At 63.4% G+C, this 115343-nt stretch carries 101 protein-coding genes and 5 pseudogenes (2 of these 106 cut by a window edge); 62 read left to right on the plus strand and 44 right to left on the minus strand.

What is annotated here, in order from left to right:
* The 12 genes from ASE85_RS20665 to ASE85_RS20715 form a co-directional block, all read left to right on the plus strand.
* On the plus strand, window positions 1-738 hold the 3' portion of the coding sequence (locus ASE85_RS20665) for an SPFH domain-containing protein (RefSeq protein ID WP_056693278.1). The gene continues 252 nt to the left of window position 1, outside the view; 738 of the gene's 990 nt are visible here — the last part of the coding sequence; the start codon falls outside the window, past its left edge; it ends in the stop codon at window positions 736-738.
* A gap of 7 nt (window positions 739-745) precedes the next feature.
* Window positions 746-1417: a DUF4178 domain-containing protein gene (locus tag ASE85_RS20670; RefSeq protein WP_056693280.1), complete on the plus strand. Its 672-nt coding sequence runs from the start codon at window positions 746-748 to the stop codon at window positions 1415-1417.
* A complete protein-coding gene (locus tag ASE85_RS20675; protein WP_056693283.1) occupies window positions 1407-2750 on the plus strand; it encodes a DUF4178 domain-containing protein in 1344 nt (447 codons plus the stop codon). Before ASE85_RS20670 ends, ASE85_RS20675 begins: the two co-directional genes overlap by 11 nt.
* A complete protein-coding gene (locus tag ASE85_RS23610; RefSeq protein ID WP_200928424.1) occupies window positions 2747-2893 on the plus strand; it encodes a hypothetical protein in 147 nt (48 codons plus the stop codon). The genes ASE85_RS20675 and ASE85_RS23610 overlap by 4 nt, the downstream gene beginning before the upstream one ends.
* A gap of 9 nt (window positions 2894-2902) precedes the next feature.
* Window positions 2903-3115: a DUF350 domain-containing protein gene (locus ASE85_RS20680; RefSeq protein WP_056693291.1), complete on the plus strand. Its 213-nt coding sequence runs from the start codon at window positions 2903-2905 to the stop codon at window positions 3113-3115.
* Entirely contained in the window at window positions 3108-4646 is a 1539-nt protein-coding gene (locus tag ASE85_RS20685) for a polyamine aminopropyltransferase (protein ID WP_056693294.1), read from the plus strand. Before ASE85_RS20680 ends, ASE85_RS20685 begins: the two co-directional genes overlap by 8 nt.
* Window positions 4636-6246, plus strand: a complete 1611-nt coding sequence (locus ASE85_RS20690; RefSeq protein WP_056693298.1) for an NAD(P)-binding protein — start codon at window positions 4636-4638, stop codon at window positions 6244-6246. Before ASE85_RS20685 ends, ASE85_RS20690 begins: the two co-directional genes overlap by 11 nt.
* Window positions 6243-6620 carry an adenosylmethionine decarboxylase gene (gene speD / locus ASE85_RS20695; RefSeq protein WP_235523640.1) on the plus strand — a complete coding sequence of 126 codons (378 nt, stop codon included), beginning with the start codon at window positions 6243-6245 and terminating at the stop codon, window positions 6618-6620. Before ASE85_RS20690 ends, speD begins: the two co-directional genes overlap by 4 nt.
* 80 nt (window positions 6621-6700) lie before the next feature.
* Window positions 6701-7424, plus strand: a protein-coding gene (locus tag ASE85_RS22715; RefSeq protein ID WP_156358460.1) for an IS5 family transposase whose coding sequence is annotated in 2 segments (ribosomal slippage) — window positions 6701-6999 and window positions 6998-7424 — 726 coding nt in all. Because the reading frame shifts where the segments join, the coding sequence is not laid out codon by codon here.
* Between the two features lie 271 nt (window positions 7425-7695).
* Window positions 7696-10164: a TonB-dependent siderophore receptor gene (locus tag ASE85_RS20705; RefSeq protein WP_056693309.1), complete on the plus strand. Its 2469-nt coding sequence runs from the start codon at window positions 7696-7698 to the stop codon at window positions 10162-10164.
* A 71-nt stretch (window positions 10165-10235) separates the two neighbouring features.
* Window positions 10236-11834 (plus strand): glycoside hydrolase family 27 protein, encoded by a 1599-nt coding sequence (locus ASE85_RS20710; protein ID WP_082462961.1) that lies wholly within the window; start codon window positions 10236-10238, stop codon window positions 11832-11834.
* 223 nt (window positions 11835-12057) lie between these two features.
* Window positions 12058-13068, plus strand: coding sequence for a LacI family DNA-binding transcriptional regulator (locus ASE85_RS20715; protein WP_443018556.1), 1011 nt, complete (start codon window positions 12058-12060; stop codon window positions 13066-13068).
* Window positions 13069-13071: 3 nt separating this feature from the next.
* Here the strand turns inward: ASE85_RS20715 and ASE85_RS20720 are convergent, their stop codons facing one another.
* On the minus strand, window positions 13072-14349 hold the full coding sequence (locus tag ASE85_RS20720; RefSeq protein WP_056693314.1) for an MFS transporter: 1278 nt from the start codon (window positions 14347-14349) through the stop codon (window positions 13072-13074).
* A gap of 168 nt (window positions 14350-14517) precedes the next feature.
* Between ASE85_RS20720 and ASE85_RS20725 the strand changes: the two genes are divergently transcribed.
* The 4 genes and pseudogenes from ASE85_RS20725 (at window position 14518) to ASE85_RS24140 (ending at window position 17985) form a co-directional block, all read left to right on the plus strand.
* Window positions 14518-15867, plus strand: coding sequence for a glycoside hydrolase family 68 protein (locus ASE85_RS20725; RefSeq protein WP_235523641.1), 1350 nt, complete (start codon window positions 14518-14520; stop codon window positions 15865-15867).
* Window positions 15864-16787 (plus strand): ROK family protein, encoded by a 924-nt coding sequence (locus ASE85_RS20730; protein ID WP_056693317.1) that lies wholly within the window; start codon window positions 15864-15866, stop codon window positions 16785-16787. Before ASE85_RS20725 ends, ASE85_RS20730 begins: the two co-directional genes overlap by 4 nt.
* A gap of 377 nt (window positions 16788-17164) precedes the next feature.
* Window positions 17165-17266, plus strand: a pseudogene (locus tag ASE85_RS24490) (hypothetical protein); the annotation flags it as partial.
* A pseudogene (locus ASE85_RS24140) lies at window positions 17243-17985 on the plus strand (IS5 family transposase). The pseudogenes ASE85_RS24490 and ASE85_RS24140, both read left to right, overlap by 24 nt.
* 23 nt (window positions 17986-18008) lie before the next feature.
* Here the strand turns inward: ASE85_RS24140 and ASE85_RS20735 are convergent.
* The 3 genes from ASE85_RS20735 to ASE85_RS20745 are packed head-to-tail and all read right to left on the minus strand — an operon-like array spanning window position 18009 to window position 21785.
* On the minus strand, window positions 18009-20048 hold the full coding sequence (locus tag ASE85_RS20735; RefSeq protein WP_443018557.1) for a M3 family metallopeptidase: 2040 nt from the start codon (window positions 20046-20048) through the stop codon (window positions 18009-18011).
* Window positions 20026-20841: a transglutaminase-like domain-containing protein gene (locus tag ASE85_RS20740; protein ID WP_056693326.1), complete on the minus strand. Its 816-nt coding sequence runs from the start codon at window positions 20839-20841 to the stop codon at window positions 20026-20028. Before ASE85_RS20740 ends, ASE85_RS20735 begins: the two co-directional genes overlap by 23 nt.
* On the minus strand, window positions 20835-21785 hold the full coding sequence (locus ASE85_RS20745; RefSeq protein ID WP_056693328.1) for a transglutaminase family protein: 951 nt from the start codon (window positions 21783-21785) through the stop codon (window positions 20835-20837). The genes ASE85_RS20740 and ASE85_RS20745 overlap by 7 nt, the downstream gene beginning before the upstream one ends.
* 15 nt (window positions 21786-21800) lie before the next feature.
* On the opposite strand from ASE85_RS20745, the gene ASE85_RS20750 reads away from it, so the two are divergent.
* On the plus strand, window positions 21801-22571 hold the full coding sequence (locus ASE85_RS20750) for an N-formylglutamate amidohydrolase (RefSeq protein WP_056693332.1): 771 nt from the start codon (window positions 21801-21803) through the stop codon (window positions 22569-22571).
* Here the strand turns inward: ASE85_RS20750 and ASE85_RS24495 are convergent.
* The 4 genes and pseudogenes from ASE85_RS24495 to ASE85_RS20760 form a co-directional block, all read right to left on the minus strand.
* Window positions 22498-22821, minus strand: coding sequence for a Na+/H+ antiporter NhaA (locus tag ASE85_RS24495; protein ID WP_082462962.1), 324 nt, complete (start codon window positions 22819-22821; stop codon window positions 22498-22500). The genes ASE85_RS20750 and ASE85_RS24495 overlap by 74 nt on opposite strands.
* A pseudogene (locus tag ASE85_RS24145) lies at window positions 22787-23006 on the minus strand (transposase); the annotation flags it as partial. The gene ASE85_RS24495 and the pseudogene ASE85_RS24145, both read right to left, overlap by 35 nt.
* Window positions 23007-23289: 283 nt before the next feature.
* Complete coding sequence (locus tag ASE85_RS20755) at window positions 23290-23694, minus strand: VOC family protein (protein ID WP_056693335.1); 405 nt, start codon at window positions 23692-23694, stop codon at window positions 23290-23292.
* On the minus strand, window positions 23694-24845 hold the full coding sequence (locus tag ASE85_RS20760; RefSeq protein WP_056693337.1) for an alpha/beta hydrolase family protein: 1152 nt from the start codon (window positions 24843-24845) through the stop codon (window positions 23694-23696). The genes ASE85_RS20755 and ASE85_RS20760 overlap by 1 nt, the downstream gene beginning before the upstream one ends.
* 175 nt (window positions 24846-25020) lie before the next feature.
* On the opposite strand from ASE85_RS20760, the gene ASE85_RS20765 reads away from it, so the two are divergent.
* The 4 genes from ASE85_RS20765 (at window position 25021) to ASE85_RS23620 (ending at window position 27627) form a co-directional block, all read left to right on the plus strand.
* A complete protein-coding gene (locus ASE85_RS20765) occupies window positions 25021-25974 on the plus strand; it encodes a fumarylacetoacetate hydrolase family protein (RefSeq protein ID WP_056693340.1) in 954 nt (317 codons plus the stop codon).
* 2 nt (window positions 25975-25976) lie between these two features.
* Entirely contained in the window at window positions 25977-26492 is a 516-nt protein-coding gene (locus ASE85_RS20770; RefSeq protein WP_056693343.1) for a cupin domain-containing protein, read from the plus strand.
* A gap of 403 nt (window positions 26493-26895) precedes the next feature.
* Window positions 26896-27195 carry a MerR family transcriptional regulator gene (locus ASE85_RS23615; protein ID WP_056693346.1) on the plus strand — a complete coding sequence of 100 codons (300 nt, stop codon included), beginning with the start codon at window positions 26896-26898 and terminating at the stop codon, window positions 27193-27195.
* A gap of 135 nt (window positions 27196-27330) precedes the next feature.
* On the plus strand, window positions 27331-27627 hold the full coding sequence (locus tag ASE85_RS23620) for a hypothetical protein (RefSeq protein WP_056693348.1): 297 nt from the start codon (window positions 27331-27333) through the stop codon (window positions 27625-27627).
* Window positions 27628-27861: 234 nt separating this feature from the next.
* On the opposite strand, the gene ASE85_RS24150 is transcribed toward ASE85_RS23620, so the two are convergent.
* Together ASE85_RS24150 and ASE85_RS24155 are read right to left on the minus strand one after the other, a co-directional pair.
* Complete coding sequence (locus ASE85_RS24150; protein ID WP_268795147.1) at window positions 27862-28281, minus strand: zinc-binding dehydrogenase; 420 nt, start codon at window positions 28279-28281, stop codon at window positions 27862-27864.
* Between the two features lie 36 nt (window positions 28282-28317).
* Window positions 28318-28740: an alcohol dehydrogenase catalytic domain-containing protein gene (locus tag ASE85_RS24155; RefSeq protein ID WP_235523643.1), complete on the minus strand. Its 423-nt coding sequence runs from the start codon at window positions 28738-28740 to the stop codon at window positions 28318-28320.
* Between ASE85_RS24155 and ASE85_RS20790 the strand changes: the two are divergent.
* Window positions 28673-29429 (plus strand): annotated as a pseudogene (locus tag ASE85_RS20790) (aldehyde dehydrogenase family protein). The gene ASE85_RS24155 and the pseudogene ASE85_RS20790 overlap by 68 nt on opposite strands.
* Before the next feature lie 269 nt (window positions 29430-29698).
* Window positions 29699-31186 carry an MFS transporter gene (locus tag ASE85_RS20795; RefSeq protein WP_056693350.1) on the plus strand — a complete coding sequence of 496 codons (1488 nt, stop codon included), beginning with the start codon at window positions 29699-29701 and terminating at the stop codon, window positions 31184-31186.
* Window positions 31187-31504: 318 nt separating this feature from the next.
* Here the strand turns inward: ASE85_RS20795 and ASE85_RS20800 are convergent, their stop codons facing one another.
* The gene (locus tag ASE85_RS20800) at window positions 31505-31789 is read right to left on the minus strand and encodes a hypothetical protein (RefSeq protein ID WP_156358457.1); all 285 of its coding nucleotides are present in this window, start codon (window positions 31787-31789) and stop codon (window positions 31505-31507) included.
* A gap of 125 nt (window positions 31790-31914) precedes the next feature.
* Between ASE85_RS20800 and ASE85_RS20805 the strand changes: the two genes are divergently transcribed.
* Entirely contained in the window at window positions 31915-32595 is a 681-nt protein-coding gene (locus ASE85_RS20805) for a CDP-alcohol phosphatidyltransferase family protein (RefSeq protein WP_056693356.1), read from the plus strand.
* 242 nt (window positions 32596-32837) lie between these two features.
* Here the strand turns inward: ASE85_RS20805 and ASE85_RS20810 are convergent, their stop codons facing one another.
* The 3 genes from ASE85_RS20810 to ASE85_RS20820 are packed head-to-tail and all read right to left on the minus strand — an operon-like array spanning window position 32838 to window position 38495.
* Entirely contained in the window at window positions 32838-34205 is a 1368-nt protein-coding gene (locus ASE85_RS20810; RefSeq protein ID WP_056693358.1) for an efflux transporter outer membrane subunit, read from the minus strand.
* On the minus strand, window positions 34202-37354 hold the full coding sequence (locus ASE85_RS20815) for an efflux RND transporter permease subunit (RefSeq protein ID WP_056693361.1): 3153 nt from the start codon (window positions 37352-37354) through the stop codon (window positions 34202-34204). The genes ASE85_RS20810 and ASE85_RS20815 overlap by 4 nt, the downstream gene beginning before the upstream one ends.
* 10 nt (window positions 37355-37364) lie before the next feature.
* On the minus strand, window positions 37365-38495 hold the full coding sequence (locus ASE85_RS20820; protein WP_200928425.1) for an efflux RND transporter periplasmic adaptor subunit: 1131 nt from the start codon (window positions 38493-38495) through the stop codon (window positions 37365-37367).
* 357 nt (window positions 38496-38852) lie between these two features.
* Between ASE85_RS20820 and ASE85_RS20825 the strand changes: the two genes are divergently transcribed.
* Entirely contained in the window at window positions 38853-39584 is a 732-nt protein-coding gene (locus ASE85_RS20825; RefSeq protein WP_056693363.1) for a response regulator, read from the plus strand.
* On the plus strand, window positions 39581-40948 hold the full coding sequence (locus tag ASE85_RS20830) for an ATP-binding protein (RefSeq protein ID WP_056693365.1): 1368 nt from the start codon (window positions 39581-39583) through the stop codon (window positions 40946-40948). The genes ASE85_RS20825 and ASE85_RS20830 overlap by 4 nt, the downstream gene beginning before the upstream one ends.
* On the opposite strand, the gene ASE85_RS20835 is transcribed toward ASE85_RS20830, so the two are convergent.
* The 3 genes from ASE85_RS20835 to ASE85_RS20845 are packed head-to-tail and all read right to left on the minus strand — an operon-like array spanning window position 40945 to window position 43147.
* Window positions 40945-41265 carry a DUF3325 family protein gene (locus ASE85_RS20835; protein WP_056693369.1) on the minus strand — a complete coding sequence of 107 codons (321 nt, stop codon included), beginning with the start codon at window positions 41263-41265 and terminating at the stop codon, window positions 40945-40947. The genes ASE85_RS20830 and ASE85_RS20835 overlap by 4 nt on opposite strands.
* Complete coding sequence (locus ASE85_RS20840; protein ID WP_056693371.1) at window positions 41262-42770, minus strand: PepSY-associated TM helix domain-containing protein; 1509 nt, start codon at window positions 42768-42770, stop codon at window positions 41262-41264. The genes ASE85_RS20835 and ASE85_RS20840 overlap by 4 nt, the downstream gene beginning before the upstream one ends.
* Complete coding sequence (locus ASE85_RS20845; RefSeq protein WP_235523644.1) at window positions 42767-43147, minus strand: ketohydroxyglutarate aldolase; 381 nt, start codon at window positions 43145-43147, stop codon at window positions 42767-42769. The genes ASE85_RS20840 and ASE85_RS20845 overlap by 4 nt, the downstream gene beginning before the upstream one ends.
* Before the next feature lie 149 nt (window positions 43148-43296).
* Here ASE85_RS20845 and ASE85_RS20850 point away from each other — a divergent pair, with 149 nt between their 5' ends.
* The 9 genes from ASE85_RS20850 to ASE85_RS20890 all read left to right on the plus strand — a co-directional run bounded on the left by ASE85_RS20850 (window position 43297) and on the right by ASE85_RS20890 (window position 53043).
* Window positions 43297-44775, plus strand: coding sequence for a carboxylesterase/lipase family protein (locus tag ASE85_RS20850; RefSeq protein WP_056693376.1), 1479 nt, complete (start codon window positions 43297-43299; stop codon window positions 44773-44775).
* Between the two features lie 12 nt (window positions 44776-44787).
* Complete coding sequence (locus tag ASE85_RS20855; protein WP_056693380.1) at window positions 44788-45036, plus strand: SDR family NAD(P)-dependent oxidoreductase; 249 nt, start codon at window positions 44788-44790, stop codon at window positions 45034-45036.
* Between the two features lie 249 nt (window positions 45037-45285).
* Window positions 45286-47367, plus strand: coding sequence for a TonB-dependent receptor (locus ASE85_RS20860; RefSeq protein ID WP_056693383.1), 2082 nt, complete (start codon window positions 45286-45288; stop codon window positions 47365-47367).
* Between the two features lie 4 nt (window positions 47368-47371).
* Window positions 47372-48775: an FAD-linked oxidase C-terminal domain-containing protein gene (locus tag ASE85_RS20865; protein WP_056693389.1), complete on the plus strand. Its 1404-nt coding sequence runs from the start codon at window positions 47372-47374 to the stop codon at window positions 48773-48775.
* Window positions 48776-48860: 85 nt separating this feature from the next.
* Window positions 48861-49799: an alpha/beta hydrolase gene (locus ASE85_RS20870; RefSeq protein WP_056693391.1), complete on the plus strand. Its 939-nt coding sequence runs from the start codon at window positions 48861-48863 to the stop codon at window positions 49797-49799.
* The gene (locus ASE85_RS20875; RefSeq protein ID WP_056693398.1) at window positions 49799-51103 is read left to right on the plus strand and encodes an MFS transporter; all 1305 of its coding nucleotides are present in this window, start codon (window positions 49799-49801) and stop codon (window positions 51101-51103) included. Before ASE85_RS20870 ends, ASE85_RS20875 begins: the two co-directional genes overlap by 1 nt.
* A gap of 56 nt (window positions 51104-51159) precedes the next feature.
* Complete coding sequence (locus ASE85_RS20880) at window positions 51160-51927, plus strand: helix-turn-helix domain-containing protein (RefSeq protein ID WP_056693401.1); 768 nt, start codon at window positions 51160-51162, stop codon at window positions 51925-51927.
* A complete protein-coding gene (locus tag ASE85_RS20885) occupies window positions 51924-52613 on the plus strand; it encodes a FadR/GntR family transcriptional regulator (RefSeq protein ID WP_056693405.1) in 690 nt (229 codons plus the stop codon). The genes ASE85_RS20880 and ASE85_RS20885 overlap by 4 nt, the downstream gene beginning before the upstream one ends.
* Window positions 52614-52767: 154 nt before the next feature.
* Window positions 52768-53043 (plus strand): HU family DNA-binding protein, encoded by a 276-nt coding sequence (locus tag ASE85_RS20890; protein ID WP_056693415.1) that lies wholly within the window; start codon window positions 52768-52770, stop codon window positions 53041-53043.
* Window positions 53044-53084: 41 nt separating this feature from the next.
* Here the strand turns inward: ASE85_RS20890 and ASE85_RS20895 are convergent, their stop codons facing one another.
* From ASE85_RS20895 to ASE85_RS20930, 8 genes are all read right to left on the minus strand, one after another.
* Window positions 53085-54029: an ROK family protein gene (locus tag ASE85_RS20895; protein WP_056693418.1), complete on the minus strand. Its 945-nt coding sequence runs from the start codon at window positions 54027-54029 to the stop codon at window positions 53085-53087.
* 177 nt (window positions 54030-54206) lie between these two features.
* Window positions 54207-54557 (minus strand): dihydroneopterin aldolase, encoded by a 351-nt coding sequence (locus tag ASE85_RS20900; RefSeq protein ID WP_056693420.1) that lies wholly within the window; start codon window positions 54555-54557, stop codon window positions 54207-54209.
* Between the two features lies 1 nt (window position 54558).
* Window positions 54559-55416: a bifunctional 5,10-methylenetetrahydrofolate dehydrogenase/5,10-methenyltetrahydrofolate cyclohydrolase gene (locus ASE85_RS20905; RefSeq protein ID WP_056693423.1), complete on the minus strand. Its 858-nt coding sequence runs from the start codon at window positions 55414-55416 to the stop codon at window positions 54559-54561.
* A 3-nt stretch (window positions 55417-55419) separates the two neighbouring features.
* Window positions 55420-56277: a formyltetrahydrofolate deformylase gene (gene purU, locus ASE85_RS20910; protein WP_082462968.1), complete on the minus strand. Its 858-nt coding sequence runs from the start codon at window positions 56275-56277 to the stop codon at window positions 55420-55422.
* 29 nt (window positions 56278-56306) lie between these two features.
* Window positions 56307-57170, minus strand: a complete 864-nt coding sequence (locus tag ASE85_RS20915) for a methylenetetrahydrofolate reductase (protein ID WP_056693429.1) — start codon at window positions 57168-57170, stop codon at window positions 56307-56309.
* A gap of 225 nt (window positions 57171-57395) precedes the next feature.
* Window positions 57396-60122, minus strand: a complete 2727-nt coding sequence (locus ASE85_RS20920; RefSeq protein ID WP_056693431.1) for a TonB-dependent receptor — start codon at window positions 60120-60122, stop codon at window positions 57396-57398.
* 81 nt (window positions 60123-60203) lie between these two features.
* Complete coding sequence (locus ASE85_RS20925; protein WP_056693433.1) at window positions 60204-61466, minus strand: MFS transporter; 1263 nt, start codon at window positions 61464-61466, stop codon at window positions 60204-60206.
* A gap of 8 nt (window positions 61467-61474) precedes the next feature.
* Window positions 61475-62626 carry a mandelate racemase/muconate lactonizing enzyme family protein gene (locus tag ASE85_RS20930; protein WP_056693436.1) on the minus strand — a complete coding sequence of 384 codons (1152 nt, stop codon included), beginning with the start codon at window positions 62624-62626 and terminating at the stop codon, window positions 61475-61477.
* Window positions 62627-62790: 164 nt separating this feature from the next.
* Here ASE85_RS20930 and ASE85_RS20935 point away from each other — a divergent pair, with 164 nt between their 5' ends.
* Window positions 62791-63543 (plus strand): FadR/GntR family transcriptional regulator, encoded by a 753-nt coding sequence (locus ASE85_RS20935; protein WP_235523645.1) that lies wholly within the window; start codon window positions 62791-62793, stop codon window positions 63541-63543.
* Between the two features lie 3 nt (window positions 63544-63546).
* Here ASE85_RS20935 and ASE85_RS20940 read toward each other — a convergent pair whose 3' ends face one another.
* Window positions 63547-64413 (minus strand): oxygenase MpaB family protein, encoded by an 867-nt coding sequence (locus tag ASE85_RS20940; protein WP_056693444.1) that lies wholly within the window; start codon window positions 64411-64413, stop codon window positions 63547-63549.
* A 7-nt stretch (window positions 64414-64420) separates the two neighbouring features.
* Window positions 64421-65371: an acyl-CoA desaturase gene (locus ASE85_RS20945; RefSeq protein ID WP_056693449.1), complete on the minus strand. Its 951-nt coding sequence runs from the start codon at window positions 65369-65371 to the stop codon at window positions 64421-64423.
* Window positions 65372-65456: 85 nt separating this feature from the next.
* On the opposite strand from ASE85_RS20945, the gene ASE85_RS20950 reads away from it, so the two are divergent.
* Entirely contained in the window at window positions 65457-65780 is a 324-nt protein-coding gene (locus ASE85_RS20950) for a metalloregulator ArsR/SmtB family transcription factor (RefSeq protein ID WP_056693451.1), read from the plus strand.
* Window positions 65781-65796: 16 nt separating this feature from the next.
* On the opposite strand, the gene ASE85_RS20955 is transcribed toward ASE85_RS20950, so the two are convergent.
* Together ASE85_RS20955 and ASE85_RS20960 are read right to left on the minus strand one after the other, a co-directional pair.
* Window positions 65797-66516 carry a DUF3142 domain-containing protein gene (locus ASE85_RS20955; RefSeq protein WP_056693453.1) on the minus strand — a complete coding sequence of 240 codons (720 nt, stop codon included), beginning with the start codon at window positions 66514-66516 and terminating at the stop codon, window positions 65797-65799.
* A 14-nt stretch (window positions 66517-66530) separates the two neighbouring features.
* Window positions 66531-68666 (minus strand): hypothetical protein, encoded by a 2136-nt coding sequence (locus ASE85_RS20960; protein WP_056693455.1) that lies wholly within the window; start codon window positions 68664-68666, stop codon window positions 66531-66533.
* A 109-nt stretch (window positions 68667-68775) separates the two neighbouring features.
* Between ASE85_RS20960 and ASE85_RS20965 the strand changes: the two genes are divergently transcribed.
* Window positions 68776-68988, plus strand: coding sequence for a hypothetical protein (locus tag ASE85_RS20965; protein WP_235523646.1), 213 nt, complete (start codon window positions 68776-68778; stop codon window positions 68986-68988).
* Window positions 68989-69322: 334 nt separating this feature from the next.
* Here ASE85_RS20965 and ASE85_RS22740 read toward each other — a convergent pair.
* Window positions 69323-69493: pseudogene (locus tag ASE85_RS22740) on the minus strand (electron transfer flavoprotein subunit beta/FixA family protein); the annotation flags it as partial.
* Window positions 69494-69540: 47 nt separating this feature from the next.
* Between ASE85_RS22740 and ASE85_RS20975 the strand changes: the two are divergent.
* The gene (locus tag ASE85_RS20975) at window positions 69541-70308 is read left to right on the plus strand and encodes a FadR/GntR family transcriptional regulator (RefSeq protein WP_056693461.1); all 768 of its coding nucleotides are present in this window, start codon (window positions 69541-69543) and stop codon (window positions 70306-70308) included.
* A 68-nt stretch (window positions 70309-70376) separates the two neighbouring features.
* Complete coding sequence (locus tag ASE85_RS20980) at window positions 70377-71567, plus strand: CaiB/BaiF CoA transferase family protein (protein WP_056693463.1); 1191 nt, start codon at window positions 70377-70379, stop codon at window positions 71565-71567.
* Between the two features lie 36 nt (window positions 71568-71603).
* Here the strand turns inward: ASE85_RS20980 and ASE85_RS20985 are convergent, their stop codons facing one another.
* Window positions 71604-72743 carry an acyl-CoA dehydrogenase family protein gene (locus tag ASE85_RS20985; protein ID WP_056693466.1) on the minus strand — a complete coding sequence of 380 codons (1140 nt, stop codon included), beginning with the start codon at window positions 72741-72743 and terminating at the stop codon, window positions 71604-71606.
* A gap of 152 nt (window positions 72744-72895) precedes the next feature.
* On the opposite strand from ASE85_RS20985, the gene ASE85_RS20990 reads away from it, so the two are divergent.
* The 4 genes from ASE85_RS20990 to ASE85_RS21000 all read left to right on the plus strand — a co-directional run bounded on the left by ASE85_RS20990 (window position 72896) and on the right by ASE85_RS21000 (window position 75821).
* Entirely contained in the window at window positions 72896-74128 is a 1233-nt protein-coding gene (locus ASE85_RS20990) for a LysR family transcriptional regulator (RefSeq protein ID WP_056693469.1), read from the plus strand.
* Between the two features lie 350 nt (window positions 74129-74478).
* A complete protein-coding gene (locus ASE85_RS20995; protein WP_056693474.1) occupies window positions 74479-75396 on the plus strand; it encodes a beta-1,6-N-acetylglucosaminyltransferase in 918 nt (305 codons plus the stop codon).
* 49 nt (window positions 75397-75445) lie between these two features.
* Entirely contained in the window at window positions 75446-75574 is a 129-nt protein-coding gene (locus ASE85_RS24255; protein WP_268795148.1) for a hypothetical protein, read from the plus strand.
* Window positions 75575-75584: 10 nt separating this feature from the next.
* Window positions 75585-75821 carry a hypothetical protein gene (locus tag ASE85_RS21000; protein WP_235523647.1) on the plus strand — a complete coding sequence of 79 codons (237 nt, stop codon included), beginning with the start codon at window positions 75585-75587 and terminating at the stop codon, window positions 75819-75821.
* 93 nt (window positions 75822-75914) lie between these two features.
* Here ASE85_RS21000 and ASE85_RS21005 read toward each other — a convergent pair whose 3' ends face one another.
* From ASE85_RS21005 to ASE85_RS21025, 5 genes are all read right to left on the minus strand, one after another.
* Window positions 75915-77402 carry an aldehyde dehydrogenase family protein gene (locus tag ASE85_RS21005; protein ID WP_056693477.1) on the minus strand — a complete coding sequence of 496 codons (1488 nt, stop codon included), beginning with the start codon at window positions 77400-77402 and terminating at the stop codon, window positions 75915-75917.
* A gap of 17 nt (window positions 77403-77419) precedes the next feature.
* Window positions 77420-79045, minus strand: coding sequence for a GMC family oxidoreductase (locus ASE85_RS21010; protein WP_056693480.1), 1626 nt, complete (start codon window positions 79043-79045; stop codon window positions 77420-77422).
* Window positions 79042-80391 carry an MFS transporter gene (locus ASE85_RS21015; RefSeq protein ID WP_235523648.1) on the minus strand — a complete coding sequence of 450 codons (1350 nt, stop codon included), beginning with the start codon at window positions 80389-80391 and terminating at the stop codon, window positions 79042-79044. The genes ASE85_RS21010 and ASE85_RS21015 overlap by 4 nt, the downstream gene beginning before the upstream one ends.
* A 74-nt stretch (window positions 80392-80465) precedes the next feature.
* Window positions 80466-81398, minus strand: a complete 933-nt coding sequence (locus ASE85_RS21020; RefSeq protein ID WP_056693483.1) for a PDR/VanB family oxidoreductase — start codon at window positions 81396-81398, stop codon at window positions 80466-80468.
* Window positions 81399-81546: 148 nt separating this feature from the next.
* Window positions 81547-82860, minus strand: coding sequence for a Rieske 2Fe-2S domain-containing protein (locus ASE85_RS21025; RefSeq protein ID WP_056693487.1), 1314 nt, complete (start codon window positions 82858-82860; stop codon window positions 81547-81549).
* Between the two features lie 249 nt (window positions 82861-83109).
* Here ASE85_RS21025 and ASE85_RS21030 point away from each other — a divergent pair, with 249 nt between their 5' ends.
* The 3 genes from ASE85_RS21030 (at window position 83110) to ASE85_RS21040 (ending at window position 87421) form a co-directional block, all read left to right on the plus strand.
* Window positions 83110-85368, plus strand: coding sequence for a TonB-dependent receptor (locus ASE85_RS21030; protein WP_056693491.1), 2259 nt, complete (start codon window positions 83110-83112; stop codon window positions 85366-85368).
* 67 nt (window positions 85369-85435) lie between these two features.
* Window positions 85436-86215, plus strand: a complete 780-nt coding sequence (locus ASE85_RS21035) for an SDR family NAD(P)-dependent oxidoreductase (RefSeq protein WP_056693495.1) — start codon at window positions 85436-85438, stop codon at window positions 86213-86215.
* Between the two features lie 159 nt (window positions 86216-86374).
* On the plus strand, window positions 86375-87421 hold the full coding sequence (locus ASE85_RS21040) for an aromatic ring-hydroxylating dioxygenase subunit alpha (RefSeq protein WP_056693667.1): 1047 nt from the start codon (window positions 86375-86377) through the stop codon (window positions 87419-87421).
* Window positions 87422-87774: 353 nt separating this feature from the next.
* Here ASE85_RS21040 and ASE85_RS21045 read toward each other — a convergent pair whose 3' ends face one another.
* A complete protein-coding gene (locus ASE85_RS21045; RefSeq protein WP_056693499.1) occupies window positions 87775-88530 on the minus strand; it encodes an SDR family NAD(P)-dependent oxidoreductase in 756 nt (251 codons plus the stop codon).
* A gap of 331 nt (window positions 88531-88861) precedes the next feature.
* Between ASE85_RS21045 and ASE85_RS21050 the strand changes: the two genes are divergently transcribed.
* From ASE85_RS21050 to ASE85_RS21070, 5 genes are read left to right on the plus strand one after another with little or no spacing between them, the layout of a single operon-like run.
* Window positions 88862-90037, plus strand: coding sequence for an MFS transporter (locus ASE85_RS21050; protein ID WP_235523649.1), 1176 nt, complete (start codon window positions 88862-88864; stop codon window positions 90035-90037).
* Window positions 90030-90743, plus strand: a complete 714-nt coding sequence (locus ASE85_RS21055; RefSeq protein WP_056693505.1) for an SDR family NAD(P)-dependent oxidoreductase — start codon at window positions 90030-90032, stop codon at window positions 90741-90743. The genes ASE85_RS21050 and ASE85_RS21055 overlap by 8 nt, the downstream gene beginning before the upstream one ends.
* A 16-nt stretch (window positions 90744-90759) precedes the next feature.
* Window positions 90760-91059 carry a putative quinol monooxygenase gene (locus ASE85_RS21060; RefSeq protein ID WP_056693670.1) on the plus strand — a complete coding sequence of 100 codons (300 nt, stop codon included), beginning with the start codon at window positions 90760-90762 and terminating at the stop codon, window positions 91057-91059.
* Window positions 91060-91082: 23 nt separating this feature from the next.
* Window positions 91083-92414, plus strand: coding sequence for a histidinol dehydrogenase (gene hisD, locus ASE85_RS21065; protein WP_056693508.1), 1332 nt, complete (start codon window positions 91083-91085; stop codon window positions 92412-92414).
* On the plus strand, window positions 92414-93181 hold the full coding sequence (locus ASE85_RS21070; protein WP_056693673.1) for an SDR family NAD(P)-dependent oxidoreductase: 768 nt from the start codon (window positions 92414-92416) through the stop codon (window positions 93179-93181). Before hisD ends, ASE85_RS21070 begins: the two co-directional genes overlap by 1 nt.
* A gap of 36 nt (window positions 93182-93217) precedes the next feature.
* On the opposite strand, the gene ASE85_RS21075 is transcribed toward ASE85_RS21070, so the two are convergent.
* Window positions 93218-94417: an FAD-dependent monooxygenase gene (locus ASE85_RS21075; RefSeq protein WP_056693511.1), complete on the minus strand. Its 1200-nt coding sequence runs from the start codon at window positions 94415-94417 to the stop codon at window positions 93218-93220.
* 118 nt (window positions 94418-94535) lie between these two features.
* Here ASE85_RS21075 and ASE85_RS21080 point away from each other — a divergent pair, with 118 nt between their 5' ends.
* The 4 genes from ASE85_RS21080 (at window position 94536) to ASE85_RS21095 (ending at window position 100396) form a co-directional block, all read left to right on the plus strand.
* Entirely contained in the window at window positions 94536-96980 is a 2445-nt protein-coding gene (locus ASE85_RS21080; protein WP_082462964.1) for a TonB-dependent receptor, read from the plus strand.
* Between the two features lie 67 nt (window positions 96981-97047).
* The gene (locus tag ASE85_RS21085; RefSeq protein WP_235523651.1) at window positions 97048-98436 is read left to right on the plus strand and encodes a sulfatase family protein; all 1389 of its coding nucleotides are present in this window, start codon (window positions 97048-97050) and stop codon (window positions 98434-98436) included.
* A 3-nt stretch (window positions 98437-98439) separates the two neighbouring features.
* Window positions 98440-99369: an NAD-dependent epimerase/dehydratase family protein gene (locus ASE85_RS21090; protein WP_056693518.1), complete on the plus strand. Its 930-nt coding sequence runs from the start codon at window positions 98440-98442 to the stop codon at window positions 99367-99369.
* 19 nt (window positions 99370-99388) lie between these two features.
* Window positions 99389-100396, plus strand: a complete 1008-nt coding sequence (locus ASE85_RS21095; RefSeq protein ID WP_056693521.1) for a LysR family transcriptional regulator — start codon at window positions 99389-99391, stop codon at window positions 100394-100396.
* A 143-nt stretch (window positions 100397-100539) separates the two neighbouring features.
* On the opposite strand, the gene ASE85_RS21100 is transcribed toward ASE85_RS21095, so the two are convergent.
* Window positions 100540-100977 (minus strand): winged helix-turn-helix transcriptional regulator, encoded by a 438-nt coding sequence (locus tag ASE85_RS21100; RefSeq protein WP_056693525.1) that lies wholly within the window; start codon window positions 100975-100977, stop codon window positions 100540-100542.
* A gap of 96 nt (window positions 100978-101073) precedes the next feature.
* On the opposite strand from ASE85_RS21100, the gene ASE85_RS21105 reads away from it, so the two are divergent.
* From ASE85_RS21105 to ASE85_RS21120, 4 genes are all read left to right on the plus strand, one after another.
* On the plus strand, window positions 101074-101883 hold the full coding sequence (locus ASE85_RS21105; RefSeq protein ID WP_056693527.1) for an SDR family NAD(P)-dependent oxidoreductase: 810 nt from the start codon (window positions 101074-101076) through the stop codon (window positions 101881-101883).
* Window positions 101880-103466, plus strand: coding sequence for a phytoene desaturase family protein (locus tag ASE85_RS21110; RefSeq protein ID WP_056693531.1), 1587 nt, complete (start codon window positions 101880-101882; stop codon window positions 103464-103466). The genes ASE85_RS21105 and ASE85_RS21110 overlap by 4 nt, the downstream gene beginning before the upstream one ends.
* A complete protein-coding gene (locus ASE85_RS21115; RefSeq protein WP_056693533.1) occupies window positions 103463-103690 on the plus strand; it encodes a hypothetical protein in 228 nt (75 codons plus the stop codon). The genes ASE85_RS21110 and ASE85_RS21115 overlap by 4 nt, the downstream gene beginning before the upstream one ends.
* Before the next feature lie 73 nt (window positions 103691-103763).
* The gene (locus ASE85_RS21120; RefSeq protein WP_056693536.1) at window positions 103764-104834 is read left to right on the plus strand and encodes a VOC family protein; all 1071 of its coding nucleotides are present in this window, start codon (window positions 103764-103766) and stop codon (window positions 104832-104834) included.
* Window positions 104835-104889: 55 nt separating this feature from the next.
* Here ASE85_RS21120 and ASE85_RS21125 read toward each other — a convergent pair whose 3' ends face one another.
* Both ASE85_RS21125 and ASE85_RS21130 read right to left on the minus strand, forming a co-directional pair.
* Window positions 104890-105399: a hypothetical protein gene (locus ASE85_RS21125; protein ID WP_056693539.1), complete on the minus strand. Its 510-nt coding sequence runs from the start codon at window positions 105397-105399 to the stop codon at window positions 104890-104892.
* A gap of 33 nt (window positions 105400-105432) precedes the next feature.
* A complete protein-coding gene (locus ASE85_RS21130; protein ID WP_056693542.1) occupies window positions 105433-106221 on the minus strand; it encodes a DUF4198 domain-containing protein in 789 nt (262 codons plus the stop codon).
* Window positions 106222-106351: 130 nt separating this feature from the next.
* On the opposite strand from ASE85_RS21130, the gene ASE85_RS21135 reads away from it, so the two are divergent.
* Together ASE85_RS21135 and ASE85_RS21140 are read left to right on the plus strand one after the other, a co-directional pair.
* A complete protein-coding gene (locus ASE85_RS21135; protein WP_056693545.1) occupies window positions 106352-108433 on the plus strand; it encodes a TonB-dependent receptor domain-containing protein in 2082 nt (693 codons plus the stop codon).
* Between the two features lie 4 nt (window positions 108434-108437).
* The gene (locus ASE85_RS21140; protein WP_056693548.1) at window positions 108438-109190 is read left to right on the plus strand and encodes an energy transducer TonB; all 753 of its coding nucleotides are present in this window, start codon (window positions 108438-108440) and stop codon (window positions 109188-109190) included.
* A gap of 5 nt (window positions 109191-109195) precedes the next feature.
* On the opposite strand, the gene ASE85_RS21145 is transcribed toward ASE85_RS21140, so the two are convergent.
* The 3 genes from ASE85_RS21145 to ASE85_RS21155 form a co-directional block, all read right to left on the minus strand.
* Complete coding sequence (locus ASE85_RS21145) at window positions 109196-111703, minus strand: TonB-dependent receptor domain-containing protein (protein ID WP_056693551.1); 2508 nt, start codon at window positions 111701-111703, stop codon at window positions 109196-109198.
* 215 nt (window positions 111704-111918) lie between these two features.
* Window positions 111919-113136 (minus strand): serine hydrolase domain-containing protein, encoded by a 1218-nt coding sequence (locus ASE85_RS21150; RefSeq protein ID WP_056693554.1) that lies wholly within the window; start codon window positions 113134-113136, stop codon window positions 111919-111921.
* 56 nt (window positions 113137-113192) lie between these two features.
* On the minus strand, window positions 113193-115343 hold the 3' portion of the coding sequence (locus tag ASE85_RS21155; protein ID WP_235523652.1) for a TonB-dependent receptor. 378 nt of this gene lie beyond the right edge of the window; 2151 of the gene's 2529 nt are visible here — the last part of the coding sequence; its start codon lies beyond the right edge, outside the window; its stop codon occupies window positions 113193-113195.

Raw genomic sequence — 115343 nt, forward strand, 5'->3', positions numbered from 1 at the left:
GGGTTCAAGTCGCCCTTCAAGTCCGATGTCTATTTCTTCTCCGAAAAGGAACAGATCGGCCTCAAATGGGGCACGGCGCAGCCGGTGACGCTGCGCGATCCCGAATTGGGACCGCTTCGCGTCCGCGCCTTTGGCAGCTATAGTGTCCGGATCAAGGACGTCGCGCCCTTCGCCTCGCGGATCATGGGGACGCTGGGCGAGGTGAATGTGGCGGATATCGAGCCACAACTGCGCGCCGCGATCCAGACGGCGCTGGCGACCGGTGTCGCGGGCGGTGGCACCGCCTTCCTCGATCTTGCCGCCAGCCAGAGCGCCTTGTCCGATGCGCTCAAGGGCGCCGTCGCGCCAGCCTTCGCCCTATGGGGCCTGTCGGTCGAAAGCTTCTTCGTCGAAAGCCTGTCCCTGCCCGAAGAAGTGCAGAAGCATCTCGACAAGGCCAGTTCCATGCGCGTGCTGGGCGACCTCGACCGCTATGCCAAGTTCCAGGCGGCCGAAGCGATCGAGACAGCGGCGGCGCAGTCGGGCGGCGTCGCCGGCATCGGCGCGGGCGCTGCGGCGGGTCTTGCCATCGGCCAGACCATGGCGGGAGCATTGGGCGGCGCGACCAGCGCGCCGGCTGCGCCGGCGGAGGATGCCTTCGCCCTCATCGAGAAATTGCACAGGCTGCTCGAAATGGGAGCGCTGACCCAGGCCGAGTTCGACGCCAAGAAGGCCGAACTGCTGGGTCGCATCCGCTAAATCCCCGATGCAGTCCGTCGCCTGTCCCACTTGCGGTGCGGAAGTCTCCTTCCGTTCGCCGGCGTTGCCCGTCCGGGTGTGCGACTATTGCCGTACCCTGGTCGTTCGCACCAGCCAGAGTGCACAGGCGATGGGCGAAACGGCCGTGCTGCCCTTCGACATCAGCCCGATTCAGATTGGTACGGAAGGGCGCTGTTTCGATCAGGGCTTCCAGATTGTCGGTCGTGTCCGGTGGGCCTGGGATGATGGTGCGTGGAACGAATGGCTGATGCTGCTGGCCGATGGCAGCCATGCCTGGCTGGGCGAGGCGATGGGTCAGTTCATGGCGCTGCGCGAGGTGGAATTGACGGGATCGCTGGCGCAGGTCATCCGCCGCCTGATGAACGACACCCCGGTCAAGCCGGGCGAGAGCGGTAATATCGCCGGACATGCCTATGAGGTTGCCGATATCCGCACCGTCCGTTGCATCGGCTGCGAAGGCGAACTGCCCTTCACCGCTCCGGCGGGCTGGGAAGCACTGAGCGTGGATTTCCGCAACCGGGATGGACGCTGCGCCTCCTTCCAGAAGGACGCCCATGGCCCGTCCCTCTATGTCGGTCAGTATGTAACGCTGGCGTCCCTCCAACCGCGCAATCTGCGCGCGTTGCCCGGCTGGAGCCTGCACCCCCATGTCGCCTGACGACAGCAGCGTCCGCACTTTGTCCTGCCCGGCCTGCGGCGGGATGATCGCCATGCGCGCAGCCGGCTATACGGTCACGCTCGCCTGCGAATATTGCGGCACGCTGATCGACGCGACCAATCCCGATGCGCGGATCATTACCCGCTATCATGAAGTGCAGGCGTCGCTCGCCATCCCGCTCGGCACGCGAGGGACTTTGCGCGGCGTGGAATGGGAAGCGATCGGCTGGCTGCAACGGTCGGACGGCTGGGTAAGCTGGGAAGAATATCTGCTGTTCAACCCCTATGCCGGCTATTGCTGGCTGATCGCGCAAAATGGCCAATGGAGCCTCGGCACGATGCTGACCGCCGCGCCGCAGCGCGATGGGTCGGACCAGATCGCCGCCAGCCGACGCTTCAGCCCTTTCTACAGCGGCAACACCGCGCGGGTGACGCGGGTGGCGGGCGAATTCTACTGGCGGGTGAAGGTGGGCGAGGAGGTGCGCGCCACCGACTATGTCCGCCCCGGATTCATGCTCAGCCTGGAACAGGACGACCAGGAAAAGAACTGGACGATCAGCGAATGGCTGTCCGGGCGGGAGATCAGGGCAGCGTTCGACGTCGATCCGCCACCGACCTGGCTGCCGGGCATGACGCCGCTGGCGCACCAGCCCTCGCCCTATGCGCGGCGGATCAAGGGCTGGTGGCCGATTGCCGCCCTGTCCTTCGTGGCGCTGCTGCTTCTGCTGATCCTGCTCGGCGGCACCATGCAGCCGCAGAGCTTCAGCCTCTCGGCAACCCCCGACGGTCCCGCGGTGTCGCAGACCTTCGGACCGATCCGGTTGCCGCTGGGGCGACAGGCGATGACGGTGGAAGCGGTGACGCCCAACGTCGAGCAGGGCTGGGTCGACATCGACGTCTCGTTCGTCGATCGCAAGACGCAGGACAGCTATGACGCCTATGCCATCAATGAACGCTATTCGGGCCGGGATTCGGACGGCTACTGGTCCGAAGGTGATCGGTCGCAGACGCTGAAGGTCGCGAGCCTGCCTGCTGGCACCTATGATCTGGTGGTGGACGTAAAGGCACATCATTGGAGCAGTTCGGGTAGCTTTTCCTACGATTCTGCAGGCGGCGCCTACAAAGCGGACGGTCTGCCTCCGGTCGAGATCGTCCTGACCGTGGCGCGGGGCGCACGCTTTGCCTCCAACTTCTGGCTGGCGGTGCTGATGATCCTCGTTCCGCCGCTGCTGATGCTGGTGCTGCATATAGTCTTCGAAAATGCCCGGCTGGCGCAAAAGGACGGTTCGCCGGCCGATGCGGACGACTGGTTACAGGGGATACGGTCGCCATGAACCGCGGCAGCTTCCTCTATGCCCTCTGGTGCCTTGGCGTGCTTGGCCTCTACCTTGCCGCCGCATCGCAGGGCTATTCCCCCTTCGCCGATGGCGGACGCACGGCCGGCGCCTATCGCGCCTATGGTCCCACGCATAAATAGGAGACGTCGATGCTCATCTCGCTGCCGACACTGTTCAATTCGCTCGTCTATGCCGGGGTCGGCATTGCTGTGTTCGTCGTCGGCTTCGTCATTCTCGACCTGCTTACGCCGGGCAAGCTGTGGGAAGAGATACGCGACAAGCAGAATATCGCCGTCGCCCAGTTCGCCGGCGCCATCGCCATCGCGCTGGGCATCATCGTCGCTGCCGCCATTCATGGCTGACACGCCCTCTGTTCCGACGGAGCGCAGGCGTACCGCGCTGGTCGGGCTGCTGCTCGCCAGCGTGTTTGCCGTTGCGACCTGCGGCCTCATCTACGAACTGCTGGCCGGCACGATCGCCAGCTATCTGCTGGGCGACAGCGTCACCCAATTCTCGACCATCATCGGCACCTATCTCTTCGCCATGGGGGTGGGCAGTTGGTGCTCGCGCTATGTGAAGCGCGACGAACTGCGCCTGTTCATCCGGGTGGAGATACTGGTCGCCCTGCTCGGCGGCTGGTCTGCGGCCGGCCTGTTCCTGCTCTTCCCGCTGGTGGAGCAATTCCGGCCGATCCTCTATGGCCTCGTCTTCATCATCGGTTTCCTCGTCGGCCTCGAAATCCCACTGCTAATGCGCATTCTGCGCGATCGCTTCGATTTCAACGAGACGGTGTCGAATGTCCTGACCTTCGACTATGTCGGTGCGCTGGCCGCGTCCCTGCTTTTTCCGTTGCTGCTGGTCCCGCATCTGGGGCTGATCCGCACCGGCCTGATGTTCGGCCTGCTCAATGTCGGCGTCGCGCTGCTCCTGCTGCTGTTGGTCCCGGCACGCGCCAGCCTGATGCGTGAGCGCATATTGGCGCTGGCGGTGATGGCCAGCCTGATCGCGGGCTTCCTGCTGGCCGATCGCATCCAGCGCTGGTCGGAAATCGCCGCCTATGGCGAGCGCGTGATCTATGCCACGTCCAGTCCCTACCAACGGCTGGTGCTGACCCGGCATGACGAAGACATCCGCCTCTATCTCAACGGTAATCTGCAATTCTCCTCGCGCGACGAATATCGTTATCATGAGGCGCTGGTGCATCCGGCGGTGGGGCGGGTGGCACGACCCGAACATGTGCTGATCCTGGGCGGCGGCGATGGCCTCGCTGCGCGCGAGGTGTTCCGCCATCCGCAGGTGCGCAGCGTCACGCTGGTCGATCTCGACCCGGCCATGACCAGTCTGTTCAGCCAGACCGGCCTTCTCCGCTCGCTCAACGGCGATGCGCTCACCGACAGGCGGATGCACGTCGTCAATGCCGATGCCTTCCGCTGGGTCCGCGAGACAAAGGCGCGGTTCGATGTCATCATCGTCGATTTTCCCGATCCGGTCGATTTCTCGGTGGGCAAGCTCTACACCGAAAGCTTCTACCGCATGCTGCGCCCGCATCTGGCGCCGGGCGGCATGGCGGTGATCCAGAGCACCTCGCCACTGGTCGCGCCCGCCGCCTTCTGGACCGTGGCCCGGACGCTGGAGGCGTCGGGGTTCCAGACGCGGCCTTATCATGTCTATGTGCCGAGCTTTGGCGAATGGGGCTTCATCCTGGCCGGGCTGGTCGATCCGGGCACGACGACCCGATTGCTGCCACATAATCGTTTCCTCTCGGATGCGACCGCACGACAGGCCTTGGTCTTCCCGCCGGACATGGCGCGCCGCCCGGTGCCCGTGAACCGGCTCGACAATCAGGCGCTCGTGCGCAGCTTCGCCGAGGAATGGGCGCGTTATGAAGGCTGATCCAGAAACCCCGAACAGGCGCTCTGTGCTGAAGGGCGGCATGGCGGCGGCCACCGCCTTTGCCTTGCCCGGATGCGAAACGCCCACGGCCGGCAACAGCGGCGGCGCGGACATGGCGCTGGGCCACCGGCTGCGCGACGGCGCTTTTCCAGAACCGGTCCGGGAAGAGTGCGTGCCCATCCTGATCGCGGGGGGCGGCGTTGCCGGCCTGACCGCCGGCTGGCGGCTGCGCGAGGCGGGCTATGACGATTTTCGCCTGATCGAGATGGAGCGGCAGCCCGGCGGCAATGCGCGCGGCGGCCGCAACGCCGTGTCGGCCTATCCGCTGGGTGCACATTATCTCCCCATCCCCAATCAGGAAGCGCGCGGCCTGCGCCATATGCTGCGGCAACTCGGCATGATCGTCGGCGATTCCGACGGAAAGCCGGTCTATGATCCGCTCCAACTCTGCGCCGATTTACAGGAACGCGTGCTCTGGCAGGGCAAATGGCAGGAGGGACTGGTGCCGAAAACCGGCCTTTCGCCCAAGGACAAGGTCGACCTTGCTGCCTTCGACCGCGCCATGGTCGATTTCTCCCGTCGCCGCGACGCAAAGGGACGGCCCGCCTTCGCCATTCCCATCGCCTATAGCGCGCAGGACGCTGACCTGCTGGCGCTCGACCGGATCAGCTTCGCGCAGTGGCTCGACAAACAGGGCTGGACTTCGCCGGTGCTGCGCGCGCATGTCCGCTACGCCTGCCGCGATGACTATGGCACCGAACCGGCGGAGGTGTCCGCCTGGGCCGGCATCCATTATTTCGCCGGCCGGCGCGGCTTCGCGGCTGACGGCGCGGGCGACAATGAACTGACCTGGCCCGAAGGCAATGGCCGCCTCACCCGCCTGCTGGCCGAGCGACTGGGCGACCGCGTCGTCACGGGACAGGTCGCTTACCGCGCCAGGGCCGACGCAGATGGCGCAAGCGTCGATGTCTTCGACGCCGCGCGCGGGACCAGCATCCGCTACCGCGCCGATGCCGTCATCCTCGCCACGCCGCATTTCATCGCGAGTCGCCTACTCGGCGAGAAGGCTGACGCCGATCACAGCTATGCCCCCTGGCTGATCGCCAATGTCACCGTCGATCGCGCGCCGGCCGGAAAGGGGAGCGCGCTCGCCTGGGACAATGTCTCGGCCAGCAGCGCCTCGCTCGGCTATGTCGTCGCCACCCACCAGAGCGCCTCGCGAGAAGGGCCGACGGTGCTGACCTGGTACATGGCCCTGTCCGACATGCCGCCCGCCCATGCCCGCCGCCTGCTGGTCGAGCGGTCCGATGCCGATTGGCGGCGGCTGGTACGGGACGACCTGCTTGGCATGAACCCCGATCTGGACGGTGCGATCCGGTCGATCGACCTGTGGAAATGGGGCCATGCCATGATCCGGCCGACGCCCGGCTTCCTCTGGCAGGTCGCTCCGGCGCAGCGCGCCGCCATCCGGCCACCCTTCTTTCGCGCCCATTCCGACCTCACCGGCCTGTCGCTGTTCGAGGAAGCCCATTATCAGGGCATGGCCGCGGCGGAGGCGGCCCTGTCCTTGATCGGCCATGCCCATGAGACTTTGCTGTGAAACCGCCCATGACCTATGACGGCCGGCATCTGCTGGCGGACCTTTACGGTTGTCCCGTGCTGGACGATGTGGCCCTTATCGAATCCGCCCTGCGCGCCGCCGCGGAGAGCGCCGGGGCGAGCGTGATCGGCCTGCATCTCCACCATTTCGGCGAAGGGCAGGGCGTCACTGGCGTTGTATTGCTGGCCGAATCCCATATGTCGATTCATAGCTGGCCGGAACATGGCTATGCGGCGGTCGACATCTTCCTATGCGGCGCGCGGCATGACCCTGCCAAGGCGTTGCAAACGCTGATGGCCTATCTGCTCCCTGCCCACGTGAAGGAGAACGTCGTGCGGCGGGGCGATCAATCGGAATTGCGACTAAACAATTAGGCGGGATGGACATTCAGGATTCCCAAGAGTGAAGATTGCTGATTCATAGGGTTCCGCGATTTGCGGAGGCTATGATGGGTGTGAAGCGGTACGAACTGAGCGCGGCGCAATGGGCGCGGATCGCGCCGTTACTGCCGGGCGAGGTGAGCGATCCAGGCCGGACCTGGTCCGATAGCCACCTGTTTGTGAACGGATTTTTGTGGGTGTTTCGGTCGGGGGCGCACTGGCGCTTCAGCCGCTTCAGCCGCTTCAGCCGCTGGTGCCGTGATGGAGTGTGGGAACGGGTATTCGACACACTCACAGCCGACCGGGACAAGACCTGTCTCATGCTCGACAGTACCATCGTTCGCGTCCACCAGCAGGCAGCGACCGGAAAAGGGCGGCAAGGATCAGGCGCTGGGGCGTTCCAGAGGTGGACTGACGACCAAGGTTCACATGCTGGCAGATACTTTGGGAAGGCCGCTGCGCTTCCAGATCACAGCGGGCCAGTTCCACGATAGCAAGGCTGCCGCAGACTTTCTGAAAGGACAAAGGGCCAAGGCCGCTCTCGCTGACAAAGCCCATGATAGCAATGATCTACGCGCGCTGATCGCCGATATGAAAGGCGAGGCGGTGATCCCCTCCAAGCGGAACCGCAAAGTCTTCATCCCCCACGATGAAGCGGCCTGCAAGCATCGCAATCAGATCGAGAGATGCTTTGGCCGCCTCAAGCATTTCAGGCGTTTCGCCACCCGATACGACCGCCGCACTATCCATTTCACCGGCTTCGTCCATCTCGCCGCCGCCATGATATGGCTACGCTGAATGTCGATCCCGCCTAGTTTCCAACGGACGCCGCCTTTTCCCGCTACGCTCTGTTTACTGAGCAATTTCTGTGAATTGTCAAACAGGGCCGTACGAGTCGGGTGAAGGCACTACGGATATTCTTGGTAATCAAAGCACATTTTTCAAGAAAATATAAAGGGAGATCGGTCGAAGAGACTTTGCAATCGATTGTTGCAATCCTTTGCAGAAACGTCCACTCCGTTCCTGTGAATAGGTCGCCGCAAACGGCGAATCGTTCAGGAGAGGTTGTATGAAAAGATCGTCATATCTGTTTGCTACCGTTGCGCTGGTGGCAATTTCGTCGATTTCCGCATCGGCTCAGGACCTCGTCGCGAGCGTTCCTGCCGCTGACGAGCAAAACGGTAACAGCGATATCATCGTCACCGGAACATCGCGTCCCGAGCGTCGCCTTACGACCAGCATCTCGGTCAGCGCGCTCGACGCCACCCAGATTTCGCGCGCCGCGCCGCTCGGCAGCGCCGATCTGGTCCGCAACGTGCCGGGTTTGCGCTCCGAAGCATCGGGCGGCGAGGGTAACGCCAACATCGCCGTGCGCGGTCTGCCGGTCGCCAGCGGCGGCGCCAAGTTCGTCCAGTTCCAGGAAGACGGGCTTCCCGTCCTGAACTTCGGCGACATCGCCTTCGCCACCGCCGACGCGTTCGTCCGCCCCGACAACAATATCCAGCGCGTCGAGGTCGTCCGGGGCGGTTCCGCTTCGACCTTCACCAGCAATGCGCCGGGCGCGATCATCAACTTCATCAGCAAGGACGGCAAGACCGAAGGCGGAAGCATCTCGCTGACCAAGGGCATCGATTTCGATCGTACCCGCATCGACGCCGATTATGGCGCGCCGCTGGGCGACAATTGGAGCTTCCATGTCGGCGGCTTCTACCGCATCGGCGACGGGGTGAAAAAGATTGGCTACAACGCCGAAAATGGTGGCCAGATCAAGGGCAACATCACGCGTACCTTCTCCAACGGCTTTCTGCGCCTGAACTTCAAATATCTGGATGACAAGGCGCCGGCCTATATCCCGGTTCCGATCCGCAACACCGGCACCAACAGCAACCCCAAGTTAAGCGCCTTTCCCAATTTCAATCCGAAGAAGGACCCGCTCCAGTCGCCCTATTTCCGGTCCGACCTGGCGATCGGCGCGGATGGCAATCGTATCCGTACCGATGTGTCCGATGGCTATCGCACCAAGGTCCGCGGTATCGGCGGCGAGGCGTCGTTTGATCTCGGTAGCGGCTGGAAGGTCGACGACAAGTTCAACGTCGCCAAGAATTATGGTGGTTTCACCACGCCCTATGCGGCCAATGTCGCTCCGGCCGGTTCCTTCGTCACTTCGCTGGGCGGCGTCGGCGGGACGTTGCGCTACGCCAACGGCCCGAACGCGGGTCAGGTGATCGCCGATCCGTCCACGCTAAACGGTAACGGGTTGGCGACCAACGCCCTGCTGTTCAACGTGACGCTGAACGACTTCACCAACGCCACCAATATCCTGACACTGTCGCGCGATATAGAAGGCGGCAATATCGGCACCGGTTCGATAACCTTCGGCTATTTCAAATCCTTCCAGTCGGTCGAGATGGACTGGCACTGGAACAGTTATCTTCAGGAAGTGAGCGGCAATCGCCCCGCCTTGCTGGACGTATACAACGCTGCCGGACAGCCGGTCACCCAGAACGGTCTGATCGCCTATGGCGAACCCGTGTTCGGCAACTGTTGCCAGCGCTATTATGACGTCGATTACACGATCGACGCTCCCTATATCGCGGCGACGTGGAAGACCGGCCGGCTTAATCTGGACGGCAGCGTTCGGTTCAACAGTTCTAAGGCGGACGGAACCTACGCCACCAACACGGGCCTTAGCGTTATTGACGTCAATCAGGATGGCATCATCCAAAACCCGGAACGCGCTGTTCCCGTGGTCAATCTGGCGGCGGCCAAGTCGGTCAATTATCGCAAGAACTATTTCACATGGTCTGTTGGTGCCAACTATGAAATCCAGGATGATCTGGCCCTGTTCGGCCGCGTCAGCCGTGGTGCGCGCTTCAACGCCGATCGCGTACTGTTCGGCGGCGGCGTGCGCGATGACGGCAGCATTGCCGACGAGATTGCGGTCAATTTCGTCAATCAGCAGGAAGCCGGAGTGAAGTTCCGTTCCGGCGGCATCTTCGCCAACGTCACTGCATTCCGCGCGACGACGGCCGAGGCGAACGAGATCATCATTCCGCAGCAGCGGGTGATCAACAACAAATACCGCTCCTATGGCCTCGAATTGGAAGCCGGGTTCGATTATGGCATATTCCACCTGACCGGCGGCGCCACCTACACCCATGCCCGGATCACCAAGAGTGAAGTGTCGCCAGCCCTGAACGGCAATACGCCCTACCGTCAGGCCGCGCTAATCTTCCAGGCGACGCCGTCCATCGTGTTGGATCGTTTCTCGATCGGCGCCAATGTCATCGGCACCACCTCGTCCTATGCGTCCGACGCCAACCAGCTGAAGATTCCGGGCTATGTGCTGACCGGCGCCTTTGCGTCCTATTCGATCACGCCGGATCTGCGGGTATCGGTGAATGCGCAGAATATCTTCAATGTGCTGGCAATCACGGAACTGGGGCAGTCGACCGATACGCTGCCGGCCAACGGCATCAACACGGCCCGCGCCTTCCCCGGCCGGAACATCAGTGCAACGGTCAGCTTCCAGTTCTGACCATAGCATCGGCTGGGCGTCCAGGTTGCCATGACCCGGATGCCCCCGCATAGTTGAAAAGAGTAAGAGCCATGAGTTTGCGCACCACGTTCGCAATGATCGGCCTCGGCGTAGCCTGCCTGGCCCTCCCATCGGCGCTCTCGCCGCTGGTGGCGCAGCCGAAGGCAGACCATGCCGCCAGCCCGATGGTCGGGCTAGCAGGTCAGTGGCTGGTGGTGCCGCGCCGTACGCCGGAATCGATCGCAATCGGGGGCATCCCCCGGTCCTTCATCCTTTCGGACGACGGCGCCAGCGTGACGGGCGCATTCCGGTTCAATGGCTGGGTCTATCCGATCGCCAACATGGTTTCGCGCCCCGACGGGTTTGCCTTCGATCTGGAGGGGAAGCCGCCCTTTACGAAAATGCGGGCGGCGCTATCGAAGGACGGCAGATATCTGGACGTCTGGATCGGTGACGCGGTGGTCGGCGTCGCGCCGTTCCTGGCGCGGCGGGTGACGGTCAGGGAACTGGCAGCGGTCGAACGCGCCGCGCCCCGGCCCGACAATATGACCAAGCTGCCACTGCCGCCGCTGCGCGATCTGGGCGTCCAGAATCTGGCGCCGACCCCGCCGATGGGCTGGAACAGCTGGAACGTGTTTCGCGAAGCGGTAGACGAAAAGGCCGTGCGCGCCATGGCGGACGAACTTGTGTCCAGCGGCCTGCGCGACGCTGGCTATCGCTATGTCACGATCGATGATGGCTGGCAGGGAACACGCGATGTCAGGGGCGTGCTGCACCCCAACGCCAAATTCCCCGACATGAAGGGGCTGGTCGATTATATCCACGCCCGCGGCCTTAAGGTCGGTATCTACAGTTCGCCCGGCCCCGTCACCTGCACCGGCTATGTCGGCAGCCACGGCCATGAGCGGCAGGATGCGAAGAGCTTTGCCGACTGGGGCATCGACCTGTTGAAATATGACTGGTGCAGCGCGTCCAGTATCTACGACACCAAGATTGAGATGCAGGCGCAATATCAGAAAATGGGCGCAGCCTTGCAGGCGACGGGTCGCGCCATCGTCTATAGCCTGTGCCAATATGGATTGTTCGATGTGGGTAGCTGGGGCAATGCCGTGGGCGGCCATCTGTGGCGGACCGGCGGCGACAGTATCGAGGGCGACTTGTGGCACGCGGTCGATTATCGTTTCGATCATAATGGTGATGCCGCGCACGCCGGTCCCAGCGCCTGGAACGACGCCGACATGATGCTCGTCGGCATCGAAGGGCTGACGCTAGAGGAATACAAGACCCACTACACGCTGTGGACGATGGCCGCGTCGCCGATCATCCTGGGCAACGACCTGCGCGTGATGACGCCCGACGTTAAGGCGATCATCGCCAATCGGGAGGTGATCGCGGTCAATCAGGATCCCCTGGGCGTGCAGGGCAAAAAGATATCGCAGACCGGCAGGACGGAAGTGTGGAGCAAGAAGCTGGCCGATGGATCCACGGCCATCGCCTTGTTCAATCGCGGTACGACGCCGCAAGCGATGACGCTGCGGTGGGGCGAGGCGGGTGCCATAGCGCAGCCCAAGCGATTGCGTGACCTGTGGCGCGGCGTCGATCTGCCGACCGCGGCGCCCTACGTGGCGACCTTACCAGCTCATGGAGCCGTGCTGCTGCGCGCCTTCTGACCCGATGCGGCCGTCCGAACGCATCGGATGATCGGAACGGTCGCTGTGGCGGCGTTGCGAAAGCGGCCATACGGTACGCTCTGACGGTTGCACTCGACGAAGCAAGCGTTGATACAAACGATATGACTAGAGATCCGACCCTGAGAGCCGCGTTGTCCCCTAATGATGGAACCGTCCGTCTTCCATCGCCTCCCCCCAGCGTCGTTTCGGTTTGAAAAGGCAGGTGCCCCTGGAACAGCCGGCCGCGTCTAGCCTGGCCGAACTGGCGAGAATTGCTGGCGTGTCAATTTCGACGGTGTCACGCTCACTGTCGGGCAATCCCAATATCGCCCGCGCCACCCGAGAGCGGATCGAGGCGCTGGCGCGGACGCACGGGTTTCAGATCAATCGCGCCGCGCGCAACCTGCGCCTGAAACGGACGGGCGCGATCGGCGTCGTGCTGCCGCTCGGGCATGAGACGCAACAGCATCTGTCTGATCCCTTCTTCATGAGTCTGATCGGTCCGCTTGCCGACACGTTGACAGAACGTGGCTATGATCTGCTTTTGTCGCGGGTAATCCCGACCGAACCCGGTTGGTTGGACCACATGGTCGATGGCGGCCGAGTCGATGGCCTATTGCTGATTGGCCAGTCGGACCAGATTGACACGATCGAGCGGGTTGCTGCTCGTTACATGCCACTTGTGATCTGGGGCGCTGTCGTTGACGGCTATAGCCAGTTGACCGTGGGATCGGACAATGTCGCAGGAGGGCGGATTGCAACTGAGCATCTGCTCGCGCAGGGCCGCCGCAATCTGGCGTTTTTTGGCAATCCTGACGTACCCGAATTTGCTGCCCGACTGTCCGGTTTCCGCCAGGCCATGGCGCGGGACGGACTGGGTGAAGGCCTTCTTCTTCCCGCGCATTTGACCACGGAAGCAGCTTATGAGGCAATCCGCACTTTTCTGGCGCAGAACCCGCCAATCGACGGCATTGTTGCCGCGTCGGACGTTATCGCCATGAGCGCGCTGCGCGCCTTGTCCGACGCTGGCTTGCATGTGCCCGATGATGTCGCAGTGGTCGGCTATGACGATGTCATGATCGCTGCACAGACGACCCCGCCGCTGACGACCATCCGGCAGGATGTGGCGCGAGGCGCCAGCCTGATGGTCGACCTTTTGTTCGAACGGATGTCGGGCGGCGCGGCCGCATCGGTCTGCATGACGCCCCAGCTTGTCCAACGCGCATCCGCCTGATCATCAGGCGGATGCCCTCCGGATAGCGCGTTGTTCACGAATGGCGAGGGTCGCCAGCGCTGCCAGGATCATCATGACGCCGCCCAGCATCAGCACATTGCGCGGATCACCGTCCAGCAGCGGCCGATAGATCAGCGGCATGGTCAGGCTTTCGATCATCATCGGAATGACGATGAACATGTTGAAAATGCCCATGTAGATGCCCGTCCGTTCTGGCGGTATGCTGTCGGCCAGAATGACATAGGGATTGCCCATCATACTGGCCCAGCCAAGGCCGATGCCGATCATCGGCATGAACAGCATCGTTTCGCTCCTGCACCAGGGAAGCGCCAGCATCGCAACGCCGGACGCCGCCACGCTGAAGGCATGGACCGGTCGCGCGCCGATCCGTCGCGCAATCGGCACCATGGCGAATGCCGCAACGAAGGCGATGAAATTATACAGGCCGCCGATCTGGCCGTTGACCAGCACCGCCTGACGGAAGCCCGCGCTCGCCGGATCGGACGTGTCGAATAATGACCGTGCGATAGCGAAGGCGACGAACTGCCAATAGCAGAACATGGCATACCACTGGAATAGCATGGCGACGGCCAGTTGACGCATCGGCGCAGGCATATCGACGACCGCCTGTCGCAAATCGCGCCACGTCGTGCGCGCCGACAGCGCCTCTGTTTGCATTGCTGCAATCTCCTGCGGCGTCAGCGGCAATTCGGGCACGCGCAGAACCGACCACAGGATGGTCGACAGCGACAGGACCGCCCCTACGATGAAAGCGATACGGGTGATGACAGGTATGCCAGAGGGGTCGAGCGCATCGGGGCTGAGGCCCCACCAGACCAGCAGAGAAGGCGCAAGATAGGAGAGCGTCTGCGCCAGTCCGGTAAAAGCGCTTTGCGTGAGAAAGCCGAGCGGTCGCTGGCTGGTGTCGAGCCGGTCGCTGACATAGGCGCGATACGGCTCCATCGTCACATTGTTGGCCGCATCCAATACCCAAAGCAGGCTGGCCGCAACCCACAAGGCGCGGCTGTAGGGCATGGCGAACAGGCATAGGCTGCACAATATCGCACCGATCAGGAAATAGGGCGTTCTACGGCCGATACGGGTAACGGTGCGGTCGCTTAGCGCGCCGATGATCGGCTGGATCAGCAGGCCGGTCATAGGCCCTGCCAGCCACAACAGCGGCAGCGACGCTTCGTCAGCGCCAAGATAGCTGTAGATCGGCCCCATATTGCTCTGTTGCAAACCGAAGCTGAATTGCAGGCCCAGGAAGCCCAGGTTCATCTGGATTATCCGGCCGAGTGAAAGGCGTGGCTTGCTGGTCGCTGCGTAGTTCACGGCATTCCTCTCCGGTGCTGGAGGACTGTTCCCATCCTGCCAGCCCTGTCATAGAAGATTATGCAATCGTTTGTAAACAGGTCTTGCAATCGTTTGTAAAACCTATCATCAAAGGTGCGAATAAAAGAAAAGCGAGAGGCACAGGCAAGTGAACACATCCGCTCCTTATCCATTATGCCTTTTCGGCTGCCGACCTCTCGCTGCATGCGCACGGATACATACGCTTGTTTGCATCAGCCCGCCCTGATTTCTCCTTTTCCAAGGCGTCGTCCTTGGAAAATCATGACCTCCGTCAATGTCTGCACGTATTGGCGGAGGTCATGGCTCAGCCTTGTTTTCAACGGATATATGAAGATGACCAGCCATTGGACAGCCGCCCATGTGGCCGCGATCGACCCGTCCACCATCCCCTTTTCGCCCGCGTTCGCAAAGCCGCATCCGCTGATCGCCGGTGTGGACCTTTGGGATTACTGGCCCATCCAGGAAATGGATGGTACGCAAGCGGAAATCGCTGGCGGAACCCTTTTCATCCTGCTGTCCGCGCCAGCCCAGATCGATCCCGATGCCCGTCACGGCAAGGCGCGCCTTCGCCTGATGCACAGGGTGGCCGGGCAATGGCATGACCTTGGGCTGCTGTTCGACGCGGATTTTTCGCCGGGCAGCCGGGAATGGTCCGGTTCCGCCATAGTGTCGCCCGATCACGGCGCGATTACGCTCTATTACACCGTCGCGGGCGCAAGGGGCGAGGCGAACATCAGCTTCAGCCAGCGTCTTTTCGAGACTCATGCTGATTTTACAGTCGAAAAGGGGCGACCCATAGTGTCGCCCTGGTCTGCGCCCGTCGAAATGTTCCAGCCGGACGGTATAGATTATGTGAAAGATATGGAGGGCGGCGGGGCCATCGGAACGATCAAGGCCTTTCGCGACCCGGCCTTTTTCCGTGATCCGGTTGATGGCGAGGCCTATGTTTTCTTTGCTGCGTCGCTGGCGGCTTCGACCTCTCTCTGGAACGGGGCAGTCGGAATGGCGCGGCGCAATGCGCAGGGACTATGGGATGCGATGCCACCGCTGATCTCGGCCGACGGCCTCAATAACGAACTCGAACGACCACATGCGATACTCTATGATGGCCGCTATTATCTGTTCTGGTCGACCCAGGAAAAGGTGTTTGCCAGTGATGGACCGACAGGGCCGAATGGCCTTTATGGCATGGTAGCCGATCAGTTGGCGGGACCGTGGCGGCCCATAAATGGCACCGGACTTGTTTTCGCCAATCCACCTGAGGCGCCGTTTCAGGCCTATAGCTGGTTCGTGCTGCCAGACCTCACCGTCCAAAGTTTTGCCGACATGACACAACTGGCCCATTCACCACGCAGTCCGGAAGAAGCGCGCGCGCATTTCGGTGGCACGCCCGCACCCGAGTTGCGCCTGATCCTTCAAAATGATCGGGCGCGCCTGGCATGACAGTTAGCGAACCGCTTATCGCCGGGGTAGAACTGGGCGGCACAAAGTGCATCGCGACGCTGGCACGAGGGCGAAAGATCGTCCGGCAGGCACGGTGGCCGACGCAGAGCGCCGCAACGCTGGACCATGTGTCCAATGCCCTGACCCAATGGTATGGCGATACGCCTTTTGCGGGGATCGGCATTGCCAGCTTCGGCCCGATCCATGTCGATCTGCACCACGCCGCATTTGGGCGCATGGGCAATACGCCCAAGCCCGGATGGGCTGGCGTCAATGTACGCGCGCATTTCGCCGACCGCTTCGACATACCCATCGGCATCGACACAGACGTGGCGGGCGCGGCGCTGGCGGAAGGCGCATGGGGGGCTTCGCAGGGATGCACGGTCCATGGCTATGTCACGATCGGCACGGGTGTTGGCTTTGGGCTGGTGGTGGAAGGCAAGGCCGTTCATGGACATCTCCATCCCGAAGCCGGACATTTGCGCATCCGCAGGCAGGTGGGTGATAGCTTCGCCGGAGCCTGTCCGACCCATGGCGATTGTCTGGAAGGTCTGGTCGGGGGGCCGGCGCTGGCAGCGCGCGCGCTGGTCGCCGTGGCGGATTTGGGCGAAGACGATCCGCTTTGGGAGCAGGTGGCGGGGGACATATCCGAATGGACCACGATGATGATCCTTGCGCTGTCGCCACAGCGGCTGGTGATGGGCGGTGGCGTGATGCAGGCACGGCCTCATCTTCTGCCAATGATCTGCAAGCGAACTGCAGCGCTGCTCAATGGATATATCGAAGACCTCGACGAGGCGGCGCTTGAAAAGATCATCGTGCATCCTGGCTTAGGAGTCGATACGGGCCCTCTGGGCGCGGTCCTCCTGGGCCAACGTGCGGTAACGATTCAAGCCCGCGACCGTATGGATAATATATAATCGTGAAGGTTCGGCCCGCCTGTTCTGAGGCACGGATACGGCGAGCAATGAGGTCGTGGCTTTTGATCGCCATGGCGATTGGCGTTGGGATATTCGGGATTGGTTCCTCGTCGTCTTGTGCGCTGGCGTAGACGCGCACGGAATTGTCATCCCACCGCGACACGGCGTTGGGGATTGCTACGCTACGCTTGTGAGAGGGGCGCGCACCAGAGGCGACCAGCGACGATCCTGAAGAGGTGCCGACGCTGACGCTCTTCCGTGCCCAGCCCGGTAGTGAAAATGGCGCGGCGGTCATTGTCGCACCAAGAGGGGCCTACCGGGAATTGGCAGGTATATTGGAAGGGCGCGAGGTTGCTGACTGGTTCACCTCGCGGGGGGTGACGGCTTTCGTCCCGAACTATCGTGTCGGTGCCAAGGCGCGCCTGCCGATTCCTCTTCTTGATGGGGAAAGGGCTATCCGTCTCGTCAGAGCAAATTCAGCGCAGTTCAAAATTCAGCCTGATCGGATAGGGATGATCGGATTTTCTGCTGACGGCGAACACTCCTCAAGTGTGCGATTTGTGGATGCGATCCTGTGGATGGCTGGCAATACGGCGCATTGGCGTGATCTGCCGGAGGTTCCCGGCAAATGGACAGCGGTTCATGCGCGCTTTTGCCGCTGGTGTCGCAACGGCATATGAGAGAGGCTCTTCCATGCCATGGCCGATACGCCCGACTTCGAATATGTCATGATCGACAGCAGGATATCAAAGGTCCATGCCGATGGGTAGTGCGAAAAAGGGCGGGGGCTCAAAGTGCCGCCATCGGTCGTTCGCGTAGTGGACTGACGACCAGACTGCACGTTCTGGTCGAGGCGATCGGCGTGCCGCTGCGGATTCATTCGACGCCGGGACAATAGAGCGATTGCCTACAGGCCCGGCCTATCAAGTCTGGCTCGAAGGGCGTCGGTCATGTCATCGTCGATGCGTCCTATGATGCCGATCCGCTACGCGCCTTCATTGCCGATGACCTCGGCGCAACCGCCCAGATAACGGTCAACCCCAACCCCAACCCCGCCCATCGACAGGAGGCTCTACAAGGAACGCCATCAGGTCGAATGCTTATTCAACAAACTCAAACCTTCCCGCACAAACGCCAGAAAACTCCTCCGGCATTCATCGGCTTCGTGCATCTCGGATGCGCAATGATGTGGCTATGACGAATGCAGACAGCGTCTAGCGCTCAGGCCCCCACCAAATGCCGCGCTCGCATCAACGCCTCTGCGTCGGGCGCGCGTCCCAAGAAGGCGCGGAACGACTCCATTGGATCGCGACTATCACCGGCAGCCAATATTTCGTCACGAAAGCGCGCGGCGAGTTGGGGGTCGAAAATGTCGCCCGCCTCGACAAATGCCTCGAACGCATCGGCGTCCAGCGCCTCGGACCAGGCATAGCTGTAATAGGCGGCAGAATAGCCGCCGTCGAAAATATGGGTGAAATAGGGGAAGCGGTGCCGCAGGCCGACTTCAGGCGGCATCCCCAACCGGTCGAGTTCCGCCGCAACAAAGGCGCGCGGGTCCGCCTCCGCGGCCGGTTGCTGGTGGACGGCCAGGTCGACCAGCGAGCAGCCGATCAGTTCGACCGTGGCGAAACCCTGGCCATAGGCCTCTGCCTTGCGGATCGCGCCGATCAGGTCGTCGGGCACGCCGAAGCCAGCGAGCACTTCCCGGCTGACGATCCAATTTTCCATGAACTTGCTGGGAAACTCTACAAAGTCGCGCGGAACTGCCGTGCCCGACTGGCTGGGATAGGTGACGCAGGAGAGGAGGCCGTGCAACGCATGGCCGAATTCATGAAACAGAGTGCGCGCCTCATTGATCGACAGGCGGGTCGCGCCGCGATCGGGCGGCGGCGCAGCGGCGAAATTGGCGACGAGATAGACGACCGGGCGAACGTCGCCGTCCATCGCCTCCTGCACCCGCAGACTGCCCATCCAGGCGCCGCCATGTTTCTCCGGCCGCGCCAGATAGTCGGTGAACAGGAGACCCACAGCGCCACCGTCCTTATCCGCGACTTCCCAAGCCCAGACATCGGGATGATAGCCGGCGATGTCGGCACGACGGATGAAGCTGAGGCCATAAAGGCGCGCGGCGGTATCGAACGCCGCTTGCCGCACTGCATCGAGCCGCAGATGCTCCGCCACCGCCGCGCCGTCCAGCGCATAACGGGCGCGCCGCACCTGTTCCGAGTAGAAGCGCCAGTCCCAGGGCGCGAGAGCGAAGCTGCCGCCCTCCGCATTGATCAGCGCTTGAAGCTCCGCCGCTTCCTCAGCCGCACGGCGCATACCCGGCTCCCAGAGTTGGCGCATCAGGTCGGTCGCCGCTGCGGGATCATGCGCCATACTGTCTTCCAGCGCATAATGGGCATGATCAGCATAGCCGAGCAGCGCCGCCCGCTCCCGCCGTAGCGCCAGAGTTTCAGCGATGATCGACCAATTGTCGTGCGTCCCGCCGTCACAGCGATCAGTGAAGGCGCGCCACAACTTTTCGCGCAGGTCGCGCCGCTTGGAGAAGGTCAGGAAGCCCTCATAATCGGTGCGATCAAGCGTCACATGATAGCGGCCCGCCTGCCCCTTTGCCGCCGCGCGCCCGGCCGCGGCCTCGCATATGGCGGCCGGCAGTCCCTCCAGATCCTCCGACCCCAAATCCAGCATCCAGGCCGCCGTCGCCCCCAGCACATTCTGCCCGAACTGCACCGACAGGGCCGACAGCCGGGCATCGATAGTGGCGAAACGCTCTTTGTCGGCGGAGGCAAGCGCCGCGCCGCCGCGCAGGAAGCCCGCATAGCTGCTTTCGACCAACCGGATCTGCTCCGAGGTCAAGCCGTTCTGATGCCGGGCGGCATGGACCGCGAAGATGCGCGCCGCCAGCGCCGCATTATGGCTGATCGCGACCGAATGAGCACTGAGCCGCGCCGATATCTCTGCCTCAATCGCGCGAATGCCGGGCGTGCCCTGCGCCGAGGACAAGGTCCAGAACAGCCGCCTCACCCGCGCCAGCGCCTCGCCCGACCGCTCCAGCGCGGCGATCGTATTGTCGAAGTTCGCAGGCATATCCTGAGCTGCGATCGCCGCAATCTCGGCCCTATGCCAGCTGATCGCGGTGATCAGCGCCGGTAGGAAATCCTCGTCCCGCACCTGCGCGAAGGGCGGCGCGCCGAGCGGGCCGTTCCAGGGTTGCAGTAAGGGGTTGGCGATCGGATCAGTCAAACGAGGACACCTCATCGGTATGGACCTGGAAGCGTACCAGATTTGCAGCGCCAAAGGCGGTCGTCAAGGCGACGTCGGTGGCGTCTCGGCCGCGCGCCATCAGGATGCGTCCTATCCGTGGCCGGTTGTGACGGGCGTCATGGGTATACCAGTCGCCGTCGATATAGACGTCGAACCAGGCGCTGAAATCCATCGGCGCATCAACCGGCGGCACGCCGATGTCACCCAGATAGCCCGTGCAATAGCGCGCCGGAATGTTCATGCATCGACACAGGGTAATGGCGAGATGGGCAAAGTCGCGGCACACGCCACGCCGTTCCTGATAGCCGTTCCAGGCGGTCTTGTCAGCGCGGGCATGATGATAGCCGAACTCGATGTGATTGTGGACGAAGTTGACGATCGCTTCCACCCGGTCGCGCGCGGTAGCATATTGGCCGAAATTGGCCCAGGCGACGTCCATCAGCCGATCAGTCTCGCAATAGCGGCTGCCGAGCAGGAAGGGCATGACCGCGTCGGGCAATTCTTCGACCGGCAGTTGAGGGCCGTCGGGCGCGCGACGGTCTGGCTCACCGTTATCCTCGATCACGAAGTCGCAGGACAGGGTGACCTGACCTGGCGGGAGCGTCAGCCGGGTTGCGACATTCCCGAACCCGTCCTCGAAATGATAGAGTGGGATGTCTGGGCTGGCCATCAGCCGCTGTGGCGTGCGCAAATCCTGATGGCGCGATGGGTACAGGCTCAGCATCGCCATCATCGCCACCTGTTTGTCAGTCGAGAACTCGATGTCATAGCCGCAGCGGATCAGCATGAAGTGGTCTTTCCTGGAGCGCCGGCGATGCGGCTGTTGATGGCGCCGTAGCCGGTGGTAGGGAACAGGGCTGGATCGGCACGGTGGACATCGACGCTGATGTCCATGCCAAGGAAACTGGCGGGTAGGCCGAACCAGGTGCCCGACAGCGGCAGCGCTTGATAGGGATCGCGCGCGATCGCCACGCGGATGAGGCCTCGATTGCCGATGATTCCGTTTGTCGGATCGAACTCGACCCAGCCCGATCCGGGGAGAAAGATGCGCACCCAGGCATGGGTGTTGCCACCCCCGACCACGCCCTCCCGCCGGGACGGATTATAGACATAGCCTGAGACGAAACGCGCGGCGAAGCCCAATGCCCGCACCGCCTCGATCATCAGCACCGCGAAGTCGCGGCAGGTGCCCTGCCGCTTGCGTAGTGTCTCGGTCGGCGACTGGGTGCCTTTCTCATGCCGGGGGACATAGGTGAAGTCCCGCTGGATCCCGGTCGCGATCCGGGTCAGCAGATCGACCGTGCCAGTATTGCCGTCATTGCTGACGAAGCCACGCGCCCAATTGTCGACGACCCGTTCCGGGTCGAGATGCTGTCGCTCGATCGACCGCAGCAGGTCGGGCATATCCTCTGACGAATAGGTGAAGGGGAAGAGCCGGGCATAGGGTTCGACATCGACCTGTTGCTGGGCCAGTGGTGCATGTTCCAGCGTTGCTTCACTGGTGACGACCAGATGCGATGCACGGTTTTTGAACAAGGCGATGGCTACGGAGTTTCCAAAGACATCGTGCAGCCAGCGCAGTTCACTGGGCCGCGGATCGATGGTGAGCCGGGCGGACAGCAATCGCTGGTCGAAGGCTTCGCGCGGCCGCATCATGATGCGATGCTCGCCGAGCGACACTGGCTGCTGATAGCGATAGGTCGTGACGTGATGGATCGTCAGCAACGGCATGAAAGGAATATCCCGATGGCCAAAGAGGCGGCCACATTATTGGGTCCGGACGATCCGGCACCATTCGCTATCGATAACGCGGAAGGTCGCTCGCCGTTCCTGTTGGTCGGCGATCACGCGGGATCAGCTATCCCTTTGACGCTGGGCCATCTAGGCTTGGCCGCGATAGACCGAACACGGCATATCGCTATCGACATTGGCGTACGGGGGCTTGGCAGAGAATTGGCGCGCCTGCTCGACGCGCCTTTCATTCATCAAACCTATTCGCGCCTTGTGATCGACTGCAATCGCGATCCCCGGCATGATGACGCTATAGCCATCCAGTCCGACGGCACATCCATTACTGGTAATGGCGCACTGGACGACGCAGCTAGGCAGGCCAGGATAGCGGCGATCCACACGCCCTATCATGCGGCCATATCGGCGATGCTCGATGCCAGGCAGGCGGCGGGTATTGAGACTATCCTGCTTTCGCTACACAGCTTCACTCCAAAGCTGAACGGTCTTGTCCGGCCTTGGCATATAGGCGTTCTTCACTGGCTTGGACGCACGGATTTCGCCATGGCGATGGTTGCACAATTACAGGGCGACCAGGCGATATGTGTGGGCGACAACGCGCCCTATCGCATGGATGCCACCGACTATACGATACCCTTGCACGCCTTTTCGCGCGATCTGCCCTATGCAGAACTTGAGATCAGACAGGATCTTATCAGCGATCATAGCGGACAAGCTCATTGGGCCGTCCAAATCCAGAAGGTGGCGAGGTGGGCATGGCGATCATAGCCATAAAGTGAGACAAGCCATTCATGCGCAAGGCGGTCACGGAGATCAGGCCGATACGCGCGCCGCAACCCCGAAGGGCTGCATGACCCGTCACGCCCGCCATGACCGAAGCTGCGATGATCGCGAGCGATGCTATCTCCTGAAATCTGCCGTCGCTGAACGCCAGTCCAGATGTGAAGAGCGAGATCGTGACGCCGATACCCGCTGTCGAACCTAACGCCGCGATCGGAGCAGCGGACGAATCGATCATAGAGGGTTTTCTTTCGGCCCATAGACATCGGCGCAATCGACCCGACGGCCACCGCAGCGAAGGGTATGGACGATCCCACTCGACACACGGCGATCATCCATGCTCGGCCTTCCGCGCACATCGGTTGGAAGCAACAGCTCGATGCGTGCCCAATGGATGTCAGAAAACCAAAAGAAATCAGCTATCTCACCACCTCCTTGATTAAGCAATGAATCACAAGCGGGTCGCTAAAGGAATCCCGTTACCGGTCCTGAGCCTAGTCCCGGCCTTTGATGGAGTATCATCCATGCAGCGATGGAATGATGCACTATGGGACAGATTCTACACGGGAGCGCCCGCACGACCGAGGCATCCGTCGAGCGATACGACATAGTTAAGAGAGCCCGTGGGTTCTGGCTAAGCACTACGGTATCCAAGTAGGTGGCAGAATATGGTTCAAAAACGGGAAACGCCTGTCGTCGCCCTCTTTCACTGTCTGCCCTCGACAAATTCGATGAGATTGCCGGCGCAGTCGCGGATGAAGCAACCCTTGCCGAATGCCTCCCGCACGATAAAGGCAATATCGGCCTGCTTAGCTTCCATCTCCTCCAGAAAGCCTTCCAGATCCGAGATCTGGAAGGCGACATGCTTATTGCCATGGGTTTTGAGGTCGAGCGGTGGAGAGCGCCGGCCCTCGGGTAGTGGAGCGGCGCCGTCGACTTGAAAAATTTCGAAGCGCAGTGGTCCCTTTTTCACCATGGCGGTGTGGGACCGTGCGGTCTCTATATAGAAACGCCTTTCCAGTTCAAAGCCCAGAACGCGGCCATACCATTGGATCGCCTCCTCCAGGTTCGGAACGGATATACCGCCGTGGTGAAAGATGAAATCGCTCATCAGCCCATCTTCGTGAAGGTTTCGCCGCACCAGTCGGCGATATAGTCGCGCATGCCCGTGCCGTTGTCGGCACCGCAATGTTCGACCTCGAAATCCTTTGCAGTGAAGATGCGCATGTGGCGCGCGGGGCTGTTGATCGCCTGATCATAGCTGCGCTGGGCGTTGAAGGCCGGGATCTGCCGATCATTTTCGCCATGCGTGATCAGGAAGGGAACCCGGATGTTTTCCACTTGCCCGTCGAGCGTGATCTGATCCGCATAAACCAGAAATGCGTCGCGATCATGGATACCGAATACCCACATCACATGGTCCCAATAGTGGGGCACGGGGTTTTCGCCTTCATTGGCGATGCGTTCGCGCTGGCGCTGGCCCCAGACATGATTGGCCCCCATCACCGCGCACAAAGCGTAGCGCGGTTCGTTCGCGGCGATGCGCGGCGCGTGGTAGCCTCCAAAGGACAGGCCGAAAATGCCGATCCGGTCCTTGATCACATCGTCACGGGTCAGCAGATATTCCAGCGCGGGCGTGCCCCAGCGTTCGCCGTCGTAAATGGCGGGCAGGTTGCGTTTGCGGATGGCTTCGCCGGTACCCGGTTGGTCGATGAAAAGCGTGTTGATGCCGCGTTCCAGATTGGATTGACCATGGCCCGCCATGCACACCTGTTCCTTCATGGAATCGAGGCCGTTGACTGACACCAGAGCAGGACGGGGCGTTCCCGATCCATCATGATAGAAGATGCCGGTATAGCTGCCGCCTTCATAGGGGATTTCCACCTTGTCGACATGCAGGCCGCGCAGTCTCGCACCCCTGTGGAACAGGGCCATGCCCTTTTCATAGGCCGCCCAGCGTGGGGCATAGTCACGGCTCTGCATCCGTTCGGCGGCCAGATAATAGCCCGATGCGCGCAGATATTTGGTGCCGGCCGATAAGGCATAGCCCCGCGCCTCATCCACCTGCGCATTGGCTGCGACCTGATCGGCGACCTTTACCCAGCTATCGAACATCTGCGCGCTGCCTGCGTCGGCGCCAGCCTTCGCCGCGTCCATGATCGGCCGGTTGGCGTCGTCGATTTCACCATGATTGCCGCCGCAGACAAGGGCGAGATTCGTCGCGAGGTTCCAGACATAATTTCCGGGGAAGGGTTCGAACATCGGGCATCCTTATTGGGCCGGCCCTTAGGCCGGGCACACATTATGACAGCTATTAAGCGCGTTGGCCCGAGCGCCAATCAAATTGAATTTGTGGAGCTACGGTATCGATGAATTGGCTTTGACCGTCGCACCGGCATCCTGCATCGCCGCTTCAAAAGATCGAAAAGGAGACGATATGCGGTTGGCAACGCTCTGTGACGGGACAGCCGATGGACGGTTGATCATGCTATCGCCCGAAGGCAGTCATTATGCTGCAGCGCCCGTGGCATCGCTTCAGCGGGCGCTGGAAAGCTGGGATACGGTTGGCTCAGCGCTGGCCGCCGTGCAGGAGTTTCCGCACAAGCTGGATACGGCATTGCTGCGCGCGCCATTGCCCCGGTCGTGGCAATGGCTCGACGGGTCGGCCTTTGAAAGCCATGGCGCGCTGATGGACAAGGTACTGGGCGTGCAGCCGGAAAAGACCGGGCTGCCGCTGATGTATCAGGGATTGTCCGACCGCTTCTATGGTCCCGGTGAAGATGTGGAAATGCCTGATGAGGCGCTGGGCATTGATTTCGAAGGAGAATTCGGCGTCGTCGTCGATGCGGTACCGATGGGTACTAGCGCACAGGACGCGATCGCGCATATCCAGTTGATCGTGCAGATCAACGACTGGTCCCTGCGCTTTCTGGCCGGGCCGGAAATGAGGACTGGTTTCGGCTGGGTTCAGGCCAAGCCGGCCTGTTCGATGGCGCCCTTCGCCGTGACCCCGGATGAACTGGGCGATCAGTGGCGTAATGGCCGCGTCTGCCTGGACCTGTTGGTCGCTTGGAACGGGGAACGCTTTGGCGCGGCCAATGGCGAACCCATGGGCTTTGGCTTTCATGAACTGGTCGCCCATGCGGCGCGGACCCGCCATCTGCCTGCCGGGACCGTGATAGGGTCGGGAACCGTGTCGAACAGCAATTTTCGGGAGGTCGGTTCGTCCTGCATCGCGGAGCGGCGCGGCATAGAAATCGTCGATGAAGGCGCGCCCCGGACGCCGTTCATGCGCTTTGGTGACCGCGTCCGCATGGATGCGCGACTGGCGGACGGCCGTTCGCCCTTCGGTGTGATCGACCAGCAAATCGTCGCGTATCAAGGAGCATGAGCATGGCGGAAATCAGCGATTCCGGCTTGCCGCCGGTCCAGCGCGTCGTCACTGGGCACAATGCCGACGGGCGCGCGATCTTCAAGTCCGAGGATATGGCGCCTACCCGGATGGTTCCTTCCGGCGACGCAGCCTTTCTGCTGCTCTGGACGACCAAGACGGTGCCAGCCGACAATAATGACGAAATCGACGGTCGGGAACGCGATGCCGGGCTCACGCTCAACCAGGGCTCGGTGATCCGTATTGTCGATATGCTGCCTGGCAAGCAGTCACCCAAGCATCGCACCAACAGCATCGATTACGGCATCGTGATGTTGGGCGAGATCGAACTGGAACTGGATGACGGCCGCAAGACGACGGTGCGGGAAGGCGGCATCATCGTACAGCGCGGAACCAATCATTTGTGGCGTAATGTCACGGACAAGCCGTGCCGGATCGCATTCATCCTGATCGAGGCACCGGCCTATCTGCATCATGGCGAACCGCTGCGCGAAATGAAACCGGAAGACGTGGATTGAAGTGGAGGCTCGTTGTCCAGATGCTTGATCGGATGACGGCTTTCACATTCAGGCCGGACATGATGATCATATGTACGCCAGCATCCGCACCACTCCGCGGTTCCAGAGGATCATGATGGTCAGACAGCCAATGTGGCACTGATCCAGGTGTTGTCTTTCTTGCAGTTAGACTATGGGCGCGACCTATACGGCTTGATCCCGCAGAGGGCTTTTTAAGGATGGGATGGAAGGGAACTGGCGATGGAGCGAGCGAAGCTGCTTTCGGTGCCCTGATCCGGTTCTTTGCAATGGACTCCTTGCTGGGGAACGAAGTGGCGACGTCGTTAAAACGCCGTTACACTGGTTGCGTATATATGGAACATAGCGGCTTGCTCCATCCGTTTCACCATGCTGTGGCGGTGGAATGAAAATGCGCGAACTGGAGGAGCGGATTGGGATCCATCGCGAAACGATCCGCGTCTATTTGCGCGAAGGATTGATTCCCGAACCCGAACGGCCGCGCAAGACCGTCGCCGATTATGGCGAAGAGCATGTCCGGGCGATTCTGGCTGTAGGGCGGTTGCAGCGGGAGAACCGGCTGAAGCTGGTGCAGATCAAGGCGATCGTCGGCGGTGAAGGAACAAACGGCCGGGTGGACGCCAGCGCTTTCGGCCAACTGGAGCAGCTGGTCGCTCATGGGCCGGGGCGGACGGCCCGTCGGTGACGATCGCGTCGCTGCTGGAACGCTATCCGAACGCAGCGGAGGATGCGCATACGCTGGCGAAGATCGGTATCCTCGACATCATCGACACGGATCAGGGTAAGGCGCTGAGCATTACCTGCGCGCATCTGGGGCGACATGCGCGAGGCCGGTTTCGACCAGCGGCTGGACTATATACCGGAGATATTGGGTTTCTATACCGAAGTGGCGGATTTCGTCGGGCGGTGGGAAGCGACCACCTTCATGGAGAGGGTCGAGGGCCATATCGACGTGGCGGAGGCAGCGACAATGGCAGACCATGCGCTGCCGCTGATGCTCGATTTTTTCGGCCTGATGCGACAGCGCGCCTTTTTCCGTCATATCGAGGCGATCAGGGCCGGCAAGGAAACAGATCGCCCCGCAGATGGTGTCAATCCATCGTCAGCACGGCCTTGACGCAACGGCCGTCATGCTGGTCGGCGATATCCTGGTTGATATCCTCCAGCCGATAACAGGTCATCAGTTTCTAGGGCCGATCGACATTCAGTTCTGACGGCCTGCAAATGGCGCTTTTCCGTGCTTCCGGTGCTCACCTACTTTGAGTAGGCTGCGCTCCAGGTCACGTAAAAGCGCCATTTTACCTGCGGTGGCCTGCGGCTCGGCTCGCCATCTCCTGAATCTCGATCGGCCCTAGAACGGAAACAGCCCTCTGGCATTGAGGGCGATCAGTTCGGGCAGGAAGGTCTGGGGATCGGCATTGCCCTCCGTCACGCCGCAGATGCTGATGTCCAGCGAGAGCATGTGCAGGATGTTGAGGCTGAAGGCTGCATCCAGCGCCTTGGGTACGCCGACCATGGCCAGTCGCTCTAGCGGACCAAGTGCGCGCATCCCGGCATCGATCGCAGGCACGACACCAGATGTATCCAGCACGCAATCGACCCCCAGCGGCCGGATGGCACGTACCTGCTCTGCCGTGTCGTCGGCAGTCACATCGATCACGTGCGTGGTGCCCAGTCCCAGCGCCATCGCGCGGCGGCTTTCCAGCGGATCGGTGACGAAGATCGCGTCTGCGCCGGAGGCTTTGGCTGCCATGACGGCGCTCAGACCCACCGGGCCTCCTCCGATGACCAAGATGGCCCCACCCTGCTAGAGTTTCAGCGCCTTCATCACCGCACCCGCACCGGTCATGATGCCGCAGCCCAGTGGTCCCAGCAGGTCCAGAGGCACATCTGCGGACACTTTCATCAGGTTGCGGGCGGCGACGACGGCATGGCGCGCGAAGGAAGACAGGCCGAAGAAATGGCTGCTTACCTGGGCCATCCCATCATGGAGACAAGTCGATCCATCCGCGCAGCAGCCGCCGAAGTTTCGCGCGGCGAAATCGTGGCAATATGCGGGCCGGTCAGCGTCGCATTGCGGACAGGCGCGGCAGGCGGCGAAGCCCATCACTACGGCATCGCCCGGTGCGATGGATGTCACGTCGGCTCCCACCGCTTCGACTATGCCCGCGCTGGTCGAGCATCCCGGCATCGACAAGATCGCCTTCACCGGGTCGACCCGCGTGGGCAAACAGATCGTCCAGACCTGTGCAAAAGATCTGAAGCGCGTGACGCTGGAACTGGGCGGCAAATCGCCGTCGCTGATCTTCGCTGATGCCGATCTGGATCAGGCGGCGACCGGCGCGGCGCTCGCCATCTTCTTCAACTCCGGCCAGGTCTGCCTTGCGGCATCGCGCAGGTCGCCAAGACGTTCAAGCTGGGCCATGGTCGCGACCCCGATACGATGCTGGGACCGCTCGTGTCGAGAGTGCAGCAGGAGCGGGTGCTCGACTATATCGCGCAGGGCGAGACAAGCGGGGCCGACCTTGTCACGGGAGGCGGGACTGGCGATCGGGACGGCTATTTCGTGGAGCCGACCATCTTTGCCAATCCCTATGCCGAAGCTGCCATAGTAAGGGAGAAAATTTCGGGCCGGTGCTGGTCGCCACACCTTTCGACGATGTGGATGAGGTGGTGAAAAGCGCCAATGACACTCGCTATGGCCTGGCCGCCAATATCTGGACCCGTGAACTGTCCCGCGCGCATTTGACCGCGCGGCGGCTTCAGGCCGGGATGGTGTGGATCAACGCGCACGGGATGAAAGATACTTCGGCGCCTTTTTGTGGGATGAAGGAGTCCGGCTGGGGCCGTGAAGTCGGCGAGGACGGTGTCCTCCACTATATGGAAACAAAAACCGTCATGGCGCTCCTGGGAGATTGAAGTGGAAGGCCTTGCCCTGGTCCTGGGCTGTTCGGGTGGTGCTGGCTAGGGCCGATCGACATTCAGTTCTGACGGCCTGCAAATGGCGCTTTTCCGCGCTTCCGGTGCTCACCTACTTTGAGTAGGCTGCGCTCCGGGTCACGTAAAAACACAATACACCACGCGGAACCGGGATGAATTCGTATGCGCAACTTGCCCGGCAAGGCGCGCTGTGCCAGCCCGTGCGTGGAGATGCAGGCGATCGGGCAGACGCCGCACGGGGAGGCAGGATGACGCAGGCGACAGAGAAGCCGAAGCAGGGCTTGGCCGGGTTATGGAATATCAGCTTCGGCTTTTTCGGCATCCAGATCGGCTTTGCACTGCAGAATGCCAATATGAGCCGCGTCTTCCAGTCGCTCGGCTCGAACATCGAAAGCCTGTCCGTCCTCTGGATCGCCGCGCCGCTGACCGGCCTGCTGGTGCAGCCGATCGTCGGCCATCTTTCGGACCGGACATGGCTTGGCCGGCTCGGCCGCCGCCGCCCCTATTTTTTGCTGGGGGCCATCCTCTCCGCGCTTGCGCTGATGGACATACCGCAAAGCGACGGGCTGCTGATGGCGGGGCTGCTGCTCTGGCTGCTCGATGCCAGCCTCAATATCTCGATGGAGCCGTTCCGCGCCTTTGTCGGCGACATGCTGCGCAAGGACCAGCTTACGGTCGGCTACGCGGTGCAGACTGCCTTCATCGGGGCCGGCGCAGTGGTGGGATCGCTCTTCCCCTGGCTGCTCGATCATCTGGGTGTCGGCAATGTCGCGCCGGCGGGGCAAGTGCCCGACACGGTGCGGTTCAGCTTCTGGGCAGGTGGCGCGGTGCTGTTGGCGGCGGTGCTGTGGACGGTGGTGACGACGCGCGAATATGCGCCGGAGGAGATGCGGGCCTTCGCCAACGCGGAAGAGGCGACACCGACCGTGCCCGACCTGTCTACCCGCGCCATCGCGCCCTGCTTCGCCTGGATCGGCGGCGGCCTGATCGTCGCGCTTCTGGTCGAACAGTGGGGCATGGAGAAGGAGGTCTATCTGCTGGGCATGTTGCTGGCAGGCTATGGACTGGCCAGCCTGGCCGCGATCCTGCTGGCGCGGGCTGGGCGGGGGACCAATATGCTGGCGCATATCATCGGGGATATCGGCGGGATGCCGCCGATCATGCGCCAACTGGCCCTGATCCAGTTCTTCAGCTGGTCGGCGCTGTTCATCATGTGGATTCACACCACGCCGGTCGTGGCCCAATATATGTTCGGATCGGCCGATCCGGCCAGCGCCGCCTATCAGGCCGGCGGCAATTGGGTGGGAGTCCTGTTCTCCGTCTACAACGGGGTGGCTGCGGTCGCGGCGTTGACGCTTTTGCCGTGGGTCGCCGCGCGGATCGGCAAGGCCCGGACCCATGCCCTTTGCCTAGTCGCCGGGGCCGCAGGGTTTGGCAGTTTTCTGGTGCTGCGCGATCCTGAGCTGCTGCTGCTGAGCGAAGTGGGGATCGGCATTGCCTGGGCCTCTATCCTTGCGATGCCCTATGCCATGCTGGCGTCCAGCCTGCCGCAGGCCAAGCTCGGTGTCTATATGGGGGTTTTCAACATCTTCGTCGTGGTGCCGCAATTGCTGGTCGCTACCGCCATGGGGACCATCATGAAGGCCTTCTTCCCCGGTGATCCGATCTGGACCATGGCCTTTGCGGCTGTGACGTTGTTGCTTGCGGCGCTCGCCACCCTGCGGATCAGGGCGTGAAGCGGGATGGCTTCGCCTTAACTTCGCACATTTCCCGTCGATCCTGACATTTCATGTCCCACATAGGAAATGATGTTACACGATGGCTGGGCTCCGTCCGCTCCTTCATAACCGATGGGCGCAGTGTAGGACAGGTCGAGTCGCTGGCGAAAACCCGCGTCATGGCATCGGAAACGCAGAATGGGTCTTCATCCCTAACGCTACGGAAAGCGTTGCATTCAGCTACGGGTGCAATTTTTGCAACTGCGAACATGTCGTTCGCACTTGCGGAAAAATGACCTCTGCGTCACAAAGACCCTGCCTTTCAGGCATCCTCTCCTAAAAACTTTCAGGGCTGGTCTTCGGATCGGCCCTTTTTTTGTCCCCGTCTTTTGTGTCCGCGTCAGATGGGCTGTCGTCCAGTCCCTGCGGCATGCGCCATTGGACGCCCTCATCCAGATAGGCTTCCAATTCGCGCCAGTGCCGGTCCCAGCCAGGGCCACGACGCGCCGGGGGCACTTCCTGTTCCACCATCAGTCGCGCGCGCCGGACCGGATTGGACGGCCGTTGTTCCATGCGCGCCACTATGTCGCGTAGATACTGGGGCAGGTCCGTACTCATCATATCCTCCGCGAGACTGGTGGTCCCATCCGCCGCCTTTGGCCCCGAAGCGGGCAGAGAGGCAATGGCTTTCCTGGGTGCGATGCAACGAATATTGTCTTGGCGTCATGCTTCCGTCATAAAGCCCCATGTCATTGCCATCCGGCCCCACGGCCCCACCCATCGCCCGTATCCAGCAAAATGTGCTGGCTGTAGGGGAACGTCGCCTGCTCAACTGGCTGTGCGCCCGCATGCCACGCTGGGTAACGCCCGATTTGCTGACCGCAATCGGCATGGTCGGCGCCTTTGCCATCTTCGCCGGCTATGCCGCGAGCAACTGGGGAGTCGAATGGCTGTGGCTCGCCATTGCCGGCTATGCGGTGCAATGGTTCGGCGATTCCATGGACGGCAGCTTGGCGCGCTATCGCAAGATCGAGCGGCCATCCTATGGCTATTTTATCGACCATAGTTGCGACGGTCTGGCGACCTTGCTGATTCTGGCTGGCATGGGGGCCAGCCCCTATATCCGCATGGATGTCGCGTTGGTGGCGCTGGCCGGCTATCTGCTGCTGTCGATCCATGCCTATCTGTCGGCGCGGGTGCTGGGCGAGTTCAAGCTATCCTATCTGGCGGCCGGTCCCACGGAATTGCGGCTGATGCTGATCGGGCTTACCATCGCGATGATGCTGCTCGGCTATGCGCCCGGCTGGTTCGGCGCGGTGTCGGGATTCGACCTGTTCGTCGGCATTATCGGCACGATCCTGGTCCTGCTGTTCATCAAGCAGACGCTGACGACAGCCAAAAGACTGGCTCTGGCCGAACGTCGCTGATCGCAGTGGGGCCGGTCCGCACGGGATCGGCCCGTCTGCGTCAGGGGTGGTGATGGTCCCGCGCGCCGCAGCGCGAGATCAACTGATTGAGGCGCACTTCATCCTGCGCACCCGACGCAAATAATTGGCAAAGCCAATCCAGACACCGTGCCAGTAGCAGCATGGTTCCTCTCCCTCATTATCCGTGCAGCATAACAGATTCGCGGCGCCGGAGAAGAGGGGAGAGAAATTAATATACCTGCTTACTGATCGGCGCCGACCACCCGGTAGAGCAGGATGCGATTGCTGACCAGCGCGAGGTCGGTAGCAATGGCCGACTGCCGCGCGCTGTAGAGCGATCGCTGGCTGCTCAACGCGGTGAGGAAGGTGTCGATACCGGAGCGATAGCGCTGGTCCGCCAGATCATAGGCGCGCTGGCTGGCCGTCACCAGCCGCCGCTGCGCCGCCTGCTGGGCGTCGATCGTACCCGCGCGGGCCAGGCCGTCGGCAACCTCCTGGAAGGCGGTCTGCACTGCCTTTTCATATCGGGCGACATAAAGGTCGCGCTGGGCCTTGCTATACTCCAGATTGCCGCGATTCGCGCCGCCGAAGATGGGCAGGCTGGCGGACGGGCTGGCCGACCAGGCAAAGCCGCCGCCGGTGAAGAGCGAGGATAGGGCCGAACTGGCCACGCCGATGGCGGAGGTGAGGCTGATGGTCGGGAACATCGCCGCGCGTGCGGCGCCGATATCGGCATTGGCGGCCTTCAACTGATGTTCGGCCTGTAGCACGTCGGGGCGTTGCAGCAGCACGTCGGAGGTGAGGCCCGCCGGGACTCTCGCTACGCCTGCGATCAGGCTGTCGAGCGATTGAGGCAGCAATGCGTCCTCGACCGGGGCGCCGACCAGCAGGTCGAGCGCGTTGCGATCCTGCGCGACCTGGGTGATGTTGGCGGCGACGTCCGACGCGGCCTGCTCCACCGTGGTTTCGGCCTGATGCACGTCCAGCTTGCCGGCGAGGCCGGCGACATTGAGCGATCGGGTGAGGTCCAGCGTGCGTTGCGCACTGGCCTGCGTTTCCCGCGACAGGGCCAGCAATGCCTGATCCGCCGCCAGCGTCGCATAGGCGGTCGCGGTTTCGGCGATCAGGGTGATGCGGGTCGACCGCGCGCCTTCCTCAGTCGCCAGATAGGTTTCCAGCGCCGATTGCGTCAGGTTGCGGACGCGGCCGAACAGGTCGATCTCGAACGCGCTGAAGCCAAGGTCGGCGCTGTAGCTGTTTTGGCGATTGTCATTCTGGCGCGTAAAGCTGGCTCCCGCGTTTGCGGTGACCGTCGGCAACTGGGCGGCGCGCTGCACCTTATATTGCGCGCGCGCCGACTGGATGTTGGCGATGGCCACACGCAGGTCGCGATTATTCGCCAGTGCCCGTTCGATGACCGTGTGCAGGCGCGTGTCGCTGACCAGTTGGGTCCATGGCAGGCCGGCCTTATCACCAGCCTGTGGGGGGGCATAGGCTTCCCCGCTGGGCAGGGCTGCCGGCACCGGCAGCGTCGGACGGACATAGGTCGGCGCCATGTTGCAGCCAGCCAGTGCCAGCAGCGATGCGGCGGAAAGAAAAGCGCGCATCATGCCGGCACTCCTGCGTCGGGCGCCGGGGCGGGCGGCGTGGACCTGGGCTTGTCGCTGCCGAACAGGCGGGCGATGGTGAGGAAGAAGAGCGGGACGTAGAAGATCGCCAATATCGTGGCGGTCGTCATGCCGCCGACCACGGCGGTGCCGATCGCGACGCGGCTCTGCGCGCCCGCACCGCTGGCGATCGCCAGCGGGATCACGCCAGCAATGAAGGCGAGCGACGTCATCAGGATCGGGCGGAAGCGCAGGCGTGCCGCCTCCAGTGCGGAGGTCCACGCATCCTTGCCCTGTTTGTGCGCCAGTTCGGCAAATTCGACGATCAGGATCGCGTTCTTCGCCGCCAGACCCATGGTGGTGAGCAGGCCGACCTGGAAGAAGATGTTGTTCTCCAGCCCGCGCGCCCATACCGCCAGCACCGCACCGATCAGGCCCAGGGGGATGACCAGCAGCACAGCCAGCGGGATCGACCAGCTTTCATAAAGGGCGGCAAGGCACAGGAACACGACCAGTACCGAGAGGCCGTAGAGAAGCGGCGCCTGACCGCCGGACAGTTGTTCCTGATAGGAGAGGCCGCTCCAGGCGTAGCTGGTGCCGGCGGGCAATTGCTTTTGCAGTTCGACCATCCGGTCCATCGCATCGCCCGAGCTGGCGCCGCTGCCGGCCTGGCCCTGGATTTCGAAGGAGGACAGGCCGTTGAAGCGGGACACGGTGCTTGGTCCCATGGTCCAGTGGGTCGTAGCAAAGGCCGAGAAAGGCACCATTTCGCCAGTGCTGGTCGATCGCACCATCCAGTTGTCGATATCGGTCGGCAGCGCGCGATAGGGCGCGTCGGCCTGCATATAGACGCGCTTCACGCGGCCGCGATCGACGAAATCATTGACATAGGTGCTGCCCCAGGCGGAACTCAGCACTGCATCAACATTGGCCTGGGTCAGACCCAGCACGGCGAGCTTCTCATTGTCGATATCGACCTTGAGCTGCGGCGTATCCTCCAGCGAGGCGGCACGGACGCCGGCCAGCACCGGGTCTTTCGACGCGGCTTCGATCAACTGGTTGCGCAGTTCCAGAAAGCGCGCGCGGCTGAGGCTGCCATTATTGAGCAGTTCGAAGGTGAAGCCGTTCGACTGGCCAAGGCCGCGAATGGCCGGCGGGGTCATGCCCAGCACCCTGGCATCGCGGATCGCCGCCAGTTGCTTGGTCGCGCGGCCCGAAATCGCGGTCGCGGTGTTCGCCGCGCCCTTGCGATCGTCCCACGGCGACAGGTTGATGAAGCCCTGGCCGACATTTTCGCCCTGCCCCTGAAAGCTGAATCCGGTCATGATGAAGGCGAAGGCGACATTGTCCTTTTCATCGTTCAGGAAGTAATTCTGCACCTGGTCGATGACGGCGGCGGTCCGGCTGGACTTTGCGCCGGCGGGCAGGGTGACCTGCACCATCACCTGCCCCTGATCCTCGACCGGCAGGAAGCTGGACGGCAGGCGTACGAAGACCAGCACCAGCAGGCCCAGTATGAGGACATAGACGCCCCAGAACAGCTTGCGCCGGCCCATCACCTGCTCAGTGCGGCGGACATAGCCGTTCGTCATCCGCTCGAACCAGCGGTTGAACTTGCCGGCCCAGCCCCGGTCGCGATGCTCTTCGCTCGCGGACTTGAGGATGGTGGCGCAAAGCGCGGGCGACAGGATCAGCGCGACGACTACCGACAGCAGCATGGAGGACACGATTGTGATGGAAAACTGGCGGTAGATGACGCCGGTCGATCCACCGAAGAAGGCCATGGGCAGGAGCACTGCGGAGAGGACGAGGGCGATGCCGACCAGCGCGCTGCCGATCTCTTCCATCGACTTGATCGTCGCCTCGCGCGGAGACAGTCCTTCCTCGTCCATGATGCGCTCGACATTTTCGACGACGACGATCGCGTCATCGACCAGCAGGCCGATGGACAGCACCATGCCGAACAGGGTCAGCGTGTTGATCGAGTATCCGAACAGGGCGAGGATGCCGAAGGTGCCGAGCAGCACCACCGGCACGGCGATCGCCGGCACCAGGGTAGCGCGCCAGCTTTGCAGGAAGACGAACATCACCACCACGACCAGCGCGACCGCTTCGAGCAGGGTCTTGATGACCTCCTCGACCGACAGCTTGATGAAGGGGGTGGTGTCGCGCGGATAGACGACCTTGTAGCCGTGGGGCAGGCTGCCGGACAGTTCGGCGACCTTGGCCTTGACCAGTTCGGCCGTCTTGAGCGCGTCTGCGCCCGGCGCAAGCTGTAGCGCGATGCCCGACGCCGGATGTCCGTTCAGCCGGGCGGCGGTGCTGTAGCTTTCATTGCCGAGTTCGACCCGCGCGACGTCGGACAGATGGACGATCGAGCCGTCGGACTGTGTCTTGACGATGATGTTGCGGAATTGTTCGGGTGTCTGGAGGCGCGCGCGCGCCGTCACCGTGGCGTTGATCTGCTGGTTGGCGGGCGCGGGGTCGGCGCCGATCTGGCCGGCCGACACTTCGACATTCTGCGCCGCAATCGCGCTCTGCACGTCGGACGGCATCAGCTTGACGGCGGCCAGCTTATAGGGGTCGAGCCAGACACGCATGGCATATTGCGACCCGAAAATCTGGGTCGCGCCGATGCCGTCGATACGGGCGATCGGGTCCTGGAAATTATTGACCAGATAATCGGCGATGTCCGCCTGCGTCGCGGTATCGGTCTCGTCATAGAGGCCGACCAGCATCAGGAAGTCGGTCTGCTGCTTGGTGACGGACAGGCCCTGCTGCTGCACCGCGTTGGGCAGGCGGCTCAGCGCCTGCTGCACCCGGTTCTGCACCTGCACCTGCGCGGTGTCGGGATCGGTGCCCTTCTGGAAGGTGACGGTGATCCGCGCCTGCCCCGTCGCGGTGGATGAGGAAGAGAAATACATCAGGCCGTCGATGCCGGTGAGTTGCTGCTCCAGCACCTGGGTCACGCTGGTTTCGACGGTTTCGGCCGAGGCGCCGGGATAGGTGGCGCTGATGCCGACGCCGGGCGGGGCGATGTCGGGATATTGCGCGATGGGCAGGGAGAGCATCGCGCCCAGGCCCGCCAGCATGATGCCGATGGCGATGACCCAGGCGAAGATCGGGCGTTCGATGAAATAGCGGCTCAGCAACGGACGGCTCCTACTTCGTCGACTTGACGGCGACGGGCTTGACGACGGCGTCGGGCTGCACCTTGTCCGTGCCCTCCACGATCAGCCGGTCGCCGGCCTTGAGGCCCGCCGTGATGAGCCATTTGTCGCCGATCGCCTGCGCGGCGGTGACGGTGCGGCGCTCGACCTTGTTCGCCTTGTTCACGACCAGCGCCGTGGCATTGCCCTTGGGATCGCGGCTGATACCCTGCTGCGGAGCGAGGATGGCGCCGGGCACCACGGACTGCGGAGCGACGACGCGCACGAACATGCCCGGCATCAGCAGACCATCGGGGTTCGGAAAGCGGGCGCGTAACGTGACGGTGCCGCTGTTCACGTCCACGATCGGCTCGGCAAACTCGATCCGGCCTTCCTGGGGATAGTCGCTGCCATCGTCCAGTTTCAGCCGGATGGTCGCGCTGGCCGGCAGTGTCTTGCCCGCCGCCAGTGAGCGGCGCAGCGCCAGTATCTGCGCGCTGGACTGGGTGACGTCGACATAGATGGGGTCGAGTTGCTGGATCGTAGTCAGCGGATCGGTCTGGCTGGTCGTCACCAATGCGCCGGGCGTGAAGAGGGTGCGGCCGATACGTCCGCTGATGGGCGCGCGCACCAGCGTGAAGTCGAGGTTCACGCTGCTGGTCTGGAGGCTGGCGCGCGCCTGCTGCACCGCGGCCTGCGCCTGTCGCGCGGTGGCGACCACATCGTCGCGATCCTGCGCGCTGACTGCTTCGGTATCGCCCAGGCTGCGATAGCGCTGCGCCTTGGCCTGCGCGGCGACCGCCGTCGCCTGCGCGCTCGCCAGGCTGGCCTGCGCCTCGTCCCGCGATGCGCGATAGAGGCGGGCGTCGATCTGGTAGAGCGGCTGGCCGGCCGTGACCATCGCGCCTTCGGTGAAGAGACGCTTCTGGATCAGGCCCGCCACCTGCGGGCGTACTTCCGACATCATGGTCGACACGGTGCGGCCGGGCAGTTCGCTCGACACGGTGGTGTTCTGCGCCGTCAGCGTCACCACGCCGACCTCCACCGGCCCCTTTTCCGGCGGTTTCTGCTGCCCGCATGCGGCAAGGCCGAGGGCCAGGGCGATCGGCGCGACCCGAAGGCTATGCAGGGTGGCAATGGGCATGATGTGACGCTTATCCTAAAACCGACGGGCCAAATCGGCCCCTGCGATGCCCACCGGGACAGCAGCGGAACCGACCCGGACGCACAAGGGGGAGGGAGGGGATGTGCGCGATCGGGTGGCCCGCTGTACCGGTTCCCGGCCATGACGGCAGGGACAGGCATCGCAAGGACTCTCTTGTGTCGGCGGGGGGAGCCGACAGCGTCCTCATCGCGGCTTTGTCCGTCACATGGTAGAGCGAGTTATTTTCCGATTGCCACGATAGGTTGCTGATCCGCGCATATGCGTAACGCTTTGTATCGGCCTGTATCAGCGTTGAAGAGGCGCAGACTTTTAACGCATCGCGCGCTAGGACAGGCCATGGCCGACGCATCCTCCTTCCGTCCCGCCACCGTGCTGGTGGTCGATGACGATGCCGATATTCGCGACCTGATCGTGGGCCAGTTGCGGCAGGAAAATTACCGCCTGCTGGCCGCCGCCAATCTGGCGGAGCTGCGCCAGACGCTGCGCGACGAGGATGTCGACCTGATCGTGCTGGACCTCAACCTGCCCGATGGCGACGGATTGTCGCTGTGCCGCGAGTTGCGGGCGGACGGGTCGGACGTGCAGATCATCATGGTCACGGCGCGGGGCAGCGCGATCGACCGGGTACTGGGGCTGGAACTGGGCGCCGACGATTATCTGACCAAGCCGTTCGAGCCGCGCGAGTTGCTGGTCCGTATCCGCAACCTGCTGCGCCGGGCGCGGACCGGGCCGGCGCCGCGCCCGGCCACAGCCATGCGTTATGCCCATATCGGCCCCTGGCGGGTGGACCTGGTCCAGCGCCGGCTGGTGGCGCCGGACGACCGGCTGGTCATGCTGTCTTCGGCGGAATTTCGCCTGCTCAGCCGCTTCATCGATGAACCCAATGTCGTGCTGGACCGGGAGACATTATTGCCAGAGCGGCGCGCCACGGCAGCGTTCGACCGGTCGATCGACCTTCAGATCAGCCGGCTGCGGCACAAGCTGGCCGGCCTGCCAGGTGGGGAAGACCTGATCCTGACGGTGCGCGGCGAAGGCTATGTGCTTGCCTGCACGGTGGACCATTCATGATCGCGAAGGCGATCGGGCGCGCCCGCAGCTTCTTCCGGTCGATGGCGGGGCAGATTTTCCTGATCCTGACGCTTGGCATGTCGGTGGCCGCGATCGTGGCGCTGCTGGTGGCGGAAAAGACGCGGCATCATGATTTCGAGCGGATACGCCGCCAGCGCGTTATGGCCAGCGCTGTCGATGTTGCCGATCGATTCCGTCGCGATCCCAAGCGGATCGAAGCGATGATGGCGACACACAGCATCATCGGCGCTGCGCCTGCGCCAGAAGGCATCAGCCTGAGCGAACCGGATCTCGATCTGGAATCGCTGCTGAGTGCGCGTCTTGGCGCGCAATCCCAGCCCGAAGCGGGACAGGTGCCCGCCGGCCTCTGCTTTCCCGATCGCTACAAGACAAAAGAGTTCGTCGCCGGCCTGATCGATGCGCCGCGGCCCGACTGCTGGGTGGTGCGCTATACCGACGGGATCGGCCAGCGCCGGGCTATCGCCCTTAGTTTTCCGCGCATGGCCAAACCGCCGAGCACCGTTTTCAACCCGCTCTACCTGATCGTCATCATCGCCGCATCGGCCGGGCTGGCCATATTGGTCGCCCGCTTCGTGTCGAAACCGCTGCGGCGGCTGGAGCAGGCGGCGGAAGCCTTTTCCGTGTCGCTGGATCCCGAAGAAATTCCCGAAAAAGGACCGGACGAGGTGCGCGCGGCGCTCTCCACCTTCAACCTCATGCAACGCCGCGCCCGTGCGGGGTTCGCCGAGCGGACGCAATTGCTGGCAGCGATCAGCCACGATCTTCAGACTCCGCTCACCCGGTTGCGGCTGCGGCTGGAACTGGTGGAAAATGAGGATTTGCGCGCGCGCCTGCTGGCCGATCATCAGGCGATGCAGACACTGGTGCGCGAAGGGCTCGACCTGGCCAGCAGCATCGAAGCGCGGGAGGAATGGTCGTCGCTCGACATCGATTCCCTGCTGACCAGCATGGCCGAGGACGCCGAGGAACTGGGCGCGCCGGTGCGTTTCACCAGCGGGTGCGGGGGGACCGTGCGGGTCAAGCCCAATGCGCTGACGCGCTGCATCGCCAATCTGGTCGACAATGCGGTCAAATATGGCGGCAGCGCAGAGATCAGTTGCGTGCGGACTGGCGGGCGGCTGCTGATCCATGTGCGCGATCATGGCCCCGGCATTCCAACCGACCAGCTCGACCAGATGTTCGAGCCTTTTACGCGCGGGGCGAGCAGCCAGCCGGGTGGGCGTCATGGCACCGGAATCGGCCTGACCATCAGCCGATCGCTGGCGATGAGTTTCGAGGCGTCGGTGCGGCTGCGCAATGCCGAGGATGGCGGCCTGATCGCCACTATCGACATGAAGGGTTAGATCAGCAATCCCGCGACCAACAGTAGCGCGGCAATCGGAACGCCCGCGCGAGGAATATCCGGGCGGTAGGTCATACCCAGCAGTAGAACCCCGCCAAGCAACGGTAGCAGGCCGATCCAGGCGACCAGCGCCATGCCGACATCCTGCCACAGCCACAGACTGAATAGCGACAGGCCAAACAAGGTCCAGCCAGCCAGTTCCAGATGAGCGACGAAGGGGCGTTTCTGCCAGTCGCCCAACAGCACGGGACGATGGCGCTGCATCCGCGCCGCCAGCGCGAACAGGGACAGATAGAGCAGACCGATGGTCAGCATCATGCCGGCATTGTCCGTCGGCGGACGGGTGCTGGTGCATGGCGGCGGCGGAGCAGTTTGCAGACCAGCAAGCCCAGCGCGATCGCCGTCGCCAGCAACATCATATTGCCCGTGACCGGAACGGTGTCGCTGGCCCAGATCGGACCCAGCAAGGCCGCCAGCGCGCAGAGCAGCGCCAACAGGCCCAAAAGCAGCGGCCAGCCCAGAGCGGGTGGCAGGACAAGGCCGAGCAGCAGCGCGGCGCCCGTACTCCATAGCGCGACCGATACCTCCACCTCCGCCCGCATGGTCAGGCCCAGGGGCAACAGGCGATTGGCGATGAGGAACGCCGTCATGCCGATCGGCACGCCGACAAGGCCCCCCACGTTCAGTCGCTCCAGCAGGCGGTTGCCGATCGACAGCGGCGCCCGTTCGCGCCGCTTGACGATCCACAGCAGCATTCCGCTCGCGATCGCCAGCGTCAGCATCGCGCCGCCCAGAAAATAGAGCCAGCGCGTGAGCAGCGGCGCGAAATGCGCCATGTGCAGGCCGTAGATGGTCTGGTAGGTGCGGATGACCGGGCGTTGCTCCGTCCAGGCCTTCAGCACCTTGCCGGTCGCGCCGTCGAAGCTGATTTCCGCCGGCAGATAGCCGATCGACGCCGTCTCGACCGGATAGATGGTGACCACCGCACCGCTATCGCCCGGATTGAAGATATAGACCCGCCCCACCGGCGCACCCGCAAAATGGCGTCGTGCCTGCGCCAGCATCGGGGCGATCGGGGCGAGCGGCGCTTTGGTTCCGGTTGCCGCCTGCGTCACCGCACCGGGAGTGAGGTCGCTGTAGAGCGCCATGAGATCCTGGCCATAGCCCGCCGTCATGCCCCAGGGCATATTGAGCGACGCCAGCGTCAGCAGGCCGGTGAAGGTGATCATGATGTGGAAGGGCAGGGACAGCACGCCCAGCGCATTATGCCCGTCCAGCCAGGACCGCTGCCCCTTGGCCGGGCGGAAGGTGAAGATGTCCTTGAAGAACCGCTTATGCGCTATGATGCCGGTAATGATAGCCACCAGCATTAGCATTGCTGCCACAGAAGCGAGCAACCGGCCCCAGGGATAGGGCAGTTCCAGTTCGAAGTGCAGGCGATAGAAAAATTCGCCGCCCAGCGTGTCGCGTGGCACCGGCGCGCCGCTCAGCGGATCGAGCGCGCGGCTGAAATAGGCGCCGCCACTGTCATAGGTCGCCTCGACCAGATTGGATCGGCCATCGGGCGCCGACAGATACCAGCCGGTCGATCCGGTCGTGTTGGCCGACAGCCAGTCGGTCGCGGCGGTGATGGCGCGGACCGGGTCGGCCTGCCCGCTGACTTCCGGGCGCATCCAGCGGCTGATTTCCGGCTTGAAGACGCTCAATGTGCCGGCAAGGCACATGATGAAGAGGATATGGCCGAGCAGCAACCCGGTCCAGCCATGGAGCCAGGCCATCGCCTGCCGCGCGCCGTCACGTACCAGCATGCTGGCCTGGCTCATGCCGGTTGCCCCGCCATCCAGCCGATACCGCCCAGCAGCAGCGCCGAAAGTGCCACGCCGGCCAGAGCGCGCCATGGTCCGCGCGCCAGAAAGGCCCAGATGGTGACGGCAGGCGCTACCAGATAGGCGATCAGGGTCGCGATCGTCACCGCTTCCACCCGCGCCACGGGCAGGGTACGGGCCAGCGCGGCGGCGGCCAGAGCCGCCACGCCATAGGCACCGACTGTCCCGGCCAGCGTGCGCAACGCGACATTGGCGCGGTAGCGCCAGCCATCACGGGCAGCGATCGTCCTCAAAACGCAGTAACGGGCATGATGGATCGGACGGACATAGGCGGTTTCCAACTGGCGCTCTCGTCCGGTACCCGAGCAGGTCAATGCAGGTCAATCGCATTAGCGGACAATGAAAAGTCATTCCGACGTCTATCCGCTCGGCAGCATGGCCGTGCGGCTCGGCAAAGCCATTTTGCTCCGCTGCGCGTTGGTCCGGCTTTAGACTGCGCCGCAAAAGGCATTGGAGCGGACGGATGGATATGATCGTGCCCACAGGGGCTGGCCAGGTGCGTGGCGCCGTCCATGATGGCGTCGCCCGGTTCCTGGCCATTCCCTATGCGGCCCCTCCGGTCGGGGATCGCCGCTTTGCGTTGCCGCAACCGGTGCAGGGCTGGAGCGGTGTGCGGGATGCGCTGGTGCCGGGGGCCAATGCGCCGCAGCGGGTGCGCGCCATGCCGGGCGTCGATATAGGGGCGCTGGTGGGCAACGGCTGGAGCGAAGGCGACGACTATCTGACGCTCAATATCTGGATGCCCGCCCGCGATGCCACGGGCCTTCCGGTCATGGTCTTCATCCATGGCGGCGGCTTCGTGGTGGGGAGCAAGGATGCGGCGGTGCAGGATGGCAGCGCCTTCGCGCGCGACGATGTAGTGCTGGTGGCGATCAACTATCGGCTGGGCGTGGAGGGCTTCCTGCCCATTCCGGGCATTCCGACCAATTTGGGCCTGCGCGACCAGATTTTTGCACTGCGCTGGGTGCGGGACAATATTGCGGCCTTTGGTGGCGATCCGGATAATGTCACAGTCTTCGGCGAATCCGCCGGCGCCATGTCGGTCGCCAACCTGATCACTTCACCGCTCGCCAAGGGATTGTTCCGCCGCGCGATCGTGGAAAGCGGCCATGGTGCGATGACGCGGGATATCGGCGTGGCACAACGTATGGTGAAGGCGCTCGCAAAACGGCTGCGGATCACGCCGGATGTCGATGGCTTCCGATCGGTCGCGCCCGGCGCAATGCTGGACGCGATCGAGAAGGTCAGCCAGCCTACCGCCCGCATCGACCTGCGCGATGATGAAGGGCGGGAGCCGGTGTTCGGGATCAGCCGCTTCATCCCGGTGTATGGCGACGATATATTGCCGCACAAGCCGCTCGCCGCGCTGAAGGTCGGCGTGGGGGTGGAAATCGACCTGCTGATCGGCACCGATGCGGAGGAGATGAACCTGTACTTCATCCCTACCGGCGTGCGGGAGAAGATCGGCCGGCTGCTCGCAACCTGGTTCGTGCACAAGCATCAGCCCGGCGCGCGCAAGCTGCTCAAAGCATATGGCATGGGGGCAAGAGGCGTGAAGCCCGGCCATGCCTTTACCGATGCGATGCACGATCTCGTCTTTCGCTGGCCCGCCCGGCGCTTTGCCGAGGAGCATCGCGGGCGCACCCATATGTATGAGTTCGAATGGCGATCGCCGCTCTTTGGCAGGCTGGGGGCGGCGCATGCGATGGAACTGCCCTTCGTGTTCGACACGCTGGCCAGCGTCACCGGGCCGGAGGGCATATGCGGGGATGCGCCGCCGCAGGCGCTGGCCGACCGGGTGCATCGCATCTGGGTCGATTTCGCCACCGACGGCCGCCTGCCCTGGGCACCGTTCACCCGTGACGAGCGGCTGGTCTATCAGCTCGCGGCCGGGGAGGCGGTGCATGAACCGCCCATGCCCGCCGCGCCCTACATGCCCTGAAGGACAAAGCCCATGTATCTGGAACGACTGAAACTGGATGGCCGGCGCGCGCTCGTGACCGGTGGGGCGAGCGGTATCGGACTTGCCTGTGTCGAGGCACCGGCCGAAATGGGCGCGGCGGTGACGATTGCGGACGTGAAGCCCGATCTGGTCGACGCAGCGGTGGCGACCTTGCGGGGCAAAGGCTTTCAAGCTGATGGCGTGGTGATGGATGTGACCGACAGCATCGTGCTGGCTGATGGCGGTTATAGCTGCTGGTGAGGAAAGGGCGCGAATTACCGTTCTAGAACCGTTCGCCCTTCGACAGGCTCAGGGCGAACGATGTTTTATGGTATCGCGATCAATGCGACAGCGAGTTGGACAGGTAAATGCGAATCCGATCGGCGAAGTGTTCGACCCGAACGGCATAATCGATTATCTCCCCAAACCTATCTGAAAGCTGTACCTATCAGATAGGCCCAGATATGATCCGGCGGACATGATTCCCCCGGACAGCGGGAGGAGAGAGTGATGAAATTGAAGGCTCTGCTATCTGCCGGTGTCGCGATCGCCGCGTCCCTTCCCGTTGCCGCACAAGCGCAGGGAGCAACCGCCGCAGCGGCGGACGCCAATTCCGATATCATCGTCACGGCGCGTAAACGGCAGGAAACGCTGCTGGATGTGCCGGTCGCGGTAACGGCGATCAGCGGCGACACGCTGGCAAGGCAGAATATCAATAGCGTCCGCGAAGCCGCTGCGCTGTCGCCCGGCCTCAACATCTCCAGCGATGGTGCGGGTCGCGCCTTCGTGTCGATCCGCGGCGTCGGCGTGACGCTGGTTCAGACGGTGCAGCCGGGCGTCGGCCTCTTCATCGACGGCATCTATCGCCCCAACACCGCCTATCTCAACAACCCGCTGCTCGACGTCGAGCGGATCGAAGTGCTGCGCGGGCCGCAGGGCACGCTCTATGGCAAGAACACGCTGGGCGGCGCGATCAATGTCATCACCCGCCAGCCCGGCAATGATTTCGAGGCGCGCGGCGCGGCCAGCTATGCCGGCCCGGACAATAGCTGGCTGGTATCCGGTTCCGTCTCCGCCCCGATCGTGCAGGACAAGCTGGCCATCCGTATCGGCGCCGCCCATCGGCAGCAGGACGGCTTCATCCGCAACACCACCGTCGGCGGCAATTCCAACAGCCTGAATACGGATTCGGTCAGCGGCACGCTCCGCTTCACGCCGGGCAATGACGTGGTCGTGTCGGTCAACGGCTATTATGACTGGATCAAGGGGCATAACGTTCCCTATGCCTGGGTCGCCGGCCCGACCGACTATTCGCGCAATAATAATTTCAACACGACCGGCATCACCACCTATCAATATCGCGGCGTCAATGCCCGGATCGAGGCGCCGATCGAGGCGATCGACACCCGCGTCACGCTGCTCGCCGCCTATGATGCGCGCGACACCAATTCGCCCGACAGCGATGGCGATTTCGGGCCGGCCAACATCGTCCGTTCGACCGGCCGCGACCAGTTGCGCACCAAGACGGTGGAACTGCGGTTCGACACGACGCTGAACGCGCAACTGTCGACCCTGTTCGGCCTGTTCTACAGCCGCGAAACGTTCGACGCGGCGGGCGCCAATAGGATCGTGCCCTTCGGCCTGGTGCTGCCGTCGTCCGACCATCGCGTCGGCGACACCTATGCCGCTTTCGGCACCGTCTTCTGGAAGCCGACCAGCGACTGGGAAGTCGCGCTCGGCATGCGCTACGATCATGAAAACCGCCGGGCATCGGGCGCGCCGCGCCTGAAGTCCAATGAGGTGGAGCCGCGTTTGTCGATCACCCGGCACTGGAACCCCAGCCTGATGTCCTATGCGTCGGTCGCGCGCGGCTATCGCGGTGGCGGCTTCAATGCGCCGACGGCCCCGGTACGGACTTATCAGGGGGACAGCGCCTGGACGTATGAAGTCGGCACAAAATATGCGACCAGCGCCTTCAGCCTGTCGGGCGACATCTTCTTCAGCGATTACAAACATTATATCGGCCTGAACAGCGTCGCGCCGAGCAGCGCGGGGGGACTGGTGACGGTCGACCTCAATGCCGGCCATGTGCACAGCTATGGCGCGGAACTGGAAGCGCGGGTGCGTCCGACCGCCAACTGGACCATTTCCAGCGGCCTGACCTACATGCACGCCCGGTTGATCGACTCCTCGGAATATACCGACGTCACGGGCCGTACCTTGTCGAGCGACCGGCTGACCTTCCAGCCCGACTGGCTCTATAATATCAGCAGCGATTATGTGGTGCCGCTGGGCGACAACAAGCTGACTTTCAACGCCAGCCTGAATGGGAAGAGCAAGCGGCTGGCGGCGACGCTGAACCAGACGACGCCGACCTTGCTGAAGGGCTATGCCGTGGTCAACGGCTCCATCACCTTTGCCACGGCACGCGGTATTGAGTTCGGCGTCTTCGGCAACAACCTGTTCAACAAGAAATATTTCGACTCTTATATCGAGAAGACGACGTTGCAACTGGCGGGCCTGCCGGCATCGGACCTGGGCATCATTGGCGACCTGCGCCGCTATGGCGTTCGCGCCAGCTTCAAGTTCTGATCCGATGCGCGCGCACACGCCCATATTGCCGCGCAAGCCCTTGCCGGACGGTTTCCTTGATCGGGTCGCGGCCCTTGTCGGCGACCGGCTGGCCATGGGGGACGCGATCCGCCTGCAACATGGACAGAGCGAGGCCCATTTCGAGCCGGTGCTGCCCGATGCGGTGGTCTTCGCCGAAACGACCGAGGAGGTGGCCGATCTCGTCCAGCTATGCGTGGCGGCGGGCGTGCCGATCATCCCGTTCGGCGCCGGCACCTCGATCGAGGGCAATACGCTGCCGGTGATGGGTGGGATCACCATCGATCTCAGCCGGATGGATGCGATCGTGGAGGTCAATCAGGAGGATTTCGACTGTACCGTGCAGGCGGGGGTACGGCGCGAGCAACTGAACGAGCATTTGCGCGATCAGGGGCTGTTCTTCCCGATCGATCCGGGCGCCAACGCCACCATCGGCGGCATGGCGGCCACGCGGGCTTCGGGAACGAATGCCGTGCGGTACGGGACGATGCGGGAGGCGGTCCTGAGCCTGAAGGTCGTGACGCCCGACGGGAAGATCATCCGCACCGCGCGGCGCGCACGCAAGTCGGCGGCGGGGTACGACCTTACCCGGCTGATGATCGGCAGCGAAGGGACGCTGGGCATCATTACCGAAGTGACGCTGCGGCTGCATGCCATACCCGAAGCGATTTCATCGGCCGTATGCAGTTTCGATACGTTGCAGGGCGCGGTGGATACGGTGGTGCAGTCGATCCAGATCGGCGTGCCACTGGCGCGGGTGGAGATATTGGACGACGCGCAGATGCGCGCGGTCAATCGCTGGTCGAAGCTGGACTATCCCGAACTGACCACTTTGTTCTTCGAATTCCACGGGTCTCAGTCTTATGTGGACGAGCAGGTTCGGACAGTGGAAGAGATTGCCGCCATGAATGGCGGGGGTGAATTTCGCTGGTCCAACTTGCCCGAACAACGTTCGAAATTGTGGAAGGCGCGGCACGAGGCCTATTATGCCGCCGTCAACATGCGTCCTGGTGCGATCGGATGGGCGACGGACGTATGCGTACCGATCAGTCGCCTCGCCGAATGTATTACCCGGACGCGCGAGGATCTGGACAAGGCCAGCCTGCCCGCGACGATATTGGGCCATGTCGGCGACGGCAATTTCCATGTCATCTTCTCCATCGATCCGAACGCGCCGGAGGAAATGGTGGAAGTGGAGGCGCTCAACCAGCGGCTGGTCGACCGGGCGCTGGCGATGGACGGCACCTGCACCGGCGAACATGGCATTGGCCTTGGCAAGCAACATTGTCTGGTCGAGGAACTGGGTGAGGCGGTCGACCTGATGCGGGTCATCAAGCGTGCGCTGGACCCGCAGAACCTGTTCAATCCGGGCAAGATTTTCGCCTTCTGAGACACAGGCGTTTAGCCGGGGGGCTCAACGGTTCGGCCGCGCTGGTGCCCCTGGTGCGGCCGGACATCATAACAAGAGGATAGCCATGAACAGTCTGCCGCTCGTCGATCCGGCGCTTCGCCCGCTGCTGGAAGCGGTGCCGACCCAGCGCCTGTCCGCCGAGATGTTGCCCACGCTGCGTGAGCAGGGCTTTCCCGCGCCGCCCTTTGTGGATCGCGGTGTCATATTGGAGCGGCGCAGCGTGCCGGGGCCGAAGGGTGCGCCCGATATCCTGCTCCATATCTATCGTCCGCCCGATGTCACCGGGCCACTGCCCTGCATCTATCACATCCATGGCGGTGGCCATGTGACGGGTAGCGCCGCCGATCTGGAATGGCTGCATCATCCGCTGGTCGCGGACCTCAACTGCCTGCTGGTGTCGGTCGACTATCGCCTGTCGCCTGAAGCGCCTTTCCCCGCTGCAATCGAGGATTGCTATGCTGGCCTTGGCTGGCTGTTCGGACAGGCCGAGGCGCTGGACGTGGATCGCGACCGGATCGGCGTGATGGGGGAGAGCGCGGGCGGGGGCCTGGCCGCCGCGCTGGCGCTGATGGCGCGGGACCGGTGCGAATATAGGCTCGCCTTCCAGCATCTGATCTATCCGATGCTGGACGATCGGACATGCACGGCCGCCGATCCGCATCCCTATGCCGGAGAATTTATCTGGACCGCGCATAATAATCATTTCGGCTGGTCGGCGCTGCTGGGCCATGCGCCGGGTGCCGCCGGGGTGTCGCCCTATGCCGCGCCGGCGCGGGCGGACAGTCTGGCTGGCCTACCGCCGAGCTTCATCGCGACCGGCGCGCTCGACCTGTTTCTGGAGGAAGATATGGACTATGCTCGCCGCCTGCTGCGCGCAGGGGTCCTGACCGAATTGCACGTCTATCCCGGCGCCTTCCATGCGTTCGACATGGTCGGCGATACGCCGGTGTCGTTGCAGGCGCGGCGCGACAGCCGCGCTGCGTTGGAACGGGCGCTGGCCTGATGGCGACCATCGCCCCCGCCGCCGCGCCCGCCAGTGCGCCATCCTTCCTGCATATCCTGCCATCCCTGCTGATCCTGGCGCTGGCGATGGCTGCCGGCTTCACCATGATGGGATCGTTCAGCATGGTGCAGGAGGGTGCCAAGGCGGACATGGCGCTGAGCGACTTCCAGCTATCGCTGGTGCAGGGCGTGTCCGCCGCCGTGCCGCTGCTGCTCTTTTCCATACCCATCGGGCTATTGGTGGATCGAACCAACCGTCTGCGGCTGTTCATCGGGCTGGCTATAGTCTGGACGCTCGGTACGTTCCTGACGGCCACGGCACAGACCGTCACCATGTTATTCATCGCGCTGATGCTGGCGGGCATCGGCACCACCGGTGCGCTGACGGCGGCGTTGTCGCTGTGTGCCGACCTCTGTCCACCGCATCAGCGGGGCAGGGCGCTGCTGATCGTGACGCTGGGCAAGGCTTTGGGGCAGGCGGGGGCGTTCGCGCTGGCGGGCTGGCTGCTCAGCCTGTTCCTGCATCGCAGCGCTGGAGAATTGTTCGCTGGTGTCGCGCCGTGGCGGGCGACCCATTATGCGCTGGCCGCGATCAGCGCGGCGCTGGTGCTGCCGATGTTCCTGTTGCGCGAACCGGTCCGGCGGGAAGTGGCGGCCGGCATCCATGCGCCCTGGCCTGTGGTGGTCGCCGAACTCTGGTCGAGGCGCGCTTTCCTCGGCCCCATGTTCGTTGGGCAGGTGAGCGTGGTCATGGCCGATGCCGCCGCCGCCATATGGGCCTCGCCCGTTCTGTCGCGCAGCTATGGCCTGGCGCCGCCCGATTTTGCCGGCTGGATGGGCAGCCTCATCTTCCTGACCGGCGTGGCCGGATCGGTGCTGGGCGGCGTAGCGGCCGATATCGGGCAGAAGAGCGGGCGCAAGGGCGGGCTGCTGATCGGGGCGGTGATTGCCGCTGGCCTTGGCATACCGGCGGCGCTCTTCCCGATCATGCCGGGCATTCCCGCCTTTGCCGTGGCGCTGGGCGCGTTGATGCTGTGCGGGACGGTGACGGGCCTGATCACCTCGGTCGCGCTGACGGTGATGCTGCCCAATGAAGTGCGGGGGCTGTGCATTGGCGCTTTCATCGCGTTGGCCGGGCTGATCGGATTTGGCGTCGCGCCCACGCTGGTCACGGCGATCAGCGGCCTGCTGGGCGGGGAGGCGCATCTGGGTGAGGGGCTGGCGGTGGTCGGCGTCACCGTGAGTTGCGTGTCACTCGGTGCCTTCTGGCTGGCGATGAAACGCGCCGCAGCCAGACCTATCTGATAGCTATTGTCGGGAGCTATCCGATAGGTTATGGATAGGGGCAAGGAGAGACGCCCATGGACCGAATCATCGTATCGCCGGAAATGATCGCGCTGGTCGGACCGGGCATGGCGACGCCTGCCAATGACATGGGCCTGACCACCGCATTCATCCTGGGTTTTGGCGCGGTGGGGCAGGCGGCGTCGGTCCGGCTGGTCTATCAGCCATCGCAGGATGATCTGAACGAGGATCAGGGCAGCCGGCTCATCCTGCTGCTGTCGCCCGATGCCTGCGTTCGGGTGGCCGATGGCGATGTGGCGCTGATGCCGGGGGTCGCTTATTATCTGCCGGCGCCGCTGCGGGCCATCGCGCTCGCCATCCGCGATTGTAGCCTGCATGACGCCGCCGCCATCCCCTATCGTCTGGCCAAGAGCATCGAACTGTTTTGCGACCTGCTGCGGGTCGGGCGGGAAGATGGCTATGTGCCGATCGGGCAGGATGCGCTGCTGTCCCGCGCCGATAGCGAACGATTACTGGCGGCGCGCCGGCTGATCGAGGATCGCTGGGCGGAGAAGCTGACGCTGGACGGCATTGCGCGGGCCTGCGGCCTCAACCGGGCCAAGCTGACGCGCGGTTTTCGCGATATGTTCGGCTGCACCGTCGCCGATGCGATCACCACGCAGCGGCTGGACCGGGCGGGCGCGATGCTGCTGGCCACTGAATTGCCCGTCTCGTCGGTCGGCTATCGCTGCGGCTATCTCAACAATGCCAGTTTCACCCGCGCCTTTGCCCGCCATTTCGGCGTTGCGCCGACGCAATATCGTGCGCACAGGCTGGCGGCATGACGGAAGACGGCGGCTCACTGGTCAATCGCGCCATTCAGGCGGTGCGCGACCATATTCGCGACCATGGCATGAAGGTCGGCGACACGCTGCCGGGCGAAGGCAGCTTTGCTGCGGACCTGGGCGTCAGCCGGGCGGTGATGCGCGAAGCCTTTGGCGCGCTGGCCGCGCTCAGCCTGATCGACGTCGGCAATGGCCGGCGCGCGCGGGTGGGGGCGATCGACGGATCGGTCATGGGCGCCTCGCTCGACCATGCAGTATCGACCGAGCAGGTGAGCGTCGCCGATGTGTGGGACGTTCGGCGCACGCTGGAACTGCGCATCGCCGCACTGGCCGCGCAGCGACGCACCGAAGAGCAGGCGGCCAATATATTGGCGATCGCGCAGGCCATGGCCGACGGGCAGGACGATATGGCGCAGATCACCCGCCACGATATCGCGCTGCATACCGCCATTGCCGAGGCGGCGTCGAACCTGCTGTTCGCGCAGATCATGCGGTCTTTCGCGCCGCTGATGGAAACGGCGGTGCCGCGCGCCTGGGAAACGCGGCAGACCGACACGCAGCGGCAGGACATTCTGGCCTGCCATATGGACCTGGCGGAGGCGATCGCGCGGCGTGATTCCGTGGGTGCGGCGGCGGCGATCGACCGGCATTTCGACACGTCGATCGGCCAGATGCTCGGCTCCTAACCGCGCGACAGGCCCGACCGGCCGATTTTCCGGCCTGTATCGCCCCCAAAAAGATGACAATTATGGACATGGAAGCCTTTCCCCCCCTTGGACGGGCCGAAAACGCGCGCTATCAGGCTGTTGCGAAGGTTCCTGCAAAAGAAAGGCAATATTTATGAACAACACGGATCTGGCTGAAGCCGTTGCCTCGGCCCATGGCCTCTCCAAGGCGGATGCCCGCAAGATCGTGGACGATGTCTTCACGGCGATCGCCGATGCCGCTGGCAAGGGCGACGAAATCTCGCTGAACGGTTTCGGCAAGTTCAAGGTCAAGGACAGCCCGGCCCGCGAAGGCCGCAACCCGGCCACCGGTGCGACCATCCAGATCGCTGCCGCCAAGAAGCTGACCTTCACCCCCGCCAAGGCGGTCAAGGACAAGCTGAACGGCTGATCCGGTTCAGGCGCCGCGCATCGGCGTGGCGCCTGCTTCGTTCAACCGGGATGCACATTTTCCAAGGCATCCAGCGCCAGCGCGACCGCGCCCAGCGGTCCGGCCTGGTCACCCAGCGCCGGCGGACGCACGATCGATCCGACCGTCTCCGTCGTGACGAAGGGCAGATAGCCCGCCAGTTGCGCCACCACCTGTGCCCGTACCCGGTCGAGCAGGGCCGTGCGGCCCATGCCCACGCCACCACCGATCAGCACCTGCCGCGCCGCCGTGGTGAGCAGGATGGTGCCGATCATCTGCGCGATATCATGGGCGACATCGTCCCAACGCGGATCATCGCTGGCGATCCGGTCACCGGGTACGCCGAATCTTTGGGCCAGCGCGGGTCCCGCCACCAGCCCCTCGATACAGTCGCCATGGAAGGGGCAGGCCCCGGCGAAGCTGTCGCCCGGCGCGCGGCGGGTGAGGATATGGCCGACTTCCGGGTGCATCGCGCCATGAAGCGGGCGGCCATGCAGCGCGAATCCGGCGCCAAGCCCGGTGCCGATGGTGATGTAGCAAAGGCAGTCGGACGGGATGTCGCTCTCCGCTCCCGCACCCCAGCGCGCTTCGGCCAGCGCGGCGCCGTTGACGTCGGTGTCGATCGCGGCGGGGCAAGGCAGATTGGCGGTCAGCGCCCCATAGATATCCGCGCCGGTCCAGCCAGGCTTGGGCGTGGGCAGCATATGGCCGAAATCATGCGCCGCGCGGTCGAGCCGCAGCGGCCCGAACGATCCGATGCCCAGCGCGGCGAACGGCGCGTCGCCATGCCAGCGTTGCAACAGCGCGGCCGCTGCGCCCAGTGTTTCGTCGGGCGTCGTGGTTGGAATCGTCACCCGCTCGACAATGTCCCGGCCGTTGGCGCGCAGCACGAACATCTTGGTCCCGCCCAGTTCGACTCCCGCGATGGGGGGCGCGGCGTTCTGGTGAGGGGTAGGAGCAGGTGACATGCGGCTTGAGCCTCGGCAGGAAGGATGGCCTGTTTCATAGGCGAGGCCGGGCCTTTACGCCAGTTCCTGTCGGATGAAGCACCCTGTGTCTGGTGGATAGCGGCGAACAGGCAGGAGGGGCTTCGACAGACTTGGCCCGAACGGTGGAGGGGTTGGGGCGATAGGGCGCGGCGTGCCCTAGGCGCGGACGATGACCTCCACCCCCGCCAGCCCGCGCGTCAGGGCGAAGGGCTTGTCGACATTGACGCAAGCCTCGATCACGCCCGGCCAGGTGAGGCATTCCTCGCCCAGCCGCTGGGCGAAGGTTTCGATCAGCGGGATGTGGACTTCGGCCATGGCTTCGGCGGCGCGCACGATCCGGCGATAGTCGATCGTTTCGCCGATCCCCTCGACCGCGCCGTCCTCCAGCAGCAACTGGACTGTGATGACGAGCGGCTGGCGCCGGCCGATCTCGTCCGGGTTGATGCCGATATCGGCCAGCAGCGGCAGTTCCTTGACCCGGACGCGGGTGGTGACGGACTTCGCCATCTTAACTCATGCTCCTCTGTGCGGCGGTGACGGTGTTGCTGAGCAGGCAGGCGATCGTCATCGGCCCGACTCCGCCCGGCACCGGGGTCACCGCTTTGGCATGGTCCAGTTCATGGGTCGCGCAATCGCCCACGATCCGGCTGGCGCCGTCATGATCCACCATACGGGTGATGCCGACGTCGATCACGACCGCGCCCGGTTTCACCCAATAGCCGCGCACCAGATGCGGCGCGCCGGCCGCCGCCACGATGACGTCTGCGGCGCGGGCGAGGTCGGGCAGGTTGCGTGTCTCGATATGGGTGACGGTCACCGTCGCTTCGCGCTCCAGCAGCAGCATGGCGACGGGCTTGCCGACGATGTTGGACTTGCCGATCACCACGATGTTGAGGCCGCGATAATCCTCGATCACGCTGTCGAGCAGCAGCATGATGCCAAGCGGCGTGCAGGGGACCAGCCCTTTCGACCCGGTCGACAGGCGGCCGACATTGACCGGGTGGAAGCCGTCGACATCCTTGGCCGGCGATATCCGGTCCAGCACCCGCGCCGCGTCGATCCCGGCGGGCAGCGGCAATTGTACCAAGATGCCATGCACCGCCGGATCGGCGTTCAGCGTATCGATCAGGTCCAGCAGCGCCTGTTCGCCACAATCGGCCGCCAGCCGCTTTTCGATCGAGCCGATGCCGGCCTTGCGACATTCGCCGATCTTGCGCCGGACATAGATTTCGCTGGCGGGATCATGCCCCACCAGCACCACCGCCAGCGCCGGATCGACGCCGTCGGCCTTCAGCGTGGCGACGGCCTGTGCGGTCCGCTCGCCCAGCGCGCGCGCCATCGCGCGCCCGTCGATCAGCGCAGCCATGGATCAGCCCCGGAAGACGACGGTACGCGACTCGTTCATGAACACCCGGTCCTGCAAATGCAGCCGCACCGCTTCTGCCAGCACCCGCCGTTCGATGTCGCGGCCACGGCGCACCAGTTCGTCGGGGACGTCGGCATGGCCGATCATCTCGACATCCTGATGGATGATCGGGCCTTCATCGAGGTCGGCGGTGACATAATGGGCGGTCGCGCCGATCATCTTCACACCGCGATCATAGGCCTGATGATAGGGTTTCGCGCCCTTGAAGCCGGGCAGGAAGCTGTGATGGATGTTGATGCAGCGGCCCGACAGGAAAGCGGCCAGATCGTCGCTCAAAATCTGCATGTAGCGGGCAAGGACGATCAGGTCCGCGCCGGTTTCGGTCACCACCTGCTTGATCCGGGCTTCCTGCTGCGACTTGGTGTCCTTGGTGATCGGGAAGTGGAAGAAGGGCATGTCGCCGATCATCGAGGTGTGCAGCGCTTCGCGGGGATGATTGGAAATGATGCCGACCACATCCATCGGCAATTCGCCGATCCGCTGGCGATAGAGAAGGTCGCCCAGACAATGGTCGAACTTGCTGACCATCAGCACCACTTTCTTGGGTGTCGCCTGATCGGTGAGCGACCATTCCATGCCGGCGTCCTGCGCGATCGGCGCGAACCCGTCGCACAGGCTGTCGAGCGTTTCGCCCGCGCCAGGCTTGAAGGCGACGCGCATGAAGAAGGTGTTGGTCATCGCGTCGTCAAATTGCTGCGCATCGACGATGTTGCAGCCCCGTGCCGCCAGATAGCCGGCGACCTTCGCCACCAGTCCCGGCTTGTCGTCGCACTGAAGCCGCAGCGTATAGATAGTCGTCACGTCAATCTCCTCCCGCTCACCCATCTGCGTCAGTGCGCGCGGGCATAGTCGTTGATCCAGGCCACCGTCTTTTCCAGACCGCCAAAGGGATAGAAGTGCAACCGCACCTTGCCATGTTCTTCCCCCAGCGCCCGCTCGAACCGCTCGACCAGCTTGTCAGGGCCGGCCGACCCGATCAGCTTTGTAATCGAAATTCCGTATTTTGCGAGCACAGAAGCGGAAGCACCGACGCCGCAGCGTGCGGCAAAGCGCATCAGCGTCTTGATGCCCGCCGGGCCGGGCACGCCGATGCGGACCGGCGCGCTGATGCCGCGGGCGCGCAGTTCGGTGAGCCATGCCAGCACCGCGTCGGCGTCGAAAACGAACTGGGTGACGATCAGTGGCGCCATGCCGCGTGCCTCGATCTCCTGGCATTTGGTGGTCAGCACCGACCAGCATTGCTCCGAACTCATGTTCGGATGGCCTTCGGGATGGCCGCCAATGCCGATGGCGCGGATGCCGGCCCGCTCGAACGCGCCACTGGCGATCAGGGCGCTGCTGTCGAAATAGGGGCCTTCCGGTTCGGACGGGTCGCCGGCGATGACGAAGCAGCGGCGCACATCGGCTTGCGCGACGGCGGCGGCCAGATAATCCTCGAACTCGGCGGTCGAGGTGATGCGGCGGGCGGAAAAATGCGGCATCGGTTCAAAGCCCAGACTGCGCACCAGCTTTGTGGCGGCGATGCGGGCGGCGAAATCCTCGCCGGGCAGGAAGGTGACGGCGACCGGTGTTTCGCGGGCGATGGCAGGGGCCGCCTCCCGCAGGGATTCCACATCCTTTGCGGTCATTTCCAGCGAATAGCCGTCGACCATGTTGACAGGCGCACGATCCCAGTTCGGATGAATGACCGGCATTATTTCCCTCCAGCCCTTTTGCTTGTTGCGACTCCTTCTAGAGCATTGGATTAAATTCGCATAGATGAAATATTCATAGATACGAAATTTCATGGCGTGGGTGGGATCTGCGGATTTTTACCATTGGTGCACATGCCAATACCGCCCCACGCAATGCGTAGGGCGGCAAGGGAGGCGGGATGGAAGAGAGGGGAGCGGGCCGCTATGGCGTCCCGCCCTCGACGGTCAGAAGCGCACGCGCACCCCGCCGGAAAGGCGCCGGCCGGTCTTGCGATATTCCTTCGTGCGGTCTTCGCTTACCGAATAGATGAATTCCTTGGCATCATTCAGGTTGAGCGCGTCGGCGAAGATGGTGAAGTTGGGCGTGACTTCATAGGAAAGCCCGGCGTCGAGCTGGCCATAGGCGTTGAAATATTCCGGTTCGCCATTGCGACCCGATGCGACCTGAAGGAAATTGTCGCGCCAGGTGTAGGCCACACGAGCCTGGATGCCGCTCTTCTCGTAGAAGCCGACCAGGCTGTAGCTATATTTGGACAGGCCTTCGAGCCCGAAGGAGAGGTTGGCGACCGCATTTTCATATTTCGCGTTGGAGGCGGTATAGTTGAAGCTGGTCTGGACGCCGAGGCCGTCGAACGGGGCGGGCAGGCCGGTAAAGGCCTGGCGATAGCCGACTTCGAAACCTTTGACCGTCGCGCCTTTGCCATTGCCCGGCACCGTCACCTGGAAGGTGACTTCGTCGACCTTCTGCGGCGTGGTGACGAGCGTCACGAACGAGTCGATCTTCTTGTAGAAGGCGGCGAAGGACAGGAGCGAGGAGTCGGCGAAATACCATTCGACGCCGGCCTCGATCTGTTTGGCGCGGAAGGGTTGCAGGTCCGGGTTGCCGCGGCTGATCGTCTCGTTGCCGGGGTTGGTCTGGATCGACTGGCGCGGCGACAGATCGGTCAGCGTCGGGCGGGTCATCACCTTCGACGCGGACAGGCGCAGGATCAGGTCGTCCGCCGCCTCCAGCTTGATATTGAGCGAGGGCAGCCAGTCGTCATATTTGCCGCGGAAGCTGACCGGCACGATCCCCGACACGACGATGTCGTTCTGGCCGGTCGGATTGCCATTGGCATCGACGCGTGGCTTGGCGCTCAGCACGGTGCGTGATGCGCCCGACGAGGTGTAATCGGTATTCTCGTAACGCAGGCCGGCATTGATGGTCAGCGGCATCGACCCCAGCGTGGTTTCGAAATTGGCCATGACATAGGCGATCTTCACCTTCTCATCGATGATCGAGGAGGCCGACGGCGAGAAGACGGCCGGATTGAACGCCTTGCCATCCTCCGTCGCATATTGGTCGATCACGCTGACCAACTGTTGCGGATTGTAGATCACCCAGTCGCGGATGATGTTGTCGGGGCCGCTGCCCTGGAAGAAATTGCGGTTTGTCGGGCTGAACAGCGACGTCGGCAACAGGCGGTCGGACCCGCAATAGGCGCATTGCTCGCCAAAGGGCATTTCGTCGGCGGTCAGCGTCTTCTTGCGGTTGGCGATCATGGCGCCGGTGAAGAAGGTCAGGTTCGACGTCGCATTCCATTCGGCGTCGGCGCGATATTCGCCGATCTTGTCATCGACGTCGGTGCCGCCGCCCCAGATATAATAATGCGCGGTGATACCCTGCGGGCTGGTCGCGGCGTTGGGATAATTGGGGCTGGTGAAGCCATAATCATAGATCGGGCTGTCGCCGCGCCGGTCGAACCACAGGTCGATATTCTTGCGGCGGATGGTGGTGAAGAGATTATTCTCCTTGCCGCGCCGTTCCGCCTTCGACCGGGAGGCGTCAAGTTTCAGCTTGAAGGTATCGACGGGCTTCCATTCGACATTGACGCCGAACTGGTTGGTCATGACGTTGCGCTGGTCATATTGCAGGATCTGGTCGACGAAGCCGCCCTGATAGCGCTGATAGACAGCCTCGCCACCGTCGACCACCTGCTCGACCAGCGTGCCGCCGGAAAAGTCGTAGGCAAGGCCGGTCTGCTGCTCGGTGAATTTGGCCTTGGAATAGAGGCCGTCGAGCGAAACCGTCAGCGTGTCGGTCGGGCGGACCTGCAACGACCCGGAGAAGCCATAGCGTTCCAGCCCGCGCTCGAAGAAGAAAGGCGACAGGTTGGACGGCATGGAAATGTTGGAGAAAGGCGCGACATCGGGGCCGATACGCCCGCCGGTCACGCCATTGGCGCGGTAGTAGGAATCGCCGCTGGAGCGCTTCACATGGCCCGCGCCGATCGTGAATTCGTCGTTGCGGGTGTCGCGCTTGGTGTAGACGCCCGACAGCGACAGGCCGATGGTGCGATCGGCGTTGCGCCAGGAGGCGACGCCGGAGACTTCAGGATTGAACTTGTCGGCGATCTCTGCCCACATCTGGCCGGCGGACGCGCTGAAGGCGAACTGTTCCTTCTGGTCGATCGGGCGCAGGGTATGCACGTCCACGGTCGCGCCGATCGACGCGCCGTTCAGATTGGCCTGCGGCGATTTGAAGACATCGGCGCCTGCGATGATTTCGGACGGAAGAACGTCGAAGGAAAATTCGCGGCCATTATTGTCGGTGGCGAGCGTGCGGCCGTTGACGGTGACTGCGTTGAACTTGGGGCCGAAGCCGCGGACAGTGATGTAGCGGCCTTCGCCCCGGTTGCGCTCGATCGTCACACCGGCGACGCGCTGGAGCGATTCGGCGACATTCTGGTCGGGCAGCTTGCCCAGATCCTCGGCCACGATCGAGTCGACCACACCGATCGAGTCGCGCTTGATGTCGATCGATGCCTTCTGGCTGGCGCGGATGCCGGTGACGACGATGTCTTCGTTCGTCGCATCCGCCGCATCCTGCGCCAGCGCGGCGCCGCCGATCGTCAGCGCCAGACCGGACGCCGCCATCATGCTCGCAAGACGGACTGTACCCACCTTCCTCATGTTTCACTCTCCCAGATTTTATTGTTGCTGATTATGACGCCAACGCTGGCACATGTCAAATGACGTAATACATAATATGAATTATCGGACGGATTTGATCGGCAGGACGCATAGCGCCGATCCGAACACGAAGATCAGCGCCGCGATGAAGATGGCGCGATAATCATGATCGAACAGGCCGAGCAGGATAGCGGCCATGACCGGGCTGATGATCTGGGGGATGTTGACCGCCGTGGTCAGCACGCCCAGATCCTTGCCTTCGTCGCCCAGCGCGCTTTTGGGCAGAACCTGCGTCATCAACGCCATGTCGATCGACATGAACATGCCGTAACCGATGCCGATCACCCCGGCATAGACCCACATGCCGGTCATGGAAGGGGCCAGCAAAGGCGCGCTCATCGCCACGCCCATGATGAGGCTGCCCAGAACGACGAAGGGTTTGCGCCGTTGCCAGTGGTCCGACAGCCAGCCGGATATCAGCGAGGAAGCGACGAGACAGACCAGAGTGAGCAGCGCCATATTGGCGATGGCGATGTTCGACGCGCCGTCGGCCAGGCCGATATAGTCGCGCAGGATATAGAGGAGATAGGCGGCGACCGCCTGATAGCCCATATAGATGGTGAAGCGGCTGGCGAAGGCCCAGGCGAAATCGGGATGGGCGCGCGGGCTGATCCAGAAGCTCTTGAGGAAATCGCCCCATTTTATCGGCCGGCGGGGTAGCATATCGCTCGGCGGTTCGCGATTCAGCACGACGAAGGCGATGCAGGAGGCGGCGATGGCGCCGGCGAACAGGCCGTATGCCAGCACCCGCTCCCCGGCGAGATAGCCGGCGACCACGGTGCCAGCGGTCAGGCCGGCGGTCATGCCGGCACCGACGATGCCCGATATGCCGCCGCGCGTTTCCGGCGCGAAGCGATCGGCGATCAGCGTCGTCATCGCCGGCTGCATGCTGTTATAGGCCACCGCTGCCATCACCCACAGGATCATCAGCGACCAGAAGCTGGTCATCCACGAGACGCCGAACAGGCAGAGCGACCCGATCAGCGAGGCGATCGCGATCCAGGGCGCGCGCCGGCCCCAGCGGCTGCGGGTGCGGTCCGACAGGGCGCCGGCGATCGGCGTCGCCAGCGTCGAGAAAATGGAGGTGATGGCGAAGAGGAGGGCGAGGTTGTTCTCCTTCGCGCCCGGCGACAGTTCGGCGATCTGGTTGGGTAGCAGCACACCCAGCACGCCGCTGTAGAGTGCCATCAGCAGGAAGAAATTGACCATCAGCGACAATTGCAGCCGCGTGCGCGCGCCGCCGGTCACCCAGGCAGGCGGTGGGGCCTCGGCAGGGGAGGTCATGTTCTGCATCACTCCGCCGTCCGGCTTTCGGGTGCCAGACGCAGACCGGCGTTGCGCGGGCGGCGATGCGGGCCGCCCCGGCTGCCCCAGCCATTGCCGGCCACGCTCTGCGCGATGGCCGTTTCGTCGATTTCTATACCAAGTCCCGGCCGATCGCCCAAAATGATGCCGCCATCGGCGATCTGCTGATCGACGTCGAAGCCGGTCGGGAAGCCAAAATCCTGCACCTCAATGCCGATCATATTGGGCACGGCGGCGGCGGCATGGGCGACCGGATTGGCGTTATAGGCGACCGGCGAGACGGGCAGGCCGCGCGCGTGGGCGGCCATTGCTACGCGATGAAAATGGGTGATGCCCCAGACGCTGCCGGTCTGGACGATGTCGACTGCCTGTGCGTCGAACAGCGGCAGATATTGTTCCAGGCCGGTCAGGTTCTCGCCGGTGGCGACCGCCGTTTTCACGGACCGGGTGATGCTGGCATGGCCCGCCGCGTCCCAACGCCGCACCGGCTCTTCGATCCAGGTCAGGTCGATCCGCTTCTCGATCTCGGTCAAGTGACGGATTGCCTGCTTGCAGTTCCATGCCTCATTGACGTCGAGCATCAGGGCGGGACGGTTGCTGTTGCGGGATAGCAGGTCGCGGGCGGTTTCCAGCCGGCCGATGTCGCGATCCAGATCGCGCCCGCCCTTGATCTTCGCTGCGGTGAAGCCGCGATCGGCCCAGGCGCTGTAATGGGCGACGAAGGCATCGTCATCCAGCCCGTAGCACAGTCCCGACGCATAGCCCGGCACGAACCGGTCGCCCGCGCCCATGGTACGCCATAGCGGCTCGTCGGCCATTTTCGCCTTCAGATCCCACAGCGCCATGTCGATCGCGGCGATCGTGCCGAAGGTCGCGCCGGCATGGCCGCTTTTGAACACATGGCCGAGCATCGCGTCATAGAGGGTCGCCACGCCGCGCGGGTCCGCACCGTCCACAGCGGGGAACAGCCGCGCGATCTCGGCATGCTGACCCAGGCCGACGCCGGTGAGGCCGCCATCGGTTTCGAGCAGCAGCACGGGTACTTCGGTGACGCCGGACGCAACGACGCCGTTCACATCGCCCACGGGACGCTGCCAGTCGTGATAGGCGGTAAGGCTGCGATAGCCTGTAATCTTCATCGGGATGTCCTCTACCCTCCGGCCCGGCTGGCCACGAGTCATATTATGTATTATCTATGTTGTTTGACAAGTCTTGACGGCGCTTGTCAATCGGGTCCACCGTCGAAACAGCGTCGTGCAGGGCGCTTGAACGAGAAAAGGCGTAAGGACAGATGCAGGATAGAGTGGCCGGGGGGGCCTTGGCTGGCAGCGCTTTGGCGGCGACGCAGCGGGTGCGGCGGCGGCCCCGACTGGCCGAGGCGGTGGTCGAGGATCTGGTCAATGCGATCGTCACCGAAATGTATCCGGCCGGCACTGCGCTGCCACCCGAAAACATGCTGTGCGACCTCTATGGCGTCAGTCGTACCGTGGTGCGGGAGGCGACGACGGCTCTGACCGAAAAGGGGCTGGTCGTGTCGCAGCAGGGACGCGGCACGATCGTGCGCGATTCGCGCGACTGGAACCTGCTCGACCCGATGATTCTGGCGGCGTTGTTCCGGCGGGAGGACGGATTGTCCTATCTCGACAATCTGTCGGAAATCCGGTCCTCGCTGGAAGCCTCCATGGCGGCCAAGGCAGCGAAGAAGGCCACGCTCGAAAGCGTGGCGGAACTGTCGGCGCAGTTCCGCAAACTGGAGGGGCTGATCGACATGCCCGCCGCCTATGTGCATGAGGATGTGAATTTCCACGACATCATCATGCGCATGTCGGGCGACCGGCTGAGCAAGGCGATCATCGACGGGATTCAGGGCAAGGCGCTCAACACCCATGGCTATGCCGGGAAGCTGAGCGTCGCCCATGTGCGCGACACCCATGCCGCGCACAAGCGCGTCCATGACGCGATCGCCGCCGGCGACCCGGAGGCCGCCGCCAAGGCGATGCGCGAACATATCGAATCCTCCTGGGCCAAGCGGCGCAAATCGCACGCTGCAACCTGAACTTCAGGCTGGGCGGCGATTGCCCGCAAACGCCCAGCGCAGCGTGCCGGCGACCATCGCGGTGGACAGCCTGATCGCGGGCTTGCGCAGGTGGCGGGTGGGCAGGCCGTGCATCGCCCTGGCCCAGTCGGGGAGGAGGTCCACCGCTGCCTCCATCGTCATCGCCTGGATCGGGGCGGCGGCAGGGGAGGGCGCTTTCCGATGCAGCACGAGCCGGGCCACTTCACGGGTGCGGGCGTCGGCCTGTAACGCCGGGCGCATATGTTCGATCAGCGCTTGGGCTTCGGCGCGGCTCTCCGGCACCGGGTCGGCGCCGAGTTTACGGGCTATGGTCGCGAACTGGGTAAAATAGGCGTCCTGATCCGCCGCGCTCATCGCCGGTTCGCCATAACGAATCCACGCATCGAGGAAACAGACCGCCTCCGTCACATGGACCCAGGCGAGCAGGTGCGGGTCGTTGGCGCTGTAGGGCGTACCGTCGGCCAGCGTGCCGGACACGCGATCATGCACATCGCGCACCCGCGCGATCGCAGCCAGTGCATCATCCTGCTGCGCATAGGTGGTGACGGCGATGAAGCGAGCGGTGCGCCGCAACCGTCCCAGCATGTCGTCGCGAAAGGTCGAATGATCCCATATGCCGGCCAGCGCGGCGGGGTGCAGCATCTGGAGCAGGAGCGCAGACACGCCGCCGACCATCATGGTGGTGATGTCGCCATGGACGCGCCAGATTGCCGAGTCTGGCGGAAACAGGGCATCTGTGGAGCGGGTGACGGGCTGCTCGCCCCGCCCGCGATCGTTGAAGATGGCGCGGACCCGGCCGATCAGGGCGCGTTGCAGGGGGCGGGCGGCGAAGGCGGGCATGAGGGCCATGACTGTATCAACGCTGAAAAGAGGAGATGGGTTCGGATGCGTCCTCTTCATCCGGAGGCGCGACGCGGGTAAGCGCCTTGGCCCGCGCGAGATGTTCGGGCAGCGCGATGTTCCAGACCAGTCCGGTCCGCTCCAGCAACTGGATGACGGCATAGCCCCAATCGCTCTGGCCGGAATACAGGCCTATGCGCGCAGAGCCGGGAAAGGCATGGTGATTATTGTGCCATGCCTCCCCCATGGTCGGGATCGCCGCCCAGGGCACGTCATGCGCCTGCACGCCGGCGCCGTTGACGATCCAGCTTTGCGGCCCGCGCCGATGCGCCAGATGGCCGATGAACCAATGGCCCGTCACCGAAATGCTGATGCGCGCGCATACACCCCACAACAGCCAGCTCCAGCCTCCGACGGCGAAGAGCAGCAGGGCAATGGGGATTTGCTGCGCCATCCAGGTCACTTCCAGAAAGCGGTAGAAGCGATCGCGTCCCGCTGCGCCCAAATCAAAGGCGGGCGGATGATCGAGGACCAGCCGGCAGTGCATCTGCCACCATGCGTCGATCAGCATGGGGCGTCGATGCGCGAGATAGTCATGGCAATCCTTTTGTCGCTGTGCCCAATCGCGCAGGTCATGGGTGCGGATCATCCAGAAAGGGCCGCTCATCCCCACGCATGTTCCGACCCAGACCAGGCAGCGCTCCAGCCAGAGCGGGCAATCGAAACTGCGATGGATCAGCCGACGATGGAAGCCGACGCTATGGCCCAGCAGCAGCGATCCGCCGGTCATCAGGAGGAAGATGGCGAAGGCGCCCAAGCTGAAATGGAAAGGCGCCAGCAGCGCCCCGACCAGCATGGTGCCGTTCCACAGCGAGTGGACCGGATCCCATCGCACCGTCCCGTCCATTGGGCTGCTGTCGGACAGTGCCCGCAGGCTGTTCACGCTGCAACGGTCGGTGATGTCCATGGCGACAACCTCCTAGGTAATTAGCTTATTGCTTAATTATCTACCGGCACTTGTCAAGCGATTAGCTTATTCCTTAAATAAGCGGATGCAGAAGATTTTCGAAGCCCTCGCCTCAGCGCCGCGCCGCAAGATATTGGCCTATCTCGCTCATGCGGAGTTGAATGCAGGCGACATCGCATCGCGCTTCGCCATGTCGAAGCCGGCCGTGTCGCAGCATCTGGCGATTCTGGAAAATGCCGGGCTGATCGCCAGCGAGAAGCGTGGTCAGTTCGTCTACTACAGCCTTGTGCCTGAGAGCCTCGCCAACACGCTCAATGCCTATGTGCAGGAAGTCTGCCCGGTATCCCGTCCGCTCAAGGCGGAAAGCGCCAAGATTGCGAAGGGGCGGAAGGCGGCGGCGGACGATTGAGCGCGTGACCGGACAGCTATTTTGAAGCCGCGAGCAGGAAGACGACATAACCGCGAAACTGCGGATGCTGGGCAAGCATGGCCGGCGCGCGCCAGGTTCCGCCCTCGACCAGAGCGACGCGGAAGGGAATGGGGAAATCCTGCATGCGGCGGAAATAGGCGTCATAGCCTTCGATCGTCGTGCGTCCCTGATAGGTCTGCACCACCACTTCGTCGATGATCTGGCTGAGTTGAGCCAGGTCGCGGGGGTCGCCATGGGCGCTCCAGTCCATCAGTCCGGTGATCGACAATTGCCAGTTTCGCGTCAGGCGCCTGCGCAGGTCGCGCAGAAATCGGGCATAGCCATCGATTCCGCGCGTGGCGGCGTCGAAATCGATCTGAAGCCCGGCAACCCGATTGCCAGCCTCCTCCCATTGGCGCAGATCGTTGAAGATCGCCGCATAGGTCGCCTCGTTCCAGTCCAGTCGGTCGGCCCGGACGACCAGCCAGACCGTCTTGCCGGGCAGGCGCGGCACGCCCATGCGTAACCGCTCCAGCCGAGTTGTGCCGCCGCGTCGCACTTCGCCATCCAGAAGATAAAGGGTCTTGGGTTGCAGCGTCTTTGCCGGCCGGACGCCCGGCCATACATAGAAGGCATCATGACCCGTGGCCGTGACGATATCCGCATCCGGCTGGGGCTGGCAGGCGGACAGGGCTAGCGCCGCGAGCAGCGCCACGGCCCGTGCGACCGGTCGCATCGTCGTCAATGATGTCACCAATAATAGCGCAGGGCCTTGGCCCATGGACTGTCGGGATAGCGCTGCTTCAATTCCGTGAACCAGGCCTTGCGGTCGCTCTTGGGCGCTTGCGCCGCCTCATAGGCTTTATAGTCGGTATAGGCAGGCGCGCAGCCGTTTGCGCCCGACGGCGCATAGCACATCACGGCGCGATAGAGGGCATAGGCGCGATCATCGCCCGCTGCGCCCTTGTCAGCGATGATCGCGGCATAGATATCGGCGCGCGTAAGGTTGCGGCCGGAAAACCCGTCCGGACCATGGCCCAATGAGAGCGGCACCGTTCCGCCACCGAACAGATCGAAGCCGTCAAAGCCATTCAGTCGGTAGAAATCGCCCAGACATAGCTGCGCGCGATGATTGCGCGGCGCGCGCGCCAGCGTCGCGGCGGTCTGCGCGATGGCGGGGCAGGCGATGCCATCGGACCATTTGCCCTTCTGGAACAGGCCAACCGGTATCTTGTCCTGCTGGGAAAAGCCCCATAGTCCCGCATCGCTATCGGCATTGGCGGGCACCAGCGCCAGATCGCCGGCAAAATCGCCGAACGCGCCGCGCGTCAGATCCTTGTAGAGCAAGGTGAAGCGCGCAACGTCCCGCTCCCGCGCAGGGCGGGTGGCATCGCGGGCGCTGGTGCGCAGGATGGCGGGCGTCGCCACGGTTTGCAGCAGGATCGCGCGCATAGTCGTGTCGGTAATCGGCGAGTCCGCGGCAAAAATCTGGTCGATCCGCCCGTCGCGCTGCCAGCGTATCGCCAGGCCCATCTCGACCAGCGGCCGTTGATAGAAGGGGCTGGCGCCACCCAGCAATTCACGCCAGAAGCCGGCTTCATTGACGTCGTGGCTTTGGCCGAGGGCCATGCCGCGCAACAGCTGACGGCTGAAAGCCAGCGGCGTATAGCGCTTTTCCTGCGCGGCATCGGGCAATATCGCCAATATCGTCTTGGGATTTTCACCGGCATAATAGCTGTGCGTCGCCTGGAGCAGGGCATAAAGGTCGGCATGGGCGGCAAATTGGCCCTTCTGCGCGGCGAGATCGGCGGCGGAGAGGGCGGCCGGATCGTCCGCCTTCTGCCGCATGCGCTTCAGGTCGGCGACGGCCAGCAGCAGCGGGATGTCGTCCTGCTTGGTTATCAGCGCATGGGCATCCTCCCGCTCCAGCAGCTTGATGTCGATTTCCTCGGCCAGGTCGGCGGCGGCTTCAGCATCGCCCGGCGTGGTGGCCAGCAGCGCTTCATAGCGGCGGACGAGCGCGGGCATGTCACCGCTCAGCCAGGCGACGCGGCGGGTCAGCCCCTGCGCCGATGCGGCATAGCGTCCTTTGGGATAGGCCTTGAGATAGGCGGCGATGGCGTTGCGGGCTTCCGCGACGGCGGCCTGGTCGACTTTGTCCGATCCGGCGAAGTCGCCATATTCGTCGACGGCTTTGGCGACTGCCGCGCGCAGGCCGATCCGGATCGGCATATAGGCGGCGGTTTCCGCGATCCACGGACTGCGGGCGCGGGTCAATGCGCCAAAGCCCTGACGCGCGTTGGCCCAGTCGCCCTTGTAGAAGGCGTCGGTAGCCTTCAGATAAGCCAGATAGTCGCGGCCCGCCTTGCTGCCAATCTGGGCATCGTCCCACTGGTTCTCGCCACAACCGGTCTGGGTCCGCAACGCGCCCAGCGCCGTGCGCTCCGTCTGCGTCAGGCTCTTTTCTGCGGCGAGGGCGGCGGCAAAGGCCGGAATGCCGCCGGCCGAGGGTTCGCAGACGGGCGCGGACGCTGGGCTTTGTTCGGCTGGAGCCGGCTGTGGCCACAAGGCCGTGCGCAGGCTGGACCAACTGAAGAAGGTGCGTCCGAATTGCGGATCATAAGGGTCGATCGCCGTATTGGCCGGCGCGTCCTGTACCGGCTTCAGGCTGCGCATCAGCAGCAGCAGGTTGATCCTTGTGTCGTTGCCCGGACTGATTGCCGCGCGGCCACCGCAATCGAAGTCGCGCGAGTCCATCTGCCAGCCCGGTTCGCAGGAGGAATCGGCGCAGGCCCATAATGTCCCGCCCAGCCCAAACGCGGAGAAGGCCAGCCCCGCCATGATCGCGATCGGGCGCTTGCGGAGGAAGGGAACGCCATGGGACATGATGCGGCTCTGTCGATTCTGGTCATTTATGTCGGTGGCGAAACTGGACAAAAGATCGTTCGCAGGCAATGGCCATGTCAGGATCAAGGGCAATATGGAGACGCGAGCCATGACAATGATAGAGCGTGCCGCGCGCGCCATGTATGACAATGTCCGGCCGGATTGGGACTGGGACGATCCCGATGCGGAACTGTTGCGCCGGATGTACCGGGACAATGCCAGGGCCGCGATCGGCGCACTGCGCGAACCGAGCGATGCCGTGACCAGCGCCGGCTATGCCTGGACCGCGATGGTGGATGCGGTTCTGGCCGAACAGGATTGAGCTCGCCGCAGCATCGGCGGTCGCCGATAAGCGGGCCAGCCATTTGCTCGATGCCGTTTAAGGCGCGGCCGCACGGAGCGGTTGATGTGGCTGACCGGGATCAGAACGGGACCGCGCACCTAGCCATGCGCCGCGAGCGGGTACATGCGATTGAGCGACATGCAGACGAACCGGACGAGGCGTCCTTCCATGGCCATGCGGCCACCGACCAGCTTGCCTATTGACGATCCGACCGTCCATAGCGGCTGAGCGATGCCAGTGAGCCATGGTCGCGGCAGGCAAATGCCGGAGCGGCCGGTTCGCCATTAACTGGCCGAGATTGGTGAAGACGGTGTCCGCTTGACACCGCCACCACCTCGGTCGCCACGCCCTTTTCCTTCAGGCGAATGGCTTCCTTGATCGCAATCTCGTCGAACGGGTTCATGCTCATCTTCACGTTCGCCAGATCGACGCCCGTACCGTCCGCCTTCACCCGCGGCTTCACATTATAGTCAAGCCCGATCAAGCGGCGGGCGTTAGCGTTGGCTTTCCCGATCAATAGGTTTGCCCGATATGAAAACGCCGCCCACCTCTCCCAATTTCGCGCCGATCAAGACGCAGCGCGCCTTCGAGATCATCTGCGAGCAGATTCGCGCGCAACTGGCGGCGGGCACATTGAAAACCGGTGACAAGCTGCCGGCCGAACGCGAACTGGCAGCGGAGTTTCAGGTGAGCCGCAGCGCTTTGCGTGAGGCGTTGCGTAGCCTGGAGGTGGCAGGGATCATTCGCAATGCGAAGGGCGTGAAGGGCGGCGCCTTCATCCAGTCGGCTGAACCCGACCGGATCATGCAGGCGATGCAGGATTATGTGCATCTGGGCAATGTGTCGCTGGACGAACTGACCGAAGCGCGACTGGCGACGCAGGATATCATCGTGCGCTTGGCCTGCGAGCGGGCCAGTGACGCGGATCTGGACGAACTGGAAGCTATTGCCGAACGGACGCGGCAGGAAAATAGCGTGGAAGCGCGCTATGAATGCGCCGCAGCCTATTATCGAGTGCTGGCGCGCGCGACCAGGAACCGCATATTTGGCATCTTTGTGGATTCGCTGTCCGCCATCCTGCACGAATTCGTCCAGGGGCCGGATTATGAAACGTTGCAAGAGACGCTGATCGACTCTCGTTTCAAGCTGATCCGGCATTTGCGCGCACGCGATGCGGATGCGGCAGCGGCGGAAATGCGCAAGCATCTGGAGCAGGTGCATCGCCACATCCGCAAGAATCTGAAGGCGCAGGACGCACCGGCGAAGATCGGGAAGGCTCGTGGAAAGACACCCGGATGAATTGACCGTCCGGCGGCATCATGCAATAGGTAGGACCATTCAATATTTGGTTCTATTAAGGATGAGGCATGGCTGAAGAACAGGCTGCGGCGAAGGGCGATGCTCTGGCCGGTGTGCGGGTGCTGGATTTCACGAGCGTGATGGCCGGCCCGTTTGCGACGCGGATGCTGGCCGATCTGGGCGCCGATGTCGTGAAGGTGGAATCGCTGGAGGGCGACCAGGTCCGCGCCCGCCCGCCGGTGCGCGACGGGCATAGCGCCTATTTCGGCCATCTGAACGCTGGCAAGCGGTCGATCGCCTGCAACCTCAAGTCGCCGGAAATTCGCGCTCTGATCCTGGAACTGGTGACGCGGTTCGATGTGGTGGTCGAAAATTTCCGTCCCGGCGTGATGCAGCGCTTCGGGTTGGATTATGTAACGCTGTCCGCCATCAATCCGCGCCTGATCTACTGTTCCATCTCCGGCTATGGGCAGGAGGGGCCAAAGGCGCATCATCCCGCCTATGCGCCGGTGATCCACGCGGCGAGCGGGTTCGACATGGTCAACCTCCATTATCAGGACAATGCCGATCGGCCGGCGACCGGCGGCGTCTTTGTCGCCGACGTGCTGGGTGGAACCCATGCCTTCGGCGCGATCCAGGCGGCGCTGTATCAGCGTGAAAAGACCGGCAAGGGCCAGCATATCGACCTGTCGATGCTGGAAGCGATGGTGGGGATGCTGGTGTTCGAGGCACAGGACGCGCAGTTTCCCGGCGGGGCGCGGCGGCCGCTCTATTCGCCGCTGCGGACCAGTGACGGCTTCATCATGGTCGCGCCGACCAGCCCGCGCAATTTCGAGCAGCTGAGCGATGCGGTCGGTCATCCCGAATGGCGCGACGATCCGCGGTTCCGCACCAATCTCGATCGCAACGCCAACTGGGCCACATTGCTGGGCCTGACCGAGCAATGGACCGTAGAACGATCGTCGGCCGAGGCGGAGGCGATCCTGTCGCAGCATGGCGTGCCATGCGCCTGCTATCGGGACATGGCGGATGTGCTGGACGACCCGCAACTGGCAGCACGGGAGGCGTGGACGACGATCCACGATCAGGCCGGATCGTTCATGGTGCCCAATCCGCCGTTCCGCATGAGCGGGTCGCGGGCACAGCCGCGCGATCTGGTGGCGGACCTTGGCGAACATGGCGCGTCATTGCTGCGGTCGGAATTGGGATTGTCCGATGAGGCGGTCGCGGATTTGCGGACGGCAGGGCAATTGCTCTGAAAAAGGCGGGGAGGGGTGATGCCCTCCCCGCCTCGTTTAACGCAGCAGTTCGCGGGCGATGGTGTTCCGCTGTATTTCCGAAGAGCCTTCGTAGATTCGGGTGATGCGGATATCGCGATACAGGCGCTCCACCGCGAAGCCGCGGCAATAGCCGTTGCCGCCGAATATCTGGACGGCGGTGTCCACGGTGCGGCTGCCCGCTTCGGTCGCGAACAGCTTCGCCATGGAGGCGCGTTCACGGCTCTTGTCGCCCTGATCATAACGCCAGGCGGCATCGAGCAGAATCAGGCGCGCGGCGCGCATGTCGGTCGCCATATTGGCCAGATAGTGCCGGATCGCCTGGAATTCGGAGATGACGCCGCCAAAGGCCGGGCGGACCTTCGATTCCTCGATCGCCAGTTCCAGCGCATATTCGCCCATGCCGACTGCGGTAGCGCCGACATTGATGCGGCCTTCATTCAGGCCTTCGAGCGCGTAGCGGAAGCCCTGGCCCTCTTCGCCGAGCAGCGCGTCGGCCGGTACCTGACATTCGTCGAAGCTGAGTTCGAACACGCCGGGGGATGCGGTGCCCATCAGTTCGATCGTGCCGGTGACGGAGAAACCGGGCGTGTCGGCCGGCATCAGGAAGGCGGAGATGCCGTTGCGGGCGCCCGCCGCCTTGTCGGTATAGGCGTAGACGATGACATATCTGGCCTTCTTCCCGTTGGAAATGAAGGTCTTGCTGCCGTTGATGCGCCAACCGTCGGCATTGCGGACGGCGGTGGTGCGCATCGAACCCGGATCGGAGCCGCTATTGGGTTCTGTCAGGGCGAAGGCGATCGGGATGTCGCCGGTTGCCATGCCGGGGAGCAGGGCGGCGCGCTGTTCTTCGCTGGCGTGGTAGATGATGTTCTTCGCCCCCGGTCCCATCAGCGGGCGCAGTTCGGTCCAGAACTGGGGAGGAAGGCGGGCGAGTTCGATCTGCACGGCCGCCTGCGCCAGTGCGCCAAGGCCCAGGCCACCATAGGCTTCGGGGAGGGCCATGCCGAAATAGCCATTGTCGATCAGCGTCTGACGCACGATCGGTGGGATGACCCCTGTCTCCTGAAAGGCGACCTCATAAGGCAGCAGGTCGCGGACGATGGTGCGCGTAACGTCGCAGAATTCCTTGATATCATCGGGCAGTTCGAAATCCATGGGGCTTCCCCTCCTTCATGAATGAGACAACGAGTTGGACAGTTGAATCGCTTTTTATCCTATAATGGTCCTACCATTTGTTGAATGGTCGGTCCATTCAAATTTTCAAAGCTGCTGGCGTTCCCGCCGGGACGCATTAGGATGCCGTCACCATGTCCACCGACCCGTTCGACCTCAATCTGCGGCATTTGCGCGCGCTGCTTGCGATCCGGGAGCATGGCGGCATCACGGCGGCCGCCGATGCGGTCAGCCTGTCGCAACCCGCGCTGACGCAGGGGCTGGCCAAGCTGGAACGGCAATTTGGTTATACGTTGTTCGAGCGACGGTCGGGCGGCATGGTCGCGACGCCGATGGGGGAGATCGTGATCGAGCGTGCGCAGGCGGCGCTGGAGCATCTGTCGGCGGGCGCGAAGGGGCTTTCGGCGGTGTTCCTGCATCCCGAACGGCTGATGACGATGACGCAATTGCGCGCCTTTCTGGCGCTGGCGGAGGCAGGCAGCTTCGCCTCTGCCGCGCAGGGCACCGGCCTGTCGCAGACGGCGGTGCATCGCGCGGTCGGCGATCTGGAGCAGATGATCGGCGGCAAGCTGGTCGAGCGGCGCGGGCGGGTGGTGTGGCTCAACCCGGCGGGCAAGCGGCTGGCGCGGGGTACGCGGCTGGCGGTGGCGGAGATTTCGGCGGCGATCGCCGATCTGGGGCTGGACAGTGGCAGCGGCAGCGAGTTGATCGCGTTCGGCGCGCTGCCGTTGTCGCGGCCCTATCTGGTGCCCGCCGCCATGGGGCGCCTGACGCGGGAGGAGCCGCGCGCGGCGTTCAAGGTGCTGGAGGGGAGCTGGCGCGAACTGGTCGAGCCGCTGCGCGACGGGGTGATCGACATGATCGTGGGCGCCCTGCGGCCCTATGAGATTGCCGACCTTTACCAGATGCCGCTGGTGGAGGACCGGCTGGTGATCGCGGCGGGCAGCGGGCATCCGCTGGCGCAGGAGGCAGCACCGACCATGGCGCAACTGGCCGCCTATCCCTGGATCGTCGCGCCCGCCAATTCGCCGTTGCGCGAACAATGGCAGCAACTCTTCGCCGACCAGCCGCAGCCACCGACGCCGATCGAATGCGGATCGGTGATGATCATCGGCCGGTTGCTGACCGAAGGGCATTTCCTGACCTTGCTGTCGCCCGATCAGGTGGCGTTGCAGATCCGCAGCGGATTGCTGACCCAGATCGGTCCGCCACTGGAAACCAGCCGTCGCCTGGTGGGCATCACGACACGCCGTAGCTGGCGCCCGACCGCGATCCAGCGGCGGTTTCTGGATCTGGTGAAAGACGCGGCCACGCGGCGTTTGGAAGAGGCGGAGATTGTCGGATTAAGAGGTGCTGGCTGGGTTTAAGACAAATGGCGGACCATAATTTCAGCTTATTCTATAAATATATCCATTTTCTGTTACAAAAAATCATGAGAAATATTTTTCTCGTTTTTGGGTGCCGATGATCCCTTAAATATACGGTTCGCGCAGTATTTTATCAGATAAAATATCGTCTCAGGAAACGATCTTGAAATTTTGAAATAATGTGCCATATATGTCAAACGCCTTTGCGTTCAAAAGATCGCAATTCTGTCTGGCGTTGTCTCTTCACGATCAGAAATTCATTTGATTGGCTTTCCTGAGGCAGGAGGCAGTTGTCGTCGTTTCCGGGGGTGTGGCAGCCGGCGAATGGCGCAGTCGATGAGGCGTGCCCAATGATCGCATATTTTCTTCTCGTCCATCGTTACCCAGAACAGTTTAAGCGCTTATTCAAAGCGATCTACCTTCCTGGCAATCAATATGTCGTTCATGTGGACAAAAGTTCGGGCGAAGATCTGGAAAAGGACATTGCGACTTTTCTGGAGCCGTTCCAGGGCGTGGAACTTCTGGAACCGAAAAATGCGTTGTGGGGTGGATATAGTCTGGTCGATGCCGAACTGCGCGGCATGACCCGGCTTCTTTCCATGGATGCGTCCTGGACCCATTATATCAATCTGTCCGGGCAGGATTTTCCGCTCAAGAGCCAGAATTATATCCGCCAGTTTTTTGCCGCCAATCCTGACAAGCAATTTATTCGCGCGCAGGACCAGCGCAAGGAACGCCCCGACACGCTGAACCGGATCAGCCATATCTTCACGGAAGACGATGGTGTGATGACGGCAACAGGTGTGGCGCGGCCCTATCTGGCGGGCGATACGCCGTTTATCGGCACGCAATGGAAAGCCGTGACCCGCAGCTTTTGCGAATTTGTCTGCCATAACCCGGAGGCCGATCGGTTCAAGGCGTTCTACCGTAACAGCTTCATCGCGGACGAAGCTTTTTTCCAGACGGTCATGATGAACAATTGCGATCAGAGCAGCGTCATGAACGACGATTTGCGGATGATCGACTGGGTGCCCGATGGCGACATCAAATTGCGCCCGCGCAATTATGAAGGGGCCGATCTGGATCAGTTGCAAAGCAGCGGCGATCTTTTCGCGCGCAAATTCGATGCTGAGGAAGATCCGGACATTCTGTCTTTGCTGGAACGCCATTTGCGGACCCCGGCAGCGAATATCTATCAGGCGACGGGATATGTTCCGGCACCGAAAAGGCCTGTTCATTCTGCCATGCGGGAAGTCGTGGCCGCCTGAAGACCTGTACTTCGCCTTCTCCTCATCCGTTTCCGAAAAGGACAACATCATGGCCAAATCACAGAAGAAATCGAACCGGGAAGTCCGCAAGCCCAAGGCCGAAAAGACCAAGACCAACGCATCCAAGCCGTCGGAGAAGGGCGGCGTCGTACCGGGACTGGAACATATGAAGCGGTAGGAAAGGAGTAATGTCCATGAAAATTTCAGTGGCGCATTGTCGAGAGCAGGAAGCCCTGCATAGGGATAGAGCCCTGAACGAGCCTTTGGAAAACCGCCGAAAAATCGCACTGGCGGCGGCAAAGGCCTGGAACGTCGAAGCGGTTCTGGCTGAGAAAGTGGCGTTAAGAGTGGGTTCTCTCAACACACTCGATGCTGCCATCGCGCTGGAGTTTGAACGGGAGACGAAATCGGGCGTGGCCGAGTAAGGATTTTGTCGTTCCAAAAGGGCACGCAGATTTGAAACGGCGCGGGTCGGAGCAACTCCACCGCCGCCGTTTCAAAAATGCGCCTGCTCTTCCTCAGTCCAGCTTGATCCACACCGCTTTGGTTTCCAGATAATCCTCGATATGCTGCGGGCCGGACTCCCGGCCGAAACCGCTCATGCCATAGCCGCCGAAGGGCACGCCAGGGTCGAGCATCTGGTAGCAATTGACCCAGACCGATCCGGCCCTGATCCCCCGCGCCATGCGATGCGCTGTGGCAAGGTCGCGGGTCCATACGCCGCTGCCAAGGCCGAAGGGCGTGGCGTTGGCGCGCTCCAGCACTTCCTCGATCGTGTCGAACGAAAAGGCGGACAGGACCGGGCCGAAAATCTCCTCCCTCGCGATCGTCATGTCGTCGGTCACATTGTCGAAGATGGTGGGGGCGAGGAAGTAACCGTCGTCATAGCCTGCGCCCGACAGGCGCGTGCCGCCTGCCAGCGTACTGGCGCCCTCCGCCACGGCGCTGTCCATGAAACCCAATATCCTGTCCATCTGAAGCGCGGAGACGACCGGACCGATCTGGGTTTCCGGGTTCAGCGGGTCGCCGACCCTGATAGTCTTCGTGAAGGCGGCGAGCCGCTCCATGAACTCGGCGCGGATCGGGGATTGAACGAAGAGGCGGGTGCCGGCGGAACAGATTTGCCCCGCATTGGCGAAGACGGCCATGGCGGCGGCGGGCACCGCCTTGTCCAGATCCGCGTCGGCAAACACGATGTTGGGGGACTTGCCGCCCAGTTCGACCGTGACCCGCTTCATCGAGGCGGCGGCGGCATGCAGGATCTTTTCGCCCACGCCGGTCGACCCGGTGAAGGCGATCTTGTCGACGCCGGGGTGGGAGGATAGCGCGGCGCCCGCGTCGCCCATGCCGGTCAGGATGTTGATGACGCCTTCGGGCACGCCGGCCTCCAGGCACAACTCGCCAAAGCGCAGGGCGGAGAGCGGCGTCTGTTCGGCCGGCTTCATGACGAGCGTGCAGCCGCTGGCGAGCACGGGGCCGGCCTTCCATACGGACATGCCGATCGGGCCGTTCCACGGGTTGATCGCAGCGACGACGCCGACCGGTTCCTTGATCGTGTGGGACAGCACATCGCCAGGGGCGCTGTTGTCCAGCGTTTCGCCGGCGATCAGTGTCGCCTGACCGGCATAATAGCGCAGCAGGCTGCCGGCGCGCGCCTTGCCCAATATGGTGCGGCTGTAGGGCGCGCCGAGGTCCAGCGTGTCGAGCATCGCCAGTTCCTCATAATGGGCCTCCACCAGATCGGCGAGGCGCAGCATGATGCGTTGGCGCTCGGCCCCTTTCATACGGCCCCATGGACCGCAGAGCGCGGCGCGGGCGGCCCTGACCGCGCGGTCGACATCCTCGGCGCCGCCCTGCGCCACCAGCGCCAGCAGTTCGCCGGTGGCGGGGTTGCGGGTTTCGAACCGCTTGCCCGACAGGGCAGGGACGCGCTGGCCGCCGATCAGCATATCCTGTTCGGGCCGGTCGAGCAGGGTGGGGCGAGGCGGGATGGTGGTGATGGTCATAAGTCTCTCCGGGCCGGTCAGGCGGCGATATTGGATCGAAGGGCATCTTCGAGGATGAAGCGGGCGGCGCGCTCGGCGATCATCATGGTCGGGGCGCTGGTGTTGCCGCTGATGATCTCCGGCATGACCGAGGCGTCGACCACCCGCAGGCCGGCGACCCCACGCACGCGCAGGCGGTTGTCGACCACGGCCATGGGGTCGCTGTCTGGCCCCATCCTGCACGTGCCGGTCGGGTGATAGGCGGTGTTGACGATCCGGCGCAGGGCGGCGTCGATTTCGGCATCGCTCTGATGCTGGGCGCCCGGTTCGATCTCTTCGCCGGTCATGGCGGCCAGCGCGGGCTGGGCGAAGATGCGGCGGGCTTCGCGGAAGCCGGCGATCAGCGTCTTCATGTCGTAGGGATCGGCGAAGAAATTGGGGTCGATGACGGGCTTGTCCTCCGGCCGGTTGCTCGCCAGGCTGACGGAGCCTGCGCTTTTGGGGCGGAGTAGCTGGATCAGCGCCATATAGCCGTGGCGGCGCGGAACCGACCGGGCGTCGATCTTCAGCCCGACGAGGAAAGTGATCTGGATATCCGGCCGGCCGCTGCCGTCGGTGCAGAGAAAGCCGCCGCATTCGGCCACGTTGGAGGCGAGCATGCCGGTGCGGTTGAAGAGATAGCGGAAGGGACTGGCGAGGATGCGAGGGAGCGCCTTGGGCGAGATGGCGTAGGATTCCGCCGAAGGATTCTCCATCGCGACATGGACGGTCGGATGATCCTGCAAATGCCGGCCGACGCCGGGGAGGTGATGGACCAGGTCTATGCCCATGGCGCGCAGATGATCCCGCGGACCGATGCCCGACAGCATGAGCAGTTGCGGCGAATTGGTCGCGCCGGCGCTCAGGATGATCTCCCGCCGGGCGGTGAGGATGCGGCGGGCGCCGTCCTTCTCGACCTCGATGCCGCTGGCCCGGCCGCGATCGAAGAGGATGCGGCGAACCATGGTTTCGTCGAGGACTGTCAGATTTTCGCGCCGAAGCGCGGGATGCAGGAAGGCGCGCGCGCTGGACAGGCGGGTGCCGTTGCGCTGGTTGAGGTCGTAGCGGCCGAAGCCGTCCTGCCGTTCGCCGGCGAAATCATCGTTGCGACGATGGCCGACCTGTGCGGCGGCGTCCACGATAGCGGTGGCGATCGGGTTCCAGCTACGCGGTTTTTCGACGTCCAGTTCGCCGCCCTTGCCATGCCATGGCTGTTCGGGGCCATGGTAGTTTTCCACCGCCTTGAAGGCGGGAAGGACGTCGTCATGGGACCAGCCGGCATTGCCCGCGTCGGCCCATGCGTCATAGTCCGCCTTCTGCCCGCGAATATAGACGCCGCCGTTGATGGCGCTGCATCCGCCGAAAAGCTTGCCGCGCGGGAAGTTGATCTGCCGGTTGTCGACGGCGGTGTTGCCGGCCAGCGACTGTTTCCAGTTATATTTCTCGTGCGGCAACAGGAAGATATTGCCGACCGGCATGGCGGTCTTGATGGCGACGGGCCATGTGCGGTCGGACGGGCCGGCTTCTATCAGGGCGACGCGGTTGGCCGGGTCGGCGGACAGGCGATTGGCCATCAGGCTGCCGGCGGACCCGGAGCCGATCACGATATAGTCATAGTCACTCATGCGCGTGCATCCTGCCGGCCGAGGCGGGGGACATGGCCCCGCACGGCGATGAAACCAAGGGCGTTGACCAGCATCAGGGCGGCCAGCACGCCGAAAAAGCCCATATTGCCGCCGCCGATGAGGGTGGCGCCGGCGATCGCGCTGACGATCGCGCCGGCGCGGCCGGCGGCGCCCATCAGGCCAAGGCCACGGGCGCGCACGGCGGTGGGGAAGGCGTGCGCGCCGACCGCGAACATGGCCGATTGTGCGGCGCTGGCGAACAGGCCGAGTGCGCCGAGAGCGGCGAGCACCGCCGGTTCGTTGCGTCCGCCGTCGATGGGCAGGAGCGCCAGCAGCGCGCAGACGCCCGCGCCGGTGATGGCCATCAGGATCAGCGTGGGGCGCGATCCGAAGCGGATGATGGCGAGGCTGGCGAACATCGCGCCGATCGTGCCGCCCAGGTTGAAGCTGGTGAGGCCGAGGCTGGCGGTCTGAAGCCCGAAGCCAGCGCTGAAGAGCATGGTCGGGGCCCAATTGAACATGAGATAGATCATGAACATGCCCGAAAACATGGCGAGGCTGAGCGCCAGGCTGTCGCGCAACATCGTGCCTTTCAGCAGAGCGCTGAACGGGGTGTAGGGCGCTTTCCCATCCACCTTCTCCGCCGGTTGGACGGACGCGGGATCGGGATGTCGGATGCGGCGCAGAATTGCGTCCAGCTCCGCCCGACGATCTGGCCGCTCTGCCAGATAGCGGGGCGATTCCGGCAGGATGAACCAGAGCAGGGCGACGAAGGCCATGGTCAGCAGGCCGCCCAAATAGAAGAGCCAGCGCCAGCCCAGCACCGGCAAAATCGCTGCCGCCGCGACACCGCCCAATATGCCGCCGATCGAGACGCAAACGACGCCGAAGGTGACGGCGACGCTGCGCCAGCGGGCGGGGGTGAATTCGGCGATCATCGCGCTGGCCGTGCCGGGCACGCCGCCAAGGCCGATGCCGGCCAGTGTCTTGAGCAGCGCGACATGCCACAATTCGACCGAGAAGCCGGTGGCGAGGGTCGCCACGCCGAAGATGGCGACGCCGATCAGCAGCGCGCCGCGCCGGCCGAACCGATCGCCGATGAAACCGGACGTCAGTGTGCCCACGGCCATGCCGACGAAACCGAGCGCAAAGACAAGGCCCAGCGCGTCGCGGCTGATGTGCCATTCCTTCAGCAGGGATGGGGCGGCAAGGCCGAGCATCTGATTGTCGAGACCGTCCAGAACGACGGTCGCAGCAATCATCAGCACAGCTCGGACCTGAAAGGAGGACAGGGGCAATGCGTCCAGCATGCCCTTGCCTTCCGGCTCCAACGCGATCCCTGCCAAACGGCTTCTCCTCTAGGGGCTTTGCCCTGTTATCCTTCTTCGCTGCCCACTACCCATGGGCCGCGCGCCTGCCCTTATATGTCCAGCACCAGATTTGCGGTCCTGGCGCCGGAGCAGCAGACCATGATGAGCCTGTTCGCGGCCTTTTCCTCATCGGTCAGGAAATGGTCGCGATGGTCGGGCACCCCGTCCAGCACCTTGACCTGGCATGTGCCGCAAATCCCCTCCGAACAGGCGAAGCCGATATCGACGCCGGCCATCAGCAGCGCGTCCAGCATCGTTTCACCTTCCTCGACGGCGATGGTCTTGCCGGTCCTGGCCAGTTCCAGCGTGTAGCCGCCTTCGGTCGCCAGCTCGGTTTCGGCCGAGAAATATTCGATATGGGCATGGCCCTTCGGCCGGTCGGCATTGGTCGCGACGAAGGCGTCCAGCATACCGGTCGGGCCGCAGCAATAGAGATGGGCGTCGGCCGGGGCGCGACCGCAAATGGCTTTCAGGTCCAGCCGCTGGCCACCCGGTACGCCGTCATAGGCGATGTCGACGCGATCATATTCCTCGACCCGGTCGATATAGGCGGCGCGATCCGGGGTGGCTGCGACATAATGGAGTTCCCAACTGCGCCCGAGCTTCTCCAACCGTGCGATCATCGGCAGCATGGGGGTGATGCCGATGCCGCCGGCGACCAGCACGGTGTGGCTGGCGTCCTCGACCATGGGGAAATTATTCTTCGGCTCCGACATCTCGACGATCTGACCGACGCGCCACTTCTCGTGAATGTGGCGCGATCCGCCGCGACCGTCGATCGCGTGATGGACGGCGATTTCATAATAGCCGCGAATGGCGGGATCGTTGACCAGCGAATAGCTGCGCGCGAGGCCCTTTTCGAGCTGGAGGTCGACATGGGCGCCGGGTTCGAACGCGGGCATCATGCCGCCGCCCACCGGCTCCAATATATAGCTGTTGATCCCGTCCGCTTCCCAACGGATGGCCCGGATACGTACCTGCATCACACTCTCCCCTCGGCGCGATGCGTCTCTTGACCCGGCCGGTGCGCGATGGATAGGCGCCCGGTGCGGATCGCAATGCGTCTCGTCACCTCATGTCCCTTCGTTCGGGGCGGTCCGGCACATGGATCGCGCCGTCCGCCGATTGGGTTCACTCCGCCGCTTCGACCTTGTCGGGCCAGCGCACCGCCTTTGCCAGGGCCGTTTCATAGGCATTTTGCAAGCTGTCGCCGGGATCGTGCAGGAAGGAGCCTGCGCGCGCCCGATAGAAGACGTCCGGATTTTCGATGCCCGGCGGCACCGCGCCCTTGTTGGCGAAGGCGCGGGCGGCCAGCAGCACGCGGCGGCGGACGCGGGCGATCATCTGGTCGGTCGGGGCCAGATTTTCAAAGCTGTGGTCGGTGATCGGCCCCATGCTTTCGGTCACGGCCTGATCCTGCATCGTGATGTTGGGGATGCCGGTAAACTGATGACCGTTGCGCTGCGATTCCCGATCGATCGCCCAGTCGTTCGCTTCGCTGTCGGTCGATCGCCAGCGGCCGAACCAGTCGGTGCTGTTGGGGCCATAGCTGATCTGGTCGAACAGCGGCGTGCCGTCCTTCAACGTCGAATTATAGGCGGGATTGCCCGCATCCACGCCACAGGTGATGTCGAACAGCATCGAATGTTCGTCGTCCATCGGCACCCAGGCGCGGGCGATGGCGCGGGTGGCGAAACGGTTGTTGGGCGTCTGCGTCCACATCGGGAACATATAATGGGCCACGCGCCAGCTCATCTGGCCATCGTCATTGGGGCGATAGCCGCCATACATGACGCCCCAGTCGGACTGGGCCACTTCATATTCGGGCGCGCGATCCAGCACGGTCGGACGCATGGGATGGTCGGGCTCCAGATCGTCCGCCTCGATCCCGCCGGCATGCAGGAAGCCGACATGGCTGGTGTCGATGTCGCCTTCCAGCGCCTGAAGCCAGTTGCAGTCGCGTTGCAGGCACCAGATTTCGGCGTCCGGGTGCATCGTCGCCTCAATCCGGGGCAACGGCGGCGGGTTCGCCTGATCCTGCCCCATATAGACCCAGATCAGGCCATTGGCTTCATGAGTCTTATATGCCTTGGCATGGACCTTTTCCTTGAAGTCCATGCGGGCGGGGACGGACGGCATGTCGACGCACTTGCCGTCCACGTCGAACTTCCAGCCATGATAGACGCAGCGGATGCCGTTCTGCTCGTTGCGGCCGATGAAGAGCGACGCGCAGCGGTGCGGGCAGCGATGATCCATGATGCCTACCCGGCCGCTACTGTCGCGGAAGGCGATCAGTTTTTCGCACAGGATCATCAGCCGGACCGGATCGCCATCGCTCTGCACTTCGGACGACAGGCAGGCGGGCAACCAATATTGCCGCATGAAACTGCCCATCACGGTTCCGGGACCAACTTTGGTCAGGTCTGCGCTATCACTGGACTGCATGGTTCAGGCTCTTCCTACACTACCCTGTTGGACGGTCGGGCCGATCCGGGACATCCCGCCACTGCCTGCCGTCATGCGTTGCATCTGCTCCATCCTCGCTAGACGCTGGCGGACGGCGACCCCAATCGGAATATGGTCGTACCATTCAAAAATCGGGACGAAGCTATTGTGCGCCGAAGATTTTTGTTGCTTCACCCCATTTGCCAAGGCGGCAGGCAAGCCGCTCGCATCCCAGGGGAGACGCTTCTCATGCCGTTCAAAATCCAAACGTCCACCGCCATCGGCGCCGTTCTGGGCGCCTTGATGATCGGCGCCGCCGCGCCGGCCATGGCGCAGGCGCAAGCCGCTGCGCCGCAAGAGAATGCGCCGCAGGAATCGGTCAGCGGGGACATCATCGTAACGGCGCAGCGCCGCGAATCGACGGTGCGCGAAGTGCCCTTCTCGATCGCGGCCTTTGGTGGCGAGGATCTGCGCAATACGCAGGTGTTCAGCCCCACCGCCCTGACGCAGCAGATGCCGGGCATCACCGTCAACACATCGGACAAGTCGCTGTCGATCGTGGCGATCCGCGGCAATGTGTCGACCTTCCGCACCGCCACGCTGGACACGCCGGTCGCCTATTTCATGGACGACGTCTATTATGTGTTCAACAATGACCTGAACGCCAATTTCTACGACATCCAGCGCGTGGAAGTGTTGCGCGGGCCGCAGGGCACGTTGTTCGGCCGCAACGTGGTGGGTGGCGCGATCGCCGTCATCACCAATAATCCTGAGATGAAGGAAGACTGGTTCGGGCAGGTGACGGCCGGCAACGGCGCCTATGTCCGCACCGAAGGCATGGTGAACGGCGTGCTGGTGGACGACAAGCTGGCGTTCCGCGCGGCGTTCAGCACGGAAACGTCCAATGGCCTGATCGACACGCCCAACCAGAAGGGCAGCTATGGCAAGACCGACGGCGTCGCGATGCGCGGCAAGCTGTTGTTCCAGCCGACCGATACGCTCAAGATCGTGCTGTCGGGCGACTATAGCTATACGCAGGGCAATGGCGGCGCGATCGGCCTGGGCATTGGCGGAGTGCAACGCATTCCGGCGACCTTCGGCGATTTCGATGACGGTAAATGGACGAACAATGATTTTGCCCGGTCGCCCTATCGCCAGCGGTTGCGCGGTGGCTATCTGCGCGGCGATCTGGATGTGCTGGGCGGCACGCTGACCGCGATCACCGGCTATCGGCTGAATGACAGCCATGCGATCAACGACGACGTGCCGGTCGCGACGGTGGTGCCCGTATTCGATCGTCGGCAGGTGGTGAAGAATCGCAGTTTCACGCAGGAAGTCCGCTTCGCGTCCGCGCCGGGCCGATTTTCCTATGTGGTGGGCGCCTATTATCTGTCCGCTGACGTCTCAACGACCAACATCTTCTATTACAGCCCGCTGCCCGGATCGGCCGTCAATGCGACGGTGCGCCGGAATCCGGACGTCACCAACATCACCCGTGTCCAGGATGGCAATGTCCGCAGCGTGGCGGTGTTCGGCGAAGGCACGTTCGAGGTTACCGACCGGCTCGCGCTGGTCGCGGGCGGCCGTTACACGTCGGACCGCAAGAAGATCGACTATCATGCCTTCTCCACCACCGATGCCGGCGCAATCCCCGGCTTCGGCTTCCCCGGCGAAGTGCTGGCTTCGGGTGGCAAGACCTGGAACGCCTTCACCCCGCGCGTGACGCTGAAATATGAGCCGATCGACAATGTGAACCTCTATGCGACCTGGGCGAAGGGCTTCAAGTCGGGCGGTTTCGTCGACAATGCCTATCGTGACCCGACCATCCCGCTGGACCCGGAAAAGGCGCAGAATTACGAAATCGGCGCCAAAACCCGACTGTTCGACAACATGCTGGATGTCAATGTCGCGCTGTTCAAGCAGAAGACCAGGAATCTCCAGAATTTCTCCGGCGCGGGTGGTATCGCCCATACCTATAACGGCACGCTGAAGATGAAGGGGTGGGAAGTCGAGTCCGTGCTGCGGCCCATCGACGGGCTGCGCCTGACCGGTAATTATACGCATCTGATCGGCAGCTATACCGATCTGCGCGATCCGCTGGTCAATCTCGACTATTCGGGCAATCCGGCCAAGTTCGCGCCGCGCGACAGCTTCACCTTGGGGGCGAGCTATGACCTGGCGATGAGCAATGGGGCGAAGCTGACGCCGCAGGCCGACTTCAACTATTCCAGCCGTATCTCGACCGACGACGCCAATACGCTGCGTCTGTACGAAAATCTGCACAATGATACCAAGGGGCGGACTTTGAACGCGCGGATCAATTATGAGTCCGCCGATGGCCGTTGGACATTGGGTATCTGGGGCAAGAACCTCACCAACAACTACCAGATCGTCAATGCTGATGACATCACCGCTTTCCTGGCGGTGCCGGGCAACGGCACGACCTATTGGAAGATCTTCACCAATACGCCGCGCACCTATGGCCTGACCCTCTCCATCAGGCCGTAAGGCGAACGTGCGTTGCAGGGGGAGGGTGCAGCCTCCCCCCTTTTTCTTTTCAAGATCAGGATGGATCATGGCCGAACAGTTTGATTTGCCCGCCAACGGCAGTTTTTCCTTTGCGGGGCGCACGGCGCTGATCACTGGCGGTGGGCGCGGCGTGGGGGAAGCGATCGCGCGGGAAATTCATGCCGGGGGCGGCAAGGTGGCGGTGAGCGACATCGATCTGGCGGTGGCGCAGCAGGTGGCGGACTCGCTCGACCCGAGTGGCGCGAGCGCGGTCGCGCTGCCACTCGACGTGCGGGAAAAGGATGATTTTCTGGGCGCGCGCGACCGGATTGCGGCGGATTGGGGCAAGGTCGACATCGTCGTCAACAATGCCGGCTTCGCCAAGCGCACGCCGACGCAGGACATCACGCCCGAAGAATTCGACGCGATCGTCCAGATCAACATGCGCAGCGTGTTCCTGAGCTGCCAGATTTTCTCCGAACATATGCGACACCATGGCTATGGCCGGATCGTCAACATCACCTCGCTCGCCGGGCAGAATGGCGGGACGGTGGCGTCGCCCCATTATGCCGCGTCCAAGGCAGGGGCGATCATGCTGACCAAATATTTCGCCCGCTATCTTGCCGGGACCGGCGTCACCGTGAACGCGATCGCGCCCGGTCCGATCGATACCGCCAAGGCGCGGATGTCCGTGGAGCAGATTGCACGGGTGGAGGGGGAAGTGCCGGTCGGCCGTTTCATGGCGGTGAGCGAGATAGCGGCGGCGGCGGCGTTGCTGGCGTCGGACCGGGGCGGTTTCTTCGCAGGGGCGACGCTGGACATGAATGGCGGCCTCTATCTGCGCTGAAGCCGGAAATCGGGAGATCGTTCCGCTAATCTTATTCCTTATCCCGCTTATCTTATGGCATTATCGCATAGCGATTGGCTGAGCGGTCGCGCGCGGCATATCTATGACCCAACAGCAAATGGGGCCGGCAACGCTATCGGCCAGGGTAAGGAGAGTGGGATGTTCATCTATAACGCCTGGTATGTGGCTGCCTTCGCCGCCGATATCGCGCCCGGCAAGACACTCGGCCGCAAATATCTGAACAAGGCCGTCGTGCTGTTCCGTACCGAGGCGGGTGAGATCGCCGCGCTGGAGGATCGGTGCAGCCACCGCGCCATGCCGCTGTCCGCCGGTCATGTGGACGGCGATGTCATCCGCTGCTGCTATCATGGCGTGGAGTTCGACAAGCGCGGCGCCTGCACCCGCATCCCCAACCAGACCCGCATTCCGCCCGCCGCCAACGTGCGATATTATCCGGTGGTAGAGAAGGATCATCTGATCTGGATATGGATGGGCGAACCGGCGCTGGCCGATCCGTCGGTCATCGTCGACACTCCCGAACATGACGACCCCAGATGGAGCTGGCGACCCCATAATTTTCCGGTGAAGGCCAACTGGCAGCTCATCATCGACAATATCATGGACCTGACCCACGTCCCCTACATCCATGCCCGCACAATCGGCGGCAATCCCGAACAACATTATGGCGCGGACACCAAGGTCGAGTTTGACGGTCGCAAGGTGACGCTGCTGCGCAAGATGCCCGACAGCATCCCGCCCAAATCCTATGTCGATGCCGGCGGCTTTACGGGTCGGGTCGATCGCTGGCAGGAAGTGCGCTTCAACCCCGGCATCGGTATGACCTGCCGCGTCAATGCAGGCGCCTGCGATGCGGGTACGGGCGCCTATGAAGGCAAGCGCGACAATGGCTTCATGCTGGCCAACAATCATTTCATCACCCCGGAAACCGAAACGACCAGCCATTATCTCTGGACCATCTGCACCACTGCGCCGAAGGAAAGCGGCGTGCCGGACGTGCTGTTCGATCAATTCTTCGACACCATCACCGAGGATGAAGAAACGTTGCAGGCGCAGCAGCAGCGCATCGATGATGAACCAGGCCGGCCGTTCGTCGGCATCGCCAGCGACGGCGCGGTCAACCAGGCGCGCCGCGTGCTGAGCGCTTTGTTCGAGGCCGAACAGGGTGCCGTCATCGCAGCGGAATGATGGCGAGCGGAGGGCGGTTCCCACTTGTCCGCACGATGCTTCAGAATTCCCGTGACAATGTCAGGCGCGGATTGCCGGGCGTCACGCGGTCGACACCCGACTGTCGGGGAGCAGCGCTAGTCCAGGCGGCGTGGACAAATTCCGTTGTCTGATTTGGGGGGGATTGCAGTCATTCTCCCTCTCGCTTGCGGGAGGGGGTCAGGGGGTGGGCTGGACGTGGCGACGGCTCACCTCGCTGCGACTGACGCGCTGCGCGCGCCAGCCATCGTGGCGATATGTCGCCCTTGATTATCGCGATGGCTGGCCGGATATGGCGTGCGGTCATAGGGCGATGGGAGGAAACCCACCTCTATTCATGACCCGTCGGTGATGAGCGTGCCGCCATCCACCACCAGATTATGGCCGGTCACGAAACCCCCGGCGGGGGACGCGAGGAACAGGGCCGTGCCGGCGACTTCCTGCACTTCGCCGGGACGACGCAGAGGGGTCATGGCCATGCGGCGCTGCATGAAGGCTGCGTCCGCGAGCAGGGGGGCGGACAATTCGGTGCGGATGAAGCCGGGCGACAGGGCGTTGACGCGGACATTGCGTGGTCCCCATTCGACCGCGAGGTTGCGCGCCAGTTGCGCCACGCCGGCCTTGGCAAGCGCATAGGCATTGATCGCGCCATTGCCGCGCAGGCCCGACAGGCTGGAAACCAGGATCGCACTGCCACCGCCCCGCGCCACCATGTGTGGCAGCGCGAGATTGCACAACTGCACCTGACTGCGCAGGTTGATGGCCATGACCCGGTCGAAATCGTCCATGTCGATGGCGGCAAAGGGACCGGGCCGCCCGGTGATGCCCGCGTTGCAGACCAGGATGTCGACGCCGCCATGCCGATCGAGCGTACCATCGACCAGCGTCGCCAACTGCGCGGCATCGGTCACGTCGGCGGGGATGGCGAGTGCCTGCAATTCCCGCCCGACGCGGTCGCAATCGTCGATATTCTCGCTGGAGATCACGACTTTCGCGCCATGATCCTGAAACATGCGGGCGATGGCGAGGCCGATGCCGCGCGTCGACCCAGTGACGATCGCGACCTTTCCGTGAAGGTCGAACGGGGTCAATGTCGTGTCTCGGGCATGTCATGCGCCTCTGCTTGCGGTAGCGACCGAGAATGGGGCAGGCGGGCAGCGATGGTCAAAGCCAATCTATCGATAGGCGACCTCCATATATTCGATGTGATCTGGCCGCGTTGGACGGTCCCTGGCGCCATGCGGATATGACGCCGCGATCATGGGCAGCGCATCGCTCCGGCGAATAGGTGGGTTTCATCCTTTCGGTTTGACGATGCCCGCTGCCCGGCGGCATGTCTTGCCGATAAAGGGAGAGACTTAGCGCCATGTTGCACGAGAAAAGGGCATGAAGGATCGCGCGGAGTCGCAGGAGCCGGGGTTCATGACCGGCTTTTCCCTGTTGTTGCCCATCACATTGTCGACCATGGCGATCGTGCTGCTGGCGCCGATCCTGCCGCAATTGCTGGCCGATTTCAGCGACGTGCCCGGTTATGAATATTGGGTGCCGATGATCCTGACGATTCCGGCCCTGTGCGTTGCGATTTTTTCGCCGCTGGGCGGGATGCTGGGCGACTGGTTCGGGCGGCGACGGCTGCTGCTGGGATCTTTCCTCGTCTATGCGCTGGTGGGCGTGGCCCCGCTGTTCCTGACCAGCCTGCCCGCGATTCTGGTTTCGCGGGTTGGCGTTGGCATGGCGGAGGCACTGATCATGGTACTGTCGACCACGATGATCGGCGATTATTATCGCGGTGCGGCGCGCGACAAATGGCTGGCGGGACAGACGGCTTTTGCGTCGATTTCCGCCTTGCTCTTCTTCAATCTGGGCGGGCAATTGGGTGTATTCGGCTGGCGGGCGCCCTTCTGGGTCTATGCCTCCGCCCTGCTGATGTTCGCGCTGGTGCAGCGCCATACCTGGGAACCGCGTCGCGCCGAGGCACGGGACCGGGCAGGCAATGTCGGTTGGGCGGGCTTCCCCTGGGGCCGGATGCTGACCATCATGGCGATCACCATCTATGGCTCGGTCTTTTTCTATACGGTGCAGATCCAGGCATCGTCCGGCCTGCACATGCTGGGCATGAGCGATCCTGCGCGGATCGGTTTCCTGACCTCCATCGCCAGCATCGGGGTGCCGTTGGGGACGTTGCTCTATTCCCGGATCGGACGCTGGCCGGTGCGTGGATTGTTGATGATCGAATTCGCCGTGCTGGCGGTCGGCTTCGGCGTGATGGGCATGGCGCGGACGTCGGAGATGTTCCTGGCGGGCTGCTTCCTCAACCAGATTGGCGCCGGCCTGTTGCTGCCCACGCTGCTGGTCTGGGCCATGAGCCTGCTGTCGTTCGAGGTTCGGGGTCGTGGCGCCGGCCTGTGGCAGAGCAGCTTCGCCTTCGGGCAGTTTCTAAGTCCCGTGCTCGTAACGTTGCTGTCGAAACAGGCTGGCGGGTTGCTGCCGGCCTTCGGCCTCCTGTCTCTGGGCGCGCTGATCGGGGCGATCATCGCGCTGCTGGTGCCGTTTCGGCGGGGCGGACAGAGCCTCGCAGGAGCCGTCGCCCATGGGTGACCGGTTGAAAGGCAAGGTCGCGGTCGTGACGGGCGCCGCCAATGGCGTCGGGCAGGGATGCGCACGGCTGTTCGCCGATGAGGGCGCAACCGTGATCGGTGTGGATCGGGCCGGTGCCGGCGAAGGCTGCGATCTGCTCGATGAAGCGGCGGTCGGAGCGCTGTTCGCGCGGATCGGCGCAGAGCATGGCCGCATCGATATCCTGATCAATGCGGCGGCTTTCGCCGTCTTCGACTGGATCGAGACGCTGGCCTATGCCGACTGGAAAGCGACGTTGAGCGGTGAACTGGACATCGTCTTTCTCGCCACCCAGGCGGCCTGGCCATGGTTGAAGGCCAGCGGGCGGGCATCCATCGTCAATTTCGCATCCGCCAACGCGCGCCATGCGCTGGAAGGGTCGCCGGCCCTGGCACATTGCGCGGGCAAGGGCGGGGTGCTGGCGATGACCCGGCAACTGGCGATGGAGGGTGCGCCGCACGGCATTCGCGCCAACACGATCGCGCCCGGCTTCATCCTGACGGCTGCGACCCGGCATCATCTGGCGTCCGACCCTGCGATCGAGGCCAGGATACTGGCGAAGAACATGATCCAGCGGCTGGGGGAACCGGAGGATATCGGCTGGTGCGCGGTCTGGCTGGCATCGGATGAGGCACGATATGTGACCGGCGCAGATATTGCCGTCGATGCTGGTGCGACGGCCTGGTAAGGCGAAGGAAGAACCGATGATTACCGAAGTTGCGCGGATCGAGATCGATCCGGCGGATGCCGCAGCTTTCGAGGCGGCGGTGGCTGAAGCCATGCCCCATTTCCGCGTAGCGCGCGGTTGCCGTCATTTTCGGCTGGATCGGTCGGTGGATCGACCGGGCCATTATCAACTGGTGGTCGGCTGGGACAGCGTGGACGCGCACATGGTCGATTTCCGCGCGAGCAATGGCTTTGCCGTCTGGCGGAGGCTTACCGGCCCCTTTTTCCGCACGCCGCCGCAGGTCGATCATGTCGAACGGGCCGTCGAGGGTTTCTGACAATCAGTGAAAGGATGAGATATATGGCGCATTATCTGAAGCGCGGGGCGACGGCCGAGGCGAAGGCGGATGCCGATCGCAAGGTTCGCGATAGTGTCGAGGCGGCGCTGGCCGATATCGAACAGCGCGGCGATGCGGCGGTGCGCGACATGTCGATCAAATTTGATGGTTGGGATCGGGACGACTATCGTCTGAGCCAATCGGAGATAGATGCGTGCGTCGACAGCCTGACGCCGCAGGAACGCAAGGATATCGAATTTGCGCAGGCACAGGTGCGCAATTTCGCCCGGATACAGCGCGACAGCATGAAGGATGTCGAGGCCGAGACGTTGCCGGGCGTGATATTGGGGCACAGGCATTTGCCGGTCAATGCGGCGGGATGCTATGTGCCGGGCGGCAAATATCCACTGCTCGCCTCCGCGCATATGTCGGTCATCACCGCCAAGGTGGCGGGCGTGCCGCGCGTCATCACCTGCGCGCCGCCTTTTAAAGGCCAGCCTGCCCGCGCCATCGTCGCGGCGCAGGCCATGGCAGGGGCAGACACCATCTATGCGCTGGGCGGCATTCAGGCGATCGGCGCCATGGCGCTTGGCACGCAGAGCATCGATCCGATCGACATGTTGGTCGGTCCTGGCAATGCTTTCGTCGCCGAAGCCAAGCGGCAATTGTTCGGCCGCGTCGGCATCGACCTGTTTGCCGGGCCGACCGAGACGCTGGTGATTGCCGATGATGTCGGCTGCGACGCGGAACTGGCAGCGACCGACTTGCTGGGGCAGGCGGAGCATGGGCCGGACAGTCCGGCGGTGCTGCTGACCACATCGGAGGCACTGGCGCGCGAGACGATGCGGGAGGTCGAGCGGCTGCTCGCCATCCTCCCCACCGCCGACTATGCCCGCAAGGCGTGGGAAACCTATGGCGAGGTCATCGTGGCGGAAGATGATGCGGAGATGGTCCGCATCGCCGACGATCTGGCGTCGGAGCATGTGCAGGTGATGACCGCCGATCCGGATTATTTCCTGAAGCGCATGACCAATTATGGGGCCTTGTTCCTGGGGTCGCGGACCAATGTCAGCTTCGGCGACAAGGTGATCGGCACCAACCATACGCTGCCGACGAAAAAGTCGGCGCGCTATACTGGCGGACTTTGGGTCGGGAAATTCATCAAGACCTGTACCTATCAGAAAGTCCTGACCGACGAGGCGTCGGCATTGATCGGCGAATATTGCAGTCGGCTTTGCGGGATGGAGGGTTTTGCCGGCCATGGTGAGCAGGCGAATATCCGGGTGCGGCGCTATGGCGGTCGAAACGTCCCCTATGCCGGAACGGCAGAGCCCAGCCCGGCGACGGCGGCGTGATGGACGCGCTGCCGAGAACGCCCAGCTTTCGGCTGGACGGCAGGCGGGCACTGGTGACCGGGGCGGGGCGGGGCATCGGCTTGGCCTGCGCCGCCGCGCTGGCGGAAGCGGGGGCGCATGTGACGCTGGCGGCGCGCAGTTCCGGTGAGATATCGGCGGGAGCCGAAGCAATCCGGGCGGCGGGTGGACAAGCCGATGCGCTGCTGCTCGACGTCAACGATGTCGCCGGGACGGCGCAGGCTTTGGAGCGCGTCGCACCGTTCGACATATTGCTCAATAATGCGGGGACCAATCGGCCCAAACCCTTCACCGACGTGTCGGAGGAGGATTATGATGCGGTGTTGGGCCTTAATCTGCGCGCCGCCTTCTTCGTTGCGCAAGCCGTGGCGAAGGGCATGGTTGCGGCAGGATTGCGCGGCTCGATCATCCATATGGGATCGCAGATGGGCCATGTCGGCGGACCGCGCCGGTCGCTTTACTGCGCGTCCAAATGGGGTCTGGAGGGCTTGAGCAAGGCCATGGCGCTGGACCTTGCGCCGCACGGGATTCGGTCCAACACAATTGCGCCGACCTTCATCGAGACGCCCATGACCAAGCCGTTCTTCGAGGATCAGGCGTTCCTGGCGAGCGTGCTGGAGAAGATCAAGCTGGGTCGGTTGGGGACTGTGCAGGATCTGATGGGCGCGGTGGTGTTTCTCGCATCGGATGCGGCCGGACTGATGACCGGGACCAGTCTGGTGGTCGATGGTGGATGGACGGCGGAATAACAGAAGGGCCGGTGGTGATCCACCGGTCCTGATCGTTCAGAAAGGCTGGTTCAGCCGGTCTAGTGCGCCTTCCAGCAAAGCGGCATGTTCCTGTGGTGGCCGGTGGGACAGTTGCAGGCGACCGATACCGACACTGCTGTCGATCACATCGCGGCAACGCGCGTAACGGCGCTCTTCATAAGCGGCGAGGCCGGAGGCGATGTCCGGCGCCTTTGCCAGTTCTTCGGCCAGGACGATACCGCTTTCCACGGCCATGCCGGCGCCCGATGCCAGATGCGGGGTCGTCGCATGGGCTGCGTCCCCGACCAGCACGATCCGTCCATTGGACCAGGGGCGTGGTTGGAGCGCGGCGGCCAGCGGACGATAGTTGATCCAGGTGTCGCGCGTCATCGTGTCGCGAATCCAGCCGGCATTGCCGCCGAAATCCCTGAGCAGATGGCGGAGGGTGGAGAAGAGTTCATCCTGGGTCATGAAGGATTCGCGGTCCTCATGCGGCGTCAGCATCCACATATAGACGGTGTCCGGTCCACAGGCGGTGATGCCGCATGGGTTTTCATGCCCAAGGTAGAATTCTCCCGCATCCAGTCCGGGCGGCCTGGCGATCGAAATGCGCCAGCAGCCTTGTCCCGTCGGCTGTGGTGGTTCCATGTGCGGAAACGCGATCGTGCGAACGCTGGAGGCGACGCTGTCCGCGCCGACCACCAGATCATAGCGGCCGCGCGATCCGTCCGAGAACGTCACGTCGACGCCGTCCGCATCATGGTCAAGGGCGGTCACGGTCAGGCCCAGGCGGACCGGGATGTCCAGTTCCTTCACACGCTCCTGCATGATCCTGTGCAGCACCGGCCGCATGATGCCACCCGTTGCCGGCAGCCCCTCCTCGATCACCGGTTCTTCCAGATCATGGAGGTGCGTGCCGTCGAAACGGAACAGCCGGGTCTTGTTGGTTATGGCGCCGGCCTGCTTGATCGGCTCCAGCAGGCCGAGGTGGCGATAGGCGCGCAGGGTCGGTCCGGTGATCGTGATCCCGGCGCCGTAGACGCGCCATTCCGGGTCAAGGTCGATCAGTTCTGTCCGAACGCCCCTTTCCACAAGACTGATGGCCGTCGCCATCCCGCCGATGCCTCCGCCAACGACAAGCGCCGTTGCGATACTCCCGATTACATCCTCTGCCATGGGATCATGGTTGGACGGGCCGGGGCGGCAGGACAAATTCTTCCTGTCGATGCGACGCATCCATCCGGTCGTTTCGTGGTCGTCCCTGTGGGCAGATAGGTGCCATCCAGCAAATCAATGTGACTTTTCCGCCGCGCTCTCCAGAATTGGCCAAAATCAAATCATCAGGGAGAGGATCATGCGTACCCTTTTATTGGCGACCACCGCCTTTACAGGATTGATGGCGGCCATGCCGGTGCAGGCACAAACGGCCGACCAGGCGGCGCAAGGCGCGGTTGGGCTGGACGAAATCGTCGTTACCGCCCAGCGCAAGGAAGAAAGCGCGCAGAAAGCCGCCGTCGCCATCGATGCGGTCACGGGCAACGACCTGTTGCAGCAGGGCATCACCAGGGCCGAAGACATCACCAAGACCGTGCCGGCCATCAGCATCACCAATGGCGGCGGTTCCAACACATCCATCTTCATCCGCGGCGTCGGCAACATCACGTCGAGCAGCTATAATGACCCGGCGGTGACGCCCAGCTATGACGGGGTGGTGCTGGCCCGCGCGGCGGGTGCCTTTGGCTCGGCCTTCTACGATCTGGCCCGTGTCGAGGTGTTGAAGGGGCCGCAGGGCATTCTCTATGGTCGCAACGCTACGGGTGGCGCGGTCAACATCATTCCTGCCCATCCGGAAATCGGCCGCAACGGCGCCGGATTCAATTTTTCCTATGGTAATTATGACGCCGTCAATGTCGACGGCTATGTCAACCTGAGCACCAGCGACAATAGCGCGCTGCGTTTTGCCACGACGCGGCAGGTGCGCGACGGGTTCAATCGCGACGGCAGCGACGATCTGGACCGTAGCGGCCTGCGCGGCCAGTTCCTGATCGAGCCGAGCGAGGATGTCAGCCTGCGCATCGGCGCGGACTGGACCAAGGTGGGTGGCGTCGGCCCCGGCGGCAGCTATATCGGTGCCTTCACGCCCGGCGCGTCGGGCTATACGTTCACAAAATCGCCGTTCGATGCGTCCGAAGGCTTCAATACCGACGCGGCCAATGCCTATCGCCAGACCTTGCTCGGTGCGCCGGGCTTCGGGTTCCTCAATGCCATGAACCAGGATGCGTCGGTCGATTATACCTATTGGGGCGTCAATGCGGAACTGAACTGGAAGACCGATATCGGCACCTTCACCCTGATTCCGGCCTATCGCCAGTCGAAGGGGGAAACCTTCTTCTACGGACCTGCCTTCAATACCGCGTATAATTGGGAGAAGGACAGCCAATATAGCCTGGAAGCGCGCCTCGCTGGATCGGTCGGCATGGTCGACTATGTGCTGGGCGGTTTCTACTTCAACGAAACGATCGATGCGAAGAACGAATATAATCAGGAATTCGTCCTGCCGATCCAGTCCTATACCCATAAGACGAAGAGCTGGGCTGCGTTCGGCCAGTTGACCGCCAACGTCACCGATCGGTTCCGGCTGGTCGGCGGTGCACGCTATACCCGTGACAAGAAGTCGATGGATGGCATCATCAATAACTTCATCACCTTCTGCGGCGGTTTGCCGCCGGCGAATATCACGCCGCCGGCCTCCTTCGCCGCCGGCTGCGCGGCGCCCGGCGCTTTGCCGCATTATCCCAATTTCCTGACGACCGCCGACACGGTGAACTGGCTGGCCAGCAATGGCTGGATCGCGGCCGGCAGCACGGATCAGGCAAATGCGCAGGTCTTTCCGCTGCTCAATGGCACCGGCACGATCCTGAAGACCTATAACCCGGTCGTGGACAGCGGCACCTATTCGCGGGTGACGTGGAAGGCGTCGGCGGAATTCGACCTTGGTCCGCAGAACCTGCTCTACGCCACGGTCGAGACCGGCTATCGTGCGGGCGGTTTCCAGTTGGCGGAGGGCAAGTCGCGGTACGATCCGGAATTCATCACCGCCTACACCATCGGGTCGAAGAACCGCTTCTTCAACAATCGCGTCCAGCTCAATCTCGAAGGCTTCTACTGGAAATATAAGGACCAGCAGATCACCTATTTCACCGTCGACACCAGCGGTACGCTGATCAATTCGAACGAGAATGCCGGCAAGGCGACGATCAAGGGCTTCGACGTCGATGCGATGGTCAAGGCGACCCGGACGACGACGCTCAATGCCAAGGTGCAGTATCTCAAGGCCACCTATGACGACCTGCACCTCTATACCGCATCGCCGCGCGACAATATCAACTGCGCCTTCACGCTGACGGGCGGCACGGCGGGCGGCGCGCCGGTGAAGGACTTCAACTGTTCGGGCAAGCCGCTGCTGTTCTCGCCCAAATGGACCATCAATCTGGGGGCGGAGCAGGTGATACCGCTCAGTGACAGGCTGGAACTGGTCGGCAATGTGGCGACCGCCTGGCGCGCCTCTCAATATGGCGCTTTCGAATATCTCGATTTCGAACGCATCCCGGCCTATTGGCAGACGGACCTCAACCTGACCCTGCGGTCAGCCGATCGCGGCTGGTCGGTTGGCGGGTTCATCTACAATCTGGAGGACAAGCGCCGCATTTCCACGCCGCAGCGCTCGCCGATCGGCATGGCGGTCGCCCGCTTCGGCGCGCCGCGCACCTATGGGCTGCGCCTGTCGGCGGAATTCTGAGCTATAGATGGACAGGAAGGGAGCAGGTCGCGCGCCTGTCCCCTTCGACAATATAGAGGAGAGAGCATTGCAGGTCGATCGGCGGTCATTCATGCGGGGCGCGGGCGCGCTGGGGGCACTGGCAGCGACGGGGGACGCCCATGCCGCCTCCACCAAGGTCAAGCGGCCCAACATCATCTTCATCATGGCCGACGATCTGGGCTATGCCGACCTGTCCTGCACGGGGTCGCACCATATCAGGACACCTGCGATCGACAGCATCGCCGCGCAGGGCATTCACCTCAGGCAGGGTTATGCCAACAGTTCCATCTGTTCGCCGACCCGCACCGCGTTGCTGACCGGTTGTTACCAATATCGCTTCGCCATCGGGATCGAGGAACCGCTGGGACCGGCCGCGCCGGAAGGGATCGGCGTGCCGCTCGACCGGCCGACGATCGCCTCGGTCATGCGGGCGATCGGCTATCGCACGACATTGATCGGCAAATGGCATCTGGGCGAGCCGCCCAAGCATAGCCCGTTGCACCATGGCTATGACGCGTTTTTCGGCATCGTCGAAGGCGCGGCCGACTATTTCCGCCATCATATGGTGATGGGTGGCAAGGATGTCGGCATCGGCCTGGCACAGGGCGACACGCCGATCGAGCGCAACGGCTATCTGACCGACCTGTTCGGGGACGAGGCGGTCAGGACGATCGAGCAGGCCGGTGACACACCCTTCTTCATGAGTCTGCACTTCAACGCACCGCACTGGCCATGGGAAGGGCGCGAGGATGCCGCGGTGGCGGCGACGCTGGGCGCGTCTTTCCATTATAATGGCGGCAGCCTCGCCAAATATAAGGACATGGTCGAGGCGATGGACCAGAATGTCGCCAAATTGCTCGCCGCGCTGGAACGCAGCGGGAAGGCGGATGATACGATCGTCATCTTCACCAGCGACAATGGCGGGGAGCGTTTTTCCGAGACCTGGCCTTTCACCGGGATCAAGGGCGAGTTGCTGGAGGGCGGCATTCGCGTGCCGCTGCTGATGCGCTGGCCAGGCAAGATCGCGGCGGGTTCCAGGTCCGATCAGGTGATGATCTCGATGGATTTCCTGCCGACCCTGCTGGCGATGGCGGGGGGCAACGTCGCCAAAGCCGGGACGTTCGACGGCATGGACCTGTCGGGCCAACTGACCGGCAAGGCGATGCCGGTAAAGCGCGCGCTCTACTGGCGTTACAAGGGCAATGGGCAGGCGGCGCTGCGTGACGGCGACTGGAAATATCTGAAGCTGGGCGGGAAGGAGCATCTGTTCAACCTGGCGCAGGATGAGCGGGAACGGGCCGACCATGTCACCGACGATCCGGCCCGGCTGAAGGCGATGCGGCTGCAATGGGATAGCTGGAATGCGCAGATGCTGCCCTATCCGCTCGGCAGTTTCAGCGAAGATGTGCGGGACCATTATGCGGATCGGTATTGACGCATGACGATGATCGTGACGGGCGCAGGGGGCTTTGTTGGCCGCCACCTGGTGCAACGGTTGCTGGCGGCGGGGCATGCGGTCGTGGGCATGGATACGACCGCCGGCGGCATTCCTGCTGGCGCGCGGCCTGTCGTGGGCGACATCTGTTCTGCCGAAGTGCGGGCGGAGGCGCTGGCTGATGGCTGCACGGCGCTGGTCCATCTGGCCACCGTGCCGGGCGGCGCGGCGGAGGCCGATCCGGCGGCGTCGCGCCGGGTGAATATCGACGCCATGTACGACCTGCTGGACGCGGCGAAGGCGGCGGGCGATCGGCCCCGCATCGTCTATGCCAGCTCGATCGCCGTGTTCGGCGATCCCCTGCCGGCGCACGGTGTGGACGACCAGACCCCGCTGGCGCCGCGCATGGTCTATGGCGGGCACAAGGCGATGATGGAGGTCGCCGTCGCGATGATGCACCATCGCGGCGAAATCGAAGGGGTGAGCATTCGCCTGCCCGCTATCCTCGCCCGTCCGAAGGGGCCGTCCGGCATGAAGTCTGCCTTCATGAGCGACCTGTTCCATGCGCTGCGGGCGGGCGCGCCTTTCATCTGCCCGGTGTCGGCGGGCGCGACCATCTGGGCGCAGTCGGTCAGCCGCTGTGCCGACAATCTGCTGCATGCCGTCAGCATGGACCCGTCGCTCATGCCGGCGACGCGGGTCGTGACGCTGCCGGCGCAGCGTGTCGCCATGGGCGATCTGGCGGCGGAAATCGCCCGCCAGTGCGGCACGTCCGCCGATCTGGTCCGCTATCGCCCGGACGCCGTGCTGGAGGCGGCCTTTGGCGCGCATCCGCCCTTGTCCACGCCCGCCGCCGATCGTGCCGGCTTTGTCCATGATGGCGATCCTGCTAGATTGGTCGCCAACGCATTGTCGGTAATAGCGGCAGGCTGAAAAAAAGGAGGAGAGCGACATGCGGTTCGACAGGCTGGATCTCAATCTGCTGGTGGCGCTCGATGCGCTGCTGAGCGAGCGCAGCGTCAGCCTGGCGGCGGACCGCATCTGCCTGTCGCAGTCGGCGACTTCCTCCGCTTTGGGGCGGCTGCGCGAATATTTTGCCGATGACCTGCTGGTGCAGAAGGGGCGGCAGATGGTGCTGACCGCACGCGCCGAGGGACTGGTCTATCCGGTGCGCGCGGTGCTGGAGCAGATACGCACCACCATCGCCGTGCCGCCACCGTTCGATCCGGCGATATCGGACCGCACGATCCGGATCATGGCGTCGGATTATATGACCGAAGTGCTGCTGGCCGGGGCGATGAACGATCTGCAAAGGCAGGCGCCCGGCATGCGGTTCGAGATCCAGTCGCTGACCGAAGTGTTGCTGGAATCGCTGGAGCGTGGCGCGATCGACCTTCTCGTGACCATCGACTATGCGATTTCCGCCGATCATCCGAGCCAGATATTGTTCGAGGATGATTATGTCGTCGTCGGCTGGAACGGCAATTCCGCCATGGCCGAACCGATGACCAAGGATCGCTATTTCGAGATGGGGCATGTCACCGCCCGTTTCGGCCGGGCGCGGGTTTCGGCGTTCGAGGACTGGTTCGTGCGCCGGCAGAAGCGGCAGCGCCGGATCGAGATCGTGACGCACAGCTTCCTGTCGATGGCCGGGCTGGTCATCGGCTCCAACCGGATCGCGACCATGCACCGGCGTCTGGCCACGCGGATGGCGGAATATCTGCCGCTGACGCTGCACGAGGTGCCGATGGACATTCCGCCGATCCGGGAGGCGATCCAGTGGCATATCTCCAGCAACAACGATCCGGCGATCCGCTGGGTGGTGGAACGGATCGTCGCCGGGGCGCAGACGCCGGCAGGCACGCAGGGCAGCGTCGTGTGCTTTGAAGCGGCACGCATATCCCGCGAGGAACTGGCGGCGCAGTTTCTGAGCGATGCCACGCCCAAAGCGCGTAACTGAGGCCCCGCCAATGTTGGAATGTCGCGCCTTAACTTCGCACATTTCCCGCATATTCGGACATTTTATTACGCCGTGTCGATCCTATCGGAAAGCGGGACGGCCAGTATAGCGATCGCGCGGCCTGTAGGACAGGAAGTGGTCCCCTATGGCTGGGCGTCGAAGATATGGCGGGCTTCCTCTATCTCTTCCCGCCTGGCCTGTGTCCAGCCGAGCAGCCGTTTCGCTTCGGCCAGCAATGCCTGTCCCAGCGCCGTCAGGGCATAGCCGACCCTGGGTGGGACATCGCCGCTGACCGACCGCGATACGATGCCGTTGCGTTCCAGCAGGCGCAGCTTGAGGGTCAGCACACGCTGCGAAATGCCGCCTTCCGCACTCATCCGGTCGAGCAGGCGGCGCAGTTCGGCATGACGGAAGGGGCCGACGTCCAGCAGCAGCAGGATCAGCATCGACCAGCGATCGCCGAGCAGGCCAAAGATGGTGCGGATCGGTGCATCCTGCTCCGCGCCATGATCTTGCATGTCCTGCGCCAATGCCGTCAACCGGGCACGGCAGGCAGGGTCGAAATCGTCGAAGTCGCTCATCGCTCGCTATTTGGAAGGCACAAAAAAGTGCCGTCTTCTCCCCTTTGGCAGGCACATTATGATGCTTTGCCAGAAGATCAAGCAAAGGAGAGGGCGATGGTGTCGGATGCAATCCGTCTCGATGGAAAGGTGGCGGTCATTACCGGCGGCGCAGGCGGGATCGGCGCCGCCACGGCGCGATTGATGGCGGCGCGGGGCGCCAGGGTGGCGATCGCCGATATCGCGATCGACGCCGCCAGGGCGCTGGCGGACGGGCTGCCCGGTGCGATCGCCGTGCCGCTCGACCTGGAAGATGAAGCGTCGATCCAGACCATGGTGGCGACCGTGGTGGACCATCATGGACGGCTGGATATCCTGCATAACAATGCCGCCCTGCTTGGACCCGATATCGCACGGCAGGATGGCGATATCGAGCATATGGGGACGGCGCTGTGGGACCGGACCTATGCGGTCAATGTGCGCGGGACGATGATCGCCTGTCGCGCCGCCCTGCCGCATCTGCGGGCAAGTCGCGGCAATATCGTCAATACCGTCAGCAACCTTGCCTTGCAGGGGCATCTGATTCAGGCGGCCTATAGCGCGTCCAAGGCGGCGATCATCCAGATGACGCGCTCCATCGCCACCAGCCACGGCGCGCTGGGCGTGCGTTGCAACGCCGTCGCACCCGGCATGACACTGACGCCTGCCCTGCGCGAAGCCTTCCCGCCAGCCCTTCGACAGGCAGTCGAGGCGGAAACGCTGCGCGACCGGCTGGGCGAGCCGGAGGATATTGCCGAGGTCGTCGCCTTCCTGGCGTCCGACGCGGCGCGCAACGTCACCGGGCAATTGCTGGTCGCCGATGGCGGCTGCGCCAGCCATGTGCCGGGCATCGCGCAATTCCGGGCCTTTTTCGGAGAGCATCCATGAGCCGCTATGACATCGTCGTGATGGGCGGCGGCCATAACGGCCTGACCGCCGCGGCCTATATGGCCAAGGCCGGCAAGAAGGTTTTGGTGCTGGAGCGCAAGCCGCATTATGGCGGCGGGGTTTCCACGCGGGAACTGATCCAGCCCGGATTCTGGCATGACGAGCACAGCAATGTGCACATCATGATCCAGGGCAATCCGATGCTGCGTCAGGATGAACTGGGCCTGCTGTCCAAATTCGGGCTGGAATATATCTATCCCGAACTGCCCCATGCGTCGATCTGGGAAGACGGTACTGTCGTCCGGTCCTGGCGCGATCTGGACCGGACCTGCGAGGAAATCGCGGCTTTCTCTCCCAAGGATGCCGAAGCCTATCGCAAGTTCGCGCAGGCCAGCATGGCGGCGCTGCCGATGTTCATGTCCGGCCTCTACGCGCCGCCCTTCCCGATGGGCGCGTTCGTGGCGATGATGGACCAGTCGGACGAGGGGCGGTTTCTGCTGGACGTCATGCAGCGGTCCGCGCTGGACGTGGTAAACCAATATTTCGAAAGCGACCTGCTGCGCCTGCACATCGTGCGGATGGTGACGGAAAATCTCCAGATGCCCGACGAACTGGGCACCGGCATGGGCGCGTTCCTGATGCCGGGCATCATCCACGCCTATGGCTGTTCCATGCCCAAGGGCGGGTCCGGGCAATTGTCGCATGCACTGGTCCGCGCGATCGAGCATTTCGGCGGCGAAGTGCGTTGCAATGCCGAGGTGCGCCGGGTGATCGTGTCCGGCGGCAAGGCGACCGGACTGGAACTGATCGACGGCGAGACGGTCCAGGCCAAGGATGGCGTGATCGGCGCGATCCATCCGCATGTGCTGCGCAAATTCGTGTCCGAAACGCCCGAACCGGTGCTGGAACGGGCGGAGCGCGTCACCCAGTCGACCTTTTCCATCAACCTCACCCATCTGACGCTGAAGGAGCGGCTGAAGCTGAGGGTCGGCAATGACACCAATGCCATGATGACCGAACTCATGGACTTCTACACCATGCGCGACATGCTGCTGGAATATGACAAGCTGCGGCGGGGCGAGGTGTCGGAACGGCTGATCGCGGGCGGTGACAACACGATCTTCGATCCCAGCCGTGCGCCCGATGGCGCCGGCATTTTCTACGGCGTGAATTTCGCGCCCTATGACCTCTATCCCGGCGGTCCCGGATCATGGGATGCGCGCAAGGAGGAGGTAGCCGACAAGGCGCTGGCGCAATATCGCAAATTCTACTCCAACCTGACCGACGACAATATCAGCGGACGGCTGATACGATCGCCGGTCGACCATGAGCGCGACAGCCCGGCCAGTTTCCTGAAAGGGGATATCCATGGCTGCGCGCCCTTCTTCTACCAGTCGGTTGGGCATCGCCCGACGCCGGACCTGGGCCATCTGCGCGTGCCGGGGATCGAGGGGCTCTATCTGGTCGGGCCGTTCATGCATCCGGGCGGCGGCGTGTTCGGCGCGGGGCGCGCCACGGCGATCCAGATGATGGACGATATGGACATGGATTTCGACAAGGTGTGTGCAGGAGCGGTGCAATGAAGGACAAAAAAGCGCCGGCGATGAAGATATTGGACGCGCAGGACAAGGAGTTGATGAGCGTTCGCAGGATCGCGCGGGAAGGCAATGCCCTCATCATCCGGGGGAAGATTTTCGGCGCCATGCCGATGGTGGCCAAGCTGACCCCGGCCGAGGCGCGGGCGGCATTGAAGCTGCTCGACTTGCGGACGATCCTGTTCCTGTTGTCTTTCCTGTTCCGCAGATAGCTGCGTCCCATGAAATGCGTTTTCGGCTGGCAGGCGCACTCCTCATAAAAGGGAGAATGGATGAGGAGCGATCATGAGCATTTTGGGCGTAGCGAGCGCGGTTTTCGGGGTTGCCGACCTGGCGGAGCATCAGCGGTTCTGGACGGATTTCGGACTGCCGCTGCTGCGCGCCAATGACGATGAGGCGATATTCGAACTGGCGTCAGGGTCGCGGGTCGTGATTTACCGCCATGGCGATCCGCGCCTGCCTTCGCCCGATCCCTTTCCCGGCGATGGCCTGAAGGAAACCATATGGGGGGTGGCCGACGCAGAGGGGCTGGAGCGGATCGCGGCGAGCCTTGCCACCGACGTCGCGGTACGGCGCGATGCGGACGGCACGGTGCATTGCCTCTGCCCCGATGGCCAGCCGATCGCCGTGCAGGTCTGGGCCAAACGGCCGGTGGTGAGCGAGGCCAGTCCGGTCAACACGCCCGGTCATCATCCCCGTTTCAACCAGCATCGCATCTGGCGCCGTCGCGCCATTCCCAAGACGATCAACCATGTGGTGTTCTTTTCGCCCGATTATGTCGGCAGCTTTGAATTTTATGAGCGGCACATGGGCTTTCGCTATGTCGATCACAGCAAGGGCACGGGCATTTTCGCGCGCGCGCCCGGCACGTTCGAACATCATGCGATCTTCTGGGTGAATTGCGACCTGCCGATCGCGCCGGATCATTTCAAGTTCATGCACATCGCCTTTGGCATGGACGATATCGACGAGGTGATGCTGGGCGCCAATATCATGGAGGCGAAGGGTTGGAAAAATGCCACCATGAACAGCAGCGGCGGCATCTCGCGGCATCGCATCTCGTCGGCCATCTATTATTATTGCGACATGCCGGGAAAGGCGGGGGAGGCCGAATATCACGCCGATACCGATTATCTGGACGATAATTGGGTACCGCGAGCCTGGGATTTTCGGTTCGGATCGCTGCTCTGGTCGAACAATGCGCCGCCGATCTTCCGGGGCGACGATATTCCCTGGGACATGGCGTTCGACGCGGATCGGGCGAGTTTCGAGCCGTTCCGCAAGGCGAAGCCGGGCAAGCGGATGGTGGAAGGCAAGCTGGCGGACATCACGATCGAGGATGAGCATGCGCTCTGAGGGATAGGCGGGAGACAGCGGGACCGCAGAGGGTGCGGCCCCGCTTTTTCTGTCTTCAGCGATCGGCCCTGTCAGCGGTCTTCTCGGCCGCCTGGCGCGCCGCAAGCTGGCGCGCGGCCGTGGCGGCGGCATCGGTGGCGGTGACGATGCCATCCTTGTCATTATCCTGCTCGGCAAAGGCGCGCGCGCCCGAGCGATCATATTCGGCCTGGATCATCTTGCCGTCCTTGTCCTTGTCCAGCACGCCGAAGCGAACATGGGTCTGGCGGATCTGGCGCTGGCGTTCCTCGGTCTTCTTGTCCTCGCTGCGGTCGGAGGCGGCGAGTTGCTGCTCCAGCCGGGCGCTATATTCCTGCACATATTCGTCTTCGGACACCCAGCCATCGCCATTGGCGTCGGTCGCCTTGAAACGGGCGACGCGCGTGGCGTCGAACTCGGCGCGCGTGACCTGGCCGTCATGATTGGCGTCATAATCGTGGATGAAGGCCGACCCTTCATGCGGGGCGGCGATGGCCGTGCCGGCGGTCGCAAGCAGAGCGAGGGCGAGGGGCAGATGGATTTTCATGGAAGGCTCCGTCGAATGGAAGGGGCGCGGCGATCAGGCCGCGTCGAAGGTCAGGGTGTAGGTGTAGCTGCGAAAGGGCGTTTCGGACCCGGCCGGGGCCGCGCCGCGATGACGCACCAGGATCAGGTAGGTGCCGGCATCTTCCGGCTTCAGGCTGAACCGGCCGTCGGAACCGCTTTTGACCTGTGCAACCACCTTGCGCCCGTCATGGAGGCCGGCGCTGCGGAACAAGGTGATGTCGGCTTGCGGGAGCGGCTTTCCATCGAACAGCAGGGCGAAACTGGCGCTCGACCCGGCAACGATGCCGTTGGGATGGGTGATCGCCTGAATTTCCAGCGCCTTGTCCAGGGGCTTGAGCGCTGCGTCGGTTGGCTGGCCGCGGGTCACATAGGCGTCGGCGAGCGTCATGCTCTGCACATCGACCTGCTCTGCATTGGCCGGCGGTTCGCCGCCTTCGCCGCGCATTTCCCATTTGTCGCCGACTTTGAACATCTTGCCCTTGCGCCCGGCGCGCTGGCCGCTGGTCACGCGGTAGGTGCCATCGGCGGGGATCGCGGCCTCGAAGACGCTGAGGTCGCGCAAATGGGTGACGGGACCGGTCGGCAGATACTTTCCGTCCGGCCCGACCAGATGGAAGGGCGCGTCGCGCATCGCGACTTCGGGCAGGAAGGCATCCTCGGCAAAGGCGGACTGGACAGTGACATGGTCGCCCTTGCCCAGATCGAACAGGGTCGGCAGCACATAGGGCATATGGGCCTGCGCCGCAGAAGCGCCGACGAGAGTCAGCAGCAGGGCAGCGGAACGGCATAGCGATGGTTTCATGAATTCCCCTTTCGACGCCGGCAGATATAACTAATGAGACTCACTTGCAATATCATTTCTACCTGCTAGGTGCGAGGCCGTTCGGGGCGTCCACGCCCCATCGCCTATCGCCAAAAGGGGGCCGCAAACCATGAAGAAGACGAGATTGAAGCTGTTGCTGGGGACCGTGATGATCCTCGCGCCGATCCCTGCGCTGGCGCAGGATGAGGCCAACGCGCCCGAAACCGTGCGCATGGCGCTGGATCGCATGGTTATTTCCGCCGGTACGGAAAAGGTCGCGATCGACACGCCGCAGGCGGTCAGCACGCTCGACCAGGAGGATATCGACCAGACCCAGGCGACCACCATCGGCGACCTGCTGGAAGCCATGCCGGGCGTCAACGTCCAGGGCGGCGTCGGTCAGTTGGGGCAGGGCTTCAACATTCGCGGCATGGGCACGGCGATCGGCGACAGCGACAATCGTATCCTGCTGACGGTCGATGGCGTCACCAAATTCTACGAACAATATCGCATGGGCGCGCTCTTCACCGAACCGGAACTTTACAAGCGGGTCGAAGTGCTGCGCGGCCCCGCTTCCTCGACCCTCTATGGCGCAGGCGCGCTGGCGGGCGTGGTCAATTTCACGACCAAGGATGCGTCCGACTTCCTGGGGGAGGGCGATCCGCTGGCGGTGCGCCTGAAGGCCGCGACCGAAACCAATGCGCAGGCACGTACCCTGTCGGGCATCGTCGCGGTCCAGCCGACCGAGGGCGTCGAACTGCTGGGCAGCTACAATTATCGCCGCACCGACGATTATAAAAGCGGCAATGGCGACACGGTCGCCGCCTCCGCGACGCAATCCGATAGCTGGCTGGTCAAGGGCCGTGTTGCGATCGGCGGCAATAAAAACCACGCCATCTGGGCCAGCTATCAGGACTGGATCAGCGACGCGCCGCAGGTCTATGACCAGATTTCAGCCGCCACCGGCAACAGCCTGATGCGCCGCCGCGTCCACGACAAGACCGCCGTGCTGGGCTATGTGAACGATTTCGATGGCAGCAAGATCTTCAATATCGAGGCGCAGGTCGCCTATTCGCTGTCGAAGGTGCACCAGACCGAAACCACGTTCCTCGGCCCGCTCGCCTATTCCGACTTCTCCTATGAAAGCTGGCAGGCGAAGGTCCAGAATAGCAGCGAGTTCGACCTCGGCGGCGACTGGACGACCTTCCTGATCCTGGGCGGCCAGTGGAGCACGCAGGCACGGCGTAACCCGCGCGTCGCGCTGGACGGTACGGTGACGCCGGGCGCGGGTACCCATCCCGAAGGCGACATGGACCGCTATGGCCTGTACGGGCAACTGGAGATCGTCTGGTCCGACAAGCTGACGATCATGCCGGGCGTCCGCGTCGACTGGACCAGCCTCAAGCCCGGCGCCACGGTCGTCGGCGGGGCGCGCCTGACCGACGATGTGACGGACAGCGGCGTGTCGCCCAAACTGGCCGCGCTGTATAATTTCACACCATGGTTCGGCCTGTTCGGGTCGGTGGCGCGCACCGTGCGCATGCCCAATGTGGATGAAATCTTCACCCGTTCGGCGACCCGGCCCAACAATCCCGATCTGCGGCCGGAGAAATCCGACAATGTCGAGCTTGGCTTTACCCTGTCCTTCGACGATATGCTGGGCAAGGGCGATCGCTTCCGCGCCAAGACGACGCTGTTCCAGAACGACGTCAGGGATCTGATCGTCAATGTGTCGGCAGCGGCGGGCACGCCCTATTTCCAGAACATCAACCGCTCGCGCTTCAAGGGGCTGGAGGTCGAGGCCGAATATGGCATTGGCGGCTTCTTCGCGCGCGGCAACGCCTCCTTCATCGACGGCAAGAACCGTCTGACCGGCGATTATCTGAACACGATTCCCGCGAACGACTATCGCCTGACGCTGGGCTATGCCGATGCGGGCACGGGGCTGTCGGGCGGCTGGACCGGCGAGTTTGCCGAGCGGCAGGACAAGGTGACGCCGGGCAGCTTCGCTTCGGCCGGTTCGGGCCTGGCGACGCCCGGCTATACCGTCCACAACCTCTTCTTCGCCTTCAAGCCGCAGAGCGGCGCGGCCAAAGGGTTCGAGTTCCGCATCGCCGTGGATAATGTCTTCGACAAACAGTATCGCCGCCACCTGTCCGCGCTCGCGGCGGAGGGGCAGAGCTTCAAATTCACCGTGGCCAACACGTTCTGACGCCGTGGCCGGGGCAGCGCATCCCTTCCGTATCGGTGGACCGGCAGCGGCTTCGCTGCTGGTCAACGCCCTGCTGATCGCGGCGCTGCTCAACCTGGGCATGGGGCATATCGGCCGGCGGACCGAGACCCCGGCGATAACGGTGCTGTCCATGGCCCTGCTCAAGGGGGTGGATCAGGGCGAGGAAGAGGCGGAGACGGCGGCACCGAATATGCGCGATGCCGTCCCGCCTCAGCGGACTAGTCCGCAACCTGCGCCCGTTGTCGCTGTCGCGCCGCCGGTCGTGGCGGTGCCATCGCGCCTTTCCGTGCCGCAGCCGGTCCAACTCGCCGCCGCGTCCGCTGCTACTGCCGTCCCGGTCGCGTCCCAACCCGCCCGTCCGGCCATGGCCGCCGCCGCGTCCGCCGCTGCGCCACCGGCAAGGCGCGGCGCAGCCGACGGCGTCGACGTCAAGGCGCCGCCGGGCACCAGCCGCAGCTACGCCGCCAAGGTCCGCTCCTGGCTCTATGCCCATAAAGTCTATCCTCGTCGCGCGCGGATGCGGCGGGAGGAGGGGCAGGTTCAGGTCCGCTTCGTCCTCGACCGCGCGGGCCTGTTGCTGGAGGGCGCCGTCATCCAGGGATCGGGCAACGCGGTGCTGGACGAGGAAGCCGAAGCGATGCTGCGTCGCGCCTCACCCTACCCCCGCGCGCCGGCCGAACTGCCCGGCGAACGGATCGAGTTCACCGTGCCGATCGCCTTTAGCTTGCCAGCCTGACCGATTCAGAAACGTTTGAACAGGCGCAGGCTGACGACCCGTCCAAGGGGGTCGAGATAGGCGGGTTGCTGGCTGATCGGCGTATCGCCCAGCCGGTCGCGGACGGCTGGCCGGGCATTGGCGATATTGCGGATACTGGCGTCGATCATCAGCTTTTTGGCCCAGCCTGTCTTGGGCATCAGCCTTTCCATGTCGGCATAAATGGTCAGGGCGGTGGTGCCAAGGCTGGCGAAGCGCAGGTCCGCCGTGTCGATCATGCTGCGCGCGCGGCTGCCCGAATGCCAGACGGATTGCACGAACATGCCGATGCCGTTGCGGTACAGGCCCATGTCCCCCTGCACATCCCAACGGGGACGGCCACCGCTCGCCACGATATTGTCGCCGTCCAGCAGGTCCAGCGGGGCCGTGCCGGGGCTGAGCGACAGGCGATCCTCCAGTCGCAGCGCCGGCGTCAGCGACGCATAGAGATAGGTCATGCTGGGCGGCTGGCCCTCCGGCGGCTTTTCCGGCTTGGGGCCGATCGGACCGGCAAAGGACAGGGTCGCCTTCACCGTCCGCTGCCGTTCGCGATGCAGATTGACCGGGCGCAGGTCCACGGTGGTGAGTTGTCCCGCGGCATCGCGCAGGAAACGATCGGGGAACGCCGCCGCGATCGCCGGTGTCAGGACCGATAGGGTCGCCGACTGGTCATGGATTTTCGCATCTTCATAGATAAGGCTGGCGCGGAAGGCATCGGTCCGCAGCGGCTGGATATTTGCAGTCAATGTCAGCGTCCGCCGCCGTTCAGGCGACAGGTCCGGATTGCCGCCATAAAGTGATGTGACGAAGAGGCTTTCCCCCGACACAAGATCGACGAAGGGCATGTTCGGCGTGGCGATGCGGGGAGCGCCCAGTTGGTCGAGGATCGGGGCCGTTTCCGCCCGCCTGAGTGTCGCCAGCAGTTGCACGCGCTTTACCGGTGTCCAGACCAGACTGGCATGGGCGGTATAGAGCGGACCATAGCGTCTGACCGCATTGACGCCGCCCGACAGGTCGACCGAAAGCCGGCCGAGGAAGGGCAGGACATTGTCCGCGGCCGAGGCGATGGGGATGGTCGCCGCGAGGCTGCTGCCGCCCTGGTTGCGCCAGAGGACGGTGTTGGCGTCGGGGAAGGCGCGTGACTGGCTGTCGCTGCTGGATCGTTGCGCGTTGAACGTCGTCGTCACCGCGACCGGCCCGGCCGGCAAGGTCAGGAGCTGACCGTTGAGGATCAACTGGGCATCGTTCGTCGTGATGATCGAGCGGGAGCGGTCGCGGATCGCCGCGCCGATCTGCCCTGTGGAGAAGGGCGAAAAGGCATCGCCGCCCAGCAGGATCGCGTCCTGGATTCCGGTCGTGTCGAAGCCGAGATCGCTGTCGGTCTGGCTGCGCTTGCGATCATGGTTGAGCCTGAGCGACCAGTTCCATCCGCTGAACCCTCCGATAAGGCCCAGCCCGGCATGCAGCGTCCAGATGCTGCCATTCTGCGTGAGCGCCGGCACCTCGTCCAGATAGCGGTTGAGCCAGATGTCGCCGGTAAAGGGCGATGAACCATTGCCGGCTGGGACGAGGAGGGACGCGGTGCCCAGGCCCTGGAGCGACCAGCTACGCTGCCGTTCGATCGAGAGGCTGATCGCGGCAGTGGTCCGTTCGCTGATCGGTTGGCTGAAGAAGCCGGCGACCTTCATCGTGCGCTGGCGCGGCTGGAGGCTGCGATAGGCGCCCGGATCGGTCACAAGGGGCTGGTTGGCGCCGGGCAGATAGGCAGCCAGCGTCTGTCGCGCATCGGGATCGAGCGGGACGGCGGCGATGGTCACGGGACTGCCCGCCAGCGCGCTCAACTGCGGATCGATTTCTCCGCCGCCCGCGCCGGTCACATTGCCGATCCGGCCATAGGGAAGGCTGGGATCGGGACGGATAGACCGCCGATCCTGTCGCAATTCGCTCTGTCGCGACAGGGTGGCGGACAAGGTGAGGCGTTTCTTGCCGCGCAGGCGGGTCATCGCAAAGCGCCCCTCCACGGTGCCGCCGCCGCCATCCGTGCTGGTCTGGCCGTTGGCCATCGCCTCGAAGCCCTGGAATTTCGCCTTGGTGGTAAAGTTCATGACCGGCTGGTTGGGCGGATAGCCTATGCCGGACGCGGCCTCCTGCGGCAGCAGGTCGAAGGACTGGATCGCGTCGAACGGCAGGCTCTGGACTTCCTCGTCGTCCAGCGGCCGTCGCCCGTTGATGGCATAGACTGGGTTGGCGCCATCTGCGCCCTTCAGTTGCGCGCCCAGCCGTTGCATCATGTCCTTGATGCTGGTGATGCCCATCGCCCGCAACTCTTCCGCGTCGAAATGGCGCAGTGGCTGCGTCTCCCCGACCTGCCGCCCGCCATTGACCACGATCGGGTCGGCCGGCGCTGGCTTTACGCCCTGCGCCATCGCCTCGCCGCCGGTGAGCAACAACATGGTGCAGCCGATCAGCCTGCGATTATGGATGCTTCCGATCATGCTTGCTGCGAACAACGGCCTGTCTTTGCTGGAAGACCTGCTTTGAACGAAAGTATACGATACGCAACGACAAATGCGAATGGTTACAGTATTTGTCGGACATTCGGAAACAGCGGCGATCAACGGGGTATGCTGGCGCGGCCGGAACGATAGCAGGCGGGGCCGTCAGACCCCGCCTTTCCTGACTTCAGAGATGTTGCCTTCCAGTGGTGCGGTCAGGGCGCCAGGCGCACCAACTGCTGGAAATAGGCCAGAGTCTCCCCCATCACATGGGGTGGTTCGGGCAGGGGATAGTGGCTCAGCTTCACGATGACCGTGCGACTTTGCGGATGAACATAGATGAACTGGCCGGCGAGGCCCAGGGCGGTATAGGCACCCGGCTGATCGTCCAGTTGCCAGAATTGGAAGCCATAGCCGCGCCCGCCAAGGGGGGTGGGCTGGGCGAACGGGATCATGCTGGTCGCCTGCTTCATCCAGCCGCGCGGCAGCACCGCTTTCCCGTCGCGCAGGCCATCGTCCAGCATCAACTGACCAAGCCGGGCATAGTCGCGCAGCGTGGCGTTGAAGCCCATGCCGGACAATTCCCGCCCCTTCCCCTCCGGCCCGTCGGCGATCCAGAAGGCGTCGTCCGCCATGCCGGCGGGTTGCCACAGGTTCGTGGCGGTGAGGCTGGCGAGCGACTGGCCGGTGGCGCGTTCCAGCACCCATCCCAGCACGGCGGTATCCAGCGTCGCATAGTTGAAGCGGCTGCCGGGCTTTGCGACGCGGGTCATGGTGGTGGCGCGATCGGCGAAGCGCTCCTCATTGAGGACGATGGCGTGGCGATGGATGAGCGCGGCGACGCTCGGCTTCTCGCCGAAGTCATAGCGTTCGTCATAGTCGACGCCTGACCGCATCTGAAGCAACTGGCGGATCGTCACATCGCCATAGGCGCCCTTGCGCAATTCGGGGACATATTTGCCGGCCGGATCGTCAAGCGAGCCGATCTTGCCCTGATCCAGCGCGATGCCGATCAGCAGCGACGTGATCGACTTGGCCATGGAGAAGGAGATGAAGCGATCGGACGGGCGGGCGCGATTGCGATATTCTTCGAACACGACCTTGCCATCGCGCAGGACGATGATGGCGTTGGTATAGGTGCGGCGCGCCCATTCGTCATAGCTGCGGGTGACGCCATTCTGCCGGAAGGCGGGTGGGGTGATCGCCTGGCCGTCGGGCAGGGCACGGACGGTGTCGCCATGGGGCACTGCGCGGGTTTCGAACATATCGGCCGAATGGCGGAAATTGAAGGCGTTGATGTCGGCATCCAGCCAATGTTCGCGCATCTGGATGACGGGATCGGCGGGAATGTCGGTCGGTGCGGCGGCGGGCGATGGCATGGCTATGGCCGTCAGCATCAGGGGCGCCAGCAGGCGCAGGGACAGGCGGATCATGGGAACCTCGTAAAGAAAGGGCGATGCGGGCAAAGGCCGCACCGCCCGTTGGCCGATCAGAATTGCTTCCTGAGCGTCACCGCCCAGGTGCGCGGCAGGCCCGGCGCGCCGGACAGCACGCCCACCGAACTGAAATTGGTGTTCATCGAGGAGAAATAATATTTGTCGGTCAGGTTGCGGACTTCGAGCGAGGCGCTCCAGCCATCATCCCCGCTGCGCCAGGTGACGCGGGCATTGGCGAGGAAATAGCCGTCGATCCGGCTGGTCGCGACCAATGTCGGCAGCGGCCCGCCGCCCGCACCGGCATCGGTGGTCGATACGGTGGTGGCATCCGTGTTGATCGCGTCGACATAGATATGCGACTGATAGCTGCCGTCGACACGGAAGCTGAGTTCCCCGCCCAGAACGTCCGGCACATCATATTGCGCGCCGGCATTCCATTTCCACTTGGGGGTGAAGGGCGGCACCATGTCGATCGTGACGCCGGTATTGGCGCTGCCGAGCGAAGTATATTTGAAGTCGAGATAGCTGAGCGACCCGTCGAAGCTGAGCCGGCTGGTCGGCCGGAACATCGTTTCGAACTCTATGCCCTTGACGTCCGCCGACCCGACATTGGTGGGCTGGAGGCAGGGTGTGCCTTCCGTCCCGGCATCGGTCGGGCAGTTGAACACCGTCAGGATGATATTCTTGTAATCGTTGAAGAAGGCCGAGACGTTGAAGCGCAGCATGCGATTGAACAGGTCGGACTTGAACCCCGCTTCATAGGCGGTGATGGTTTCCGGGGAGAAGGGGCGCACCTGGCTGGGGTAGAAGGGGCGGGGATTGACGCCGCCTGCGCGATAGCCGGTCGACACCTGCGCATAGACCATGAATGCGGGCGAGAAGCGATAGTCCGCCGCGATGCGCCAGTCGGTGCGCTGCGACTTGAAATGCGCGCCCAGGCCATTGAGGCCGAAGAGCAGGCAGTTGGGCGCGTTGCCCACGCCCGTCGGGCCGGCGGTCGGCGCGCCCAGGAAGAATGCGCATGGCCCCTGGATCGCCGTGCCGTCCGGATTGCGGCGAACATAGCCATAATCCTTTTCGTCCCAGGACGACCGGATGCCACCCGTCAGCGTCAGCGCATCGACCGGCTTGAAGCTGACATTGGCGAACAGCGCCTTGTTCTTGGCAGGCGTCGGATCGGGGCCATGCAGGAAGTCGATGCCGGCATAGTTGAGGTCGATACGGCCGGTGAACTTGCCCTTCGTATCGAAATAGAAGCCGCCCACCGTATAGTCGAGCCGGCGATCGAGCGCAGTGCCGCTCAGCCGCAATTCCTGGCTCCACTGGGTATTGGTCTGCTGTTGCTCGAACATGGAGGACTGGACCGGTGCGCCCTCGGCAAAGGACCAGTCGGCCTCATAATGGCGGTAGGATGTGATCGACTTGAGCGCGAGCGTATCGCTGATGGTCCAGTCGACAGTGCCGGCGAAGCCATAATTGTCGAGGTCCGAATGCGGGTCGAGCGACAGCGGCTTATAGGCCATCTGTCCGTCGCGCGTGGCATTGTCGGTGAAGGTGGCGTAACTGATGAATTTCTTGTTGTAGCCCGAAGGCGGGGTGTCGCAACTGTTGGCGCCGAAGGCGACGAAGGCGCAATTGAGCGCCACTGGTGCGCCATTGACGCCGGCCAGCCAGGGGCGCGGACCGCCGGTCGCGCTGGGGCCGGGGAAGACGCCGGCCTTGTTGGCGAAGATCAGCACGCTGGCGCCGGCCTCGTCCCGCTGGCGGGTATAGTCGGCCGAGACGTTGATTTCGACCGTGTCGGTCGGCAGCCAGCGCACGGCCGCCTTGGTCGCGATGAAGCTCTGCCCGCCCAGTGTGCCCAGTTCCGGGTTCGCATCGGTCGCCTGGGTCGGCACATTGGAACCCGGATGGGTCAGTGCATAGTCGAGCCGTTTGACATAGCCGTCCCTGTTCTTGCTGGCGCCCGATACGCGCAGGAACAGGTTTTCAGCCAGTTTAAGGTCGATATAGCCACGCATGTCGATGCGGTTATAGCTGCCATAGGTCGCTTCCAGCATGCCGCTGCCGTCACCCTTGGGCTTGACCGAATAGAGCTTGATCGATCCGCCGAGGGAGTTTCGACCGGCCAGCGTACCCTGAGGGCCGCGCAGGATTTCGACCCGGTCGAGGTCCATCAGGTCCAGCAGCGATCCGGTCAATGT

It is taken from the genome of Sphingobium sp. Leaf26 (assembly GCF_001421665.1).
Taxonomy (GTDB): domain Bacteria; phylum Pseudomonadota; class Alphaproteobacteria; order Sphingomonadales; family Sphingomonadaceae; genus Sphingobium.

What these genes read in the sequence shown, in the direction of transcription:
- ASE85_RS20730 (WP_056693317.1), top strand. Translation starts at nt 15,864, where the DNA reads ATGACAGTTAGCGAACCGCTTATCGCCGGGGTAGAACTGGGCGGCACA.
- ASE85_RS21115 (WP_056693533.1), top strand. Translation starts at nt 103,463, where the DNA reads ATGAAGGACAAAAAAGCGCCGGCGATGAAGATATTGGACGCGCAGGAC.
- ASE85_RS21125 (WP_056693539.1), bottom strand. Translation starts at nt 105,399, where the DNA reads ATGAAAATCCATCTGCCCCTCGCCCTCGCTCTGCTTGCGACCGCCGGC.
- ASE85_RS20760 (WP_056693337.1), bottom strand. Translation starts at nt 24,845, where the DNA reads ATGTTCGAACCCTTCCCCGGAAATTATGTCTGGAACCTCGCGACGAAT.
- ASE85_RS20965 (WP_235523646.1), top strand. Translation starts at nt 68,776, where the DNA reads ATGACAATGATAGAGCGTGCCGCGCGCGCCATGTATGACAATGTCCGG.
- ASE85_RS23610 (WP_200928424.1), top strand. Translation starts at nt 2,747, where the DNA reads ATGAACCGCGGCAGCTTCCTCTATGCCCTCTGGTGCCTTGGCGTGCTT.
- ASE85_RS20950 (WP_056693451.1), top strand. Translation starts at nt 65,457, where the DNA reads ATGCAGAAGATTTTCGAAGCCCTCGCCTCAGCGCCGCGCCGCAAGATA.
- ASE85_RS20915 (WP_056693429.1), bottom strand. Translation starts at nt 57,170, where the DNA reads ATGCCGGTCATTCATCCGAACTGGGATCGTGCGCCTGTCAACATGGTC.
- ASE85_RS21050 (WP_235523649.1), top strand. Translation starts at nt 88,862, where the DNA reads ATGACCGGCTTTTCCCTGTTGTTGCCCATCACATTGTCGACCATGGCG.
- ASE85_RS21075 (WP_056693511.1), bottom strand. Translation starts at nt 94,417, where the DNA reads ATGCGTCGCATCGACAGGAAGAATTTGTCCTGCCGCCCCGGCCCGTCC.
- ASE85_RS24495 (WP_082462962.1), bottom strand. Translation starts at nt 22,821, where the DNA reads ATGATCGATTCGTCCGCTGCTCCGATCGCGGCGTTAGGTTCGACAGCG.
- ASE85_RS20865 (WP_056693389.1), top strand. Translation starts at nt 47,372, where the DNA reads ATGCGCGCGCACACGCCCATATTGCCGCGCAAGCCCTTGCCGGACGGT.
- ASE85_RS20985 (WP_056693466.1), bottom strand. Translation starts at nt 72,743, where the DNA reads ATGGATTTCGAACTGCCCGATGATATCAAGGAATTCTGCGACGTTACG.
- ASE85_RS20920 (WP_056693431.1), bottom strand. Translation starts at nt 60,122, where the DNA reads ATGAGGAAGGTGGGTACAGTCCGTCTTGCGAGCATGATGGCGGCGTCC.
- ASE85_RS21105 (WP_056693527.1), top strand. Translation starts at nt 101,074, where the DNA reads ATGGTGTCGGATGCAATCCGTCTCGATGGAAAGGTGGCGGTCATTACC.
- ASE85_RS24255 (WP_268795148.1), top strand. Translation starts at nt 75,446, where the DNA reads ATGGCCAAATCACAGAAGAAATCGAACCGGGAAGTCCGCAAGCCCAAG.
- ASE85_RS23615 (WP_056693346.1), top strand. Translation starts at nt 26,896, where the DNA reads ATGAAAATGCGCGAACTGGAGGAGCGGATTGGGATCCATCGCGAAACG.
- ASE85_RS20980 (WP_056693463.1), top strand. Translation starts at nt 70,377, where the DNA reads ATGGCTGAAGAACAGGCTGCGGCGAAGGGCGATGCTCTGGCCGGTGTG.
- ASE85_RS20840 (WP_056693371.1), bottom strand. Translation starts at nt 42,770, where the DNA reads ATGAGCCAGGCCAGCATGCTGGTACGTGACGGCGCGCGGCAGGCGATG.
- ASE85_RS20740 (WP_056693326.1), bottom strand. Translation starts at nt 20,841, where the DNA reads ATGCTGATCCGCTGCGGCTATGACATCGAGTTCTCGACTGACAAACAG.
- ASE85_RS21095 (WP_056693521.1), top strand. Translation starts at nt 99,389, where the DNA reads ATGCGGTTCGACAGGCTGGATCTCAATCTGCTGGTGGCGCTCGATGCG.
- ASE85_RS20710 (WP_082462961.1), top strand. Translation starts at nt 10,236, where the DNA reads ATGAGTTTGCGCACCACGTTCGCAATGATCGGCCTCGGCGTAGCCTGC.
- ASE85_RS20945 (WP_056693449.1), bottom strand. Translation starts at nt 65,371, where the DNA reads ATGGACATCACCGACCGTTGCAGCGTGAACAGCCTGCGGGCACTGTCC.
- ASE85_RS20975 (WP_056693461.1), top strand. Translation starts at nt 69,541, where the DNA reads ATGAAAACGCCGCCCACCTCTCCCAATTTCGCGCCGATCAAGACGCAG.
- ASE85_RS20830 (WP_056693365.1), top strand. Translation starts at nt 39,581, where the DNA reads ATGATCGCGAAGGCGATCGGGCGCGCCCGCAGCTTCTTCCGGTCGATG.
- ASE85_RS21110 (WP_056693531.1), top strand. Translation starts at nt 101,880, where the DNA reads ATGAGCCGCTATGACATCGTCGTGATGGGCGGCGGCCATAACGGCCTG.
- ASE85_RS20805 (WP_056693356.1), top strand. Translation starts at nt 31,915, where the DNA reads ATGTCATTGCCATCCGGCCCCACGGCCCCACCCATCGCCCGTATCCAG.
- ASE85_RS20675 (WP_056693283.1), top strand. Translation starts at nt 1,407, where the DNA reads ATGTCGCCTGACGACAGCAGCGTCCGCACTTTGTCCTGCCCGGCCTGC.
- ASE85_RS21020 (WP_056693483.1), bottom strand. Translation starts at nt 81,398, where the DNA reads ATGCAGGTACGTATCCGGGCCATCCGTTGGGAAGCGGACGGGATCAAC.
- ASE85_RS21010 (WP_056693480.1), bottom strand. Translation starts at nt 79,045, where the DNA reads ATGAGTGACTATGACTATATCGTGATCGGCTCCGGGTCCGCCGGCAGC.
- ASE85_RS20940 (WP_056693444.1), bottom strand. Translation starts at nt 64,413, where the DNA reads ATGGCCCTCATGCCCGCCTTCGCCGCCCGCCCCCTGCAACGCGCCCTG.
- hisD (WP_056693508.1), top strand. Translation starts at nt 91,083, where the DNA reads ATGGCGCATTATCTGAAGCGCGGGGCGACGGCCGAGGCGAAGGCGGAT.
- ASE85_RS20825 (WP_056693363.1), top strand. Translation starts at nt 38,853, where the DNA reads ATGGCCGACGCATCCTCCTTCCGTCCCGCCACCGTGCTGGTGGTCGAT.
- ASE85_RS20900 (WP_056693420.1), bottom strand. Translation starts at nt 54,557, where the DNA reads ATGGCGAAGTCCGTCACCACCCGCGTCCGGGTCAAGGAACTGCCGCTG.
- ASE85_RS20835 (WP_056693369.1), bottom strand. Translation starts at nt 41,265, where the DNA reads ATGATGCTGACCATCGGTCTGCTCTATCTGTCCCTGTTCGCGCTGGCG.
- ASE85_RS20895 (WP_056693418.1), bottom strand. Translation starts at nt 54,029, where the DNA reads ATGTCACCTGCTCCTACCCCTCACCAGAACGCCGCGCCCCCCATCGCG.
- ASE85_RS20930 (WP_056693436.1), bottom strand. Translation starts at nt 62,626, where the DNA reads ATGAAGATTACAGGCTATCGCAGCCTTACCGCCTATCACGACTGGCAG.
- ASE85_RS20670 (WP_056693280.1), top strand. Translation starts at nt 746, where the DNA reads ATGCAGTCCGTCGCCTGTCCCACTTGCGGTGCGGAAGTCTCCTTCCGT.
- ASE85_RS20810 (WP_056693358.1), bottom strand. Translation starts at nt 34,205, where the DNA reads ATGATGCGCGCTTTTCTTTCCGCCGCATCGCTGCTGGCACTGGCTGGC.
- ASE85_RS21000 (WP_235523647.1), top strand. Translation starts at nt 75,585, where the DNA reads ATGTCCATGAAAATTTCAGTGGCGCATTGTCGAGAGCAGGAAGCCCTG.
- ASE85_RS21135 (WP_056693545.1), top strand. Translation starts at nt 106,352, where the DNA reads ATGAAGAAGACGAGATTGAAGCTGTTGCTGGGGACCGTGATGATCCTC.
- ASE85_RS23620 (WP_056693348.1), top strand. Translation starts at nt 27,331, where the DNA reads ATGCGCGAGGCCGGTTTCGACCAGCGGCTGGACTATATACCGGAGATA.
- ASE85_RS21060 (WP_056693670.1), top strand. Translation starts at nt 90,760, where the DNA reads ATGATTACCGAAGTTGCGCGGATCGAGATCGATCCGGCGGATGCCGCA.
- ASE85_RS20820 (WP_200928425.1), bottom strand. Translation starts at nt 38,495, where the DNA reads ATGCCCATTGCCACCCTGCATAGCCTTCGGGTCGCGCCGATCGCCCTG.
- ASE85_RS21100 (WP_056693525.1), bottom strand. Translation starts at nt 100,977, where the DNA reads ATGAGCGACTTCGACGATTTCGACCCTGCCTGCCGTGCCCGGTTGACG.
- ASE85_RS21080 (WP_082462964.1), top strand. Translation starts at nt 94,536, where the DNA reads ATGCGTACCCTTTTATTGGCGACCACCGCCTTTACAGGATTGATGGCG.
- ASE85_RS20850 (WP_056693376.1), top strand. Translation starts at nt 43,297, where the DNA reads ATGGATATGATCGTGCCCACAGGGGCTGGCCAGGTGCGTGGCGCCGTC.
- ASE85_RS21120 (WP_056693536.1), top strand. Translation starts at nt 103,764, where the DNA reads ATGAGCATTTTGGGCGTAGCGAGCGCGGTTTTCGGGGTTGCCGACCTG.
- ASE85_RS20745 (WP_056693328.1), bottom strand. Translation starts at nt 21,785, where the DNA reads ATGCCGTTGCTGACGATCCATCACGTCACGACCTATCGCTATCAGCAG.
- ASE85_RS21055 (WP_056693505.1), top strand. Translation starts at nt 90,030, where the DNA reads ATGGGTGACCGGTTGAAAGGCAAGGTCGCGGTCGTGACGGGCGCCGCC.
- ASE85_RS21130 (WP_056693542.1), bottom strand. Translation starts at nt 106,221, where the DNA reads ATGAAACCATCGCTATGCCGTTCCGCTGCCCTGCTGCTGACTCTCGTC.
- ASE85_RS20690 (WP_056693298.1), top strand. Translation starts at nt 4,636, where the DNA reads ATGAAGGCTGATCCAGAAACCCCGAACAGGCGCTCTGTGCTGAAGGGC.
- ASE85_RS20905 (WP_056693423.1), bottom strand. Translation starts at nt 55,416, where the DNA reads ATGGCTGCGCTGATCGACGGGCGCGCGATGGCGCGCGCGCTGGGCGAG.
- ASE85_RS20870 (WP_056693391.1), top strand. Translation starts at nt 48,861, where the DNA reads ATGAACAGTCTGCCGCTCGTCGATCCGGCGCTTCGCCCGCTGCTGGAA.
- ASE85_RS20955 (WP_056693453.1), bottom strand. Translation starts at nt 66,516, where the DNA reads ATGCGACCGGTCGCACGGGCCGTGGCGCTGCTCGCGGCGCTAGCCCTG.
- ASE85_RS20795 (WP_056693350.1), top strand. Translation starts at nt 29,699, where the DNA reads ATGACGCAGGCGACAGAGAAGCCGAAGCAGGGCTTGGCCGGGTTATGG.
- ASE85_RS20880 (WP_056693401.1), top strand. Translation starts at nt 51,160, where the DNA reads ATGGACCGAATCATCGTATCGCCGGAAATGATCGCGCTGGTCGGACCG.
- ASE85_RS21035 (WP_056693495.1), top strand. Translation starts at nt 85,436, where the DNA reads ATGGCCGAACAGTTTGATTTGCCCGCCAACGGCAGTTTTTCCTTTGCG.
- ASE85_RS21145 (WP_056693551.1), bottom strand. Translation starts at nt 111,703, where the DNA reads ATGATCGGAAGCATCCATAATCGCAGGCTGATCGGCTGCACCATGTTG.
- ASE85_RS21090 (WP_056693518.1), top strand. Translation starts at nt 98,440, where the DNA reads ATGACGATGATCGTGACGGGCGCAGGGGGCTTTGTTGGCCGCCACCTG.
- ASE85_RS20860 (WP_056693383.1), top strand. Translation starts at nt 45,286, where the DNA reads ATGAAATTGAAGGCTCTGCTATCTGCCGGTGTCGCGATCGCCGCGTCC.
- ASE85_RS20680 (WP_056693291.1), top strand. Translation starts at nt 2,903, where the DNA reads ATGCTCATCTCGCTGCCGACACTGTTCAATTCGCTCGTCTATGCCGGG.
- ASE85_RS20875 (WP_056693398.1), top strand. Translation starts at nt 49,799, where the DNA reads ATGGCGACCATCGCCCCCGCCGCCGCGCCCGCCAGTGCGCCATCCTTC.
- ASE85_RS20995 (WP_056693474.1), top strand. Translation starts at nt 74,479, where the DNA reads ATGATCGCATATTTTCTTCTCGTCCATCGTTACCCAGAACAGTTTAAG.
- ASE85_RS20770 (WP_056693343.1), top strand. Translation starts at nt 25,977, where the DNA reads ATGGCGGAAATCAGCGATTCCGGCTTGCCGCCGGTCCAGCGCGTCGTC.
- ASE85_RS20855 (WP_056693380.1), top strand. Translation starts at nt 44,788, where the DNA reads ATGTATCTGGAACGACTGAAACTGGATGGCCGGCGCGCGCTCGTGACC.
- ASE85_RS20885 (WP_056693405.1), top strand. Translation starts at nt 51,924, where the DNA reads ATGACGGAAGACGGCGGCTCACTGGTCAATCGCGCCATTCAGGCGGTG.
- ASE85_RS21150 (WP_056693554.1), bottom strand. Translation starts at nt 113,136, where the DNA reads ATGATCCGCCTGTCCCTGCGCCTGCTGGCGCCCCTGATGCTGACGGCC.
- ASE85_RS20735 (WP_443018557.1), bottom strand. Translation starts at nt 20,048, where the DNA reads ATGAGGTGTCCTCGTTTGACTGATCCGATCGCCAACCCCTTACTGCAA.
- ASE85_RS20705 (WP_056693309.1), top strand. Translation starts at nt 7,696, where the DNA reads ATGAAAAGATCGTCATATCTGTTTGCTACCGTTGCGCTGGTGGCAATT.
- ASE85_RS21030 (WP_056693491.1), top strand. Translation starts at nt 83,110, where the DNA reads ATGCCGTTCAAAATCCAAACGTCCACCGCCATCGGCGCCGTTCTGGGC.
- ASE85_RS20720 (WP_056693314.1), bottom strand. Translation starts at nt 14,349, where the DNA reads ATGAACCTGGGCTTCCTGGGCCTGCAATTCAGCTTCGGTTTGCAACAG.
- ASE85_RS21025 (WP_056693487.1), bottom strand. Translation starts at nt 82,860, where the DNA reads ATGCAGTCCAGTGATAGCGCAGACCTGACCAAAGTTGGTCCCGGAACC.
- ASE85_RS20685 (WP_056693294.1), top strand. Translation starts at nt 3,108, where the DNA reads ATGGCTGACACGCCCTCTGTTCCGACGGAGCGCAGGCGTACCGCGCTG.
- ASE85_RS20765 (WP_056693340.1), top strand. Translation starts at nt 25,021, where the DNA reads ATGCGGTTGGCAACGCTCTGTGACGGGACAGCCGATGGACGGTTGATC.
- ASE85_RS20800 (WP_156358457.1), bottom strand. Translation starts at nt 31,789, where the DNA reads ATGATGAGTACGGACCTGCCCCAGTATCTACGCGACATAGTGGCGCGC.
- ASE85_RS20755 (WP_056693335.1), bottom strand. Translation starts at nt 23,694, where the DNA reads ATGAGCGATTTCATCTTTCACCACGGCGGTATATCCGTTCCGAACCTG.
- ASE85_RS20925 (WP_056693433.1), bottom strand. Translation starts at nt 61,466, where the DNA reads ATGACCTCCCCTGCCGAGGCCCCACCGCCTGCCTGGGTGACCGGCGGC.
- ASE85_RS21005 (WP_056693477.1), bottom strand. Translation starts at nt 77,402, where the DNA reads ATGACCATCACCACCATCCCGCCTCGCCCCACCCTGCTCGACCGGCCC.
- ASE85_RS20990 (WP_056693469.1), top strand. Translation starts at nt 72,896, where the DNA reads ATGTCCACCGACCCGTTCGACCTCAATCTGCGGCATTTGCGCGCGCTG.
- ASE85_RS21040 (WP_056693667.1), top strand. Translation starts at nt 86,375, where the DNA reads ATGTTCATCTATAACGCCTGGTATGTGGCTGCCTTCGCCGCCGATATC.
- ASE85_RS20960 (WP_056693455.1), bottom strand. Translation starts at nt 68,666, where the DNA reads ATGTCCCATGGCGTTCCCTTCCTCCGCAAGCGCCCGATCGCGATCATG.
- ASE85_RS21070 (WP_056693673.1), top strand. Translation starts at nt 92,414, where the DNA reads ATGGACGCGCTGCCGAGAACGCCCAGCTTTCGGCTGGACGGCAGGCGG.
- ASE85_RS20890 (WP_056693415.1), top strand. Translation starts at nt 52,768, where the DNA reads ATGAACAACACGGATCTGGCTGAAGCCGTTGCCTCGGCCCATGGCCTC.
- ASE85_RS20750 (WP_056693332.1), top strand. Translation starts at nt 21,801, where the DNA reads ATGGCCAAAGAGGCGGCCACATTATTGGGTCCGGACGATCCGGCACCA.